This window comes from Microbacterium sp. EST19A (assembly GCF_019969685.1).
Lineage (GTDB): Bacteria > Actinomycetota > Actinomycetes > Actinomycetales > Microbacteriaceae > Microbacterium.
This window is the reverse complement of sequence record NZ_JAHXYZ010000002.1, coordinates 1,470,100-1,585,442: the sequence shown is the minus strand read 5'-3', so window position 1 is coordinate 1,585,442 and position 115,343 is coordinate 1,470,100. Positions and strand designations below refer to the sequence as shown.

The 115,343-nt window shown below is 69.5% G+C and carries 94 protein-coding genes and 3 tRNA genes (2 of these 97 only partly in view); 61 read left to right on the top strand and 36 right to left on the bottom strand.

Going from position 1 to position 115,343, the window contains the following annotated elements:
* The 4 genes from LC452_RS17600 to LC452_RS17585 all read left to right on the top strand — a co-directional run.
* A protein-coding gene (locus LC452_RS17600) for an MFS transporter (RefSeq protein ID WP_223627586.1) crosses the window boundary here: on the top strand, positions 1-1,032 show its 3' portion. The gene continues 267 nt to the left of window position 1, outside the view; the window shows 1,032 of its 1,299 coding nt (coding positions 268-1,299); its start codon lies off the left edge, out of view; the stop codon is at positions 1,030-1,032.
* The gene (locus tag LC452_RS17595; protein ID WP_223627584.1) at positions 1,029-2,798 is read left to right on the top strand and encodes a glycoside hydrolase family 3 protein; all 1,770 of its coding nucleotides are present in this window, start codon (positions 1,029-1,031) and stop codon (positions 2,796-2,798) included. Before LC452_RS17600 ends, LC452_RS17595 begins: the two co-directional genes overlap by 4 nt.
* Before the next feature lie 155 nt (positions 2,799-2,953).
* Positions 2,954-5,038 carry an acyl-CoA dehydrogenase gene (locus tag LC452_RS17590; RefSeq protein WP_223627582.1) on the top strand — a complete coding sequence of 695 codons (2,085 nt, stop codon included), beginning with the start codon at positions 2,954-2,956 and terminating at the stop codon, positions 5,036-5,038.
* A gap of 76 nt (positions 5,039-5,114) precedes the next feature.
* Entirely contained in the window at positions 5,115-6,158 is a 1,044-nt protein-coding gene (locus tag LC452_RS17585) for an NAD(P)-dependent alcohol dehydrogenase (protein ID WP_223627580.1), read from the top strand.
* On the opposite strand, the gene LC452_RS17580 is transcribed toward LC452_RS17585, so the two are convergent.
* On the bottom strand, positions 6,151-7,128 hold the full coding sequence (locus LC452_RS17580; protein WP_223627578.1) for a nucleoside hydrolase: 978 nt from the start codon (positions 7,126-7,128) through the stop codon (positions 6,151-6,153). The two genes, LC452_RS17585 and LC452_RS17580, sit on opposite strands and share 8 nt — an antisense overlap.
* Before the next feature lie 16 nt (positions 7,129-7,144).
* The gene (locus LC452_RS17575) at positions 7,145-8,557 is read right to left on the bottom strand and encodes an MFS transporter (protein WP_223627576.1); all 1,413 of its coding nucleotides are present in this window, start codon (positions 8,555-8,557) and stop codon (positions 7,145-7,147) included.
* 139 nt (positions 8,558-8,696) lie between these two features.
* Here LC452_RS17575 and LC452_RS17570 point away from each other — a divergent pair, with 139 nt between their 5' ends.
* The 27 genes from LC452_RS17570 to LC452_RS17440 all read left to right on the top strand — a co-directional run bounded on the left by LC452_RS17570 (position 8,697) and on the right by LC452_RS17440 (position 48,475).
* Positions 8,697-9,479 carry a GntR family transcriptional regulator gene (locus tag LC452_RS17570; protein WP_223627574.1) on the top strand — a complete coding sequence of 261 codons (783 nt, stop codon included), beginning with the start codon at positions 8,697-8,699 and terminating at the stop codon, positions 9,477-9,479.
* 12 nt (positions 9,480-9,491) lie between these two features.
* Positions 9,492-10,331 carry a PfkB family carbohydrate kinase gene (locus LC452_RS17565; RefSeq protein WP_223627572.1) on the top strand — a complete coding sequence of 280 codons (840 nt, stop codon included), beginning with the start codon at positions 9,492-9,494 and terminating at the stop codon, positions 10,329-10,331.
* Between the two features lie 54 nt (positions 10,332-10,385).
* Positions 10,386-10,955 (top strand): DNA-3-methyladenine glycosylase I, encoded by a 570-nt coding sequence (locus LC452_RS17560; protein WP_223627571.1) that lies wholly within the window; start codon positions 10,386-10,388, stop codon positions 10,953-10,955.
* Positions 10,956-11,118: 163 nt separating this feature from the next.
* Positions 11,119-17,193, top strand: a complete 6,075-nt coding sequence (locus LC452_RS17555; protein ID WP_223627569.1) for an Ig-like domain-containing protein — start codon at positions 11,119-11,121, stop codon at positions 17,191-17,193.
* A 135-nt stretch (positions 17,194-17,328) separates the two neighbouring features.
* Positions 17,329-23,397, top strand: a complete 6,069-nt coding sequence (locus LC452_RS17550) for an Ig-like domain-containing protein (RefSeq protein WP_223627567.1) — start codon at positions 17,329-17,331, stop codon at positions 23,395-23,397.
* 42 nt (positions 23,398-23,439) lie between these two features.
* Positions 23,440-24,411: a MoxR family ATPase gene (locus tag LC452_RS17545; RefSeq protein WP_223627566.1), complete on the top strand. Its 972-nt coding sequence runs from the start codon at positions 23,440-23,442 to the stop codon at positions 24,409-24,411.
* Positions 24,411-25,673, top strand: a complete 1,263-nt coding sequence (locus tag LC452_RS17540; protein ID WP_223627564.1) for a DUF58 domain-containing protein — start codon at positions 24,411-24,413, stop codon at positions 25,671-25,673. The genes LC452_RS17545 and LC452_RS17540 overlap by 1 nt, the downstream gene beginning before the upstream one ends.
* The gene (locus LC452_RS17535) at positions 25,670-28,072 is read left to right on the top strand and encodes a transglutaminase domain-containing protein (RefSeq protein ID WP_223627563.1); all 2,403 of its coding nucleotides are present in this window, start codon (positions 25,670-25,672) and stop codon (positions 28,070-28,072) included. Before LC452_RS17540 ends, LC452_RS17535 begins: the two co-directional genes overlap by 4 nt.
* Positions 28,069-29,433 carry an RDD family protein gene (locus tag LC452_RS17530; protein ID WP_223627562.1) on the top strand — a complete coding sequence of 455 codons (1,365 nt, stop codon included), beginning with the start codon at positions 28,069-28,071 and terminating at the stop codon, positions 29,431-29,433. The genes LC452_RS17535 and LC452_RS17530 overlap by 4 nt, the downstream gene beginning before the upstream one ends.
* Positions 29,430-30,245 carry a PP2C family serine/threonine-protein phosphatase gene (locus LC452_RS17525; RefSeq protein WP_223627560.1) on the top strand — a complete coding sequence of 272 codons (816 nt, stop codon included), beginning with the start codon at positions 29,430-29,432 and terminating at the stop codon, positions 30,243-30,245. Before LC452_RS17530 ends, LC452_RS17525 begins: the two co-directional genes overlap by 4 nt.
* A complete protein-coding gene (locus tag LC452_RS17520) occupies positions 30,245-31,732 on the top strand; it encodes an FHA domain-containing protein (RefSeq protein ID WP_223627558.1) in 1,488 nt (495 codons plus the stop codon). Before LC452_RS17525 ends, LC452_RS17520 begins: the two co-directional genes overlap by 1 nt.
* Positions 31,729-33,357, top strand: coding sequence for a serine/threonine-protein kinase (locus LC452_RS17515; RefSeq protein ID WP_223627557.1), 1,629 nt, complete (start codon positions 31,729-31,731; stop codon positions 33,355-33,357). The genes LC452_RS17520 and LC452_RS17515 overlap by 4 nt, the downstream gene beginning before the upstream one ends.
* A gap of 1 nt (position 33,358) precedes the next feature.
* Positions 33,359-34,825, top strand: coding sequence for an RDD family protein (locus tag LC452_RS17510; RefSeq protein WP_223627555.1), 1,467 nt, complete (start codon positions 33,359-33,361; stop codon positions 34,823-34,825).
* 31 nt (positions 34,826-34,856) lie between these two features.
* A complete protein-coding gene (locus LC452_RS17505) occupies positions 34,857-39,374 on the top strand; it encodes an FtsK/SpoIIIE domain-containing protein (RefSeq protein ID WP_223627554.1) in 4,518 nt (1,505 codons plus the stop codon).
* Between the two features lie 121 nt (positions 39,375-39,495).
* A complete protein-coding gene (locus LC452_RS17500; RefSeq protein ID WP_223627552.1) occupies positions 39,496-39,789 on the top strand; it encodes a WXG100 family type VII secretion target in 294 nt (97 codons plus the stop codon).
* Between the two features lie 121 nt (positions 39,790-39,910).
* Positions 39,911-40,132 (top strand): hypothetical protein, encoded by a 222-nt coding sequence (locus LC452_RS17495; RefSeq protein ID WP_223627550.1) that lies wholly within the window; start codon positions 39,911-39,913, stop codon positions 40,130-40,132.
* 10 nt (positions 40,133-40,142) lie between these two features.
* Positions 40,143-41,852: an ABC transporter substrate-binding protein gene (locus tag LC452_RS17490; RefSeq protein WP_223627548.1), complete on the top strand. Its 1,710-nt coding sequence runs from the start codon at positions 40,143-40,145 to the stop codon at positions 41,850-41,852.
* A gap of 82 nt (positions 41,853-41,934) precedes the next feature.
* Positions 41,935-42,636: a hypothetical protein gene (locus LC452_RS17485; protein WP_223627546.1), complete on the top strand. Its 702-nt coding sequence runs from the start codon at positions 41,935-41,937 to the stop codon at positions 42,634-42,636.
* Positions 42,636-43,220 carry a hypothetical protein gene (locus LC452_RS17480; protein WP_223627544.1) on the top strand — a complete coding sequence of 195 codons (585 nt, stop codon included), beginning with the start codon at positions 42,636-42,638 and terminating at the stop codon, positions 43,218-43,220. Before LC452_RS17485 ends, LC452_RS17480 begins: the two co-directional genes overlap by 1 nt.
* 32 nt (positions 43,221-43,252) lie before the next feature.
* Positions 43,253-43,810, top strand: coding sequence for a type VII secretion system-associated protein (locus tag LC452_RS17475; protein WP_223627542.1), 558 nt, complete (start codon positions 43,253-43,255; stop codon positions 43,808-43,810).
* A complete protein-coding gene (locus tag LC452_RS17470) occupies positions 43,807-44,223 on the top strand; it encodes a hypothetical protein (RefSeq protein WP_223627540.1) in 417 nt (138 codons plus the stop codon). The genes LC452_RS17475 and LC452_RS17470 overlap by 4 nt, the downstream gene beginning before the upstream one ends.
* An 83-nt stretch (positions 44,224-44,306) precedes the next feature.
* Positions 44,307-45,008: a hypothetical protein gene (locus LC452_RS17465; protein ID WP_223627716.1), complete on the top strand. Its 702-nt coding sequence runs from the start codon at positions 44,307-44,309 to the stop codon at positions 45,006-45,008.
* A gap of 3 nt (positions 45,009-45,011) precedes the next feature.
* Positions 45,012-45,647 (top strand): hypothetical protein, encoded by a 636-nt coding sequence (locus LC452_RS17460; protein ID WP_223627538.1) that lies wholly within the window; start codon positions 45,012-45,014, stop codon positions 45,645-45,647.
* A 79-nt stretch (positions 45,648-45,726) separates the two neighbouring features.
* Positions 45,727-46,428, top strand: coding sequence for a hypothetical protein (locus LC452_RS17455; protein WP_223627536.1), 702 nt, complete (start codon positions 45,727-45,729; stop codon positions 46,426-46,428).
* A complete protein-coding gene (locus tag LC452_RS17450) occupies positions 46,428-47,069 on the top strand; it encodes a polymorphic toxin type 15 domain-containing protein (protein ID WP_223627534.1) in 642 nt (213 codons plus the stop codon). Before LC452_RS17455 ends, LC452_RS17450 begins: the two co-directional genes overlap by 1 nt.
* 10 nt (positions 47,070-47,079) lie before the next feature.
* Complete coding sequence (locus LC452_RS17445; RefSeq protein ID WP_223627532.1) at positions 47,080-47,640, top strand: T6SS immunity protein Tdi1 domain-containing protein; 561 nt, start codon at positions 47,080-47,082, stop codon at positions 47,638-47,640.
* 103 nt (positions 47,641-47,743) lie between these two features.
* A complete protein-coding gene (locus tag LC452_RS17440) occupies positions 47,744-48,475 on the top strand; it encodes a hypothetical protein (RefSeq protein ID WP_374197783.1) in 732 nt (243 codons plus the stop codon).
* Between the two features lie 28 nt (positions 48,476-48,503).
* Here the strand turns inward: LC452_RS17440 and LC452_RS17435 are convergent, their stop codons facing one another.
* Together LC452_RS17435 and LC452_RS17430 are read right to left on the bottom strand one after the other, a co-directional pair.
* Positions 48,504-48,974 carry a recombinase family protein gene (locus LC452_RS17435; RefSeq protein ID WP_223627530.1) on the bottom strand — a complete coding sequence of 157 codons (471 nt, stop codon included), beginning with the start codon at positions 48,972-48,974 and terminating at the stop codon, positions 48,504-48,506.
* A gap of 54 nt (positions 48,975-49,028) precedes the next feature.
* Complete coding sequence (locus tag LC452_RS17430) at positions 49,029-50,018, bottom strand: malate dehydrogenase (protein ID WP_223627528.1); 990 nt, start codon at positions 50,016-50,018, stop codon at positions 49,029-49,031.
* A gap of 52 nt (positions 50,019-50,070) precedes the next feature.
* Between LC452_RS17430 and LC452_RS17425 the strand changes: the two genes are divergently transcribed.
* Complete coding sequence (locus LC452_RS17425) at positions 50,071-50,961, top strand: neutral zinc metallopeptidase (RefSeq protein WP_223627526.1); 891 nt, start codon at positions 50,071-50,073, stop codon at positions 50,959-50,961.
* A 19-nt stretch (positions 50,962-50,980) separates the two neighbouring features.
* Complete coding sequence (gene pip / locus LC452_RS17420) at positions 50,981-51,952, top strand: prolyl aminopeptidase (RefSeq protein WP_223627524.1); 972 nt, start codon at positions 50,981-50,983, stop codon at positions 51,950-51,952.
* A 6-nt stretch (positions 51,953-51,958) separates the two neighbouring features.
* Here the strand turns inward: pip and LC452_RS17415 are convergent, their stop codons facing one another.
* Genes LC452_RS17415 through LC452_RS17395 form a run of 5 tightly spaced genes read right to left on the bottom strand, consistent with a single transcriptional unit; the run spans position 51,959 to position 56,995 of the window.
* Positions 51,959-53,755, bottom strand: a complete 1,797-nt coding sequence (locus LC452_RS17415; protein WP_223627522.1) for an aldehyde dehydrogenase family protein — start codon at positions 53,753-53,755, stop codon at positions 51,959-51,961.
* 28 nt (positions 53,756-53,783) lie between these two features.
* Positions 53,784-55,184 (bottom strand): MFS transporter, encoded by a 1,401-nt coding sequence (locus LC452_RS17410; RefSeq protein ID WP_223627520.1) that lies wholly within the window; start codon positions 55,182-55,184, stop codon positions 53,784-53,786.
* A 28-nt stretch (positions 55,185-55,212) separates the two neighbouring features.
* Positions 55,213-55,476 carry a glutaredoxin domain-containing protein gene (locus tag LC452_RS17405; RefSeq protein ID WP_223627518.1) on the bottom strand — a complete coding sequence of 88 codons (264 nt, stop codon included), beginning with the start codon at positions 55,474-55,476 and terminating at the stop codon, positions 55,213-55,215.
* 50 nt (positions 55,477-55,526) lie between these two features.
* Positions 55,527-56,504, bottom strand: coding sequence for a cation transporter (locus LC452_RS17400; protein ID WP_223627516.1), 978 nt, complete (start codon positions 56,502-56,504; stop codon positions 55,527-55,529).
* Positions 56,501-56,995 (bottom strand): transporter substrate-binding domain-containing protein, encoded by a 495-nt coding sequence (locus LC452_RS17395; RefSeq protein WP_223627514.1) that lies wholly within the window; start codon positions 56,993-56,995, stop codon positions 56,501-56,503. The genes LC452_RS17400 and LC452_RS17395 overlap by 4 nt, the downstream gene beginning before the upstream one ends.
* Positions 56,996-57,122: 127 nt before the next feature.
* Here LC452_RS17395 and LC452_RS17390 point away from each other — a divergent pair, with 127 nt between their 5' ends.
* On the top strand, positions 57,123-57,515 hold the full coding sequence (locus tag LC452_RS17390) for an SIP domain-containing protein (RefSeq protein WP_223627512.1): 393 nt from the start codon (positions 57,123-57,125) through the stop codon (positions 57,513-57,515).
* A gap of 1 nt (position 57,516) precedes the next feature.
* On the opposite strand, the gene LC452_RS17385 is transcribed toward LC452_RS17390, so the two are convergent.
* A complete protein-coding gene (locus tag LC452_RS17385; protein WP_223627510.1) occupies positions 57,517-57,972 on the bottom strand; it encodes an adenylyltransferase/cytidyltransferase family protein in 456 nt (151 codons plus the stop codon).
* A 123-nt stretch (positions 57,973-58,095) separates the two neighbouring features.
* Between LC452_RS17385 and LC452_RS17380 the strand changes: the two genes are divergently transcribed.
* On the top strand, positions 58,096-59,313 hold the full coding sequence (locus tag LC452_RS17380; protein ID WP_223627508.1) for a glycosyltransferase: 1,218 nt from the start codon (positions 58,096-58,098) through the stop codon (positions 59,311-59,313).
* Here LC452_RS17380 and LC452_RS17375 read toward each other — a convergent pair.
* The 3 genes from LC452_RS17375 to rfbA are packed head-to-tail and all read right to left on the bottom strand — an operon-like array spanning position 59,310 to position 62,604.
* The gene (locus tag LC452_RS17375; RefSeq protein ID WP_223627506.1) at positions 59,310-60,731 is read right to left on the bottom strand and encodes a bifunctional dTDP-4-dehydrorhamnose 3,5-epimerase family protein/NAD(P)-dependent oxidoreductase; all 1,422 of its coding nucleotides are present in this window, start codon (positions 60,729-60,731) and stop codon (positions 59,310-59,312) included. The two genes, LC452_RS17380 and LC452_RS17375, sit on opposite strands and share 4 nt — an antisense overlap.
* Positions 60,732-60,736: 5 nt before the next feature.
* Entirely contained in the window at positions 60,737-61,735 is a 999-nt protein-coding gene (gene rfbB / locus LC452_RS17370) for a dTDP-glucose 4,6-dehydratase (RefSeq protein WP_223627504.1), read from the bottom strand.
* Positions 61,732-62,604 carry a glucose-1-phosphate thymidylyltransferase RfbA gene (gene rfbA / locus LC452_RS17365; RefSeq protein WP_223627502.1) on the bottom strand — a complete coding sequence of 291 codons (873 nt, stop codon included), beginning with the start codon at positions 62,602-62,604 and terminating at the stop codon, positions 61,732-61,734. Before rfbA ends, rfbB begins: the two co-directional genes overlap by 4 nt.
* Positions 62,605-62,976: 372 nt before the next feature.
* On the opposite strand from rfbA, the gene LC452_RS17360 reads away from it, so the two are divergent.
* A complete protein-coding gene (locus tag LC452_RS17360) occupies positions 62,977-65,766 on the top strand; it encodes a right-handed parallel beta-helix repeat-containing protein (protein ID WP_223627500.1) in 2,790 nt (929 codons plus the stop codon).
* Positions 65,767-65,799: 33 nt separating this feature from the next.
* On the opposite strand, the gene LC452_RS17355 is transcribed toward LC452_RS17360, so the two are convergent.
* Together LC452_RS17355 and LC452_RS17350 are read right to left on the bottom strand one after the other, a co-directional pair.
* The gene (locus LC452_RS17355; protein WP_223627498.1) at positions 65,800-67,473 is read right to left on the bottom strand and encodes a polysaccharide deacetylase family protein; all 1,674 of its coding nucleotides are present in this window, start codon (positions 67,471-67,473) and stop codon (positions 65,800-65,802) included.
* Complete coding sequence (locus LC452_RS17350; RefSeq protein ID WP_223627496.1) at positions 67,470-69,683, bottom strand: glycosyltransferase; 2,214 nt, start codon at positions 69,681-69,683, stop codon at positions 67,470-67,472. The genes LC452_RS17355 and LC452_RS17350 overlap by 4 nt, the downstream gene beginning before the upstream one ends.
* Before the next feature lie 216 nt (positions 69,684-69,899).
* Between LC452_RS17350 and LC452_RS17345 the strand changes: the two genes are divergently transcribed.
* The 4 genes from LC452_RS17345 (at position 69,900) to LC452_RS17330 (ending at position 78,006) form a co-directional block, all read left to right on the top strand.
* Entirely contained in the window at positions 69,900-70,553 is a 654-nt protein-coding gene (locus tag LC452_RS17345; RefSeq protein WP_223627494.1) for a CDP-alcohol phosphatidyltransferase family protein, read from the top strand.
* Entirely contained in the window at positions 70,543-71,454 is a 912-nt protein-coding gene (locus tag LC452_RS17340) for a glycosyltransferase family 2 protein (protein WP_223627492.1), read from the top strand. Before LC452_RS17345 ends, LC452_RS17340 begins: the two co-directional genes overlap by 11 nt.
* A gap of 84 nt (positions 71,455-71,538) precedes the next feature.
* A complete protein-coding gene (locus LC452_RS17335) occupies positions 71,539-72,186 on the top strand; it encodes a hypothetical protein (RefSeq protein WP_223627490.1) in 648 nt (215 codons plus the stop codon).
* A 183-nt stretch (positions 72,187-72,369) separates the two neighbouring features.
* Entirely contained in the window at positions 72,370-78,006 is a 5,637-nt protein-coding gene (locus LC452_RS17330; RefSeq protein ID WP_223627488.1) for a PKD domain-containing protein, read from the top strand.
* A 178-nt stretch (positions 78,007-78,184) separates the two neighbouring features.
* Here the strand turns inward: LC452_RS17330 and LC452_RS17325 are convergent, their stop codons facing one another.
* The 4 genes from LC452_RS17325 to LC452_RS17310 all read right to left on the bottom strand — a co-directional run bounded on the left by LC452_RS17325 (position 78,185) and on the right by LC452_RS17310 (position 83,376).
* The gene (locus LC452_RS17325; protein WP_223627486.1) at positions 78,185-79,399 is read right to left on the bottom strand and encodes a hypothetical protein; all 1,215 of its coding nucleotides are present in this window, start codon (positions 79,397-79,399) and stop codon (positions 78,185-78,187) included.
* Positions 79,396-80,718 (bottom strand): lipopolysaccharide biosynthesis protein, encoded by a 1,323-nt coding sequence (locus tag LC452_RS17320; protein ID WP_223627484.1) that lies wholly within the window; start codon positions 80,716-80,718, stop codon positions 79,396-79,398. Before LC452_RS17320 ends, LC452_RS17325 begins: the two co-directional genes overlap by 4 nt.
* Entirely contained in the window at positions 80,715-82,139 is a 1,425-nt protein-coding gene (locus LC452_RS17315) for a polysaccharide biosynthesis tyrosine autokinase (RefSeq protein ID WP_223627482.1), read from the bottom strand. The genes LC452_RS17320 and LC452_RS17315 overlap by 4 nt, the downstream gene beginning before the upstream one ends.
* 82 nt (positions 82,140-82,221) lie before the next feature.
* The gene (locus LC452_RS17310; RefSeq protein ID WP_223627480.1) at positions 82,222-83,376 is read right to left on the bottom strand and encodes a glycosyltransferase; all 1,155 of its coding nucleotides are present in this window, start codon (positions 83,374-83,376) and stop codon (positions 82,222-82,224) included.
* Between the two features lie 142 nt (positions 83,377-83,518).
* On the opposite strand from LC452_RS17310, the gene LC452_RS17305 reads away from it, so the two are divergent.
* Positions 83,519-84,094 carry a hypothetical protein gene (locus LC452_RS17305; protein WP_223627478.1) on the top strand — a complete coding sequence of 192 codons (576 nt, stop codon included), beginning with the start codon at positions 83,519-83,521 and terminating at the stop codon, positions 84,092-84,094.
* Between the two features lie 21 nt (positions 84,095-84,115).
* On the opposite strand, the gene LC452_RS17300 is transcribed toward LC452_RS17305, so the two are convergent.
* Positions 84,116-85,282, bottom strand: a complete 1,167-nt coding sequence (locus LC452_RS17300; protein WP_223627476.1) for a glycosyltransferase — start codon at positions 85,280-85,282, stop codon at positions 84,116-84,118.
* 4 nt (positions 85,283-85,286) lie between these two features.
* Positions 85,287-86,819: a sugar transferase gene (locus LC452_RS17295; protein ID WP_223627474.1), complete on the bottom strand. Its 1,533-nt coding sequence runs from the start codon at positions 86,817-86,819 to the stop codon at positions 85,287-85,289.
* Between the two features lie 338 nt (positions 86,820-87,157).
* Between LC452_RS17295 and LC452_RS17290 the strand changes: the two genes are divergently transcribed.
* The 3 genes from LC452_RS17290 (at position 87,158) to LC452_RS17280 (ending at position 90,052) form a co-directional block, all read left to right on the top strand.
* Positions 87,158-88,312, top strand: coding sequence for a low temperature requirement protein A (locus LC452_RS17290; protein ID WP_374197782.1), 1,155 nt, complete (start codon positions 87,158-87,160; stop codon positions 88,310-88,312).
* Between the two features lie 204 nt (positions 88,313-88,516).
* Positions 88,517-88,795, top strand: a complete 279-nt coding sequence (locus LC452_RS17285; RefSeq protein ID WP_223627470.1) for a hypothetical protein — start codon at positions 88,517-88,519, stop codon at positions 88,793-88,795.
* 156 nt (positions 88,796-88,951) lie between these two features.
* Entirely contained in the window at positions 88,952-90,052 is a 1,101-nt protein-coding gene (locus tag LC452_RS17280) for a fatty acid desaturase (protein WP_374197781.1), read from the top strand.
* Between the two features lie 59 nt (positions 90,053-90,111).
* On the opposite strand, the gene LC452_RS17275 is transcribed toward LC452_RS17280, so the two are convergent.
* The 4 genes from LC452_RS17275 to LC452_RS17260 all read right to left on the bottom strand — a co-directional run bounded on the left by LC452_RS17275 (position 90,112) and on the right by LC452_RS17260 (position 93,843).
* Positions 90,112-90,942, bottom strand: coding sequence for an ABC transporter permease (locus LC452_RS17275; protein WP_223627467.1), 831 nt, complete (start codon positions 90,940-90,942; stop codon positions 90,112-90,114).
* Complete coding sequence (locus tag LC452_RS17270; protein WP_223627465.1) at positions 90,939-91,808, bottom strand: ABC transporter ATP-binding protein; 870 nt, start codon at positions 91,806-91,808, stop codon at positions 90,939-90,941. Before LC452_RS17270 ends, LC452_RS17275 begins: the two co-directional genes overlap by 4 nt.
* Positions 91,809-91,915: 107 nt before the next feature.
* Positions 91,916-93,295 (bottom strand): cell division initiation protein, encoded by a 1,380-nt coding sequence (locus LC452_RS17265; protein WP_223627464.1) that lies wholly within the window; start codon positions 93,293-93,295, stop codon positions 91,916-91,918.
* A 242-nt stretch (positions 93,296-93,537) separates the two neighbouring features.
* On the bottom strand, positions 93,538-93,843 hold the full coding sequence (locus LC452_RS17260) for a hypothetical protein (RefSeq protein WP_223627462.1): 306 nt from the start codon (positions 93,841-93,843) through the stop codon (positions 93,538-93,540).
* A 137-nt stretch (positions 93,844-93,980) separates the two neighbouring features.
* Here LC452_RS17260 and LC452_RS17255 point away from each other — a divergent pair, with 137 nt between their 5' ends.
* The 4 genes from LC452_RS17255 to LC452_RS17240 all read left to right on the top strand — a co-directional run bounded on the left by LC452_RS17255 (position 93,981) and on the right by LC452_RS17240 (position 99,695).
* Positions 93,981-94,262, top strand: a complete 282-nt coding sequence (locus LC452_RS17255; protein WP_223627460.1) for a hypothetical protein — start codon at positions 93,981-93,983, stop codon at positions 94,260-94,262.
* A gap of 139 nt (positions 94,263-94,401) precedes the next feature.
* Positions 94,402-95,688, top strand: coding sequence for a VCBS repeat domain-containing M23 family metallopeptidase (locus LC452_RS17250; RefSeq protein ID WP_223627714.1), 1,287 nt, complete (start codon positions 94,402-94,404; stop codon positions 95,686-95,688).
* Between the two features lie 50 nt (positions 95,689-95,738).
* The gene (locus LC452_RS17245; RefSeq protein ID WP_223627458.1) at positions 95,739-96,584 is read left to right on the top strand and encodes a transposase; all 846 of its coding nucleotides are present in this window, start codon (positions 95,739-95,741) and stop codon (positions 96,582-96,584) included.
* A 60-nt stretch (positions 96,585-96,644) separates the two neighbouring features.
* Entirely contained in the window at positions 96,645-99,695 is a 3,051-nt protein-coding gene (locus LC452_RS17240; protein WP_223627456.1) for a hypothetical protein, read from the top strand.
* Here LC452_RS17240 and LC452_RS17235 read toward each other — a convergent pair.
* From LC452_RS17235 to LC452_RS17225, 3 genes are read right to left on the bottom strand one after another with little or no spacing between them, the layout of a single operon-like run.
* Positions 99,682-100,044: a bleomycin resistance protein gene (locus LC452_RS17235; RefSeq protein WP_223627454.1), complete on the bottom strand. Its 363-nt coding sequence runs from the start codon at positions 100,042-100,044 to the stop codon at positions 99,682-99,684. The genes LC452_RS17240 and LC452_RS17235 overlap by 14 nt on opposite strands.
* A 9-nt stretch (positions 100,045-100,053) precedes the next feature.
* Complete coding sequence (locus LC452_RS17230) at positions 100,054-100,371, bottom strand: hypothetical protein (RefSeq protein ID WP_223627452.1); 318 nt, start codon at positions 100,369-100,371, stop codon at positions 100,054-100,056.
* A gap of 5 nt (positions 100,372-100,376) precedes the next feature.
* Complete coding sequence (locus LC452_RS17225; RefSeq protein ID WP_223627450.1) at positions 100,377-100,769, bottom strand: hypothetical protein; 393 nt, start codon at positions 100,767-100,769, stop codon at positions 100,377-100,379.
* 102 nt (positions 100,770-100,871) lie between these two features.
* Between LC452_RS17225 and LC452_RS17220 the strand changes: the two genes are divergently transcribed.
* The gene (locus tag LC452_RS17220; protein ID WP_223627448.1) at positions 100,872-101,549 is read left to right on the top strand and encodes a Type 1 glutamine amidotransferase-like domain-containing protein; all 678 of its coding nucleotides are present in this window, start codon (positions 100,872-100,874) and stop codon (positions 101,547-101,549) included.
* A 24-nt stretch (positions 101,550-101,573) separates the two neighbouring features.
* Here LC452_RS17220 and LC452_RS17215 read toward each other — a convergent pair whose 3' ends face one another.
* On the bottom strand, positions 101,574-102,362 hold the full coding sequence (locus LC452_RS17215; RefSeq protein ID WP_223627446.1) for a thioesterase family protein: 789 nt from the start codon (positions 102,360-102,362) through the stop codon (positions 101,574-101,576).
* Complete coding sequence (locus LC452_RS17210) at positions 102,359-102,994, bottom strand: LysE family translocator (RefSeq protein ID WP_223627444.1); 636 nt, start codon at positions 102,992-102,994, stop codon at positions 102,359-102,361. The genes LC452_RS17215 and LC452_RS17210 overlap by 4 nt, the downstream gene beginning before the upstream one ends.
* Positions 102,995-103,083: 89 nt before the next feature.
* Between LC452_RS17210 and LC452_RS17205 the strand changes: the two genes are divergently transcribed.
* Positions 103,084-103,542, top strand: coding sequence for an Lrp/AsnC family transcriptional regulator (locus LC452_RS17205; RefSeq protein ID WP_223627713.1), 459 nt, complete (start codon positions 103,084-103,086; stop codon positions 103,540-103,542).
* An 86-nt stretch (positions 103,543-103,628) separates the two neighbouring features.
* On the opposite strand, the gene LC452_RS17200 is transcribed toward LC452_RS17205, so the two are convergent.
* The 3 genes from LC452_RS17200 to LC452_RS17190 form a co-directional block, all read right to left on the bottom strand.
* A tRNA-Phe gene (locus LC452_RS17200) sits at positions 103,629-103,701 on the bottom strand.
* 69 nt (positions 103,702-103,770) lie between these two features.
* Positions 103,771-103,844 (bottom strand) — tRNA-Asp (locus LC452_RS17195).
* Between the two features lie 29 nt (positions 103,845-103,873).
* Positions 103,874-103,946, bottom strand: a tRNA-Glu gene (locus LC452_RS17190).
* A 210-nt stretch (positions 103,947-104,156) separates the two neighbouring features.
* Here LC452_RS17190 and LC452_RS17185 point away from each other — a divergent pair.
* The gene (locus LC452_RS17185; protein WP_223627442.1) at positions 104,157-105,506 is read left to right on the top strand and encodes a M23 family metallopeptidase; all 1,350 of its coding nucleotides are present in this window, start codon (positions 104,157-104,159) and stop codon (positions 105,504-105,506) included.
* Positions 105,507-105,582: 76 nt separating this feature from the next.
* Here the strand turns inward: LC452_RS17185 and ppa are convergent, their stop codons facing one another.
* Positions 105,583-106,074: an inorganic diphosphatase gene (gene ppa, locus LC452_RS17180; protein ID WP_223627440.1), complete on the bottom strand. Its 492-nt coding sequence runs from the start codon at positions 106,072-106,074 to the stop codon at positions 105,583-105,585.
* A gap of 42 nt (positions 106,075-106,116) precedes the next feature.
* Positions 106,117-106,818: a TMEM175 family protein gene (locus tag LC452_RS17175; RefSeq protein ID WP_223627438.1), complete on the bottom strand. Its 702-nt coding sequence runs from the start codon at positions 106,816-106,818 to the stop codon at positions 106,117-106,119.
* Positions 106,819-106,894: 76 nt separating this feature from the next.
* Between LC452_RS17175 and tilS the strand changes: the two genes are divergently transcribed.
* Entirely contained in the window at positions 106,895-107,887 is a 993-nt protein-coding gene (tilS, locus tag LC452_RS17170) for a tRNA lysidine(34) synthetase TilS (protein WP_223627436.1), read from the top strand.
* On the opposite strand, the gene LC452_RS17165 is transcribed toward tilS, so the two are convergent.
* On the bottom strand, positions 107,888-108,484 hold the full coding sequence (locus tag LC452_RS17165) for a DUF937 domain-containing protein (RefSeq protein WP_223627435.1): 597 nt from the start codon (positions 108,482-108,484) through the stop codon (positions 107,888-107,890).
* 98 nt (positions 108,485-108,582) lie between these two features.
* On the opposite strand from LC452_RS17165, the gene hpt reads away from it, so the two are divergent.
* The 9 genes in view from hpt to LC452_RS17120 are tightly spaced (at most 59 nt apart) and all read left to right on the top strand, a layout consistent with a single transcriptional unit that may run on beyond the window.
* Positions 108,583-109,134 (top strand): hypoxanthine phosphoribosyltransferase, encoded by a 552-nt coding sequence (gene hpt, locus LC452_RS17160; RefSeq protein ID WP_136054430.1) that lies wholly within the window; start codon positions 108,583-108,585, stop codon positions 109,132-109,134.
* 59 nt (positions 109,135-109,193) lie between these two features.
* Complete coding sequence (gene ftsH / locus LC452_RS17155; RefSeq protein ID WP_223627433.1) at positions 109,194-111,194, top strand: ATP-dependent zinc metalloprotease FtsH; 2,001 nt, start codon at positions 109,194-109,196, stop codon at positions 111,192-111,194.
* 1 nt (position 111,195) lies between these two features.
* Complete coding sequence (folE, locus tag LC452_RS17150) at positions 111,196-111,822, top strand: GTP cyclohydrolase I (RefSeq protein ID WP_223627431.1); 627 nt, start codon at positions 111,196-111,198, stop codon at positions 111,820-111,822.
* A complete protein-coding gene (gene folP / locus LC452_RS17145) occupies positions 111,819-112,628 on the top strand; it encodes a dihydropteroate synthase (RefSeq protein WP_223627430.1) in 810 nt (269 codons plus the stop codon). Before folE ends, folP begins: the two co-directional genes overlap by 4 nt.
* Positions 112,629-112,659: 31 nt before the next feature.
* A complete protein-coding gene (gene folB / locus LC452_RS17140; RefSeq protein WP_223627428.1) occupies positions 112,660-113,055 on the top strand; it encodes a dihydroneopterin aldolase in 396 nt (131 codons plus the stop codon).
* Positions 113,052-113,591, top strand: coding sequence for a 2-amino-4-hydroxy-6-hydroxymethyldihydropteridine diphosphokinase (gene folK, locus LC452_RS17135; RefSeq protein ID WP_223627426.1), 540 nt, complete (start codon positions 113,052-113,054; stop codon positions 113,589-113,591). The genes folB and folK overlap by 4 nt, the downstream gene beginning before the upstream one ends.
* Entirely contained in the window at positions 113,588-114,070 is a 483-nt protein-coding gene (locus LC452_RS17130) for a DUF3180 domain-containing protein (RefSeq protein WP_223627425.1), read from the top strand. The genes folK and LC452_RS17130 overlap by 4 nt, the downstream gene beginning before the upstream one ends.
* On the top strand, positions 114,021-114,602 hold the full coding sequence (locus tag LC452_RS17125; protein WP_223627422.1) for a PH domain-containing protein: 582 nt from the start codon (positions 114,021-114,023) through the stop codon (positions 114,600-114,602). The genes LC452_RS17130 and LC452_RS17125 overlap by 50 nt, the downstream gene beginning before the upstream one ends.
* Positions 114,599-115,343: the 5' end (the start) of a PH domain-containing protein gene (locus tag LC452_RS17120; RefSeq protein WP_308116484.1), read on the top strand. It continues 1,259 nt past the right edge of the window; only the first 745 of its 2,004 coding nucleotides appear in the window; the start codon lies at positions 114,599-114,601; its stop codon lies beyond the right edge, outside the window. Before LC452_RS17125 ends, LC452_RS17120 begins: the two co-directional genes overlap by 4 nt.

Here is a 115,343-nt window from a genome sequence, read left to right as displayed (position 1 = left end):
GGGCGCCTCTCCGACCGCACGACCTCGCGGTGGGGCATGCGCCGCCCGTGGATCCTCGGCGGGGCGATCGTCGGACTCGGCGGCTTCGCCCTGATCGGCGTCGCGACCTCGGTGCTGACCGTGCTGCTCGCCTGGTGCCTCGTGCAGGCCTCGATGAACGCCGTGCTCGCCGCGGCCAACGCGACGCTGCCCGACCAGGTCCCGGTGTCGAGCCGCGGCAAGGTCTCGGGGATCATCGGCATCACCACGCCCATCGGCATCCTCGCCGGCAGCTTCCTGGTGAACTTCCTGCCCGGTGACTTCGAGCGCTTCGTCGTCCCCGGCGTCATCTCCCTGGTGCTCGTGATCATCTTCGTCCTGATCCTCAAGGACCGCCGCCTCGCCCAGAAGCCCGCCGACCGGTTCACGATCGGCACCTTCTTCGGGTCGTTCGTCTTCAATCCGCGCAAACACCCCGACTTCGGCTGGACCTGGCTCACCAAGTTCTTCGTCATGTTCGGCTACGCCGGCATCGCGACCTTCCTGCCGCTGTACCTCGTGACCAAGTTCGGCCTCGACGAGCAGGGCGCCGTCGGCGTCATCCTCGCCGCGAACCTCGCCTCGATGGCCGCGATGGCGATCTCCTCGCCGCTCGGCGGCTTCCTCTCGGACAAGATCGGCAAGCGCCGCCCGTTCGTCGCGATCGCCGGCGTGATCATGGTGGTGGGTCTCGTGATCCTCGCCGTCGCTCCCGACATCACGACCGTCATCATCGCCCAGTCGATCATCGGCCTCGGCGCGGGTTCCTTCCTCTCCGTCGATCTCGCACTGGCCACCGAGGTGCTGCCCAACCCCGACGACGTCGCGAAGGACCTCGGCGTGCTGAACATCGCCAACGCGCTGCCGCAGTCGATCGCCCCCGCCATCGCCCCCGGCATCATCGCTCTGGGCGCGGCCACGCCGCTCGGCGGCTACCCCACCTGGTACCTGTTCGGCGCGCTCGTCGCGCTCGCCGGTGCCGTTCTCGTCTACCGCATCAAGGGAGTCAAGTGACCATCTCCAGCACCACCGCAGACATCACCACCCGACCCTGGCTCGACGCCGACCTGCCCGTCGACGAGCGGGTGCAGCTCCTCCTCGACGAGATGACCGTCGAGGAGAAGGCCGGACTCTTCTTCCACACGATGATCGCGATCGGCGACCTCGAGGAGCCGAATCCGATCTTCGCGACCCCGTCGGCGAGGGAGTTCCTCGAGACGAAGCAGATGACGCACTTCAACCTGCTCGGCGCGGCCCCGACCGGCCGGGAGATCGCCGCCTGGCAGAATGCGCTGCAGCGGCTCGCGGCATCCACCCGCCTCGGGATCCCGGTGACGCTGTCGACGGACCCGCGCCACTCGTTCAGCGAGAACCCGGGCGCGTCGATCCTCGCCGGCCCGTTCTCGCAGTGGCCCGAGACCCTCGGTCTCGCCGCGACGCGCGACGAGGCGCTGGTCGAGCGCTTCGCCGACATCGCCCGACAGGAGTACACCGCCGTCGGCCTGCGCGTCGCCCTGCACCCGCAGGTCGACCTCGCCACCGAGCCACGCTGGGCACGGCAGACGGCGACGTTCGGTGAGGATGCCGAGCTCGCGGGCAGGCTCGGCGCCGCCTACATCCGCGGGTTCCAGGGCGCGGCCTTCGGCCCCGGCTCGGTCTCCACGATGACGAAGCATTTTCCCGGCGGCGGCCCGCAGAAGGACGGCGAGGACCCGCATTTCCCGTACGGCCGCGAGCAGGTCTATCCGGGTGGGCAGTTCGAGCTGCACCTCAAGCCGTTCGAGGACGCACTCGCCGCCGGTACCCGCCAGATGATGCCGTACTACGGAATGCCCGTCGGCACCGAATACGAAGAGGTCGGCTTCGGGTTCAACAAGTCCGTCATCACGGGGCTGCTGCGCGAGCGCTTCGGCTTCGACGGGCTCGTCTGCACCGACTGGGGGCTGATCAGCGACTCCGAGATCTTCGGTCAGCCCTTCCCGGCGCGCGCCTGGGGCGTCGAAGACCTCACTCCGCGCGAGCGGATGAAGAAGGTGCTGGATGCCGGTGCCGACCAGTTCGGCGGCGAGGCGAACCCCGAGCTGCTGCTCGCGCTCATCGCCGACGGCGAGATCACCGAGGAGCGGATCGACGTGTCGGCGCGACGGATCCTGCGTGAGAAGTTCGAGCTGGGGTTGTTCGAGAACCCGTTCGTGGATGAGGACGCCGCCGACGACATCGTCGGGCGTGCGGAGTTCCGAGCCGCGGGAGAGGATGCCCAGCGCGCCTCGATCACGGTGCTCACGAACGACGGTGCCCTGCCCTTCGCTCGCGGCCTGAAGCTCTTCGTCGAGGGGATCGACGCCGAGGTCGCGGCATCCTTCGGCGAGGTCGTCGCGACACCGGCGGATGCCGATCTCGCCGTCATCCGTCTGCAGGCCCCGTTCGAGGAGCGCGAGACGATGTTCGAGAACTTCTTCCACGCCGGCTCGCTCGAGTTCAGCGCCGACGTGGTGGCGCATGTGCGCGAGGTCGCGGCCGCCGTGCCGACGGTCGTCGACGTGCTCGCCGACCGCCCGCCGGTGCTCACCCCGATCGCGGATGCCGCAGCCGCGGTCACGGTCAACTGGGGCGCCTCTGGCGCGGCGCTGCTCGACGTGCTCAGCGGCGAGGTGGCGGCGCAGGGCCGGCTCCCGTTCGACCTCCCGCGGTCGATGGCGGCGGTCGAGGCCTCTCGTCCCGATGTGCCGTTCGACACCGCCGACCCGCTGTTCCGCTTCGGGCACGGTCTCTCGCTCTGACGTGTGTGCCGCGGATCGTCGGTTCCTGTCAGGAGCCGACAATCCGCGGCAGGCGCGTCCTGGCAGGCCGTTGGAGGATAGGCACAGGCGACTTCGCCTTGGTTTGTCGCAGACCTACCATGGAGATATCCCTACTTCTCCTTGGAGGAATGCTCATGGTCGACGCCGCGACCCGCCTTTCGACGACACCTGACGTGTCGATCGAGCCTGTCACCGCCCCGCAGATCGATGTCGCCGCGCTCAACGACGCCCTGCTCGGCACGTGGGCCGACACCCGCCGCGAGGCCCGCGAGATGATCAAGGACTCGGCGTTCTGGCGCAAGGACGAGCTCGGCAAAGACGAGCACCGCGAGCGCGTGCTGAGCCAGCTGCACCTGCTGGTCGAGAACAAGGCCGTGCACCGCGCCTTCCCGAAGTCGCTCGGCGGCGAGGAGAACAACGGCGCGAACATCGCCGGCTTCGAGGAGCTCGTCGTCGCCGACCCGAGCCTGCAGATCAAGTCGGGCGTGCAGTGGGGGCTGTTCGGATCGGCGATCCTGCAGCTCGGCACCACGGAGCACCACGAGAAGTGGCTGCCCGGTGTGATGGACCTGTCGATCCCCGGTGCCTTCGCGATGACCGAGATCGGCCACGGCTCTGATGTCGCCGCCGTCGGCACGACCGCGACGTACGACCCGGAGGCCGAGGAGTTCGTCATCCACACTCCGTTCCGCGCGGCGACGAAGGAGTACCTCGGCAACGCGGCCCTGCACGGTGTCGCGGCGACCGTCTTCGCGCAGCTCATCACGAATGGCACAGGCCACGGCGTGCACTGCTTCTACGTGCCGCTGCGCGGCGAGGACGGGAACGATCTCCCGGGCATCGGCCGCGAGGACGACGGACTCAAGGGCGGCCTCAACGGCATCGACAACGGCCGGCTCTCGTTCGACCACGTCCGCATCCCGCGCACGAACCTGCTCAACCGCTACGGCGACGTCGCCGCCGACGGCACGTACTCGAGCGCGATCGACAGCCCCGGCCGCCGGTTCTTCACGATGCTCGGCACCCTGGTGCAGGGACGCGTGTCGCTCGACGGCGCCGCATCCTGGGCATCCGCCCTCGCCCTGAAGATCGCGATCACCTATGCGACCGAGCGCCGCCAGTTCGACGGCGTCGACGGGCAGGAGGTCGTGCTCCTCGACTACGGCAAGCACCAGCGCCGGCTGCTCCCACGGCTCGCCACGACGTACGCGCAGATCTTCGCCCACGACGAGTTCCTGCAGAAGTTCGACGGCGTCTTCTCCGGGCGCACCGACACCCCGGCCGACCGCGAAGACCTCGAGACGCTCGCGGCGGCCCTCAAGCCACTGTCGACGTGGCATGCGCTCGACACGCTGCAGGAGGCGCGCGAGGCCTGCGGCGGCGCCGGCTTCATGTTCGAGAACCGCCTGGTCGGGCTCCGTGCCGACCTCGACATCTACGTCACGTTCGAGGGCGACAACAACGTCCTGCTCCAGCTGGTCGGCAAGCGACTGCTCACCGACTACGCGAGCCAGTTCAAGGGCAAGGATGCCGCGGCGCTGGCGAAGTTCGCGGTCGGCATGACCGCGGGCAAGGTCTTCCACGGCGCCGGGCTCCGGCAGCTGGGTCAGGCCGTGTCCGACTTCGGTCAGGTGTCCCGCTCTGTCGAGCGCGGGCTCCGGGAGGAGCAGCAGCACGATCTGCTCGCGGGTCGCGTGCAGCAGATGGTGGCCGACGTCGCCGGGCGCCTGCGGCCGGGCGCGAAGGACAAGGCCCTCGGCGCGCGCCTGTTCAACGAGAACCAGGCCGAGCTCATCGAAGCCGCCCGCGCCCACGGAGAGCTGCTGCAGTGGGAGGCGTTCACCGACGCCGTCCACGAGATCGAGGATGCCGACACCAAGAAGGTGCTCACCTGGCTGCGCGACCTCTTCGGTCTGCAGCTCATCGAGAAGCACCTCGCCTGGCACCTGATCAACGGCCGCCTGTCGACCCAGCGCGCTGCGGCCGTGTCGAGCTACATCGACCGGCTGTGCGCACGGCTGCGTCCGTACGCCCTCGACCTCGTCGACGCGTTCGGGTACGAGCCCGAGCACGTGCGCGCACCCATCGCGAGCGGCATCGAGAAGCAGCGTCAGGACGAGGCCCGCGCGTACTACGCCGACCTCGAGGCCTCCGGTGAGGCGCCCGTGAAGGAGAAGAAGACCAAGCGCGAGCCGCTCGGCGATCTGAAGAAGCGCTGACGTCGACGACACGTTTCGTGGCGCAGACTTATACCTGCGCGCTCTATAACTCCGCGCCACGAAACAGGAGCCCCTCATGACCCGCGTCCACGCCTACGCCGCACCGAGCGAAGCCGCACCGCTCGAGAAGACCGTCATCGAACGCCGTGAGCTCGGTCCGCTCGACGTGCTCATCGACATCGCCTTCGCCGGGATCTGCCACTCCGACATCCACACGGTGCAGGGCGACTGGGGGCCGCAGCAGTATCCGCTCGCCCCCGGGCACGAGATCACGGGCACGGTCGCCGCGGTCGGCGCCGAGGTGACGAAGCATGCGGTCGGCGACCGCGTCGGCGTCGGCTGCCTCGTGAACTCGTGCGGCGAGTGCCGCAACTGTCTGCGCGGCGACGAGCAGTTCTGCACGAAGGGCGCGATCTTCACCTACGGTTCGACTGACCTCGACGGCACCGTCACCCAGGGCGGCTACTCCGAGCAGGTCGTCGTGACGGAGGCGTTCGTGCTCCGCATCCCCGACGCCCTCGCACTCGACGTGGCGGCTCCGCTGCTCTGCGCGGGCATCACCACGTACTCGCCGCTGAAGCACTGGAACGTCGGTCCGGGCACTCGCGTCGCGGTCGTCGGACTCGGCGGGCTCGGACACATGGGCGTGCAGATCGCGCACGCGCTCGGCGCCGAGGTGACCGTGCTGTCGCAGACGCTGAGCAAGAAGGACGACGGTCTGCGGCTCGGCGCCGACGACTACCGCGCGACCGGCGATCGCGAGACCTTCCGCGAGCTGCGCAGCTCGTTCGACGTGATCCTCAACACGGTGAGCGCCGTGATCGACATGCGCGCGTACCTGAGCCTGCTCGATGTCGGCGGCACCATGGTGTGCGTCGGCGCACCGGCAGAGCCGCTCCCCGTGCAGGTCATGTCGCTGATCGGAGGACGCCGTTCACTGGCCGGCTCGAACATCGGCGGCATCCGCGAGACGCAGGAGATGCTGGACTTCTGCGCCGAGCACGGCATCGCCGCCGAGATCGAGGTGATCCCGGCATCCGAGATCAACACCGCCTACGAGCGGGTGCTGGCCTCGGACGTCCGGTACCGGTTCGTCATCGACGCGGCGACGATCAGCTGACGAGCACCTCGGCGCCGGTGATCCGCGCGGCGAGGTGCGGAGCGAGCGGGGCGTCGGTGCCGAGCACCACGCGCACCGTGGCGCCGGGCTGGTCGACCGGTCCGCGTCGCTGACCGCGCAGATCGCAGATCACCTGTCCGCGCGCCGGCCCCTGCGAGGTGTCGACCACGACGGAGACGGCGGGGGCGTTCGTCGCCGTCACGCCGCCCACGGCGATCGCTGCGGCGAGCGGGTCGTGCAGGGCGCTGCAGCGCTCGCCGTAGGTGCCGACGTAGAAGTCGAAGTAGAAGCCGAGCATCTCGCCGACGGCCCGTGCGAGCGGAAGCTCGGAGGCCAGCAGAGCCGCGCGGTCGTCCTCGTCGAACACGTTCTCCATCGTGACGTCCAGCGGCACGAGGGTGACGGGCCAGTCCGCGGAGACCGTCGCGGCCGCCGCCTCCGGGTCGTTCCCGATGTTGGCCTCGGCGACGGGGGTGATGTTGCCGGGCACGAGCGCGGCCCCGCCCATCGCGGTCACCTGCTTCACGCGCGAGGGGAGGGTCGGGTCGAGAGCGAGCGCGGTCGCGATGTTCGTCAGCGGACCCACGGCGATGACCTCGAGCGCGCCCGGGTGCTCGTGGGAGAGCCGGATCAGCATGTGCGCGGCATCCTCCGCTTCCGGCGTGCGGGTCGCGGGCGGCAGGGTGATCTCGCCGATGCCGTTGTCGCCGTGCACGTGCGGGGCTCCGCCGTCGAACGGATGAGTGAGGAAGTCGTGCGCGCCGACGGCCACCGGCACGTCGTCGCGACCCGCGAGGGCGAGCAGGCCGAGCGTGTTCACGGCCGCCTGTGCGGAGCTGGTGTTGCCGCTGACGGTGCCGATGCCGACGAGGTCGATCTCGGGTGACGCGAGCAGGTAGGCGAGGGCGAGCGAGTCGTCGATGCCGGTGTCGCAGTCGAAGTAGACGGGGCGGGTGGTGTTCTGTGTCATGGAGTGCTCCGGTGGTTCAGGCGTCGGCCGCGGTCCGCGGCGTGATGAGGAAGCTGGTGATGAGGGCGAGGGCCGTGATCCCGACCGAGATCCACAGCGCCGTGACGTATCCACCCGGGGTGCCCTGGGCGGCGAACGGCGCGACGATGCCGATGCCGAGACCGGCGCCGATGCCGAAGGCGCTGCCGTTGAGCCCGGGGAGGGCGGCCGGCGCCTCCGCGGGGGACTGCACGACGCCCAGGCCGTTGATCGTCGTCAAGACTATGCCGTTGTAGGTCACGCCGAGGAGCGCGATCATCGCGAACACGACCCAGAAGCTCTGGGGGAGCAGGGCGATGACGATCAGCAGCGCGAGGCAGGCGACCATGCCGATGCGCAGGATCGGGATCCAGCCCTTGCGTCCGGCGAGCCATCCCGACATCGGCGCGGCGAAGACGCCGATCAGCGCGGGCGGGGCGAGGAACAGCAGCGCGGCGGTCGCGGCATCGAGTCCGAAGCCGTTCGTGGTGTCCTGACTGAGCAGCACGACCGTGAAGTTGATGACGGCGAAGACGCTGGAGAGCGTGAGGACGGTGGTCGCGAGCACCGGCCACACCTGGCGCGAACGCAGGTGCTGCACCGCGATAAGGGGCGTCGCGCGGCTCTTCTCGACGAACCAGAACACGACCAGCGCGACGATCGTGCCGCCGAGGTAGAGCAGTGTGATCGGCGCCAGCCAGCCCGCGCTCGGGCCGGACGAGACGAAGTACGTCACGCAGATCAGCGCGATCGACAGGACCGCGGCGCCCCACCAGTCCATCTTCCCGGTGGATGCTCCGCCCGGGGAGGAGGGGATGACCCGGGCGACGCAGACGATCGCCACGAGGCCGACGAGGAAGATCACGACGAAGATCGAGCGGAAGCCGAACGTCTCGCTGAGCAGGCCGCCGATGTAGCCGTCGACCCCGCCGACGCCGCCGTTGACGGCCGTGATGATGCCGAGCGTCGTGCCGAAGACCTTCGCGCTGAGTGACTCGCTGAGGATGACGTAGGCCAGCTGGAACGCGGCGCTCGAGGCGCCCTGCAGCACGCGCCCGATGAGCAGGACCGTGAGGTTCGGGGCGAAGAGGCACAGCAGCGTGCCGACCGAGAGGATGCCGAGCACGAGGAACAGGGCGCGCTTACGGCCGATGAAGTCGCTCCAGCGGCCGAGCACGACGCCGCCGACGGCTCCCGCGACGAAGAACAGCGATGACACCTGGGCCACCTGGCCGATGTCCTCGCCGAGCTGGTCGGCGATGTCGGGCAGGGCGGGGGTGATCATGCTCGCGTTCAGCTGGTACGAGAGCACTCCGAGGATGAGCGTCGCGACCAGCCCGACGGCGCGGGCTCCCCGCACGGGTTCGCGGGCGGCAGTGCCCGCAGAGGCGGTGGTGGCATGGGTGTGCACGGAGACTCCTTCGTCAGGGATGCCCTCGGGTGAGGCCTGTCTGATGTTATACCTCTCCGGTCCAACATCGTCAACACGGCCCATCTCATGCTTGAATACGAGGGGCGTCCGCCCGCGCACCGCCACGGAAGGAACCGGCATGACGAAGGAGATCGAGCAGTTCCTCGGTCGCAGTCTGACGAGCACCGTCGGCCAGCCGCTCCGTGTGGCGGTGTACTCGCGCATCGCCGACGGCATCCGCTCCGGCGTCTTCGAGCTCGGCTCCGCGCTTCCGCGCGAGACCGAGCTGGGCACGGCACTCGGCGTCAGCCGCACGGTCGTGCGGGAAGCCCTGATGCTGCTCGAGGAGGACGGACTCATCCTCACCCGCCGCGGCATCGGGCGATTCGTCGCCGACGATCTGCCGCGCGTGGGCCTGGAGGAGCTGCGTCCGCTGGAGGAGGCCCTCTCCGACGGCGAGGACGATGTGGTCGTCCGCGCGATCAGCTTCGACCTGCAGTCCACGACGGACTTCACCTCGAGCAAGCTCGCCCTCGACGCGGCGGCGAACACCTGGTTCCGGGAGGCCGTGGTCGAGCGCCACGGCGAACCGGTGGCGATCCTGCAGGAGCACCTGCCCGCCGGACGCTATCTCAGCGACATCAGTCCGACGATCGCCGACGGGCTGGAGGCGGCGGCCGCGTCATCGTCGAGCGTGCTGGCGGCGCTGCGGGAGCAGGGCGTCGTCTTCGACTCGGCGGTGTGCGAGATCACGGTCAACGTCGTCGGGTCCTCGCGCGGCGAGCTCCTCGGCCTCGGCGCCTCCGACCCCGTGCTCATCCTCACGCAGACCGTGACCACGGGCGGCGTGCCCGTCTACCTGGCCAAATGCATCGTCTCGTCCCGCGTCGGCCACCTCTCCGTCGTCCAGACCACCTCCTGATTGCGAGCATCCGTGCAGAATCCCCTTCCTCTCACCATCGTCGGCAGCATCAACGTCGACCTCACGGCGCGCGCCGAGCGGCTTCCGCAGGCCGGCGAGACCGTCGGCGGCGGTCGTCTCGTCCGCGAGGCGGGCGGGAAGGGCGCCAACCAGGCGACGGCCGCCGCACGTCTCGGCGCCGCGGTCCGCATGATCGGCGCGGTCGGCACCGACCCCGACGGCGCCTGGATGCGCGCGGAGCTCGACGCCGCCGGGGTCGACACGACGAGCGTGCAGACCAGCGACGAGCCGACCGGCGTCGCGCTGATCGTCGTCGACCGCGAGGGCGAGAACCAGATCGCCGTCTGTGAGGGCGCCAACGGCGACATCGACCTCGCCGGCGTCGAGTTCGGGGCGGACGAGGCCGTGCTCGCGCAGCTCGAGATATCGATGGACCTCGTCGTCGCGCTCGCCGAGCAGGTGCGGGGCTACCTGGCTGTGAACGCCGCCCCGGCGCGGGATCTCCCGGAGGCGGTGCTCGCGCGTGCCGACCTCATCATCGTGAACGAGACCGAGTACGCGCTGATCCCGGCGCTGCGCACGGCGAAGCGCGTCGCCGTCACCTACGGCGCCGACGGCGCGAAGCTGTTCGAGTCCGGTGCCGAGGTGGCGTCGGCGCCTGCGGTCAAGACCACCGTGGAGAACACGGTCGGCGCGGGCGACGCCTTCTGCGCCGCGCTCACGATCGGCCTCGCCTCCGGGGTGTCCGCCGATCGCGCGCTCGCCGCCGCCTGCGCCGTGGGGGCCGCGGCCGTCGCCGACCCGCGCTCGCAGCCGCTGCTCTCCCGGTACGACGTGTACCTGCCGGCCTGAACGGGTGAGATGAGCGGTCATGGCGATGTCGGTCGGCACGGATAGCCTGGCCCGATGACCTCTCTCCTCGTGGGCCCCGATGATCGTGCCCGCTGCGCCTGGGTGGGCGACGACGTCGAGTACCGGCGCTATCACGACGAGGAATGGGGCACCGCTCTGCACGGCGACCGTGCGCTGTTCGAGAAGATGGCCCTGGAGGGCTTCCAGGCCGGGCTCTCCTGGATCACGATCCTGCGCAAGCGCCCGCGGTTCCGCGAGGTGTTCGCCGGCTTCGAGCCCGAGGCGGTCGCGGAGTTCGGCGACACCGACATCGAGCGTCTGATGACGGATGCCGGCATCATCCGCAACCGCGCGAAGATCGAGGCCACCATCGGCAATGCCCGCCTCGTCCGGGGGATGGGCGAGGGCGAGCTCGATGAGCTGATGTGGTCGTTCGCGCCGCCGGCATCCGGCATCCGTCCGTCGACGATGGCCGACGTGCCCGCCGTCACACCGGAGTCCGCCGCACTGAGCAAAGAGCTGCGTCGACGAGGGTTCCGCTTCGTCGGCCCCACGACCATGTATGCGCTCATGCAGTCGGCCGGCATGGTCGACGACCATCTGGAGGGATGCTGGCGCGCGTGAGGTCGCCGCTCCGTGATCCCGGCCTCGGGCAGATTTGCCCATCGAGCAGTATTCCGGATCGCGGTTAGGATGAACGGGTGCGCCGTCAGCCCTCACGGGCCCGCGGTGGGGAGCGAGTGAGGGACGACCCTGGGGGGAACCGGGTATGAAGGCGTTGTCGTGGATGCGCGCGCGACCCAAGACGCTGGCCGCGGCCGCCGGGGTCACCGCCGGCGTCATCGCCCTCACGACCATGGCGCTCACGTACGAGGGCTTCCCCACGACGAAGGTCGATCTGAACGACGGCGGCGTCTGGATCACCAAGACGTCGAGCCTGCTGGTCGGGCACTTCAACCATGAGTCGACCGTGCTCGACGGCGGGCTGCGCACCACCGGTGAGAACTACGACATCCTGCAGGACGCCTCCCACGTCATCGTCGTCGACGAGAACGCCTCGACCGTCACCGCCGTGGACCCGGCCCGCGTCTCGCTCGGGGACTCGGCGGGGATCCCCTCGGCATCGAAGGTGTCGCTCGGCAATCTGACCGCGGCGATCCTCGACCAGAAGACCGGTGAGCTCTGGGTGGTGCCGGTCAAGGGCATCGCGTCGTTCGAGATCGAGGTCAAGGACCCGGTCGCCGAACTGGGCGCCGACGCCGACGTGGCGGTCGCGAGCGACGGCACCGTCTTCGGCCTGTCCGCGGAGCGCGGCGAGGTCGTCACCGTGCCGGTCGACACCGAGGGCGAGCCGCTCGACGCGTCGACGGCATCCGTCGGTGAGATCGACGCGTCCGGCAAGCCGAGCATCACGGCCGTCGGACGCACGCCCGTCGTGCTCGACCGCACAGCCGGCGTCGTCACGACGCCGGGCGGGTTTCGCACGAAGATCCCGGATGCCGGGGAGGCCGTGCTGCAGCAGGCATCCGCCGAGACCGCCGCGGTCGCCATCTCGACGCCGAGCTCTCTCATGAGCGTGCCGCTCGACGGCGGCGAGCCGACGCAGGTCGACGCCGGCGCGAACGGCACCGCCGCGGCCCCGGTGTGGCTCAAGGGCTGCACCTACGGCGCCTGGGCGGGTTCCGCCACCTTCATCCGCGAGTGCCCCGGTGACGCGAACGACGTCAACGCCGAGGTCGACGGCGCCCAGGACTCGAAGGCGCTGGTCTTCCGCGTCAACCGCGACGTGATCATCCTGAACGACGCCGTGGGCGGTGCGGCCTGGATGGCCGACGAGAGCCTGCAGCGCGTCGACAACTGGAACGACCTCACTCCGCCCGAGGGCGAGACCGAGAACGAGGACGACTCCACCGAGGAGACCGTCGAGACGACGCTGCCGGAGCGCTCCGAGGAGAACACCCCGCCGATCGCCGAGGACGACTCGTTCGGCGTGCGCCCCGGCGCCACGACGATGCTGCCGGTGCTCGACAATGACAACGACCCCGACGGCGACGTGCTGGTCGCGACGCTCGCCGAGGCCCAGCCGTCGATCGGCACGATCCAGCAGGTGCAGAACGGCGGCTCCCTGCAGATCGCCGTCGACGAGAAGGCCACCGGATCGACGACCTTCACGTACGAGGCCGACGACGGCCGCGGCGGCAAGGACACCGCGGCGGTGACCCTGTCGGTGCACGACCTGAGCGTCAACGGTGCGCCGACGCCCAAGCGCAAGACCAGCCTCACCGTCGAGACCGGCGGAACGATCTCGTACAACATCCTCCCGGACTGGATCGATCCCGACGGCGACGACATCTACCTCAAGGACGTCATACCGGCGCCGGGCGATGAGGTCGACTTCAGCACCGACGGTCAGATCACCTACAAGGCCACTGCGAGCCTGCAGGGGCGCAAGGACGTGCAGGTCGTCGTCGCCGACGGCTACGGCGAGACCACGACGGCGACCGTCTCTCTCGACGTGCGCCCGCAGGGGTCCACGAAGCCCAAGACGAACGCCGATCACGTCGTCACACGCGTGGGCGAGCAGGTCACCGTCGCACCGCTCGCCAACGACACCAGCTCGGGCCGCGAACCGCTGCGTCTCGGCCGTGTCAACGAGGTGCCGGGCGCGACGGTCCTGCCCGACTTCCCGAACAAGACGTTCAGCTTCACCGCCGAGGCACCCGGCACCTACTACGTGCTCTATCTCGCGACGGCGGGCCCGGAGAACGGCGAGGGCATCGTGCGCGTCGACGTGCTCGAGGCGAGCGAGGCCGACCTCCCGCCCGTGGCCGTCCGCGACGTCGCGCTGCTGCCGACCGGCGGCGACGTGCTGATCGGTGTGCTCGCGAACGACATGGATCCGGCCGGCGGCATCCTCGTCGTGCAGTCCGTCTCCATCGAGGACAACAGCGGCATCTCGGTCTCGGTGATCAACCACGAGACGCTGCGCATCACCGACCAGGGATCGCTCACCGACCAGGCACGCATCAAGTACCGCATCTCGAACGGCTCGAAGTCCGCCGAGGGCGAGGTCGTCGTGATCTCGATCCCCGCGCCGGACCAGATCCTCCAGCCCGACGCCAATGACGACACGGCGATCGTGCGCGCCGGCGATGTCGTCACCATCCCGGTGCTCGACAACGACACGCACCCGAACGACGACGTGCTGCACGTCTCTCCCGAGCTGATCGAGCCGCTGGTCGACCCGGAGTTCGGTGAGGCGTTCGTCTCGCAGGACCAGGTGCGCTTCAAGGCGGGGCCGGAACCGAGGACCGTCTACCTGACCTACGAGGCCGTCGACTCGCGGCAGCAGAAGGCGGCGGCCTACGTCACCATCCAGATCCTGCCCGTCGTGGAGGGCACCAATGCGGCGCCGCGCCCGCAGGACCTCGTCTCCCGCGTGCTCGCAGGGTCCACCACGAGCATCGCCGTCCCGCTCGACGGCATCGACGCCGACGGCGACTCCGTCGAGCTCATCGACATCGCATCCAGTCCGAGCAAGGGACGCATCACCGAGACCGGTCAGAACTACTTCACGTACGAGGCGTTCGACGACTCCTCCGGCGTCGACGTCTTCAAGTACCGCGTGCGCGACCGCCTCGGCAAGGAGGGCGTCGCCACGATCCGGGTCGGGATCGCCCCCGGCGAGCAGACCAACCAGAAGCCGTATGCGGTGAAGGATGCCGTCGTCGTGCGCCCCGGACGCGAGATCGCCGTGCCGGTGATGGAGAACGACTCCGACCCCGAGGGCGACAAGATCGTGCTCGTGAAGGACGGCCTCGAAGTCCCCGACGATCTCGGGCTCACGGCCCGCGTCTCGGGCGATCGTGTGCTGGTGCAGGCTCCGGACCGGGCTCTCGAGACCTCGCTGCAGTACACGATCCGCGACGCCAGAGGCGCCGAGGCGACCGCCGCTCTGCAGATCACGGTCGACGAGGACGTGCCGCTGCAGGCGCCGGTCGCGCGCGACGACCGGGTGCGGCCCACCGACCTCAAGGACGGCACGCTCACCGCCGACATCGAGATCCTCAAGAACGACGAGGACCCGGACGGGACGACGGACCGCCTCGACGTCACGCTCGGCGACGGAGCGACCGCGCTCGAGAACGGCAAGGTGCGGGTCACCGTGACCGACGAGCTCCAGCTCATCCGCTACACGCTCACCGACCGCGACGACCTCGCCGCCTCCGCCTTCATCTTCGTGCCGGCGAAGTCGGACCTGCGTCCGATCCTCGACTCGACCAAGCCGATCGAGGTCATGAGCGGCGAGACGAAGGAGATCCCGCTCGAGGACTACGTCACCGTCGCGGGTGGCGGCACCGCACGCATCACCGAGCACGCCAAGGTGACGGCCGTGCACGCGAACGGCGCCGATCTCGTGCAGGACGCGACGACGCTCGTCTACACCTCGGCCGACGGCTACTTCGGTCAGGACGCCCTCACGTTCGAGGTCACCGACGGCACCGGCCCCGACGATCCCGAGGGCCGCACCGCGACGCTCAGCATCCCGATCAACGTCCTGCCGCCTGAGAACCAGCAGCCGACCTTCATCGGCAGCGAGGTCGTCGTGGCACCGGGCGAAGAGGCCACGAAGCTCGACCTCGCGGCTCTGACGACCGACCCCGATCCCGAGGACGAGGGCAAGCACAAGTACACGTACGTGAGCGGCGCCGGCAAGGGCATCACCGCGAAGGTCGACGGGACCGACCTGCTCGTCGAGGCCGGGTCCGACGTAGAGAAGGGCACCGTCGCCTCGCTCACGCTGCGCATCACCGACGGCACGACCGAGCCCGTCGAGGGCACCGTGTCGGTGCGCGTCGGCGCCTCCACGCGCCCCGTGCCGACCGCCAACACCGACACGATCTCCGAGGCCGACCAGGGCAAGAGCATCACCGTGCCGGTGCTGGCGAACGATTTCAACCCGTTCCCCGAGACGCCGCTCAAGCTGCTCAGCGCCTCGACCGAGTCCGGTTCGGGCGGCGCGACGGTCAAGGGCGATCAGGTCGTGGTCACCCCGGATGCGAGCTTCGTCGGCACCATGATCGTCCGCTACCGCATCCAGGATGCGACGAAGGACCCCGATCGCGAGGCGAACGGGCAGATCGTCGTCACGGTGCAGGGCGTGCCGGAGGCCCCGGGAGCCCCGGTCGTCAGCAGCGTGCAGGATCGCGTCGTCGTCGTGTCGTACGGGGCGCCGTCGAACAACGGCGCCGAGATCACGAAGTACACCGTCAAGTCGGTCAGCGGCAACCCGTATTCGAAGGAGTGCCAGTCCACGACGTGCACCCTCGACGGTCTCACCAACAACGTCGAGTACACGTTCCAGGTGACGGCGACGAACCGCGTCGGCGAGTCGAAGCCGTCCGGCTCCTCGGCGATCGCGCGTCCTGACGCCCGCCCCGACACCCCGAACCCGCCGTCGCTCGCGTTCGGCGACAAGTCGCTCAAGGTCAGCTGGACGACTCCCACCACGCCGGGGTCGCCGGTCGAGAGCTACACGCTCGAGATCTCGCCCGCCCCGCCGTCGGGCATCACGCAGAAGCAGGCCACCGGAAACTCGATGACCTGGGAGGGACTCGAGAACGGATCGAACTACCAGATCCGCGTACAGGCGCACAACCGCGCCCCCGAGCCGTCGAGCTGGAGCAACTGGTCGGCATCCGAGATCCCCGCCGGTCCGCCGATGACGGCCGCAGCGCCGACGACCACCGAGATCCAGGGCGTCGGCAACCAGGCGCAGATGCAGGTCAGCTGGACTCCGCCGAACAACAACGGCGATGCGATCAGCACCTACGAGCTGCAGGTGTGGGAGGGCAGCACGCTCCGCAACACCATCACGCCCGGCGCATCCGCCCGGTCGCAGGCGGTCACGGTGCCGACGTCCGAGACGCCGTACACGTACCGCATCCGCTCGTACAACAAGGCCGGCTGGAGCGAATGGAGCCCGATGTCGGCTCCCCGCCGAGGTGTCAACAAGCCGGGTGCACCGACCGGAGTCAGTGTGCGCGAGGGCGACCAGTCGCTCACGGTCTCGTACGCGCCGGGTTCGCGCAACGGCGCGAAGGACAGCGAGATCGCGTACCAGTACACCCTCAACGGCGGCGGCAGCTGGGCCGGTCTCCCGGGCAACAACGTCATCTCGGGCCTGAGCAACGGCACGAACTACACCGTGCAGCTGCGCGCCGTGGCGACCGTCGACGGCGTCGTCTATCCGGGTGCGGTCTCCAACGGAGCGCAGGGCAATCCGCTCGGTCCGCTGCGGCAGCCCCAGGTCAGTGCCGGTCAGAACGCGAAGAGCGTGACGTTCAACTGGAACGCCAACGGCTCGGCGAACGGGCGGCCCATCTCGACCGTGCGCATCCGCATCGACGGCGGCGGCTGGCAGAACGTGGGCGCGACCGGCAGCACGACGGTCGGCGACGGCTACAGCCAGCGGCACACCATCCAGGTCGAGGTGACCGATTCCGCCGGCCGGCAGATCACCAGCGGGGTCGTCGAGCAGACGTCGGGACCGAAGCCGCCGCCGCGCGCGTGGGTCACGTCGACCGGCGACGCCAACGGCCAGCCGAACTGCAATGACGGGACCTGTGCGTACTTCTATGTGACGGCGCGAGGTTTCGACCCCGGTCAGTCTCTCTCCATTCGCTGCAACAACAACGACGCGGTGTACGGCGGCGAGTGGAGTGGGCCGCACAGCTTGGTCGTCGACGGCAATGGAAACGGCGAACGCCCGTTGCCCTGCTACCTCGGCAACCGCCGCGGCGTCATCGAGGTCTGGGTCATGATCAACGGGCAGGCATACGAGCATCGCGTCTGGCAATGATCCCGGGGGATGCGGTGGGTAACTCTGCCCATCAGCGGCACGCCTCCGCACAGTTAGGATGAACGGGTATATCGCATCGCCAGCGAACGGTGCGGATCGCAGTTCCAGATGCGAGGCCTGGGGGGAGACCGGCGGATGAAGGCTCTGTCGTGGATGCGCGCGCGCCCGAAGGCGCTCGCCTCGGCGGCCGGCGTCACTATCGGCGTCGTCGCGATCACGACCATGGCCCTCACCTATGAGGGGTTCCCCACCACCAAGGTCGATCTGAACGACGGCGGCGTCTGGATCACCAAGACGTCGAGCCTCCTCGTCGGCCATTTCAACAACGAGTCGACGATCCTCGACGGCGGACTGCGCACCACGGGCGAGAACTACGACATCCTCCAGGCCGCGGCGAACGTGCTGGTGGTCGACGAGGGCAGCTCCACCGTCACCGCCGTCGACCCGGCCCGCGTCTCGATGGGCGACTCCGCCGGCATCCCGAGCTCCGCGAAGGTGGCCCTGGGCAACCGCACGGCCGCGATCCTCGACAAGAAGTCCGGCGATCTGTGGGTCGTGCCGGTCAAGGGCATCGCCTCCTTCGAGATCGGCGCCGTCGATCCGGTCGCCGAGCTCGGCGAGAACGCCGACGTGACGGTCGCCGAAGACGGCACGGTCTTCGGCCTCTCGAGCGCGAAGGGCGAGGTCGTCACGGTTCCGGTCGACAACGAGGGCGAGGCCGGCGAGCCGTCCACGGCATCGGTCGGCGAGATCGACGCCTCGACGCCGCCCACGATCACGGCCGTCGGGCGCACTCCGGTCGTGCTGGACGCGGCATCCGGCACCGTGACGACCCCGGGCGGCTTCCGCACGACGATCGCCGACGCCGAGGATGCCGTGCTGCAGCAGGCCTCCGCCGAGAACACCGCGGTCGCCGTCGCCACGGCATCCGCTCTGGTGAGCGTGCCGCTCGACGGAAGCGAACCCACGACGACGGATGCCGAGGGCTCGGGCTCTCCGGCGGCGCCGGTGTGGCTCAAGGGCTGCGCCTACGGCGCCTGGGGCGGATCGGGCGCCTTCGTACGGGAGTGCGCCGGGTCGGCGAACGACGTCTCCGCGACGATCGAGGAGGCGCAGGACTCGAAGAGCCTCATCTTCCGCGTGAACCGCGACGTGATCATCCTGAACGATGCGGTGGGCGGCGCGGCGTGGATGCCGAACGAGAGCCTGCAGCGCGTCGACAACTGGAACGACCTGACTCCTCCCGAAGGGGAGACCGAGAACGAGGACGACTCGACCGAGGAGACCGTCGAGACCACCCTCCCGGAGCGCAGCGAGGTGAACACCCCGCCGATCGCCGAGGACGACGCGTTCGGCGTGCGGCCGGGTGCTTCCGCACTGCTGCCGGTGATCGACAACGACAACGATCCGGACGGTGACGTCCTGGTCGCCGCGATGGCCGAGGCGCAGCCCGCGATCGGCACGGTCCAGCCGATCTACAACGGCGGCTCGCTGCAGATCGCCGTCGAGGAGGACGCGTCGGGCTCGAGCAGCTTCCAGTACGAGGTCGACGACGGACGCGGCGGGAAGGACACGGCGACCGTCGCCCTCTCGGTGCACGACTGGGATCAGAACGGCGCACCGACGGCGAAGCGCAAGACCTCTCTCACCGTCGAGGCGGGCGGCACGGTCTCGTACAACATCCTCCCGGACTGGATCGATCCCGACGGCGACGACATCTACCTCAAGGAGGTCGTGGCGGAGCCGGGCGACGAGGTCGACTTCAGCACCGACGGCCAGCTCACCTACAAGGCGACCGCGAGCCAGCAGGGACGCAAGGACGTGACGGTCACGGTGGCCGACGGCTTCGGCGAGCTGACGACGACCACGATCACGCTCGACGTGCGCGCACAGGGCACCACGAAGCCGAAGACGAACGCCGATCACGTCGTGACGCGCGTCGGCGAGCAGATCACGGTCGCGCCGCTCGCCAACGACACCAGCTCCGGCCTGGAGCCGCTGCGTCTCGGCCGCGTCGACGAGGTGCCCGGCGCCACCGTGCTGCCGGACTTCACCAACAAGACCTTCAGCTTCACGGCCCCCACGGTCGGGGTGTACTACGTGCAGTACCTCGCGACCGCGGGACCGGAGAACGGCGAGGGACTCGTCCGCATCGACGTGACCGAGGCGGCCGACGTCGATCTGCCGCCGGTCGCCGTCCGCGACGTCGCGCTGCTGCCGACGGGCGGCGACGTGCTCATCGGTGTGCTGAACAACGACACGGATCCGGCCGGTGGCATCCTCGTCGTGCAGTCCGTCTCGATCGAGCCCGGTACCGGGGTCTCGGTCTCGGTGCTGAACCACGAGACGCTGCGCATCACCGACCAGGGCACCCTCGAGGAGCAGGTGCGCATCTCGTACCGGATCTCCAACGGCAAGCAGTCCGCCGTGGGCGAGGTCGTGGTCGTGCCGATCCCGGCGGCGGAGGAGATCCTCCAGCCCGTCACGAATCCTGACACCGCCTACGTGCGGGCGGGCGACGTCGTGACGATCCCGGTGCTCGACAACGACACGCACCCGAGCGACGACGTGCTGCACGTCGCGCCCGAACTCATCGAGCCGTTCGTCGACCCGGAGTTCGGCGAGGCGTTCGTCTCGCAGGATGCCGTGCGGTTCAAGGCCGGACCCGACGCCAAGACGGTGTACCTCACGTACGAGGCCGTCGACTCACGCCAGCAGAAGGCAGCCGGGTACGTCACGATCCAGATCCTCCCGGTCGACGAGGAGACGAACGCGGCTCCGCGGCCGCGCGATCTCGTGGCCCGTGCGCTCTCCGGCACCGAGATCAACATCGCCGTGCCGCTCGACGGCATCGACGGCGACGGCGACTCGGTCGAGCTGCTTGACGTCTCGTCCAGCCCGACCAAGGGCCGCATCACCGAGGTCGCGCAGAACTACCTCACGTACGAGGCCTTCGAGGGCTCGACGGGCGTCGACGTCTTCAAGTACCGCGTGCGCGACCGCCTCGGCAAGGAGGGTACCGCCACGATCCGCGTCGGCATCGCGCCGGCCGAGCAGATCAACCAGGCTCCGTATGCCGTGAAGGACGCGGTCGTGGTGCGCCCCGGTCGCGAGATCGCGGTGCCGGTGCTGCTCAACGACTCCGACCCCGAGGGCGACAAGCTCGCGCTCGTGAAGGACGGACTGGAGGTGCCCGACATCGACGGGCTGTCCGCCAGGGTGTCGGGAGACCGCGTGCTGGTCCAGGCGCCGAACCGCGCGCTGGAGACCTCGCTGCAGTACACCGTGACCGATGCCCGCGGTGCGACGGCGACCGCCGTGCTGCAGATCACGGTCGACGAGGACGTTCCCCTGCAGGCGCCGGTCGCCCGTGACGACCGCCTGCGCCCCGCAGACCTCGAGGACGGCAGCCTCTCGGCCGACCTCGACATCCTCGACAACGACGAGGACCCCGACGGCACCACCGATCGGCTGGACCTCGAGGTCGGCGCCGGCGGGACCGTGCTGGAGAACGGCAAGGTGCGTGTCACCGTCACCGACGAGCTGCAGCTGATCCGATACACCCTCACCGACCAGGACGACCTGCAGTCCTCGGCCTTCATCTTCGTCCCCTCGGAAGACGGTCTGCGCCCGACCCTGACCTCGACCAAGCCCCTCGAGGTCAAGAGCGGCGAGACCAAGGAGGTCCCGCTCTCGAAGTACGTCACGGTCGCGGGCGGCGGCGACGTCGTCATCACCGAGCACGCCAAGGTGACCGCGATCAACGCCGACGGATCCGACCTCGTGAAAGACGAGAAGACGCTCGTCTACACGTCGGCGCCCGGCTACTTCGGACAGGACGCGCTGACCTTCGAGGTCACCGACGGCACGGGCCCCGACGACCCTGAGGGCCGCAAGGCGACTCTCAGCATCCCCGTCAACGTGCTGCCGCCCGACAACCAGCCGCCGGAGTTCCTGGGCAGTCAGATCAACGTCGCGCCGGGTGAGGAGGCGAGCGTGCTCGACCTCGCCGCGCTCACGACCGACCCCGACCCGGAGGACGAGGGCAAGCACAAGTACTCGCTCGTCGACGGCGAGGGCAAGGGGATCAGCGCGAAGATCGACGGCGACCGGCTGCTCGTCGAGGCGTCCTCGAACGCGAAGAAGGGCACGGCGACGACCCTGACCCTGCGCGTCACCGATGGCGAGACCGAACCGGTGGAGGGCTCCGTCCTCGTGCAGGTCACCGCGTCGAACCGCGCGATGCCCGCCGCGAACACCGACACCATCGCCGAGGCCGACCAGGGCAAGACGGTCACGGTGCCCGTGCTCGCGAACGACTTCAACCCGTTCCCGGAGACGCCGCTCAAGATCCTCGATGCGAACGTCGAGACCGGCGCCGGCCAGGTGAGCGTGAAGGGCGACGACGTCGTGGTGACGCCGTCGAAGGAGTTCGTCGGCACCCTCGTCGTGCGGTACCGCATCCAGGACGCCACCGAAGACCCCGATCGCGAGGCGACCGGCCAGGTCGTGCTGACCGTGCAGGGCGTTCCCGAGGCTCCCGGCGCGCCCACGGTCACGAGCGTGCAGGACCGCGTCGTCGTCGTGTCGTACGGCGCTCCCTCCAACAACGGCGCCGAGATCACGAAGTACACCGTGAAGGCGGTGCAGGGCGGCTCGTACTCGAAGGAGTGCCAGTCGACCACGTGCACGCTGGACGGCCTGACGAACAACGTCGAGTACGTGTTCCAGGTCACTGCGACGAACCGCGTCGGCGAGTCGAAGCCCTCCGGATCGTCGGCCGTCGCCCGCCCGGACGCGCGTCCGGACACCCCGAACCCGCCGTCGCTGGCGTTCGGCGACAAGTCGCTCAAGGTGGCCTGGACGACTCCGACGACACCGGGTTCCCCGGTCGAGCGGTACACGCTGGAGATCTCGCCGGCCCCGCCGTCGGGCATCAGCCAGAAAGAGGTCACCGGCAACTCCCTCACCTGGGAGGGGCTGGAGAACGGCGGCAACTACCAGGTGCGCGTGCAGGCCCACAACCGTGCGCCCGAGCCGTCGAGCTGGAGCAACTGGTCGGCCTCCGAGGTGCCCGCCGGTCCTCCGCTGGCCGGTGGCGCACCGACGACCGCCGAACTGTCCCCGGTCGGGAACCAGGCGCAGATGCAGGTGAACTGGGGAACGCCGCCCATGAATGGCGATGCGATTCGGAGCTATCAGCTCGAGGTCTGGGAGGGGTCCACTCTGCGCAACACGCTGTCGCCCGGGGCTGCCTCGAACAGCCAGGCGGTCGTCGTGCCGACGTCCGAGAACGACTACACCTACCGGATCCGCGGGGAGAACAAGGCCGGCTGGGGCGAGTGGAGCCCGATGTCGGCGCCGCGCCGCGGCGTCATCGCGCCCTCGCCGGGGCAGATCACCAGCGTGGATGCGGGCGACGGCAGCATCACCGTGCACTACACGCCCGGTTCGCGCAACGGCGCCCGCCAGGGCGAAGTGGTCTACCAGTACCGTCTCAACGGCGGCGGCTGGGCCAACCTGCCGGGCAACGGCGTCATCGGCGGCCTGAACAACGGCACGAACTACAACGTGGAAGCCCGTGGTGTCGCGAACGTGGGCGGTGTGCAGTACGTCGGCGGACCGTCGAACGCCGTCGCGCAGGTCCCGTTCGGTCCGCCGAAGGAGCCTGCGGCCAGCGCCAGGAACCTCGGCCAGAGCGTGGAGGTCTCCTGGAACTCCGCGCGGTCGTACAACGGACGCGCGATCCAGGTCACGCAGATCGACATCGGCAACGGCTGGCAGACCGTCGCGGCCAGCGGCTCTCGCACGGTCGGCAACGGCTACGGCCAGACCCACAGCATCCGGGTGAGGGCGCAGGATGCGAACGGCACCTGGTCTCCCGTCGGCTCCGCGTCGGCGAAGACCGATGACCCGCCGCAGCCCAAGGTCTGGGTCACACAGGGCGACGCCGCCGGCAGCTGTGTCAACGGATGCCGCAGATTCGTCATGCACTGGGAGAATCTGAACCTCGGCAGCGTGCAGGTGACCTGCCACTCGACCAACTCCGGTCAGGTCGCGAGTGCGAACACCGTCAACGTCAACGGCAACGGCTCCCAGCAACTGGGCTGCTGGGTCGGACGCGACGGCCAGGATGTCTGGGTCGACATCCAGGGCTGGGGCGACGGCGTCGACACCGAGAAGAGATTCTGGGCGCGGCCATAGCCGCGCCCAGCCGAAACGAACACGAGAGGGAGCAGAACCCACATGAGCATGACCCCCGAGCAGGCCGCCTGGTTCCAGGGAACCTTCACGCGCCTGGTGGACAACATCGACAAGGCCGTGCAGGGCAAGCGCGAGATCGTCGGTCTGGTGCTGGCGTCGATGCTCGCCGAGGGCCACGTGCTCCTCGAGGATGCCCCCGGAACCGGCAAGACGAGCCTGGCCAAGGCTCTCGCCGCGACTGTGCAGGGCACGAGCGCGCGCATCCAGTTCACGCCCGACCTGCTGCCGTCCGACGTCACCGGCGTCACGATCTACGACCAGCAGTCGCACCGCTTCGAGTTCCACAAGGGTCCGATCTTCGCGTCGATCGTGCTCGCCGATGAGATCAACCGCGCCTCGCCGAAGACGCAGTCGGCGCTCCTCGAGGTCATGGAGGAGTCCCGGGTCACCGTCGACGGCGTGACCCACGAGACCGGTCGCCCGTTCCTCGTGATCGCGACCCAGAACCCGATCGAGCAGGCCGGAACCTACAAGCTCCCCGAGGCGCAGCTCGACCGCTTCCTCATCAAGACGTCCATCGGGTACCCCGACCTCGCGGTGACCGAGAGCATCCTCGCCGGAGCCTCCGACCGCAACCCGTCCGCCGGGCTCTCCGCCATCATCACGACGAGCGCCGTCGCCGACATGGCCGACCTCGCGGCATCCGTGCACGTGGAGCCGGCCGTGCTCCGGTACGTCGCGGAGCTCGCCGAGGCCACCCGCAACGACCCGGCGATCCGCCTGGGCGTCTCGGTGCGTGGTGCGATCGCGATGATCCGCATCGCGAAGGTGTGGGCCGCAGCCCACGGCCGTCACTTCGTGCTCCCCGACGACATCAAGGCCCTCGCGCGGCCGACCTGGCAGCACCGTCTGCTGCTCGACGCCGAGGCGGAGTTCGCCGGGACCAGCAGCCTGACCGTCATCGGCCGCGTGCTCGACGGGATCGCCGCACCTCAGGCGCGAACGGCGGCCTGATGACCACGGAGGCACTCTCGGCGCCGCCGGCGCAGACGGACCGCGACGCCGGATGGCGTGACGTCGCGGCCGTCATCGGCGCGCGCGTCCTGACGCGCCTCCGCATCATCGGCTCCGCCATCCGCCCGCTGGCCTGGGTGCTGATCGGGATCACGGTCGGGTTCTGGATCCTCGGCCAGCTCGCCGGGTGGTCGGAGTTCACCATCGCGGCGATCGTCATCGCGATCACGGTCGCGCTGTGCTCGCTGTTCCTGATCGGCCGCACCGCCTACGACGTGTCGCTCGACCTCGCGCGCACGCGCGTGGTCGTGGGCGAGCGCGCGGTCGGCGCCCTCACGCTCGCGAACCACGGCAGTCGGGCGATCCTGCCGTCGCGCATCGTGCTCCCGGTCGGATCGGGCCGCGGCGAGTTCGGCATCCAGCGGCTCGCCCCCGGCGAGGAGGCGGAGGAGCTCTTCGCGATCCCGACGCAGAAGCGCGGCGTGGTGAAGGTCGGCCCCGTGAGCGTCGTGCGCGGCGATCCGCTCGGCCTGTTCGAGCGCGCGCACCGGCGCGACGACCCCGTCGACCTCTTCGTGCACCCCCGCACGATCCTCTTCGACGGACAGTCGCTCGGATATCTGCGCGACCTCGAGGGCCTGCCCGCTGCGGACCTCTCCCGCGACGACGTGTCGTTCCACGCCCTGCTCGAGTACCAGCCGGGCGACGACCTGCGCCACGTGCACTGGAAGTCCACTGCGCGCACCGGCACCATGATGGTGCGCCAGTACGAGGAGACGCGCCGCTCGCACTTCGTGATCGGTCTGTCGCGCTCCAGCGGCGACTACGCGACGTCGGAGGACTTCGAGCTGGCGATCTCGGCCGCCGGCTCCATCGGCCTCCGCGCGCTCCGCGACTCGCAGCGCGTGGACATGCGCGTGCAGGGGCGCGAGCTGCCCGCCGGCACCGGCAAGCAGCTGCTCGACTCGCTCTCGGCCGTCGAGAACAGCAAGCCGCGCGAAGGCGGCATCGCCGAGCTCGCCGGGGTGCTCTCGGCCACCATGCCTCTGGCGAGCGTGGTGGTGCTCGTCTGCGGCTCCAGGGTGAGCTCCGACGACTTGCGCCTCGCCTGCTCCCGGCTTCCCTACGGCGCCCGCGCCCTCGCCGTCGTCGCCGACACCTCGGCGTCGGCTCCCGCGCTCCGGCGCATCGGCGACGCCGACGTCATCACGGTCGGCGAGCTCGACCAGATCCCTCTCGCCCTGCAGAAGGTGCTCGCATGACCGCGCCCGCCGCCGCGACCCGCTCGATCTCCGTGCGTCGCTGGACCCTCGACCTCGGGGCGACGGCTCTGCTCGTCGCCGTCGCACTCGTCGGCTTCTGGCCCACGTTCGCCGGTCCCTCGTTCCTGCCGGCCGCCATCGGCGGCATCGTGGTCGGTCTGGCCATCGCCGGCGTCGCGGCCTGGCGCCGATGGGGCATCCTCATCATCACCGGGCTCACCGTCGCCGCCTACTTCGTGTTCGGCGCCGCCTTCGCGCTTCCGCAGACCGCGATCCTCGGGTTCGTCCCGACGCTGGAGACGCTGCAGAAGCTCGCGCTCGGCACCGTCACGGCCTGGAAGCAGATGCTCACCACCGTGGCGCCGGTCGCCGCGGCCGACGGCCACCTCATCGTGCCGTTCCTGCTGGCGCTCGTCGTCACGACGCTCACCGCCTCGCTCGCGCTCCGACTGCCGCAGGTGGCGTGGGCGCTGCTGCCCGCCGGCGTGCTGCTGATGCTCGTGATCGCGCTCGGCACCCCGCAGCCGGCGTTCCCGATCGTGCAGGGTCTCGTCTTCGCGGTGGTCAGCATCGCCTGGCTCGCGCTGCGGCAGATCTGGGCGCCGCAGAACTCGGCCGTCTCGGTGAGCGAGGTCGATCCGTCGCGCGCCGCGCACATGCGCATGCGGCGGCTGCTCGCCGGTGTCGCGGTCCTGGCGATCGCGGGCGGCGCCGGCGTCGCCACCAGCGCCATCGCCGCCCCGGTCGAGCCGCGTCACGTCTTCCGCGACGTGATCATCCCGCCGTTCAACATCCGCGACTACCCGAGCCCGCTGCAGGCGTTCCGCAAGAACGTGCGCGACGAGGTCGACGAGACGCTCTTCACCGTGCAGGGGCTGCCCAAGGGCGCGCGCATCCGCACCGCGGTCATGGACGAGTACGACGGCATGGTCTACAACGTCACCGACGGCGGACCCACCTCGTCGAGCGCGTTCTCGCCGCTGCGCTCCAACATGTCGCCGGATGCCGAGGGCGTGCCCGTCACGCTCAACTTCGCGGTCGACGACTACAGCGCGGTATGGATGCCGACGGCCGGCGAGCTGTCCGAGATCCGGTTCACCGGCGATCGCGCCGAGGAGCTGCGCCGCGGCACGTACGTGAACACCGCGACCGGCACCGCGGTCTCCACGGTGAAGCTGCAGAAGGGCGACGAGTACTCCGTCGACGCCGTCATGCCGAACACCCCCGACGACGATCAGCTCGCCGACGTGGACTTCGGAACGGTCGCGAAGCCCAAGCAGAGCAACGTGCCGGAGGAGCTGACCGCGCTCGCGGCGGAGACCGTCGCCAGCGCCGAGTCGCCCATCGAGCAGGTGCGCGCGCTGGAGAGCTTCCTCTCCGAGGGCGGCTTCTTCAGCCACGGACTCGAGGGTGAGGTGCTGTCCCGTGCGGGGCACACCTCCGAGCGCATCACGACCCTCATCGGCGGCGACCAGATGATCGGCGACGACGAGCAGTACGCCGTCGCGATGTCGCTGCTCGCCGGCGAACTCGGCATCCCGGTCCGCGTCGTCATGGGGTACTACCCCGACGAGGAGCAGGCGGGCGAGGCGGTCTTCACCGCCACCGGCGACAACGTGCACGCCTGGGTCGAGGTGAACTTCGAGGGCTTCGGATGGCTCCCGTTCAACCCGACGCCGCCTGAGGACCAGGTCCCCAACGACCAGAACACGAAGCCGCGCGTCGACCCGAAGCCGCAGGTGCTGCAGCCGCCGCCCCCGCCGCAGGAGCCGGTCGACCTGCCGCCGACCCTGCCCGACGACCGCGAGTCCGAGGACGAGAGCCTCAACCTCGCCGGCATCATCGGCGCGATCCTGCTCATCGGCGGGATCTCGCTCGGGATCATCGCGCTGCTCATGTCGCCGTTCATCGTGATCGGGGCGTGGAAGGCCGCGAAGCGCCGGTCTCGGCGGGCCGCTGCCCGCACCGCCGACCGCATCAGCGGCGGCTGGGACGAGCTCACCGATCGCGCCGTCGACTACGGAGCCCGGTTGGCGCCGGGCGGCACGCGGCCGGAGGAGGCCGCGGCGGTGGTAGCGACACTCGCCGTGCCGAAGGTCGCGGATCTCGCTCAGCGGGCCGACGCCGAGGTGTTCGGTCCGACCGATCCGACCCCGGAGGACGTCGAGGCGTTCTGGAGCGAGGTCGACGGGATCGTCGGCGGGCTGGGCGAGGATGCCGGCTTCTGGAAGCGCATCAAGGCCCGGCTGAGCCTGCGCTCGCTGCTGGGCGGAACAGCGATCTCGACCGGTCTCCAGGGGCTCCGTGAAGCGGCGACCGCGCGCGTTCGCCGCGAACCTGGCACGATCGAGAGCAGCAACACGAGTACACCGGCCGCACCCGAGAGCGAGACCCCATGACGCAGCCTGCGCACGCACAGATCGCGCCGATCTCCCGCCGCGCGATCGGCTACCTCATCGACGCGCTCATCGCGGCCGGTCTCGCCGTCATCCTCGGCGGCGGTCTGATGGTCGCCGCCACGCTCTCGGGCGGGATCGAGGCAGGGCTGACGACGCTGCTCATCGGCGGTCCGATCGTCTCCCTCCTGCTGCTCGGCTGGTTCGTCGTCTACACGCTGATGCAGGCGGGAACCGGATCCATCGGCATGCGCGCCCAGGGTCTGCGTCTCGTCTCGGCCCAGGGGCAGGCGCCGCTGGGCTTCGGGAAGACCCTGCTGCGCAACGTCATCTTCGGTCTCGCGGGTTCGATCGTCGTCGGCTACTTCACGCCGCTGTTCGACGGCTCGGGCCGGTTCCAGGGCTGGCACGACAAGGTCGCCGGCTCCCTCATGCTGGACGCGCGCGCGGCCGGGCCCGCGGCCTCCGCTCCGTCGGCCGCCGCTGCAGGTGCCCCCGCGACGGTCGCGCCCGGACTGTCGCCCGAGCCGGCGCGTCCGGCCGCCCCCGCGATCCCCGGCATCCCGCATCCGTCGGCGCAGCCTGCCATGCCGGCTCCCGCGCAGCCTGTGCTCCCGGCGTCGCAGCCGGCAGCGCCGGTGTTCCCGGTGCAGCCCGTGATCCCCGCCGCGCTGGCGCATCCTGCGCCCGCGGTGCCGCCGGCCGACGCGGGCTCGCTGATCGCGTTCGTCCCCGGCATCACGCAGGATGCTCCGCCGCCGCGCGTCACGCCCGCGCCTCAGCCGGATGCCGTGTCCGAGCTCGATGAGACCGTGCAGGGGTATTCGGCCGCGCGTCCCGCGGCCCAGGACGCCCCGCCGGCGCCGCCCGCCCCGGTCGTGCCAGCCGCTCCGGTCTTCCCGCCCGCCGCCGCTCCGGTCGCCCCGGCGGTCCCGCCCGCGCCTGCCGCGCCGCCCGTCCCGGTCGATCCGCCGGCGGCCCCCGCGGCGCCCGTCGCGCCGGAGTCCGAGGACATCGAGGACACGCGGATCAGCATCCCCGGTCACCGTCTCGTCTTCACGTGGGACGACGGCACCCGCGTCTCGGTCTCGCGGCGCACGATCTTCGGCCGCAACCCTGCGGCGGAGGACGGCGCGGTCGTCGTGCCGGTGCGCGACGAGACCCTCTCGCTGTCGAAGACGCATTTCGAGGCGGCGGCGGAATCCTCCGGCGGCTGGGTGCTGGACCGGCATTCGACCAACGGCATGACCCTGGTGCGCGACGGGCAGCGGATCGCCTGCCCCGCGGGTCAGCGCGTGCCGGTGCGGCTCGGCGACGCCATCGAGATCGGCGACCGCATCGTCACGATCGGCGGCTACGCATGAGGCCCGCACTCATCGTCTCGACGGGGTCGGCGACGCACCCCGGACTCCGTCGCGCCCTCAATGAGGACGCGCACCTCGCGAGCGCGCCGGTGTTCGTGGTCGCCGACGGCATGGGTGGCCATGAGGCGGGCGAGCGGGCGAGCGCAGCGGTCATCGCCGAGTTCTCCGGCTCGATCGGCCGGGCATCGCTCGAACTCGACGACGTGCGGCTCGCGCTGTCGCGCGCACGGGCGAGCGTCGAGGAGCTCTCCACCTCGGGCAACGGACGCGCCGGGACGACTCTGAGCGGGGTCGTCATCGCGTCGGTCGACGGCATGGGGTACTGGCTGGCCGTGAACATCGGCGACTCGCGCACGTACCGGCTGGCCGACGGCGAGCTGGAGCAGATCAGCGTGGACCACTCGGTCGTGCAGGAGCTGATCGAAGCCGGCGAGATCACCGTCGAGGACGCCGCGACCGATCGACGGCGCAACATCATCACCCGGGCGATCGGCGCCAGCAGCACCGGCGACGCCGACTACTGGCTCTTCCCGGCCGAGCTCGGCGACCGCATCATGGTCTGCTCCGACGGCCTGACCTCCGAGGTGTCGGATGCCCGCATCCGCGAGGTGCTGCAGAACACGTCCGACCCGCAGAAGGCTGCCGACGTACTCGTCGACGACGCGGTCTCGGCCGGCGGCAGGGACAACATCACCGTGGTCGTCGTGGACGCCGTCTCGGTCGCCTCGCGACCGGGGACGCTCCTCGAGACGGACTCGGACATCGACATGGACACGCGTCCGCGCGAGGCCGCAGCAGGAGGGGTTCGCTGATGCAGACCATCTACCGACCGGGACAGTGGTACCTGATCGTCATCCCCGGTGCGCTCGTGGCGCTGCCGCCGGATGTGCCGGGAGACGTCGTGGCGCAGCTGTGGGAGCGGATGCCGGCGCAGAAGTCGCTCGCGACCGTCGTCGACGTGCTCACCGCGCACGCTGGCGGGGCCTTCGCGTCGCTTCCCCCGTTCGTCGCCGCGGTCGCAGAGGGTTCGGACATCCGCATCGCGCTGCGCGGCGGCGTCAGCGCACGCGTGAGCACCGCCACCGAGTCGCACTCGTTCTCCGGCGCCGAGGTCACCACCTGGAGCGAGCGCTTCGTGGGCGGCGCGTCCCGCGTCGAGATCACGGTCGAGACCGTCGAGGGCACGGCCGCTCTCCCTGTGCAGAGCGGCGTCGTGCGTGTCGCAGCCGTGAGCGCCGAGCTCGAGACCGACGACGACCGTCCTCTCGCCGCAGCGCTCGGCCCGGTGCCGGTCATCGAGACCGGCGCGGCAGGGGTGTCGGCAGCCGTGCTCGCGGGCACTCCGGCGCCGTCCATCGCCGACTTCGGGGGAGTTGTGCCGGCAGCATCCGACGTCGTCCCCGAGCCGGAGGTCCCGGCGGAGCCCGAGTCCGAGGACGCGGCGCCCGCCGAGCCCTTGACCACGGAAGCTCTGCCCGTATCCGACGATCCCTACTCCGACGTCGCCCCGGTCGCCCCCGAGGACGTCGCTCCCGAGGACGTCGCCCCGGATGCCGACGAGCCGTCGGCGGACGAGGAGTCGGTGGACGGATCCCCGATCGACGGAGCCCCGGCCGCGGAACCCGTCGATCCGCTCGACGAGCTGTTCGGCGATGTCGAGGATTCGACCGACGCGGAGCCTGCTCCGGAGGTCGACGACGCCACGATCCTGCCGACCGAGGTCACGCTAGCCCCGTCGACCGAGGATTTCGATCAGCTGTGGGGCGCGACGGTCCACTCGGTCCCGACGGCCGGCGCTGCTGCGGCAGCGGCCCCTGCCGTGGCGCCGGCGTCGCCGTTCCCCGACCAGGGCGACCACGACGGCGCGACGATCTCGGCTGCCGAGCTCAGGGCACTCCGTCAGCAGCCGCCGGTCGGCAACGATGCACCGACCGCCGTCATCCCGGTGACGCCGGGTGCGACCGGCCGGATCCGTGTGTCGACCGGCCAGGTCGTCGCGCTCGACCGCACGGTGATCATCGGACGACGCCCGCGCTCGACGCGGGCCAGCGGGGCGAACCTCCCGCACCTGATCGCCGTCGAGAGCCCGCAGCAGGACATCTCCCGCAGCCACCTCGAGATCCGTCCGGAAGGCGACACGGTGGTGGTCATCGACCTGCACACCACGAACGGCTCCACCCTGCTGCGCCCCGGGGCCGACCCGATCCGCCTGCACCCGGGCGAGCAGACCCTCGTGCTGTCCGGTGACGTGGTCGACCTCGGCGACGGTGTGAAGGTCGCGTTCGAGGATCTGCCGTGAGTCGTCCTCCCTCTCCACCCCCGGAGCTCCCCGGGTTCCGCTATCTCGAGCCGCTCGGCACGGGCGGTTTCGCGGACGTCTTCCTGTACGAGCAGGAGATGCCGCGCCGCCAGGTCGCGGTGAAGGTGCTGCTCGCCGACCGCATCTCGAGCAGCGCCGCACAGGAGTTCGCCGATGAGGCGAACGTCATGGCGATGCTGTCGACGCATCCGGCGATCGTCACGATCTATCAGGCGGGGGTCGCCGGCGACGGCCGGCCCTACCTCGTGATGGAGTACTGCCCCCGGCCGAACCTGCAGCTGCGCGCGAGGCGGGAGTCGTTCTCGGTCGCCGAGGCGCTGCGCGTCGGCGTGCAGGTCGCGGGAGCGGTGGAGACCGCGCACCGCGCCGGCGTGCTGCACCGCGACATCAAGCCGGCCAACATCCTCGTCACGGCCTACAACCGTCCTGCGCTGACCGACTTCGGCATCGCCTCGACGACCGGCGCGACGGGCGAGGCCTCCGGCATGTCGATCCCGTGGTCGCCGCCCGAGTCGTTCGCCGAGTCGCCGTCGAGCGGCCCGCGCACCGATGTGTGGGCTCTCGGCGCGACCATCTACACCCTGCTGGCCGGGCGCTCGCCGTTCGAGCGACCGGGGGAGCGCAACTCCAGTGCCGACCTCATCGAGCGGATCGAGCGCGCCGCGCTCACCTCGCTCGGCCGCCCGGACTCCCCGGAGAGCCTGCAGCGCGTGCTCGAGCGCGCGATGGCGAAGAACCCCGACGACCGCTACCCGAGCGCGGTGGCGTTCGCGCGGGCTCTGCAGAAGGTGCAGATCGAGCTGTCGCACTCGGTGACGCCGATCGACATCGTCGACGACCACCCGACACCGGAGGATCTGGACGACGATGGGGACGGGCTCACCCGGGTCCGCGAGATCGTCAGCATCGATCCGGACGTCGCCGCGTTCACGCGTCCGTCCGCGACGACGCAGCCCAAGAGCGCGCTGCCCGCCCTCCCCGACGTGCCGCGCTTCGATCCGCCGCAGCGGGTGGATGCCGTCGACGAGGCGACCCAGATGCGGGTTCCGACGCCGAGCGCGCCGCCCGCCCCCGATGACCGGACCATCGTGCGACCGCCGATGGTCGTCGCACCCCAGGCGGCGGCATCCGCCACTCCCGCTCTGCAGGCCGCTCCCGCGTTCGCACCGGCCGCGGTCCCCGGAGCGGAGCCGCCGCGCAGCAGGAGAGGGCTGTGGATCGCCCTCTCGACCGTCGCCGCCGTGGTCGTCGTGGTCGGGACGATCGTGGGACTCAACCTCCTGGTCGCCGGCATCGAGACGCAGCCGGAGACGACCGAGACCGCCGAGCCGCAGGACGTGCAGTCCGACTTCGTCCCGAAGGTCGCCGACCTCGGCGGCACCCGGCAGGGGGAGCTGATCGCTTTCACCTGGGTGAACAAGGACCCCCAGGAGGGCGACACGTTCATCTGGAGCGTCGTCGACGTCTCCGGTCAGGTCGATCCGCAGCAGTCCGATGCGCCCGTGGCGCAGGTGCCGGCGACGACCGGCACGGTCTGCATCGACGTCATGCTGCGCCGCGACGACGGACGGGTGTCCGAGCCGGTGCGGGGGTGCGTCGACTGACATGATCTGGGAAATCGACGAGCAGAAGCCGACGATCGAAGGACTCGACGCTCAAGGGCGCCCTGATCCGGCGTACGCCGCGGCGCTCGGGATGCTGCGCGCGCCGTTCGGGCGCCGTGCACTCGCCGCGACGATCGACGGGGCGATCTGGGTGGTGCTGCAGCTGCCGCTGTGGATCGGCGCGATCCCGCTGCTGCTCAAGCTCGCGACCGGGGCGATCTCGCCCTACGGCTTCCTCAACCACCCCGACTTCGTGCTCGCCGTCGTGATGGCCGCCGTCTCGACGCTCCTCAGCCTCGTGTTCCTCGTCGTGCAGCTGATCCTCCACGGCGTCAAGGGGCTGACCATCGGCAAGGGCGTCACAGGGCTTCGCAGCGTGAACGTGCGCACGCTCGAACGCCCCGGCGTCGGGTCGGTGCTGCTGCGCTTCCTCATCGTCGGCGTGGCGGGCGTGGTGCCCGTGCTGGGTCCTGCCCTCATCCTCGCCTCCCCGACGTTCGACCCGGAGGGCCGTGGTCGCGGGCTGCACGACAAGGCTGCGAAGGTCTGGCTCATCGACGTCCGCAAGGGGCTGAACCCCTACGACGAGAAGCGGATGCGCGTGGCGCGCAAGGTCGTCAAGGCCGAGCCGACCCCGGAGCGCTCCGCCCTGCCTTCGCTGGCCACGCCGGTGGATCCCGCGGCGCAACCGCAGTACCGTCCGGGAAACCGCGTCAGCGCCGGCGTGCTCGGCATCGCTCGGCCCCATGAGGCGAACGAGCGTCCGATGGTCGGGCTGTCGCTGGCGACGCCGACACACGACCAGGTGCCCATCGAGACGGGCAAGCCCGTGCTCGGGGGATACCGGCTCGCCGACCCCGAGCATCCTGTCGTGCCGGAGTTCCCGGCCGCGCCTATCGCGCCCGTCGCGCCCGCGGTGCAGCCCGCCCCGGTCGCGCAGCCGGCTCCCGCACCGCAGCCGGCTCCCGCACCGCAGCCGGCTCCGGCGCCGACGCAGGCGCCGCAGCCGCTCGCTGAGCCGGCACCGGTACCGGTCGCTCCGCCCGCCGTGGTGCAGTCGCCCGCCGCGCCTCCCGCCGCTCCCGCGCCCGTGCCTGCGGCCCCCGCACCCGCTCCCGCCGCCACCCCGCAGCCCGAGCCCGTCGCGCAGTTCCGGCTCCGGTTCGACACGGGCGAGAGCATCCCGATCTCCGAACCCGTGCTGCTCGGGCGCAATCCCGACGCGGCAGAGCATTCGGGAGCACGCGCGATCGCCCTCGCCGACGACAGCAGGTCCCTCTCCAAGACGCACCTGCTGGTGCGCCCCGTCGAGGGCGGCCTCGAGATCGCGGACTGTCACTCGACGAACGGGTCGGGACTGATCCGGGGCGGCACCGAGTACGGCGTCGTGCCGGGATCGCCCGTGCTGACGACCGTCGGCGACATGATCCGGCTCGGCGACCGCGTCGCCGCCGTGGTCCGAGTGTGATCGATGATGGACAGGTGACCGGGGAACACGGATGAGACTCAAGCTGACGCTGCACCGCCAGGCGGGCGACCCCGTCGACATCGTGATCACGACGGATTCCACCGCGACGGCCGGCGACGTGGCGCGCCATGTCGCGGAAGCGGATCCGACCCGCTCCATCCCCGTCGCCGAAGGCGACGTGCTCACGCTCGCGGTCGCACCGCCGACGGGGGAGCGGCTCGTGCCGCTGCAGCCCGACGTCCCGATCGGCGAGGCGCCGATCGGCTCCGGCTTCGCGGCATCCATCGTCAACTACGGCCCGGACTATGCGTTCGCCGGACAGCGCGACGTCGTCGGCGTGCTCGTGGCGACCTCCGGGGCGCTCGCGGGACAGGAGTTCCCGATCACCGCCGGCCATGTGTTCCTGGGCCGCGAGGCGGGCAACGACGTCGTGCTCGCCGACCCGATGGTCTCGAAGCGCCATGCCCGCCTCGAGGTCGGCACGCACATCGAGGTCGTCGACCTCAACTCCGCGAACGGCGTGCTGGTCGACGGCGTCGCCGTGCAGCGCGTGCGCGTCGAGGAGGGCGAGCCGTTCGTGATCGGCGGGACCACGCTCGTGCTCCGCCTGGCGCGGTCGTTCGACGGCTCGGCGACCGAGGACCCGATCATCGAGCGCGGCGGCGGGCTGATGTTCAACCGCAGCCCCCGCGTCGAGGTGCGCTTCCCGGGCACGCTGTTCAAGATCCCGCGGCTTCCCACCGAGAAGATCGGTCGCATCTTCCCCTGGCCGATCATGATCGCCCCGATCCTGATGGGCATGGCGCTGTACGCGCTCAACGGCAACCCGCGCTCGCTCCTCATGATCGTGATGACGCCGCTGATGGCGTTCGGCAACATCATCAACCAGGCGGCGCAGAGCCGGAAGGGGCAGGACCACGAGTTCCTGCTCTTCGAGCGGCAGTACGAGCAGCTGGAGGAGGACTTCTTCCAGGGCAAGCCCGAGGAGGAGCGCGCGCGCAACGCGGAGGTCCCGCCCGTCGCCGAGATCTTCGACCATGCGATGCGGCTCGGTCCGCTGCTGTGGACGAGGCGGCCGGAGCACTGGAACTTCCTCAGCGTGCGGCTGGGCAGCTGCCGCCTCCCGGCGCGCAACAAGATCGAGGAGTCCGCGGAATCGCCCGACGGGCTCCCCGAGTTCATCGACCGCGTCGACCGGCTGCGCGAGCGCTACGAGTTCGTCGACGACGTGCCCGTGCTGGAGACGCTCGTCGACGCGGGTTCGATCGGCATCGCCGGTCCTCAGGGACCCGTCGCCGACACGATGCGCGGCATCGCCGTGCAGCTCTTCGGCCTGCATGCCCCGAACGACGTCGTCGCGGTCGCCTTCGCGGATTCCGCCTGGACCCCCGAGTTCGACTGGCTGAAGTGGATGCCGCACACCTCGAGTGAGCGGAGTCCCTTCCGCGACATGGCGCTCGCCGATTCCGCACCCACCGGCGCCGCGCTGCTGAGCACGCTCGAGGAGTACGTCTCGCGTGCGGCCGCGGCCGGCGGCGGAGGCGAGCCCCGCGGTCCGTTCAAGGAGGACTGGAACCCGCTGCAGTACGGCACCGACGTCTCCCGCGCGGCCGGCGAGCACAAGGCCACGCCGCCGATCTCGGTCGTCGTCTTCGTGAGCGGCGACGCCCCCGTCGACCGCGGCCGTCTCACCGACGTGCTGGAGCGCGGCGCGGACCACGGTGTGCACGCGGTCTTCGTGTCGCCCACGGTCGAGTCGCTCCCCGCCGTGTGCCGCAGCTACATCGACGTCACCGCCGGCCTCGAGGACGCGCACGTCGGGCTGGTCCGCAACGGCGAGAACTTCGAGCACGTGAGCGTCGAGGGCGTGTCGAACGCGTACATGCAGATGCTCGCGCGCCGACTCTCGCCGGTGGTCGACGCGAGCACGGGCGTGCACGACTCCTCCGACATCCCGAGCTCGGTGATGTTCCTGCAGCTGGTCGACCCGGCGATCGCCGAGGACCCGCAGGTCGTGATCGAGCGCTGGCGTCAGAACAACACGATCGTCGACCGGTCGCCGAGCCCCAGGCCGCGCCTGAAGAAGGCCGGCACCCTCCGCGCGATCATCGGCCAGGGGCCGAGCGATGCGATGGCGCTCGACCTGCGCACCCAGGGTCCGCACGCCCTCGTCGGCGGCACGACCGGCGCCGGCAAGTCGGAGTTCCTGCAGGCCTGGGTGCTCGGCATGGCGGCGGCGCACAGCCCTGATCGCGTCACGTTCCTGTTCGTCGACTACAAGGGCGGCTCGGCGTTCGCGGACTGCGTCGAGCTTCCGCACTGCGTGGGCCTGGTCACCGACCTGAGCCCGCACCTGGTGCGCCGTGCGCTCACCAGCCTCCGGGCCGAGCTGCAGCACCGCGAGCACCTGCTCAACCGCAAGAAGGCCAAGGACCTGCTCGAGCTCGAGAAGCGCCAGGATCCCGAGTGCCCGCCCGCACTCGTCCTCGTGATCGACGAGTTCGCCGCCCTGGCATCCGAGATGCCGGAGTTCGTCGACGGCGTCGTCGACATCGCCCAGCGCGGACGCTCGCTCGGCATCCACCTGATCATGGCGACGCAGCGCCCGGCCGGTGTCATCAAGGACAACCTCCGCGCCAACACCAACCTCCGCATCGCTCTGCGCATGGCCGACGAGTCCGACTCGCGTGACGTCGTCGACGACGGGGTGGCCGCGACCTTCCCCGCCTCGATCCCCGGCCGCGCGATCGCGAAGACCGGACCCGGCCGGCTGGTGCCGTTCCAGTCGGCGTACGCCGGCGGCTGGACCACCGACGACGACTCCGCCGCCGCCGAGGTGCGCGTGTCCGAGCTGCGCTTCGGTTCGACAGCCGAATGGGAGCCCGACCGCCTTCCCGAGTCGGACTCGCACGAGGAGGACCTCGGCCCGAACGACCAGAAGCGCATCGTGTCGACGCTCATCAACGCCGCCGACCGCGCGCAGCTGATGCTCCCGCGTCGACCATGGCTCGATGATCTGTCGCCCCTGGTCGATCTCAGCGACCTGCCGAACGAGGGCGACACGCGCATCCCCATCGCCATGGTGGACGTGCCGGAGAAGCAGCAGCAGCAGGCGGCGGTGTTCGTGCCCGACCGCGACGGCTCGCTCGTCATCTACGGCACCTCCGGATCGGGCAAGTCCACGCTCCTGAAGACGATCGGCACGGCCGCCGGCATGCGACCGGATCTCGGCCGCGTGCAGGTGTACTGCCTCGACTTCGCCACGGGTGCACTCGGTGCCCTCAATGCGCTTCCGCACGTCGGTTCGGTCGTGGACGGCGCCGACGTCGAGCGCATCCAGCGGCTTCTCCGCACTCTCGACGGGGAAATGGACCGCCGTGCCGCGGCGTTCTCGGCCGCCAGCGCCGCCTCGGTCCAGGAGTACCGCGAGCTCGTCGATGCCCGGATGCCGCGCATCTTGCTGCTGATCGACAACTACCCCGAGTTCAAGAAGGACTGGGAGGTCGCGCCGGGTCGCGGGCCGTTCTACCGCATCTTCATGCGCATCCTCGGCGAAGGCCGCACGCTGGGCGTGCACACCGTCATCACCGCCGACCGCGGCAACGCGGTGCCGAGCGCGGTGGCGGCGAACATCTCTCGCCGCGTCGTGCTGCGCATGGGCGATCCGAGCCAGTACATGCTGCTCAGCGCGCCCCGCGACATCCTCGACGAGCAGTCCGCGCCGGGTCGCGCCGTGGTCGACGGCCACGAGGCGCAGATCGCGGTGCTCGGCGGCACCATGAACGTCGTCGAGCAGACCAAGGCGCTCACGGCCCTCGGCGACCGCCTCCGCGCCGAGGGCGTCCGCGACCTGCCCGAGATCGGCGCGCTGCCGACCATGGTGCAGGTCGACGAGATGCCGGCGCAGGTGGACGGGACGCCGGTGTTCGGCGTCGCCGACGACACGCTCGCGCCGCACGGCTTCGAGCCGATCGGCTCGTTCGTCATCTCGGGTCCGCCGGCGTCGGGCCGCACGAACACGCTGAAGGCGCTGGTCGTGGCCATGGAGCGGTTCGACCCGAACGTGCGGATGTACCACTTCGGCAGCCGCCGCTCCGAGCTCAAGGACTTCCGTCCGTGGGTGAAGAGCGCCACGCGACCAGAGGACGAGAAGGATCTCGCGACCGAGCTCGCCGAACTGGTCGTGCAGGAATCGGTGGGCGGTCGCATCATGATCGTCATCGAGGACATGCCCCACCTCGCCGACGGCGCAGCGGACCGTCCGATGCGCGCGCTGCTGCAGGCCATGAACAACAGCGACCACCTGCTCATCGGCGAGGCGGAGATCAGCCGTGCCAGCGGCAGCATCGGCGTGCTGGGCGAGTGGAAGACGGGCCGGCAGGGCATCGTCCTCAAGCCGGACACGTACGACGGCGAGGCGATCTTCAAGACCCCGTTCGGCCGCGTGAAGCGCTCGGACTTCCCGGTCGGTCGAGGCATCTTCGTGCAGGCGGGGCGTGCCGTGACGATGCAGATCCCGTTCGTGCCGGAGTCGCCGACGCAGGGGTAGAACGGCATGGGTAGAGGTGCCATGGGTACCGCTCCCCGTTTGCCAACGGACGATCATTGGCTAACCTCGACTCAAAGAGGTCGACAAGGCCTGAAGACGAAGAATTCGGGAGGCGGTTCTCATGGCCGGACATGATTTTGGAGCAACGTACAGCGAGATGGAGAGCGCTGCGGCGCGACTCCGCGACGGGCGCAGCACCGTCACCGACACTCTGAAGGAGCTCCAGGGCGTCATCGATGACCTCGTGCAGGACGGGTTCAAGACGGAGAACGCGTCGGAGGCCTACTCCACCGCGTACTCGGAGCTCACCGCTTCCCTGGACGACGCTGCCGAGGCCGTCAACGACATGGCTCAGGCGCTCGACCGCATGGCGGACTCGATCCGCGACAAGGACTCGGAGCTGGCCGGCGGCTGAAAGCTCGCACTGTCAGAGGTCGTGGCGTCGGTCGGAAGACCGGTGTCACGACCTCTGTCTTTGCGCGGGGCATGACGGACACGGCGAATAGACTCAGGATCATGAGCGGAGAGCGGGAGTGATGAGCGGCGCACAGAGCTACTGGTACAACCTGTCGACCCAGTCGGTGGAGCGCGCGGACGAGCGCCCGTCGGAAGACACGATCGGGCCGTTCGCCACCGCCGCAGAGGCGGAGGACTCCCCGGCCGTCCTGCTGGAGCACGCGCGCGCGTGGCTCGAGAGCGAAGAGAGCCAGCCCTTCCGCGAGATGGCCGAAGGCGACGAGGGCAACGACCTCGTATGACGGCGACGTCATGAGACGCCGCCGCCTGGGAGCGGCCGCCCTCGCGGTCGCGGTCGTGGCGGGCCTGGCGGCCTGCACCCCTGCGCTGCCGGCCAGCGTCGTGCCCGGTTCGAAGATCGCCGTGGGGTGGACGCAGGAGTTCACCTCGGCGAACGCGGCGGCATCCCCCACGGCGGGGAATCTCGACATCGCCGCGACGACGCGCGGCCGCTTCGGAGACGTCGTCGACGGCGAGTTCGTGCCCGACGAGGGTTTCGGCACCGTGAAGATCTCCTCGGACGAGCCCTTCACGGTGACCTACGACCTCGCGGAACCGGCGTGGTCCGACGGCATCCCGCTCGATGCGGCCGATCTGCTGCTCGGCTGGGCGGGCGCAGCGGGCTACTTCAGGACGGATGATGAGGCGGACGCGGGGGCGGAGGAAGGGCAGGCGGATGCCGACATCGAGGTGCCGGCCATCGACGAGTTCGCCCGTTCGATCGCGGTGACCTTCGCTCAGCCGGACATCGACTGGCAGTCGGCCGTGACCGTGCCCGTGCCGGCGCATGTCGTCGGACAGCGCGCGTTCGGCACCGACGACGCCATGGAGGCGAAGCAGGCCGTCATCCGTGCCATCCAGGATGACGACGCCGAGGCCCTCGCGGCGATCGCCGAGGTGTGGAACGAGGGCTTCGCTCTTCCGGAGGACGGGAAGATCCCCGCCGACCTGCTGCTTTCCAGCGGGCCGTTCCAGGTGGATGAGGTCAGCGTCGACGAGGCGGGTCAGAGCGTGCGCCTCGTGCCGAACACCGGATACCGGGGCCTCGTGACGCCGAAGATCGCCCGCATCGATCTGGTGCCGACCGGCGATGACCCGCTCGCCGCGATCGGCGACAGCCTCGACGTCGTGCAGGTCGCGCCCGTCGCCGCGAACGTCGACCCGATCCACGAGCTCGAGCGCAGGGATCTCACGTCCGACACGACGCACGACGGCACCGTCTGGGCGCTGCAGCTGAATCCCGCCGGGGTCTTCTCCGAGCATGCGGCCCGGACCGCGTTCATCCATGCCGCGCCGGCGACGGCCCTGCTGCAGGGCGGCGGCGGCGAATGGGCGTCGGCGTACGCGGGCACGACGTCGATGGCGACGACGCCCGGCTCCCGTGCCTACGACATCGTCAACGAGGACTCCGGCTTCAGTGCGACGCTCGGAACGCCCGGCGACGACGCGGCGCTCGAACGCGAAGCCGCGGGGGTGCCGGCGGGAGCATCCGTCTGCGTGCTGTACGACCGTGCCAGCGAGTTCGCGGCCGGTGCCTTCGTCGCTCTCCAGGGCGTCGCCGGCGAAGCAGGCTGGAGCATCGTCGACTGCGGGACCGACGACCTCGAGGCGGCGCTCGGGCAGCGCGCGTGGAATGCCGTGATCTCCCGTGTGCCGGTGCCGCAGACGCCCGGAGAAATCTTCGCGCAATGGGGGTCGGGAGGCGCGGCATCGATCACCGGGAGCGCCGACCCCGAGCGCGACGAGCTCATCGCCCAGCTCGCGCAGACGACCGACGTCTACGAGGCGAGAGACCTGCGGGCGCGGATCGAGGCGACGATCGTCCGTGCGGCGGTCGCGCTCCCGCTCGCGATGAACCCTCGCGTGACGATCGTGGACAAGGACGTGATGGGCATCGCCGCCCGCAACGGCGCGACCGCGCCGCTGACGTCCGGCGTCGTGCAGTGGGAGGTCGCACCGTGATCATGGCCCTGTGGGTTGTTCTCCCCATCGCGGCGCACCGGTCGCGACTCGTAGAGTCATCTGTGGAGGTGTCGCTGTGGGAATGATGTTGCCGAACGAGCTCGTCTGGGTCATGGAGAAGCTGGGCTTCGAGTGGCCGGATATCGATGAGGACGAGGTGCGCAAGGGCGCGGTGCTGGTCCGCAACCTCGGAACCGATCTGGAGGATGTGATCCAGTCGGTCGACCGCAAGGTGAACGGCGACCTCGCCGGCGCGATGCGCGGGCAGACGGGTCCGGCGACGACCGGCGCCTGGAACGCCAACCGCTCGCAGAACCTGCAGAAGCTGGTCGACATCATGCCGCCGGCGGCGACCGCGATGGACATCGGTGCGGAGGCGATCTTCGCGCTGAAGATGAAGGTCATCGTCGACGTGACGACGACGATGATCGCGCTCGTCGGCATGCTCACCAACCCGATCACCGCCGTGGGCGCGGGTCCGATGCTGCTGATCAAGAAGAAGCTGCTGAACGCGGCGGTCGACATCGCCGTGGAGCAGCTGATGAACCAGCTGCTGCCGATGGCGATCGAGCCGATGGCCGAGCATCTTCCGGCCGTCATCGACGCCATTCTCGACGCACCGGTGGTCGAGGCGACCGCGGGCGACTCGGACGAGTTCTTCGCCGATCTCGAGGCGCTGGAGGAGGCGCGTTCGACGATGAAGCTGCACAGTGCGGACGTGCAGACACTCACGTCGACCTTCTTCACGGAGTTCTCGGCGCTCGACTTCGGAGGGGACGACTGATGGCCGGCACGAAGGGGATCTTCCGCTCCCTGAAGGAAGCAGTCCTCAAGGGGATGGGGCACGGCAAGGACCGGCTCCACGGCTTCGCGGACAACATCGACGACCACCTCGACAACGTCGTGCGACAGGTCAGGGACAAGGACAACTTCGATCCGCCGCCCGCGCTCACGGGCAACAGCACCAACCGGGTCGACCGCACGACCACCGAGCTGCTGTACCGGTCGGACAACCGACCGCCGGCAGACATCTTCCGCGACGGATTCGAGGTCCGCGACCCGAACAACAACAACTACGACGACTTCGTGCGGTGGAACACGCCGTCCAACTTCATCAGCACGACCCGCGATCCGGATCTGTACCAGCGCTGGGGCTCCGACTACCGGTACACGATCGATGCGCCGGGCGGAATCGACGCCGACGCCACGATCCCGAACAACCCGTTCGGTCCGACGTCGCAGGCGCCGGAGGCCGAGGTCTCCTTCCAGGGTGGAGTCACCCCGGAACAGATCTCCGGAGCTCACCCCGTCAAGCCCGACGGGACGCTCGGTGATTGGATCCCGAACCCCGGCTATGGTGGAAAGTGACCGCACACGACTTGGATGACAGGGGTCCGCAGATGGCCACGCCGCTCGCTCCGCCGCCCATCACCGACGCACTTCGCGCACAGGCGCGGGCGAACCCCGGCGAATGGGTGTACGCGATCGATCCCGAGTTCGAGGGTCTGGACCGCATCCCGCCGGAGGGCATCGTGGGCGCCTGGCGCGCCGACGAGAACGGAGAGCTGAGCGAGGAGTTCACGCCGAATCCTCGCTATGTCCCGTCTCCGCCTGCCCGCGGCTGGCCCGTACCCGCCTCGAAGCTGGAGCGCGTCCTGCAGCTCGTGCGGGCAGGGCATGCACCGGGCGAGCAGCTGGACCGCGAGTTCGCGGCATCCGACGTCTACGTCTACAGCCGCCCCGAGGGGGGGATCTTCGTCGCTCCGGACGGTGAGGACGGCCGTCTCGTCTACGCGTTCTCCGACGCCGAGAAGGCGACCTCGTCCGGCTACGCCGAGCACACGGTGATGCGGGGGGACCAGCTCGCTGCAGCACTGCCCGAGGGCGTGCGGATCGGGCTGAACCCCGGCTCCGAAGTCTCGGTCATCATCGACCCCTCGGATGTCACGGGCGCATGATCACGAGCCCGCAGACGATCCAGGTGAGCCGCGACGGCGTCGTCCACGAGGCGACGATCTCGTGGCGGACCGAAGACCGGATGTGGGTGGTGTCGATCGACTCGCCGGCATTCGCACCGGTCGAGGAACGTGCTTTCGACGCGTTCGAGGCGCTCTGCCAGGTGCGAGAGAAGCTCGAGCCGGAAGGATGGCGCATCGGCGTCGCCGGCGCCCAAGCCGATGTCTGGCCGAGCGGCATGGCTCGCGATCAGGGTGGCGGATTGAAGGCCTACCGGATGACCGAGGAGCAGGTCGGCGGTCTCGTCGACACCTTCGAGCCGGTGGACCCGGCGACGGTCACCACGGTGGCCGAGCAGCGCGCCGAGGCTGACCGGTTTTATGAAGCGATCCGGCGCAACGCGCAGAACGGCTGACGCGGCGCTGATGGGCTGATCTCCCCATCGCGCCCGCGCGGTGACGCTGGGTAGCGTCGTGCGCGGAGGTGGTCGCCGTGGGAATGATGCTGCCGGATGAACTCATCTGGATCATGGACAAGCTGGGTCTCGAGTGGCCCGACATCGACGAGGACGAGGTGCGCAAGGCCGCCGTGTTCGTGCGCGGATACCGCGACGACATGGAGGGTCTCGTGCAGGCGGCCGATCGCCGGATCAACGGCGAGCTCGCCGCAGCGATGACCGGGCAGACGGGCACGGCGCATGTCACCGCCTGGAACCGGAACCGCTCCGAGAACGTGCAGCAGCTGCTCGACATCCTCGGGCCCGCCGCGGTCGGGATCGACATCGCCGCCGACATCGTGCTGGCGCTGAAGGTGAAGGTGATCGTCGACGTCACCGTGACCCTCGCCCAGCTGATCCCCCTGCTCGCTGCCGGTCCGTTCGGTGCCGGCGGTGCGGCGCTGCTGATCCTCGCCCGCAAGAAGCTGTTCTCGATGGCGATGGAGATCACCCTCGAGAAGGTCATCGACGAGGTGCTGCCTCTCGCGATCGAACCTCTGGCGGAGCAGGTGCCCGCCCTGGTGACGGCGCTGCTCGATGCGCCGGTGGTGGAAGGCGCCATCGGCGACGCGGACGAGTTCTACGCCGATCTCGTGGCTCTCGACCAGGCGGCCGACGACATGGACGCGCACGCCGCCGACGTCGAGGACCTGACCGATCGGCTGCTCGCCGACCTCGCCAACCTGCAGATCTCGGGGGACTGAACCGTGACGTTGAAGAAGCTGATGCGCGACCTCGTGGATGCCGTGGACGGCGCGGGGCACGAGTTCAAGCAGGGGTTCGCCGGCGCGTTCCGCAAGCGCGGCGGCAAACACAGGGCGGATGCCGACGCCATCCGCGGTCTGGATCGACGCAGCGCCGACGGCGTGCCGAAGCACCGGCGGGACGACAAGGGCCCGGTGTCGCACGCGAAGGACTACGACATCCGGACGGACGCGCGCCGCGGGCTGGAGACCCTCGGGTACTCGCCCCGGCACGCCGACCCGGACTACGACGCGGCGCGCGACCTCGGGACGTCGCTCGGGAAGGACGTCAGAGGGATCCCCGGCGACATCCTCGACGAGATCAAGGGCACCCCGAAGAAGGTGCCGACCCAGCTCGTCGAAGAGCTCTACGAGGACGCGATCGGCCAGGACAGCCCCGACGAGTACGGCGAGTCCGAGGGCGACATGCGGTTCCTCGCGCCGGCGAGTGAGGCGGCCGGCCTGAGCGGTCTCAGCAATGCCGAGATCGCGAGCCGCTTCGGGATGGCCTCCGGATCGCTCGACGGCGCGACGATCGAGATCAAGACGATTCCCGGCTCGCGCTTCGTGAGCGTCGAGATCGGCGCGCCGGGCGACTGACGCGGAGGGGGGAAGTGCTACCCATCGTGGTATCCGCGCCGACATCGTAGGGTCTTTTCAGGAGGTGGTCTTCGTGGGGATGATGTTGCCGAACGAACTCGTCTGGGTGATGGAGAAGCTCGGATTCGAGTGGCCGGATATCGATGAGGACGAGGTGCGCAAGGGCGCGGTCCTGCTGCGCACGTTCGGGTCCGACCTGGAGGGCGTGATCCAGGCCGTCGACCGCAAGGTGAACGGCGACCTCGCCGGCGCCATGCGCGGGCAGACGGGGCCGGCGACGATGGGCGCCTGGAACACCAACCGATCCCAGAACCTGCAGAAGCTGATCGACATCATGCCGCCGGCGGCGACCGCGATGGACATCGGCGCGGAGGCGATCTTCGCACTGAAGATGAAGGTCATCGTCGATGTGACGTCGACGATGATCACCCTGGTCGCGATGCTGACGAACCCCATCACCGCCGTGGGCGCCGGGCCGATGCTGCTGATCAAGAAGAAGCTGCTGAACGCCGCGGTCGACATCGCGGTGGAGCAGCTGCTGAACCAGCTGGCGCCGATGGCGATCGAGCCGCTCGCGGAGCAGCTCCCCGCGGTCATCGATGCGATCCTCGATGCGCCGATGGTGGAGGCGACGGCCGGGGACTCGGACGAGTTCTACGCCGACCTGGAGGCGCTCGAGGAAGCGCAGTCGACCATGAAGGTGCATGGAGCCGACATCCAGACACTGACGTCGAACTTCTTCTCGGACTTCTCGGCGCTGGACTTCGGAGGGGATGACTGATGAGTGCGATCAAGCCCATCATCCGGGAGCTCAAGCAGGCGGCCCTCAAGGGCGGCGTGCATGCCAGGGACCGGCTGCACCAGGTCACCGACAACATGAACGACCACCTCGACAACGTGGTCAGGCAGGTGCGCGACAGCGACCGCTTCGACAACAGCATCGACGTGAGTCTGCGACGCTTCCGGCGCAACAGGAATCACGACTCGGCCGAGTACAACCGGCAGTACAACGAGCAGATGGACACGCTGGAGAGCATGTCGGCGGCCGACTGGCTGCGGAACAGGATCGAGTACCTCGAGAACGGCCGCACGACCGACTCGCTCCGCGCGCAGCAGGCGGCGAGGGATGCCGCGCTGGAAGACCGGATCCTCGAACTGCGCCTGGAGGGCCAGTCGCCCACCGAAGCGGCGCAGAACGCTCGGGACTGGCTCAGCACGCAGGCCGCCACTCACCGCCTGGACGGGATCGCGGGTGGAGACGTGACCGACATCTCGGGAGTCGGCGACACCCGGATCAACTCCTCGCTCGGTTCGCAGTGGAGGTCGCGCGTCGGTGACATCGACTCGGCCATCATCGACTACGTGAACGCGAACCCGGGCGTCGACCTCAACAACGTCAACATCAGCGTCGTCCTCCGATAGGTTGGGAAACATGGTTGAGATCGCAGATTTCGTTGCGCACGCGCCTGTCCCGGCGGAGATCATCGAGGAGTACCGGGGCCGTGTTCCGGACGAACTCGTGGAGATCTGGGAGCAGTACGGCTACGGCACATTCGCTGAGGGATTCCTGCGCGTCATCGACCCGAAGCTCTATGAGGCCGAGGTCGGGGACTGCATCGGCAAGACCCAGGGCGACGGCATCGCCATCCCGATCATGGTCACGGGCCTCGGGGATCTGATCACCTGGGAGCCGAGTCTCGGCGTCGTCGGCATCCTGTACCGCGAGGGCCGCATCGCCGGGCTCGGCACGAAGTTCCGCACGTTCTTCATGCTCACGCTGATGGATGGCGCCGCTCACCTGTCCCGCACGCTGAACTGGGACCTCTTCCCGGAGGCCGTCGCGGCGCACGGCGAGCTGCCCTACGACCAGTCGTTCATCTTCGTGCCGCTGCTGTCGTTGGGCGGGCAGGCGAAGGTCGAGAACCTGCGCAAGCGCGAGACGATCGCCTCGATCCAGGTCGCGGTCGACCTCCAGGGCGTCATCGGGCACTGACCTCGCACGGTATCGGCCCCGCCATGGCAGGATGTGCGTGGGGGGTCTTTCCGTGACTGATGCGCATCCAACGACGGAGATCGACAGCGCCGTGCCGACGGCCGTGCGAGAGGTCGTGCCGTTGCGGCTCGAGTTCGCCGGCGAATGGCATGATCTGCCGACCGATCGGCCGTTCATCATCGGTCGAGAGGGCGACCTCGAGATCGACGACAACCCCTACCTGCACCGGCATTTCCTCGAGCTGCAGAATCGGGACGGGCTCTGGTGGCTGGCGAACGTCGGCGTGCGCCTGGCCGCGACGATCTCCAGCGCCGGCGGCGCCGTGCAGTCGTGGCTCTCGCCGGGCGCGCGGATGCCGCTCGTCTTCGAGCGCAGCGTGATCGTGTTCACGGCCGGCCCCTTCACCTACGAGCTGAGCCTGCACACCGAGGAGGCTCCGTACGAGGTCTCCCGACAGGTCGAGGCGTCGATGAGCGGCGAGACCACGGTCATGCCGGCCAGCTTCACGCCGCTGCAGAAGCAGCTCATCGTCGCTCTCGCCGAGCCGATGCTGCGTCGCGAGGGCGTGAGCATGAACGAGCTGCCGTCGTCGAGCGCCGCCGCCCAGCGTCTCGGATGGACCATGAGCAAGTTCAACCGCAAGCTCGACAACGTGTGCGACAAGCTCGACCGTATGGGCGTGCAGGGTCTTCGCGGCGGCGCCGGCAAGCTCGCGACGAATCGGCGTGCTCGCCTGGTGGAGTACGCCGTGACCTCTCAGGTCGTCACGCGCGCCGACCTCCCGCTGCTCGACGACGAGGTGCTGCGGAATCAGAGCGACTCCGACGGCGACTGACGGCGGGACCGCTGCCGCTGAGCTCGGCTCAGCGGGTCGCGTCGGCGAGATGCCGAGCGTCGTGGCTCAGCACCTTGACGATGATGCCGTGGCGGCGCAGCTCCGAGGCCGTGCGGGCACCCTCTTCGGCGTCGCGGCCGAGAGCGTTGATGTTCGCGACGACCAGCACGTCACCGACGTTGAGCGTCGCGATGAGCCGGCCGAGACGGTCGCTCCAGCTCTCGAGGATGTCGGGCGCCGGGTGACGGAACCCCTCGATCGGCACGCCGAACCGGGTCAGGTCGTCGCGCTGCTCGACCACCGACGGCATACCCTCGCGGGAGACGACGAGCCCGACCAGACGTGAGCCGACCGGGCGGGCGAGCCACCAATCGCGGTTCTGCTGCAGCTCGGTGAAGCACTTGGGGCACTCCGCTGCCGCATGCGGCAGGTGCAGAGGGCTGGTGAGAGCGCCGTCGACCGATGCCGCTGCCTTCGTGGGTTCCATCGTCTCGCTCATCGCGCACCTCCGGGATCCATTCTGCCCTGATCCGGCCCCGAGCGGTGACCAGACTCAGAGCATGCCGAGCGACCGCACCGCCTCGCGCTCCTCGACGAGCTCGGCGACCGACGCGTCGATGCGGCCGCGAGCGAAATCGCTGAGCTCCAGCCCCTCCACGATCTGCCATTCCCCGTCGACGGAGCGCACCGGGAACGACGAGATCAGGCCCTCCGGCACGCCGTATTCGCCGTGCGAGACGACGCCGGCCGATGTCCAGTCCTCGGTGCCGTGCACCCAGTCGCGCACGTGGTCGATCGCGGCGTTCGCTGCGGACGCCACCGACGACGATCCGCGCACCTCGATGATCTCGGCACCGCGCTTCGCGACGCGGGGGATGAAGGTCTGGTCGAGCCAGGCAGGCACGTCGCCGACGATCTGCTCGAGCGCTGCGGCCACCGGCTCACCGCCGACGGTCGCATGCGAGATGTCGGGGAACTGCGTCGCCGAGTGGTTGCCCCAGATCGGCACGCGCCGGACGGTCTCGACCGGCGTGCCGAGCGTCAGCGCGAGCTGCGCCCGTGCACGGTTCTCGTCGAGACGCGTGAGCGCCGTGAAGCGTTCGGCGGGCAGGCCCTCGGCGGATGCCGCCGCGATCAGCGCGTTCGTGTTCGCGGGGTTGCCGACGACCGTGACGCGCACGCCGGAAGCCGCATTCGCAGCGATCGCGGCGCCCTGAGGGCCGAAGATGCCGGCGTTCGCCGCGAGCAGGTCGGCGCGCTCCATGCCCGGTCCGCGGGGACGGGCGCCGACCAGCAGGGCGAGGTCAGCGCCGTCGAAGCCGACAGCCGGGTCATCCGTCACCTCCACGTGCTGCAGCAGGCCGAACGCCCCGTCCTGCAGCTCGAGCGCCGCGCCCTCTGCGGCGGCGAGTCCTTGCGGGATCTCCAGCAGCCGGAAGCGCACCTTCTCGTCCGGGCCGAGCAGGTCGCCGGCGGCGATGCGGAAAAGCAGCGCATAGCCGATCTGTCCGCCCGCGCCCGTGATGGTGATCGTCGTCGTCATGTCATCGAGCCTACGTCCGCAGCACTCCCGTCGCGCAGAGTACCCTCGTCGCATGACCTTCAATCCCGACGCCGATCTCTCGAACAACACGACGCGTCGACGCGGACGCAACGCCGCCATCGCCGGCGGCGGCGTCGTGGGTGTGCTCGGCATCATCGCGCTGATCGCCGGACCGCTGCTCGGCATCGACCTCACCGGTCTGCTCGGCGGGGGAACCGCTCCCGGCGGCGGCACGGAGCCCGCCGGCGGCTCGGTGATCGAGAACTGCGACACCGGTCAGGATGCCAACGAGAACGTCGACTGCCGCATGGCCGGGGCGCAGCTCGCCCTCGACAAGTTCTGGGGCGAGAACGTCGAGAACTACAGCGCTCCGCAGCTGATCGTCGTCGACGGCGCCACGAACACCGCGTGCGGCACGGCATCCAACGCGGTCGGTCCCTTCTACTGCCCGCCCGACCTGACCGTCTACATCGACCCCACGTTCTTCCAGCTCATGCAGCAGCAGTTCGGGGCGTCCGCCGGCAACCTCGCCCAGCTGTACATCGTCGGGCACGAATGGGGCCACCACATCCAGAACATCACCGGCGACATGGAGCGCTACCCGAACAACGGCACCGGACCCGACAGTAACGGCGTGCGGATCGAGCTGCAGGCCGACTGCTACGCCGGGGCCTGGATCGGGCAGATCGAGAAGCAGAAGGATGCCGACGGCGACTCGTACCTCCAGCCGACGACGGAAGAACAGCGGGTCGATGCGCTGAACGCCGCATTCGCGGTCGGCGACGACAACATCCAGCAGCAGTCGTCCGGAACGGTGAACCCGGAGAGCTTCACGCACGGCTCGAGCGAGCAGCGTCAGCGCTGGTTCGCCGAGGGCTACCAGAACGGACTGGGCGTCTGCGGGCAGACGCTGACCCTGCCCGGCGATCAGTTGGACCCGTGACACCTGAGCTGGGGGATCGATGACGATGAACCTGGATGCGCTGTACCCGCCGATCGAGCCGTACGAGACGGGTGAGCTGCTCGTCGGCGACGGCCACCGCGTGTACTGGGAGGCGAGCGGCAACCCGGACGGCAAGCCGGTCGTGTTCCTGCACGGCGGGCCGGGCAGCGGGACGTCACCGTGGCAGCGGCGGTTCTTCGATCCGGCGCGCTATCGGATCGTGCTGCTCGACCAGCGGGGCTGCGGACGCAGCACCCCGCACGTGAGCGCCCCGGACGCGGACTTCCGTCACATCACGACGGCGCACCTGATCGCCGACATCGAGCTGCTGCGCAGGAATCTCGGAATCAGGGCATGGCAGGTCTTCGGAGGCTCCTGGGGCAGCGCCCTGGCGCTCGCGTATGCGCAGGCCCATCCGGATGCCGTCACCGAGCTCGTGCTCCGCGGCATCTTCACGCTGCGGCGCGAGGAGCTCGAGTGGTTCTACGAGGGCGGCGCGGCAGCGCTGTTCCCGGATCTCTGGGAGGACTTCCTCGCCCCCATCCCGGTGCTGGAGCGCTCGCGCATGATCGAGGCATACCATCGCCGCCTCTTCGACCCCGACCCCGCCGTGCACGTGCGGGCCGCGGTCGCCTGGTCGACCTGGGAGGCGTCGACCGTGACGCTGCGCCCGGACGCCGCCCAGATCGCCGCGATGTCGGACCCTCGCAACGCCACCGCCTTCGCCCGCATCGAGAACCACTTCTTCGTCAACCGCGGCTGGTGGACCGAAGGGCAGCTGATCGCGGGCGTGTCCGGCATCCGTCACATCCCCGCCGTCATCGTGCAGGGCCGTCACGACGTGTGCACGCCGATGATGACCGCGTGGGATCTGCACCGCGCCTGGCCGGAGGCGGAGTTCGTCGTGGTCGACGACGCCGGTCACTCGGCCGCCGAGCCCGGCATCCAGCAGGCGCTCCGCGACGCGACCGACCGGTTCGCCGCTGTCTGACCGCCGTCAGGCGCGCATCGCGCGGGCCAGCGTCTTCACGAGTCCGAGCACGCCGCCGGTCGCCCGGTAGCGGGTGAGGCCCTCGCTGACAGCCGCCCCGGTGCGCGCCGAGACGAACCACGGCGGCTTGGGCAGGATCGTCAGGCGGCCGCCGCCGTTCAGCAGCGGCAGGGAGCGCGGAAGAGGCCGGAAGGGCCCGCGGATCACCGAGCGCTCGACCTGATCGAGGAGCAGGGCGTTGTGCACGATGCCGATGCCGCTGCCGACATCCTCGATCGTGTTGCCGGGGAACGCGCCCCACGTCATGGTCGGGGTGATGAACCCGAAGGCGGTCCAGCCGTTGATGGCGATCGATCCATAGTGCAGGGCCGTGATCGCACGCTCGAACCCGGCGCCGAGCGTCTTCTCGGTGACCGGATCGATCAGCAGGTTCGCCCCGAGCGTGCCCTGGAGCTTCTCGTTCGCGTGCGTCACGGCGGCGTCGAGGAACGCCTGACCGGTGCCCGGCACCGTGACCACGCCGAGGACGGGGGAGAAGTACTCCGTGGTCTGCAGGGCCGCGGGGTCGTCGTCACCCTCGATCTCGACGAGGAGTCGGTCGCCGAGCACCAGGGCATCCGGGTACTCGTCGGTCGCGAGGTGCATGCGCGACGGGGAGCCGGGGTACCAGATGGGTCGTTCGGGAGCGTTGGCGTAGGCCCGGCGCAGCGCCGCACGGAAGGCGTCGGCCTGATCCCAGTCGGAGGAGAGGATGACCACCTGGCCCGCGATGCAGTTGTGGCCGGAGTTCTGCAGCCGCATCGTCGCGACGTGCTCCGCGTGATACGTGATGTCAGCATCCGTCCACCGACCGGGCACGATGATGATGGGGGAGACGCCGCCGAGTTCCGCGGTGATCGGCTTCTTCAGCTGCGGACGGTTCTCGCGCCGACGCCGCTTCGTCGCCGCGGCGCCCGCTCCGGTCGAGGGTCCCCAGACGATCGCGTCGAACGTCGCCGCGGAGCCCGTGATGTGCACGTGTGCCAGACCGGGGTGACCCGTGAGATAGGCGCCCACCTCGGGTCCGCCGCGGACGATGCGCAGGAACCCCGGCTCGATCAGGGGCGCGAGCGCCCGCTTGTACACCGGAACGAGCGCATCCTGCGTGGGGTTCACTTTGAGCAGGACGGTGCGGTTGTGGGCGAGGAGCTCGTACATCACGTCGAGCACGGGGATCGAGGTGATGTTGCCCGCGCCGAGCACGAGGCCGACACCGGCGGGCTCGGCGGGCGTGCGCTGTGCGAGGCCGGCGGCGGCGCGCGCGGCGTTCGGGGTGACGCCCGGCTCGAGCCAGACCTCGCCGGTGTAGCCCGACAGGAGGAAGCGGTCGATGCCCGTCAAAGGGAACGCCTGCACACGCGTGCGGCCTCCCGGCGCGCGGCCGATCGTGAGGCCGTCGAGCGGATTCCTGCCCTCGGCCAGCCGGGAGAGGGTCTCGATGTACGCGTCGAGAGCGCCGAGCACGCTGTACGGGCCGCTGAGCCATTCCTCGCCGGCGAGCGGATGCTGCGCCGTCAGGCCCTTCGAGGCGGAAGCGGTGGTCGCCCAGTCCTCGGCCGAGGCGGCGACGCTCGTGCGCACCGCGCGCAACAGCGTCACCCGCTGTGCGACGGTCAGGGACGACCACGTCCTGGCGCCGACCTGGAGGTGATCGATCGCGCCATCGAGACGGTCGCGCACGCCCTCGACGATGTCCGGAGCCGTGGTCTTCGGCGCAGGCTCATCGGCGCGGGTCGGGGCGGCGGGCGTGGTCGCAGAAGTCATCGGCGTCTCCTTCGGACGGGATCCCAGCTTATGCGCCGGGTGCGGGGGTGACGTCGATGTCGTGCCGGCGCAGGCCGTAGCGACGGAGCGCCAGCAGGCTCGCGGCCATCAGCACGGCGGGGAGGATGCTGAAGCTGAGCACGATGCCCGTGATCGCCTCGGCCGGCTGCTGCACGGCAGCGCCCGCGACCGTTGAGACGTATCCCGTGGCGGCGAGTGTCAGCGACACGGCGGTGGCGCCCAGGGCGAAGCCGATCGTCTCGCCCGCCGTCCAGATGCCCGTGAACGTGCCGGCCTGCCCCGGGCCGCTGGCGCGCTCGTCGTGCGAGATGACGTCGGGCAGCATCGCCATCGGCAGCGACTGCAGCCCGGCGTACGCGATGCCGGCCACGGCGACGGAAGCGTAAATCCAGGCGCCCGGCGCCCACACCGCGGCAGTGATCGTGAGGGCGGCCGCCGTGAACAGCACGCTCGCGATCGCGAACGCCCGCTCCTTGCCGATCCGCCGGGCGATGACCGTCCAGGCCGGCGTCGCGAGCAGGGCCGGACCGACGAGCGCGACGAAGACCAGGGTCACCGCGTCTTCGGAGCGGAGGACCCACGTCGCGACGTACTGCGCCCCGGCGAGCATCGTGCCGGTCGCCAGGGCCTGCAGCAGGAAGGTGCCGAGCAGGGCACGGAACGGCTGGCTGCGGCGCAGCGCCCGGAACCCGGAGAGGTACTGGTCGCGCCACGGTGAGGCGGGGGCGACGGACACCGGAGCCCCGTCCGACGTATCCGAGGCGCTCGAACGGCCGGCGGTGCGCGCGGAGATGAACATGCCGATGCCGATCACGAGACCCGCGGCGATACCCATCAGGAGGTAGCCGAGCACGGGGTCGGAGCCCGCGTTGCGCAGGGCGGGACCTCCGGCGCCGAACAGCAGGATCGCGGCGGTGAGCACGACGACGCGCCAGCCGAGCAGACGCGTGCGCTCGTCGTAGCTGCCGGTCAGCTCTGCGGGGAGCGCGACGTACGGCACCTGGAACAGGCTGAACGCGGTGGCGGTCGCGAGGAACGCCAGCAGGACGCAGACGGCTCCGGCGACCGGCCCCCACGACGGCGGCACCGCGAACGTGAGGGCGAAGCACAGCGGCAGCGTGAGCGCGCCGGTGATCATGAAGCCGCGCCGCGAGCCCGTGCGCGCGAGCTGACGATCGGATGCCGCCCCGATCAGCGGGTCGATGATCACGTCCCAGATCTTCGCCAGCGTGACGATGAGTCCTGCCGCCAGGGCGGCCACACCGAGGTTGTCGGTCAGGAAGTACGTCAGCACCAGCCCGGGAAGGGTGGCGTAGCCGCCGGTCCCGACCGAACCGATCGCGTACAGCACGACGGTGCGCGGAGACAGGCGGACGGATGCTCGTTCGGATCGAGCCTCAGTGCTCATCGCGCCAGTGTATCGGCGCGATGAGCGGTCAGATCAGGGCGAGTTCGCGCAGCTTCGACTCGACGTCGGCGTTCGACGGCTCGACGTGGTGCGAGGAGTCCGGGTAGAGCACGACCGGGATGTTCATGCGACCCGAGATCTCCTTCGCGACGTCGGCCGCGGAGGGGTCGGCCTCGAGGTCGACGTAGGTGTACTCGACGCCCAGCTCATCGAGCTGCTTCTTGGTGCGGCGGCAGTCGCTGCACCACTCGGCGCCGAACATCGTGATCGTGTCAGAAGCGGGAGAAGTCATGGTTCCAGCCTACGACCGCCCAGCTGGGTGGGCTCCGGGTGTGACGAGCGTCAGCGTCCGGTGTCGGCCTCGTCGGGCAGACGCTCCGCCGGGACGATCACGACGTCCTGCACCTTCCAGTCGAGCGCCGCGACGCCCTCGGCCGTCTCGGTCAGCTCGTGCACCGTGACCTTGCGGCGGCGCGGCACGACGAACGCCTCGATGTGGAAGACCTGCCCCTGGTCGCGCATGCGCACCGCGGCATCCGCGATCCAGGGGCGGGCGCGCAGATACGCGACGATGTCGGCGGCGAGGGGGTGCGCCTTCTTGCTGTCGTAGGTGCGGGCACGCTGATCCATGAGGTCGACGATCGCGGCCCTGGTGTTGCGGAAGCCGTCCCAGATGATGCCGAGGGATATGAACACGGCGGCCGCGCCGTCGAGCCACCACACCCCTGCGCCGACGCCGAGCACGCCGACGATCGAGGCGACGGTGGTCTGCCAGTCCGCCTTCGCCATGTCGGCGTCGGCGTAGAGCAGCTTGTTGTGCAGCACGGGCGCGAGCTTCGACTTCGCCGGGCCGTAGAAGAACACGGGTCCGACGATGACCACGGCCATCACGATCATCATCAGCCAGCCGAGCCAGATCGTGTGGCCCCACAGCACGACGGTGCCGATCGTCGGATGCTCGCCGGCGATCAGCCCGGCGGCCGACTCGAACGCGAGGTTCAGTCCGACCGCGAGCAGGGCGACGCCGGCGACGAGATGGCCGATCCCCATCGCCCGGTGCAGGCCGTACGGGTGCTTCAGCGTGGGGCGGCGGCGCACGAAGATCAGGGCGGTCAGGAAGGCGATCTGGGGGATGAGGGAGAGCATGTCCTCGATCCACGCCGTCCGCATCGCCTGCGAGTTGCCCACCACGAGCGCGATCACGGCGATCGTGATCGAGGTGTAGACGATCGTGAAGATCTCCCACTTCACCGCGCTGCGGATCGCGCGCTGCTGCTCGGGCGGGAGGGTGATCCGGCCGAACTGCCCGGTGTCGCTCACGAGCCGACCTCTTCGTCGAGGAAGGTCTCGAGGGCGGTGAGGAACGCGTTCTCGCCGAGCGGCACCAGCATGACGATCTGCCGCCCCTCCGCGCCGTCGATGCCCGGGTAGCCGCGACTCACTCCGGCCCGCTCGACCCACGGCGTGTCCGACGTGATGCCACCGGCGATCAGATCGAGATCGCCCGCCTCGAGCATGGTGACGAGGGTCTCCTCCGAGGCGACGGTCCACTCCGGCTCCGCGTCGATGCTCTCGGCGAACTCGTCGACCAGGTCGACGATGCTGCCGGAGGGCGTGCCGTCCGCCACTTGGACGAGGTCGCCGTCGGGTGAGGTGCCGATCCGGAGCTCTCCGTCCGTGACGGTATCCAGCGTGCCGTCCGGGTCGGCGGGGATCGTGAGTCCGCATCCGGCGAGGGCGGTGGACAGCGCCAGCGCAGCGAGGATGCCGGCGATGCGCGGGAGACGCCGAGGACGCGACGATGTGTTCACCGGCTCAGCGTGCTCTCCGCCGTGGTGGCGCACAAGTGCGTTGACGCGCGAGGATCGGCGGCGCTAGGCGGGCGGATCGGCCGGATGCCTCTTGCCGGGTAAGGGTATCCTTACCTATACTTCTGGCATGAGCAGCGCCCGCGAGCACCTGGACGATCCCGACTGGGAGAACATCGACGGAGCCGTGCTGATCGCCGGCGATGCGGCGGACGCCGGCGCCATCTCGGCGGTCGCGGCACGACTTCCCTGGGACGCGCAGGGCGTGATCATCCTCGAGGCTGCGGCGCGGATCCAGTTCCGCCACATCGACGTGCCGGAGGGCGTGTCGGTGCGCTGGCTCGTGCGCGGCGACGGCATCCGCGCCCACGCCAAGGGTGAGCGGCTGGCCGGCGCCGTGCACGCCTGGTGCGTCGAGTGGACGTGCACCGAACCGCCCGCGCAGTGGACCGTCTGGCTGGGCCCGCACACGCCGCCGCACGTCGCGCGCATGGCGCGGAGCCTGCTCGGCGTCGCGAACTGACTCAGCGCGACATCGCGACGGCGGGGGCGTTCGCGCCCGCCGTGATCGCGTCGAGCGCGCGACGCAGCGTCGAGCTCGACGTGTGGGCGGTGTACGGGAAGTACACGACCTCGACCCCCACCTCGGCGAACTCGCGCTCGAGGCGCAGGCCCTTCTCGGTGCCGCGCCAGTCGTCGCCCTTGAAGAAGTGCGTGAACTGCACGTCTCGCCAGGAGTCCATCTTGGACGGCGTCGTCTCGACGTAGACGTCGTCGACGAAGGAGATGTGCTTGACGATCTCCGCACGCTCCGCCGTCGGGATGACGGGCTCGATGCCCTTCACCTGACGCAGCATCTCGTCGCTCACGACGCCGGCGATCAGAATGTCGCACTGCTGCTTGGCGTGACGAAGAAGGTTCAGATGCCCGACGTGAAACAGGTCGAAAGCACCAACGGCATAGCCGATACGCGTCCCCATGATCTCCCCAGATCAGATATTCCCCAGTAAGCGGATCCCCACCCGCTTCGCGACTCCCACAGCCGCGATCACCCACTCTAGCAGAACCGGTTTCCCGACCCATAGGAACCCGTGAAACGATGGATGCCGCAGACGATGCGCACGGCAGGAGCGGGGGAGCACGTGGGGGCAGGGGTCACGGTCATCGTGCCGACCTTCAACGAACGCGACAATGTCGCGGAACTCGTCGCGCGCACCGCCGCCGCGCTCGCCGGACGCGAGGCCGAGATCCTGTTCGTCGACGACAGCACCGACGACACCGCGGCGGAGGTCGCCAGAGTCGCGGCGGACGCGCCGATCCCGGTGCGGGTGATCCATCGTGCGGAGAACAGCGGCGGCCTCGGCGGTGCCGTGGTCACAGGTCTCGGGGCCGCGGCATCCGACGTCTGCATCGTGATGGACGGCGACCTGCAGCATCCGCCCGAGCTCCTCCCTGCGCTCCTCGACCGGCACGCGGCGGGCGACGCCGACGTGGTCGCCGCTTCCCGGTACATCGGCGGCGGAGACACGAGCGGTCTCGGCACCGCCGTGCGGTTCGGGGTCTCGCGGGCAGCGACCTGGCTGACGCGGGCGATGTTCCCCATCCGTCTCGCCCGCAGCACCGACCCCATGACCGGGTTCTTCCTCGTCGACCGCAGCCGCCTCGATCTCGACGCGCTCAAGCCCCGAGGCTTCAAGATCCTGCTCGAGATCCTCGCGCGCACCGACCTGCGTATCGCCGAGGTGCCGATGGAGTTCGCCGAACGCCGCCACGGCAGCTCCAAGGCCAGCCTGCGGCAGGGCGGGACCTTTCTCGCCCACCTGGCACGGCTGCGCTTCGGGAAGATGTCGCTGTTCGCCCTGATCGGGCTGATCGGCGCCGTAGCGAACCTGGCGATCATGTGGGCGCTGACTATGGCGGGAGTGCCCTACGTCTGGGCGGCGATCATCGGCGCCGAGATCACGATCATCGGCAACTTCCTCCTGCAGGAGCGGTTCGTGTTCGCCGACATGCGCACGGATGCCCGTGCCCTCGGCATCCGCTTCGCCACGTCGTTCACGTTCAACAACGTCGAGGCGGCGCTGCGGATCCCGGTGATGGCGCTGATGGTGGAGAGCTGGCACATCTCGAGCGTGCTCGCGACCGCGCTCTCGCTGATCGTCGCGTTCTTCGCCCGGTTCCTGTTCCACTCGCTCGTGGTCTACGCGCCGCAGCGGCGCCGGAAGATCGACGCTCCGGCACCCGAACCGAAGCCCGACACCGCCGCGCAGCGCGTCATCCGCGCGATCGACGTCGAGGTGATGAAGCCGGGCGAGCTCTAGACCTCGCTCGCCGCCGTCGCGAGGTACGCCTCGAGTGCGGCATCCGCGTCGCGGGGCGTCCAGCCGGTCGCCGTGATCCGGGTCAGATCGAGGACGCTGTTGAGCGGCCGCGGGGCGATGGGTCCGGCCTGACCTGCGAAGTACTCCTCGGTCGACACGTCGGTGACGGAGGACGGGTCGTGGCCCGTGAGCCGGTAGACCGCGCGAGCGATGTCGGCCCAGGAGCGCGGTTCGCCCTCGCCCGTCACGTTGTACACGCCGTACGGCGCCTCGTGCGACACCAGGTGCACGATCGCGGCGGCGAGATCCTCGGTGAACGTCAGGCGGCCGATCTGGTCTCCGACGACGCGCGGAGCGATCCCCCGATCGGCGAGCGATGCCATGGTGCGCACGAAGTTGCGGCCCTCGCCGATCACCCACGACGTGCGGACGATGTAGTGCCGCGGCACCGTGGCGACGACGGCATCGCCGGCCGCCTTCGTCTGGCCGTAGACGCCGAGCGGACGCACCGCATCGGTCTCGGTGTACGGTCGGGTGCTCGTGCCGTCGAAGACGTAGTCGCTCGAGACGTGGACGACGGTGATGCCGTTCTCGGTCGCGATGCGGGCGAGCGCCGCGACACCCGTGACGTTCGCCGCCCAGGCGTCCTGCCGTCCTTCTGCGGTCTCGGCGAGGTCGACCGCCGTGTACGCCGCGGCGTTGATGATGGTGCCGTAGTCCCGCCAGCGCCGTGCGGTCGACAGGTCGGAGCCCAGGTCGAGCGTCTCGCGCGTGGCGTACTCGACGTGAGCGACGTCGCCGAGGGCCTCACGCAGCGCGAGCCCGAGCTGACCGGCCGCACCGACCACCAGCGTCTTGCGCGGTCCGATCGGGGTGACATCGGAGAGACGCGGGTGCGCGAGGTCCTTGGGCGAGATCTCCACCTCGGACAGCGGGATCGGCCAGGCGATCGCGGCGGTCTCGTCGGCGAGGTTCAGGAAGGAGTACGCGGCATCCGGCGACCAGTGGTCGTTGACGAGATACGTGTACGCGGTGTCGGGCTCGAGGGTCTGGTAAGAGTTCCCGACGCCCCGCGGCACGAGGATCGCGCGCGACGGATCGATCTCGGTCGTGAAGACCGCACCGAACGATTCGCCGGCGCGCAGATCGACCCAGGCGCCGAAGATCCGGCCGGTCGCGACAGACACCCACTTGTCCCACGGCTCGGCGTGGATGCCGCGCGTGGTGCCGACCGCGTCGTTGAACGAGACGTTGTTCTGCACCGGCCCGAAGTCGGGGAGACCTGCCGCGACCATCTTCTCGCGCTGCCAGTTCTCCTTGAACCAGCCCCGCGAGTCGCCGTGCACCGGCAGCTCCACGACGAGCAGCCCCGGAATCGGGGTCTCGGTGACCGTCAGCGTCTTGCCGAACTCGGTCATCGCTCTCACTGCCCCTTCGCGGCGTAGAACGACTCGGTCGCGTCCTTCGACGGCGCCCACCAGTCCTCGTTCGCGCGGTACCAGTCGATCGTCGAGGCGAGTCCGGACTCGAAGTCGGAGAACTGCGGACGCCAGCCGAGCTCGGTGCGCAGCTTCGTCGAGTCGATCGCGTAGCGCAGGTCGTGTCCCGCGCGATCCGTGACGTGGTCGTAGGCGTCGGCCGGGAGGCCCATCTGCGTGAGGATCAGCTCGACCACCGACTTGTTGTCCTTCTCGCCGTCGGCGCCGATCAGGTACGTCTCGCCGATCGCGCCCTTCTCGAGGATCGTCAGGACGGCCGAGGAGTGGTCGTCGGCGTGGATCCAGTCGCGCACGTTCTGCCCTGCGCCGTACAGCTTGGGGCGGATGCCGCGGATGACGTTGGTGATCTGGCGAGGGATGAACTTCTCGACGTGCTGGTAGGGGCCGTAGTTGTTCGAGCAGTTCGAGATCGTGGCCTGCACGCCGAACGACCGCACCCAGGCGCGCACCAGCAGGTCGCTGCCCGCCTTGGTGGAGGAGTACGGCGACGACGGGTTGTACGGCGTCTGCTCGGTGAAGCGCTGTGGATCGTCGAGCTCGAGGTCGCCGTAGACCTCGTCGGTCGAGATGTGGTGGAACCGGCGCTCGTGCCGGCGCGCGGCCTCGAGCAGGGTGTAGGTGCCGATGATGTTCGTGTCGAGGAACGGGCGCGGGTCGTGCAGCGAGTTGTCGTTGTGGGACTCCGCCGCGTAGTGCACGACCGCGTCGGCCTTCGCGAAGAGCCCGTCGACGAGCTCGGCATCGGCGATGTCTCCCTCGACGAGCTCGACGCGGTCCTCGGGGAGGCCCGCGAGCGATGCGCGGTTGCCGGCGTAGGTGAGCTTGTCGAGCACCGTGACGTGCGCGTCGGTGTGCGCCACGACATGGTGCACGAAGTTGGATCCGATGAAGCCGGCGCCGCCGGTCACGAGCAGGCGGGTCATGCGCGGCCCCTCTCCAGCAGGTCGAGCAGGTAGGAGCCGTAGCCCGACTTCACGAGAGCCTCGGCGCGCGATCGCAGCTGCGCGTCGTCGAGGAAACCCTGTCGCCAGGCGACCTCCTCGGGCACCCCGATCTTCATGCCGGTGCGGCGCTCCATGGTGCGCACGTAGTCGGCGGCATCCGTCATCTGATCGAACGTCCCGGTGTCGAGCCATGCGGTTCCCCGCGGCAGCACCTCGACCTGCAGCTTGCCGCGCTCCAGGTAGGCGCGGTTCACGTCGGTGATCTCATACTCTCCACGGGCGCTGGGCGCGAGGTTGCGGGCGATCTCGACGACGTCGTTGTCGAAGAAGTAGAGCCCGGGGACCGCGTAGTTGCTCTGCGGGTTCTCCGGCTTCTCCTCGAGGGAGACGGCCTGGCCGTCCGCGTCGAAGGCGACGACACCGTACGCCTCCGGTTCGGCGACCCAGTAGGCGAAGACCGCGCCGCCGTCGATGTCGGCGAAGCGCTTCAGCTGCGTGCCGAGGCCGGGACCGTAGAGCAGGTTGTCGCCCAGCACGAGGGCGACGCTGTCGTCGCCGATGAAGTCCGCCCCGATCGTGAACGCCTGCGCGAGGCCGTCCGGCGACGCCTGCTGCGCGAAGGTCAGCGAGATGCCGAACTGCGAGCCGTCGCCGAGGAGTCGCTCGAAATGCGCGGCGTCGTGGGGCGTGGTGATCACCAGGATGTCGCGGATACCCGCGAGCATCAGCGTCGACAGCGGGTAGTAGACCATCGGCTTGTCGTACACCGGGATCAGCTGTTTCGAGACGCCCAGCGTGATCGGATGCAGCCGGGTCCCCGATCCGCCCGCAAGAATGATGCCCTTCATGATCCCCCTCGTGAAAACGTCGGTGTCCGTGGTGGCGTCACAGAGCAGACGGCCATCCCCTGCCGTCCACGACCCCCACAGCCGTATCCGACGACTCTATCGGATGCTCTGCGGCGAGACCGGGATGGGGGAGCTTTTCCAGGTTCATGGGGTATGGTGCGCAGCGGGGAGGGGCCAGAACTCGAGTGGTTCCCGCAAGAACACGGTCGCATCGTGACGACGACGCGACCGGTGACGGATCGCCCGAGCTCGCTGTCAGAAGCACGATCCCCCACATAAAGGCCCGGGCTCTCCCATATGACTTCGTTCCGCCAGGTCGCGTCCCCGCGATCGTCGAACCGTCCGCATACCCCTCGATCGATCTGGACCGCGATGACCGTCGCGCTCGTGATCGGCGCACTCGCCGTCCCGTCCGCGGCAGGCGCCGCCGTCGATGAATCGGTTCCCGAACCCGGCAGCGCACTCGCCTCCGGCGATGCGCAGACCACGACGGATGCCGATGGCACCGAGACCTGGACAGACACGTTCACCCGCACGACGACGGGAGGGTGGGGCGACGGCTACGTGTCATCCCCCGCATCCGACGTCTCGGTGAGCGATGATGCCGGCGTGATCGCGACCAGCGGCGGGCACCGGAGCATCCACGTCGCGACGACAGCGACGGCGACCGACGCGACCGTCGGCGCGACGATCCGCTACTCCGCGGTGCCGACCGCCGGCTATGGCGCGACGACCATCGTGACGACGCGCAACAGCGAGTCGGGGTACTACGGTGCCCGCTTCCGGCTCGACACCCAGTCGCGCGGCGTGCTCTCGATCGGCCGCTACGACGCGAACGACACCCAGACGGTGATCCGTCAGGACCTCCTCCTGATCGGCGAGGTGCCCGAGGGCGCCGCCGTGCGGGTGGAGATCGAGGCGGACGGCACCGATGACGTGACGGTGCGCGCGCGTGCCTGGATCGTCGGCACCGAGACGCCGCGCTGGCAGATGAAGGTGACGGACGGATCTGCGGAGGCCGTGCGGACCGCCGGTACGCCCGGCGTCCAGACGTACATGTCGCCCGGCAATCAGCCCCTGGCCGTGAGCGTCGACGAGCTCAGCGTGAGCTCCGACGACCTTCAGGCCGCTCCCGAGCCGGTCCCGACGCCGACGCCGGTGCCGACCCAGGAGCCGGTCCCGACCCCGACGACGGAGCCCACGCCGACCCCGACCACGGAGCCCACGCCGACCCCGACCACGGAGCCCACGCCGACACCGGAGCCGACCACGGCCCCGACGCCGACCCCGACCGCGACGCCGACGCCGACTCCCACGCCCAAGCCGACTCCGACGCCTACGCCGAAGCCGACTCCGACGCCGACGCCGACGCCCACTCCTACTCCGACGCCGACGCCGACGCCGACTCCCACGCCGACGCCGACTCCCGAGCCGGAGCCGACCACGCCGCCCGTCACGCCCCCGGTGACTCCGCCGGTGACACCCCCGGTGATTCCGCCGGTGACACCCCCGGCATCCGGTAGCGGCACCGCAGGATCCGTCCCCGTCGGACAGGCCTCCTACCCTGCTCCCGCCGACGCGATCTACGTGGTGCCGGACGGCACCCGCAGCTCGGGCAACGGAACCAAGGCGAACCCGGTGGCCGGTGCACAGCGTGCGATCGACGCAGCCCCGAGCGGCTCGACGATCGTGCTGCGCGCGGGCACCTACCGCGAGACCCTCGCGGTGCCTTTCTCCAAGAAGCTGACGATCCAATCGGCACCCGGTGAGGCCGTGTGGCTCGACGGCTCCAAGCCGGTCACCGGCTGGTCGCAGTCCGGGAGCAGCTGGGCGGCGCCGTGGAGCACGTTCTTCGACAGCCGCGTGTCGTTCAGCCAGGGCCAGGATGAGACGAGCTGGTGGGTCAACGGCTCGAACCCGCTGGCCGGCTACCCCGATCAGGTCTGGTTCGACGGTGCGCCGCTGACGCAGGTCGCCAGCCGTTCGGCAGTGACCGCGGGAACCTTCTTCGTGGATCAGGGTGCGAAGCAGATCGTCGTCGGCAATGACCCGGCGGGTCACGCCGTCGAGGCGAGCGCGCTCGCCAAGGGTCTGAAGATCCAGGGCGAGGGCACCACGGTCCGCGGTATCGGCGTGCAGCGTTACGCCACGACCGTCGCGATGCTGGGCGCCGTGAGCGCTGAGGTCAACGGACTCACCCTCGAGAACATGGTGATCCGCGACAACGCGACCGTCGGCCTCTTCGTCTGGAACGACAACAAGACGCTGCGCAACCTCACGGTCACCGGCAACGGACTGCTGGGCATCGCGGTGAACGACACCGACAACCTGACGGTGGAGAACTCGCTCGTGACCGGTAACAACGCCGCGAAGTTCAACTACACGCCGGTGGCCGGCGGGGTGAAGATGTCCCGCGCCTCGAACGTGACCGTGTCGGGCAGCATCATCTCCGACAACGTGGGGTCCACCGGCCTGTGGTTCGATGTCTCGAGCTCGAAGCTCAACATCACGAACAACGTGTTCGAGGGCAATGGACGCGAGGGTCTCGAGATCGAGCTCAGCCAGACGGCGACGGTGGCAGGCAACTACATCATCGGCAACGGCAACAGCGGTGTGTTCGTGTTCGACTCGGGCGACGTCGACATCTGGAACAACACGATCGTCGACAACGGACGAACGATCACCTACATGCAGGATGAGCGTCGGCAGGAGATCCAGAGCATCAGCTCGCTGATCCCGTGGATCACGAGCGACGTGGTCGTGCGGAACAACATCCTCTCGTACGGTGGCCAGGCGTGCCCGATGCTCGTGCAGGACCTGACGAACAAGTGGTCGGGCGGCCAGTTCGGCATCTCACAGGATGCCAACCTGTACCACCGGTCGTCCGCCTCGTCGCCCGCGAACTTCGCATGCTGGGCGGACGGCCCGAACGGCACCCGTGGCATCACCACGATCGAGGAGTTCCGGGCGCTGACCGGCAACGACGCGAAGTCGGTGCTGACCGAAGGCGCACCGATCGTGGATGCCACGACGTGGCAGCTCACGTCGGCGATCCCCGGTGTCGGTGTCTCGGCCCTGCCGGGGAAGGTCGTGGATCTGCTGGGCGTGTCCCTGCAGACGCGCGCGATCGGCGCGCCGCACGCGCCGGTGACCGCCCGCTGACCCTCGTCGGCTGACGACGCCCGAACGGCGTCGTCAGCCGACGAGCACCATCCGTCGGCGCAGCCGGCCAGAGAGCAGCGCGTTCGCCAGCGAGACCGCACGCAGCCCGCGCCGCTCGTACTCGTCGAGGACGTCCGAGATCAGCGCCACTCGATCGAAAGGCGTGATCTCGGGGTCGTCGACGCCGTCGGCTGCGCCGGCGCGGGAGTCGTGGGCGAGGACGATCGCTCCCGCCTCGATTCCCGACGTCGCTCGGGCGAGCCGCTCCGAATGCTCCGCGTCGCGCCCGTCGAGCACACTGGTCGTCCAGAGCACCGGGGTCATGCCGGCTCGGTGAACCGCCTGCCAGGTCGCCGGCGACAGGGCTCCGTACGGGGGCCGGTACCAGCGGATCGGCACGCCGGACAGCTGCTCGAGCTCGGCACGAGACGACTGCAGCATCCGCAGCGCCTCGGCGCCGGTGAACGACGTCAGCCGCCGGTGATCCGCCCCGTGCAGAGCGAGCTCGTGCCCCTCGGCGACGATCCTCTTCAGGAGCTCGGAGTGCGTGCCGGTGCGGGTGAGCAGCACGAAGAACGTCGCCGTCGTGCCGCGCCGGGCGAGCTCGTCGAGGATGCGAGGGGTCCACTCGGGATCAGGGCCGTCGTCGAGCGTGAGGACGACGACCTTGCGGGCGGTGTCGACGCTCACCACGGAGCGGAACACCGGAGAGACGCTGCGCGCGGTGCGGCGCAGCGCGGCCCGCACACGACGAGCACTGCGTGCGGGGCGGGCGTCGCGCGCGTACTCCGGCGCGGCGGCGCCGAGCGCGCCCTGCACCAGTCCGATTCCGCGCTGCACCTCGCGCGCTCCGCCGGCGCGGCGCGGAAGCGAGCCGGACAGCACCCCGGTCACGCAGCGAACGGCACCGCGAGCGGACCAGCCGGCGCCCTTGACGAGGTTGCGCACTCGCGAGCGGACTCGCGCCGGAGCATCGTGCGCCATGCGCAGCTCGACCACCGACTGCGTCTGTCCGTGATGCCGGGCTCGCGCCAGCGCGAAGCGCCGGGTCGCGCGCTCGGCCTCGAGCTCATCCTCGGCGACCGATGCAGGGCAGGCGACGACGCGGCCGCCCGCACGGACGATCGCGCGGGTGAAGAGAGTGTCTTCACCGCCGGAGAGGCCGAGCGAGGTGTCGAAGGAGATCCCCGCAGCACGGACCTGCTCCAGGTCGAGCAGGAGATTGCCGGCGCCGGCGGCGGGCAGCGACTCGCCGTCCGCGCGGAGAGGGCGCGCGAAGAGGCCGGATGCCAGCACCCACGGATCGGTGCCGGCCGGGAACTCGGTGTGCACGTGCCCGGCGACCGCCGCGGCACCGGTGCGGCGCCAGGTGTCGACGAGCGCACGAAGCCAGTCCGCCCGTGGGACCTCGTCGTCGTCGATGAACGCCAGAAGGTCGTACTCGCCCGTCACGTCGAGTGCGTGCTGGCGAGCGGCTGCGATTCCCGGGGTCGGCTCGGGAGCGTAGGTGACACGGATGCCGGGCGACGGCGCCGTCGCGACGCCCCTCGCACTGCCCTCCGGGTCGTTGTCGATCACGAAGACGTCGACGCTGTCGCGGTCGTCGAGCTCCGCGAAGCGGAGCGGGAGCACAGCGAGGAGGCTGGTGAGACGCTCGGGGCGCCGGTAGGTCGGAATCGCCACGGCGATCCGGACGCCACCGGTCATCGACGTGCCTTCCGCAGCGCGGCGGCAGCATGGAAGGCGAGGGAATGCTCGGCGCCGACCGTCGACCAGTCGCGCTGAGAGAGATCGGGCGACCCCTCGATCCCGGCCGAGACCGCGGAGCGCACGCGCGCCAGATCGGCATCCGTCAGTTCGCCGTCGAAGAGGTGCACCCAGCGCTCGCCGACCTCGATCGCGAGCGCCCGGTTGACGGTGTTGTCGGGAACGAGGATCGCCCGTCCGACCGAGAGAGCGGCCAGCGCGGTGCCGGAGTTGTGCATGTGCCGGTACGGCAGCACGATGAACTCCGCCTCGGAGATCCGCGCCACCAGTTCGGCGTCGTCGAGGAAGCGGAAGTGAAACTCGATCCGGTCATCGCCCGCGGCGAGGCCGATCAGCTCGGCTTCCAGATCGTCGGTGGAGGGCCGCCCCGCGACCGAGAGGCTCGAGCCATCGGCATCCAGCGCCCGGAACGCCTCGATCAGCTGCTCCACGCCCTTGTACCGGCGGATCAGACCGACGTAGCCCATCCGGCCCTCGATCGCCGGCGGCGTGGGGTACGACGCGAACCAGTCGCGGTAGTGCCCGTGAAGGATCGTCCGCCGCGCATGTCCCTCGGGGAGGGGTGTGTCGTCGTTCAGCGTGATCGTGAGTGTCGTGAGGCGGTCGACGGCGTCGAGCAGCACGAGGTCGATCTTCGCCATGTCGGACGGGCGCTCGAGGTTGTGCAGCGTCCGCACGATCGCGACGCCGGTCAGGCGGGCCCGGAGGAGGAACACCGCGGTGAGAAGGCGTCGAGCGATCCGGCCGGACAGGCGGTGGCCGCCGACGAGGAGCTCGGGCCAGTGCACGTGCAGCACGTTGAGGCGGCCGAGGATGGCGCGCTTCCAGCTGAAGAACGACAGGTCGATGCCGGGCGTGCGGTCGAGCGACTCGCACAGCTGCACCAGGTACGGATTCGTGGTCGGGCGAAGCCGGGTGAGCGACTCCATCACCGCGAGCGGTCGTCGTCGTCCGCTCATCGCCGTCGTGTACCAGTCGCCGACGATCGCCGGCAGCCGGTCCTCGGCCCATCGCCGATGCGGTCGCCCCGGTGTCGCGGACGTGTCGCGCAGCGTCTGGGCGAGGCGGTCGGGGAGGTTCGGAGCAGCAGCGGCGACGACGCGGGCGTTGACGTCGGCGAGCGTGGGCGGCCCGCCCAGGTCGAGGCACACCACCGGGAGCCCCATCGCGCTCGCCTCCCCGACGATCCATCCCGCCTGGTCGTGCATCGACGGGAAGAGCAGCGCGTCGGACGCGGCGAGGGTGTCGAGCGTCTCGTCGCGCGGCAGGTGCCCGAGGAAGTCGACGCGGTCGGCGACGCCGAGCGTCTGCACGAGCCGCTGCAGTCGCCTGCGCTCATAGCCCTCGCCGAGGATGAGCAGACGCCACCCGTCGGCAGCCGGTCGTGAGATCGTCTCGATCGCGAGGGCCGCGCCCTTCCAGGCCAGCAGGCGCCCGGCGAAGACCGCGATGCGTCCGGAGTCGCTGCCGCGATGCGGCGGGATCTCCTCGGCGAACGCGGCGTTCGGCTCGACGACGACGCGCTTCGCCCGGCGGAACCGGTGCGCGACGTCGGGGTTCTGCGCGACCACGAGTGCGGCGCGACGCGCGGTCGGGTCGCCCCAGACCGCGCGGGGGAGAGCGGTGAGGGCGGTTCGGGCGAGCTCGGTCACGGTGCCGCGCACGCCCAGCCAGCGGCGGAGCGCCGTGATCGGAACGCGGCTCGCGCCCCCGACGGGACCCCAGACGACAGGGACGTCGAGCTTCGAGATGCCGCACGGCAGCCAGTCGTTCGCGAAGCTGACGTGGTGCGCGACGTCGAACGAGATGTCGGCGTGGAGTCGCGCTGCGGTCTTCCCCGCGAGGCGCTGCCACAGCGCGTAGTACCAGTAGAGGTCCCAGGCGCGGCGCTTCAGGCGCATCACGCGAGCGGGCAGGTCGATGTGCACGACGGTGACCCTGGCGGCGAGTTCCGGAGACTCGGCCAGCGCGGTCGACAGCGCGTCGCGGAAGCGCTCGCGGGTGAGGATCCAGACATCGCCGGTCTCGGCTGCGGCGCGTGCGAGCGCCCAGCCGGCCGTCGCTTCCGGGCCTTGATCAGGACCGCAGGCATACGCACTGATGAGAACGCGAGGCCGAGTGGCTGCGTTCGGAGGGTCGACAAGGGTCATTGCAATGGTCCTCCCCTTCGCCGAGGCGTCAGCGACGCTCCCCAGATGCGTGCCCCCTCGGCAAGGCATACTCTATCTGGTGGATGAGGCCCCGTTCTGTGGGGTTCGACGGAGGGGACACGCCGAATGGCCACGGAGAGTTTTGCGGATTCGATGCGGCGCCTGTCCTCGGCGCAGAAGGGCCGCGCGAAGGGCGCTCCCGCCTACAGTGTGTACGTGAATCGCCCGGTCGGCCGCGTCTTCGCGGCCGTCGCCCACCGCATCGGTCTCTCGCCGAACGGCGTCACCGCGGTGAGTGCCGTGTTCACCTTCTCCGGCATCCTCGTCCTCGCGCTCGCGACGCCGGCGTGGTGGACCGGGTTCCTCGTCTGGCTCCTGCTCGCGGTCGGCTACGCGCTCGATTCGGCCGACGGCCAGGTCGCGCGACTGCGCGGTGGCGGGTCGATCGCGGGGGAGTGGCTGGACCACTTCATCGACGCCATCAAGATCGTCTCGCTCCCGATCGCCACCGCGATCGGACTCTTCCGCTTCACGGATCTGCCCACCCCGTACCTGCTGGTGCCGCTCGCGTTCGCCGTGGTCGCGACCGCGACCTTCTTCGGCATGATCCTGAACGACCTCCTGAAATCGTCGAAGGGGATCGCCTCATCCGCGCAGATCGGGGGCGGTGGGGCTCTGCGCTCCGTCATCCTGCTGCCGGTCGACTACGGGGTGGTCTGCTTCGTCTACGTGCTGTGGGGCTGGGCGAGCGTCTTCGCCGTCGCCTACGCCTTCTTCTTCGCCGCGGCCGCCGCATTCTGCCTGCTCGCGGCCGTTCGCTGGTTCCGCGCCATGCGGAGCATCGGGAACGGGGCCCCGAATGCCGGATGAGTCGACTCTGGCGATCATCGTCGTCAACTACGGGTCATCCGCGCTCCTCGAAAGGAATCTCGTCGCGACCAGCAGGGCGCTGCCCGACGCGGCCGTGTACGTCGTCGACAACCGCACGACGGCCGACGAGGCTCGCCTCGTCGGCGAACTGGCCGAGCGAGAGGGCTGGATCGCTCTGCCGCAGCAAGGCAACCTCGGTTTCGGCGGGGGCGTGAACCGCGGCGTCGAGGCCGCGCGCGCCGACGGCAGGACCCGCTACCTGCTGCTCAACCCGGATGCCTCGATCGGTGCCGAGTCGACGCATCTGCTCCTCGACGAGGTCGACGTCGCCGAGTCGGTCGTCGCGGCACCCCTGGTCGAGGACGGTGCGGGGCGAGTGTGGTCGGCCGGTCATGTGCTCGATCTGCACGACGGCGCCACGCACGGACGTGCATGGGCGGAACGGCATCCTGACGCCGACACTCGTCGGTGGCTCACCGGAGCCGCGCTGATGATCAACGACGCCGCGTGGACCGCGGTCGACGGGTTCGATGAGGAGTACTTCCTCTACTGGGAGGACGTCGACTTCTCTCTGCGGATCGAGGATGCCGGTGGGCGTCTGGTGCTCGTGGAGCAGGCGAAGGCCGTGCACGACGAAGGCGGGACGCAGGGCATCGGGGATCCCGACATGCACGCCAAGTCGCCGCTCTACTACTACTACAACATCAGGAATCGGATGCTGCTGGCGCAGAAGCTGTTCGAGCGGGAGACCGTGCGTCGGTGGGATGCGGGCTCGGTGTCCGCAGCGCGCGAGGTGCTCCTCCGCGGTGGCAGGCGTCAACTTCTTCGGCCGTGGCGTCCGCTGCGCGCCGTCTGGCGCGGATGGCGTGACGGGCGGCGCATCGCGCGGCAGGCCTCCTGACGTCCCCGTCCGGGTACGGGACGGTCCGATAGAATCTCGGCATCCGTCGACATCGCGACGGCGTGGGGCGCGGAGGGGACGATCATGGTCGGAGAACCGGACGGATCAGTGCAGGGCACTCGTCGGAAGAAGACGTGGCTCTGGATCGCGATCGCCGCGGTCGCCGCGATCGTCGTCGCCGTCATCGTGTACTTCGCCGTCACAGCCGGCTCCTCGGAGGGCGGCACGCCGACCACCAGTCCGTCGCCGTCCGCATCCTCGTCGGCTTCCGCCGACGGCACGGATCCGAGCGCTCAGCCGACTCCGGATCCTTCGGCGACGCCCGGCACCATGCCCGAGCTCGCGCCCGTCGCACCGGACCAGCCCTCGGACAACGGCGAGGGTCTCGTCGCCGAGATCACGGCCATGAAGGCCGTCCAGGGTGAGGCGGTGCAGGCCGGAGAGATCGCGGGTCCGGCCGTGCAGTTCACGCTGCGACTGACCAACGACACGGATGCCGCCATCGATCTGGGCCTCATCGCGGTGAACGCCTACATCGGGGAGGGACTGACCCCGGCGGGCGGCCTCGTGAAGCCCGGAGCTGCGCCGTTCGAGGGAACGCTCGACATCGGCGACTCGACCGACGGCGTCTACGTGTACAGCATCCCCGAGGGTCAGCGCGGCGACGTGACGCTGACGCTCGACTATCGCGCAGGGCAGCCCGCGTTCGTCTTCCGCGGCAAGGTCGGTTGAGCGGTCGAGAAGGCCCGTCTCCGGGTCTGTGACCTGGGGGCTTGCCGATATACCGCGTTTGCCCTAGGATCAGCGCAGGGGAAAGGTCGTCTATGGGGGACGGCCTTCATTTATGCGTCGCTTCTCATGCGCGCAGTGCAACTCTGGGGAGAAAAAGTGCACAACTTTTGGGGTGGCCGTTCTGTGACGGCCGACACGCGCGAGAACCGCGCTCATCGTGGCGTGAAGCTGCTCGGCGCGGTCGCCGCAGCTCTGGCTCTCATCGTCGGCGCGCTGACCGTTCCGGTCGCCGCGGTCGCTGACACGACGCCGGCCGCGGGCACGCCGGAGACGTTCGCCGCCGACGCGCTGCCGACCGTGCAGATCGACGGCGTCGTCTACGCGCAGGAAGTCGTCGGCAACACCGTCTACGTGGGCGGCAGCTTCGCGAAAGCGCGGCCCGCCGGGTCTCCGCTCGGGTCGAACGAGACGCCTCGCGCGAACCTCCTCGCCTACGACCTGACCACCGGCAACCTGATCTCGTCCTGGAACCCCGGCACGAACGGCACGGTCCTCGACATCAAGAAGTCGGCCGACGGCTCGCGCATCTACGTCGCGGGCATGTTCTCGCAGGCCGCCGGCGCATGGCGCTACCGCGTGGCCGCGTTCGACACCGCCACCGGCGCGCTCGTCACCTCGTGGGCGCCGGAGGCGAACGGTCGCATCGACTCGATCGCGCTGACGAACTCCACGGTCTACCTCGCCGGTGAGTTCACCACGATCAACGGCACGCAGCGCACCAAGGTCGCCGCCGTCTCGACGTCGACGGGCGCCGTCACCCCCTTCACCGCAGATGTGCAGGGCGGATACGGCGCGAAGGGCGTCGTCATCTCCCCTGATCAGTCCAAGGTCGTCATCGCCGGATCGTTCACCTCGGTCAACGGCTCGAGCAACCCGGGACGCGGCATCACGGCGCTCGACGCGAGCGTCGGCTCGCTGCTCCCGTGGGCGATGAACAGCGTGCTGCGCAACGCCGGCACGGTGGCGGCGATGTACTCGCTGTCCTCCGACGGCGACAGCGTCTACGGCACGGGCTTCGACTATGGCGGAACCTCGCAGGACGGCTTCGAGGGCGCGTTCCGCGCGAACTGGAGCGACGGCAGCCTGCAGTGGATGGAAGACTGCCACGGCGACAGCTACGACGTCGCTCCCGTGGGCGACGCGATCTACGTGGTCGGCCACCCGCACTACTGCGGCAACGTGAACGGCTTCCCTGAGACGAACCCGCGCTCGTACAAGCACTCGCTCGCCTTCTCGAAGGCCTCGAGCGGCAAGCTGATCACCAACGACACGCAGGGCTACCGCAACTTCGCGGGGCAGCCCTCCGGTGATCTGCTGCAGTGGTACCCGGAGTACGTGCCCGGCACGTACACCGGCCAGTCGCAGGGGCCGTGGCAGGTCAGCTCCTCGGGCGACTACCTCCTCGTGGGTGGCGAGTTCCTCAAGGTGAACGGCGCATCCCAGCAGGGCATCGTGCGCTTCGCGAAGAAGAACGTCGCCCCGAACAAGCAGGGCCCGCAGGTCCAGGGCGGCGCGTGGACGCTCAGCGCCACGTCGTTCCAGACCGGTGTGAACCGGCTCTCCTGGAGCGCGAACTACGACCGCGACAACCAGAGCCTGCACTACCAGGTCTTCCGCCAGGACAAGGGCATGACGACGCCCCTGTACGAGACCGATCAGCTCTCCAACTTCTGGACGAGGCCGGCGATGTCGTACCGCGACTCCACGGCGGTGCCCGGAACCACCTACAACTACCGGATCAAGGCCATCGATGCGTACGGCAACAGCACGCAGAGCGACTGGACGCCGGTCACGACCGCCGCAGCAGGCGTGTCGACCGCTTATGACGAGGCTGTCCTCACCAGCGGCGCCGTGGACTACTGGCCCCTGAACGAGGCCACAGGCACGGCCGCCTACGACTGGGCGGGCGGCAGCGACCTCGCGGTCGCCAACGGGACGCGTGGCGCCGCCGGTCCGGTGACGCCAGGCTCGGCGACCACCTTCAGCGGCAGCACCGGCTCGTCGGCCGGCACCACCACGGCGACGGCGGGACCGCAGACCTTCACGGTCGAGTCCTGGTTCAAGACGAACAGCACCCGCGGCGGCAAGATCGTCGGCTTCGGTTCCAACGCGACCGGCAACTCCGGCAGCTACGACCGGCAGGTGTACCTCGACAACGCGGGACGCGTCACCTTCGGCGTCTACCCGGGCGCGACCCGCACGGTCACGAGCGGCACCGGCTTCAACGACAACCAGTGGCACCACGTGGTGGCGTCGCTGAGCTCGAAGGGCCAGGTCCTCTGGGTCGACGGCGTCAAGATCGGTGAGCGCACCGACACGACCTCGGCGCAGGACTACATGGGGTACTGGCGCATCGGCGGTGACAACCTCGGCTCCTGGCCGAACGTCGGCACGAGCTCCTACCTGAGCGGCTCGATCGCGAACGTCGCCGTCTACGACCGGGCACTGACCCGCAACGAGATCGACGCGCACCGCATCGCCAGCGGGCGCACCAGCGCGCTTCCGCCGGCGCCTGCCGACAACTACGGCAAGTCGGTCTTCGCGCTCGACCCGACGCTCTTCTGGCGTCTGAACGAGACCGGTACCGGCACGTCCGCCGCCGACTCCGGCATGAACAACTCCACCGGCACCTACACGGGCAGCACGAGCGTCCTGGTCAAGAACCAGACCGGTGCGATCTCCGGCGTGTCCAACAAGGCGATCCGCTGGGCGCCGACCACGAGCTCGACCACGGTCCGGCTCGCCGGCACCAAGCAGTATGTCGCCCCGCAGGTCTTCTCGGCAGAGGCGTGGTTCAAGACCACCTCCACGGCCGGCGGCAAGATCGTCGGATTCGGCGACAGCAACAGCGGTCTGAGCAGCAGCAACGATCGTCACATCTACCTGACGACCGACGGCAAGCTGAACTTCGGCGTCTGGAACAACGCGCAGTACACGATCACCACCACGGGTGCGGTGAACGACGGCCAGTGGCATCATGTCGTCGGCTCGCTCTCGGGTGACGGCATGGCGTTCTACGTCGACGGCGCGCTCGTCGGCACGAACGCGAACACCACCGCTCAGGACTACAGCGGGTACTGGCGAGTCGGTAACGACAGCGGCTGGGCCGGTGCGACCACGTTCACCGGAACGATCGACGAGGTCGCGGTCTACGGAGCCGCGCTCACCCCGGCGCAGGTGAGCGAGCACTACCAGCTCGGCGCCTTCGGCTCGGTGAACGAGCTTCCGACCGCCGCGTTCAGCAGCATTCCAACGAACCTCGACGTGGCCTTCGACGCCTCGACCTCGGTCGACACCGATGGCGCGATCGCCTCGTACAAGTGGACCTTCGGCGACGGAGCCTCCTCGACCGACGGACCCACGGCTGCGCACACCTACGCGACCGGCGGCACGTACGACGTGAAGCTCACGGTGACGGACGACCGCGGCGGGACCTCCACGATCACGCAGCCGGTCACGGTGCAGGCGGCCAACGTGCTGCCGACCGCCGCGTTCGACGCCGTGACGACGCACATGAGCGTCGCGGTCGATGCCTCGGCATCCACCGACTCCGACGGCACGCTCGCGACCTACTCGTGGTCGTTCGGCGACGGGGCGGTGGGAAGCGGCAAGACCACGACCCACGCCTACACGACGCCCGGTGAGTACACCGTGACCCTGACGGTCACCGACGATCGGGGCGGCAGCGCGACCACGACGAAGCAGGTGACGGCGGCGCTCGCGCCGAACGTCCTGCCGACCGCCGCGCTCGCCGGGACGATCACCAACCTGTCGGCAGCACTGGACGCCTCGGCATCCGCTGACTCCGACGGCCAGATCGTCTCCTACGCCTGGAACTTCGGCGACACCGTCACGGCCACCACGACGACGCCCACGACGACCCACGAATACGCGGCCGGCGGTGCGTACACCGTCACGGTGACGGTCACCGACAACCGCGGTGGCACGGCGACGGCGACGAAGCAGCTGACTGCGGTCGAGCCGCCGAAGTTCACGGTGCTGGCGAACGACAAGTTCGCACGCACGGTGGCCTCCGGCTGGGGAACCGCCGAGCAGGGCGGCGCCTGGACCACGTCCGGCGGGGCTGCGAGCTTCTCGGCGAACGGGACCTCGGGCCAGATCGTCACCAACATCTACGACACCCGTGGCGCGATGTTGAACGCGGTCTCGTCGAAGAACACCGACACCACGGCGAAGTTCACGGTCGACCGGACCGGCGCAGGGTACTCCTGGACGATGTTCGGCCGTCAGGTCGGAGCGGACAACTACTCGGCTCGGGTGCGGTTCGAGGCGGGCAACACGATGCGGGTCTACATCCTGCGTGGTGAGACCGCGATCGGCGCCTCGTACGTGCTGCCCGGTACCTACACCGCAGGGACCGAGCTCTCGGTCCGCCTGCAGGTCACCGGCACCTCGCCGACGACCATCCGGGCGAAGGTCTGGCGCTCCGCTGATGCTGAGCCGGCCGCATGGCAGCTCTCGGGCACCGACACCACTGCCGCGCTGCAGGTCGCCGGTTCCGTCGGCCTGACCGCGTATCTCGGTGGCACCTCGGCGACGCCGACGGCGACCATGAACCTGCGTTCCTTCACCGTCGTGGACCCGACGGCGCCGACGGCGCCCAACCAGCTTCCGACGGCGGCGTTCACGCCCACGGCAGCAGGCCTCAAGGTGTCGGTCGACGCATCGGCCTCCACCGACCCGGACGGCACGATCCAGTCGTACGCGTGGACCTTCGGCGACGGAGGCACCGCGACCGGCGTCACGGCATCGCGCACCTACGCGGCAGCGGGCACCTACTCGGTGAAGCTCACCGTGACGGATGACCGCGGCGGCGTCGCGACGAAGACGACGTCGGTGACCGTGGCTCCGGCCCCGAACCAGGCGCCGGTGGCGGCATTCACGCCCACCGCGACCGGACTGTCCGTGGCGGTCGACGGATCGGCGTCCACCGATGCCGACGGCACGATCCAGTCCTACGCCTGGACCTTCGGCGACGGAGGCACCGCGACCGGCGCGACCGCGTCGCATGCCTACACGGCAGCCGGCACGTTCGACGTCATCCTCACGGTGACCGACAACACCGGAGCGACCACGTCGATCACCAAGCAGGTCACGGTCACGGCGCCTCCGGTCGCCTCCGCGCTGGCAGCCGACGCGTTCGCACGGACGGCAGCAGCCGGAAGCTGGGGCTCCGCCGACCTCGGCGGTGCCTGGACGCTCCAGAACGGTGCGGCGGCATACAGCGTGGCAGACGGCAAGGGCATCGCGACCCTCACCCCGTCCGCCACCAGGATCGCGCGGCTGGGCGTGACGGCCACCGATGCCGTCGTGCGGGTCTCGATCTCGACCGATGCATCCGTCGCGGGTGGGGCGGCCACGGCCACCGTCATCGGCCGCCAGGTCGGCGCATCCAACTACTCGACCCGCGTGCGGTTCGAGGTCGGCGGCGGCGTGCGGCTCTACCTGCTGCGCGACGAGGTGGCGCTGGGCTCGTACCTGATGCCCGCCTTCACCTACACGCCGGGCACCACGCTGAACGTGGCGCTCTCGGTCACCGGGACCAACCCGACGACCCTCGGCGCCAAGGTCTGGGCGGCGACGGATGCCGAGCCGGCGAACTGGCAGATCACCGCTACCGACACCACCGCGGCCATGCAGGCAACGGGAACGGTCGGGCTCATGAACACGGTGTCCGCCGCGTCGACGCTCCCCTCCACGGTCTTCCGCTGGGACGACCTGACCGTCACGAAGCCCTGAGTCCGACCGCTCAGAGACGACACACCCTGCCGGGGGTCCGCATCGCGGGCCCCCGGCATCGTCGTCTCCGGCATCCGTCGCCGCATCGAGGATGCCGGAGTGCTGCGCACCTCGGCACCGGACGCTCCCGGCATCCGTCCGACGCGACGCGCGTTCCGGGATGCCCGACGTCAGCGGTTCAGCGCGCGAAGCTCACGAACTCCGGGTCGGAGACGGCCGAAGCGTCCTTCCGCGTCCGTGGGACCATCGCGAGCGCGACGCCCAGCACGAGCGTGGAGATCGACGTGGAGAAGAACGGTGCGAAGAGGGAGTCCCAGAACACCTGGATCGCGAGGAAGATCATCAGCCCGCTCGCCGCTCGCTTCGCGACCTGACCTGCGGTGCCGAGCGTGATGACCACGAGCGCGACGATGAGCATCGCGGCACCGAAGAGACCGAAGCGGATCCACAGGTCGCCGAGCATCGAGTGGACCTCGAAACCGTTGCCGAACATGTACCTCTCGACGTAGCCGTTGTTCGGGTCGTAGTTGAGCCGCGCCATGCCGGTCTTGGCGATGAGCAGATCGATGCCGTTCGCGAGTGTGCCGGAACCGAGGCCGAACGGGTTCGCGGCGATGAGCTCGGTGGATGCGCCGAGTTCCGGGCGCCCGCCGAGCAGGAGCGAGCCGGACTGCGCGATCTGAGCCTCGGAGCGCACGGCTGCGGCCTTGCCGAACCAGCCCTCCAGGATGAAGGCCTGCAGGGCGGCGTAGCCGATCACGGCCGTGAAGCCGAAGACGGCGAGGGTCCGCACGGTCGTCGAGCTCTTCGCGAGGCGCGAGCCCAGGGCCTGCCAGACCACGAGCGCCGCGGCCACCAGCAGCATGGAACCGGCGGAGCGGGAGTCGTTCAGGGCGGAGACGACGGCGAGGAGCAGCAGCGCGATCATCTCGACCCACGGCCGACGACTCATCATGCAGAGAGCCAGCACGATCACGGTGGCCGGCACCGACAGGTCGAACTTCCACACGTTGTCCATGTCGAGACCGTGGAAGACGACCCCGACCATCAGCCCGACGCCGTACCAGAGCGCGGTCGCAGCGTTGCCGAGCAGACTGCGCACCCACACCACGACGCCGATCCCGCCGATCACACTGATGAGCGAGAACGTGTTCTGCTGCATCATCGACTCGCTGGTCGGATGATCACCGGCGAAGAAGTCCGTCAGCACGAGTCCGCTGATGATGGCGAGACCGCCGAGCGTCACGATCACCGAACCGCCGCGGTGCCGCCAGAGCGTCACCACCCAGACGGGCAGCAGCACGATGCTGATCAGGATGCCGGCGGTCACACCCTGCAGCAGCGTGATCCTGGCCGCCAGGATCACGCAGACGACTGCGGCGAGGACTCTCATGTCGCGACGTCTTCGGGGCCGGGGGACGCGCCCATGAGGCGATCACGGTGGCGAGCGATGTAGATCGCGAACGGCACGACCTGGAAGACGAGGACGGATGCCGCGTTCGCGAGCACCGGGCCGCCGGCGCCGAGGCTCGGGGTGATCACCAGGGCGAGCACGATGGTCGAGATCGTCATCAGGGCGACCGGGATCATCTGGAAGCGGATGCCGGCTTCGTCCATCAGGAACATCCCGAGCGGATACAGCGCGGCCTGGCACACGACCATGAGGCCGAACGCGATCACGGTGGCACTCGAGACCTCGAGCGAGTCGTTCGTGATGAACCCGAACAGCCACGGGGAGACCGCCCAGACGAGCGCGCAGATCACCGCCGCACCGGCCGCGAAGAGCGCGGCGATCGCGTAGGGCCCGCGGGTCAGCGTGCCGCGCGCGCGGGAGCGTGTGAACAGCGGCCACAGTGCGAGCCCGCCCGCTGCCACGACGCCGTTGATCGCGAAGAACACCTGACCGACCGCGCCGTACTCCGCGACCTCGTGCGTCGTGCCCGACTGGGCGAGGATGTACCGCAGCAGGGCGACGGAGAGCGGCGCCGAGATCAGCTGGACGAGCATCGGCCAGCCGATGTGCATGACCCGCACCCCCGGAACACTGCGCACCCGGGGGATGTCCTGCATCGCGCGGCGGAGCATCGGAGAGAGCGCCCTGAGCGCGAAGCCGAACCCCGCAGCGGCGACGATGAATCCTGAGACCATCGACGACAGTGCGAGGAAGGTTCCGGCCGACGGCGGCGCGAACGACACCAGCAGCCACACCAGCAGCAGATTGAGCGGCCCCTGCGCCGCCTGGATGAAGATGATCCAGTGGTTCTTGTGCAGGCCGAGCAGCACGCGCTGCCAGATGCCGAGCGGGATCCCGAGGCAGAAGATGGTGAGAGACACGAACGCGGCGAGGTCGGCGCCGGGGATCGTGCCCGCGTCGCCGAGGATCGCCCGCCAGGCACCGGTGAGATAGAGGATGGCGTTGAGGACCATGCCCGACCCGGCGAAGCCGACCATGATGCGGCCGACGGTGGTGAGCTGGGCCCGGATCACTCGATCCTGACGAGGGGTATCGCTCACCGCGATGCTGTTCACCAGCACGGCGCCCGACCCGAGGTCGGAGAAGGCGATGAGACCGGGCAGCGACGCGACGAGCGTGTACAGCGCGTAGTACTCGACACCGGCACCGCCGATGATGAGGCGGACGGTCAGGACGCCGCAGACGAGCGAGATGGCCATCGAGATGGCCCTCGCGACGAGTGCGAGCAGGACGCTCATGCGTCGCGCGCGGCGGTGTCGCCCGGTGTTCCTTCAGCGCTCGCGTTCGCCGGCTTGGCGGCGCGCGACCAGCGCCGGGCAGGAGCCTCCGCGACGTAGTAGGGGCCGCGCTCGTTGCGCTTGACCGCGTTGAGCACGATGCCGATGACGTCCTTGTGCGTGGACTTGAGGGCGGACAGCACCGCGCTGACCTGCTTGCGACGCGTCTTCCCGGAGCGTGCGACCACGAGGACGCCGTCGGACAGGTCCGCGAGCCACAGGGCATCCGACACCACGAGCGCCGGGGCGCTGTCGATGATCACGTACTCGTAGCGCGTGCGCGCCTCGGCCACGAGTTCGCGCAGGCGGTGCGAGGTGATCAGCTGCCCGGGGTTCGGGGCGGGCGAGCCGCCGGCGATGATGTCGATGTTCATCGACTTCGCGTGCTGCACGGCCTCATCGAAGGTCGCGTCGCCGACGAGGATCGAGGTGACGCCGACAGATCCCTCGAGCTGCAGCTGGGTCGCTACGGATGACCGGCGCAGATCGGCATCGATGACCAGCACGTCGTGGTTCGACTCGGCGAGAGCGGCGGCCAGGCCGATGCTGACCGAGGACTTTCCCTCGTGCGGAGCAGACGACGTCATCATGACGACCTGCAGCTCGCGGTCGACGGCGACGTACTTGAGGTTCGCCGCGAGCGCGCGGAACGACTCGGCGGCACGACTGTCGCGGCTGCGGAGCATGGTCGACAGGACCGTGTAGTTGCGGCGCCAGGCGACGATCTCGCCGATGACCGGAGCGTCGGTCACCGAGGCGATGTCGCCGCGCTCGGCGATCCTGGTGCCGAGTGCGCGTCGGATGAGTGCGTACCCGACGCTGAGGGCGAGTCCGAGTGCGGCGCCGATGAGCGTGATGAGGCGGGTGTTGGGGCCGATCGGCGCCTGAGGCATGCGGGCGGGAGCGATGGTCTCGAGGCGGACGGCCGGCTGGCCCTCCGCATCGCTCGGCGACACGTCGGCGACGGCGGAGACGAGGGAGTCGGTGATGGCCGCGGTGATCTCCTGCGCCCGCTCCTTGTCGCTGTCGGTGACCGAGATCTCGACCACGACCGTGTTGAGGGTGTTCACCACCGACACGCGCTTCGCCAGCTGGGTCGCCGTCTCGTCGAGACCGAGGTCGTCGATGACGGGAGTCAGGACCAGCGGAGAGGAGGCCAGCACGGCGTAGGTCTGCACCAGGCTCTGCACGTAGCTCGAGCCCTGCACGAGCTCGTTCGTGCTGTCCCCACGCTGCGGGATGACCATCACGGCCGCCGTCGAGCTGTACTCCGGAGGCAGGGTCCTCGAATAGCCGAACGCCGCACCGGCGCCGATGATCGTGAGCGCGACGATGACGATCCACTGTCGACGCAGGGCGTCGAGGTAGTCCTGCAGTGACATGATGTTCCTCCCCAGTGTTCGAGCATCCGGACTCGGAATCCGGGATGCTCTCCCACTGACTATTCTCCCCTGTTCACAGCCGTCAATCCGCCGTGAACTCCGAGTGTGTCACTCCGGCGGAGCTCTCCACGGTTTTCGTGACGATTCGCCGATATCCGGCGACCGAATGGCGATCGGCCGCGGCGGCTGCGGCGGCCGCCGTGTGCCGGACGACATCCGACCAGGTGTCCATGAGCTCCTGGATCGCATCGGCCACCGCGGCGGCGTCTCCGGGGGGCACGACTCGAGATGTCGGGTACTCTGCCACGGCCTCCCGCAACCCGGTGAGATCACTGACGATCACCGGGCGTTCGGCGAGAATCGACTCCACCGCGGTGTTCCCGAAGGACTCATCCGTGCGGGACGGCACGACCATGACATCGCACGCGGCGACGTGCGGCCACACATCGGTCGCGTAGCCGTGCGAGGTCACGACGTCGCTCAGCTTCTCCGCTGTGATCTGCGCCGCGAGCTCCGCCGCGTACCACTCGTAGCCGCGGAAGACATCGCCGATGATGTCGAGGTGCGCGTTCCGGCCCCGATCGCGCAGCAGGGCGATCGCGCTGACGACCACGTCAGGCGCCTTGCGGGGCGACAGCCGGCCGACGTAGCCGATGCGGATGGGGTCGAGTCGCTCGCGCGGAGGCGACACCGCAGGCGGACCGGGCACCGGGTTGAGCACGACCCTGATCTTCCGACTCAGGCCAGGGAGCGATCGGCGCATGAGGTCGGCGGTGAATCGACTGTTCGCGATGACGGTGTGCGCCCAGAGCTGCGGGCTGTAGAGGAAGGCGCGCAGCGCCCAGGGGGAGTCCGCCTCGGCCTCGTGCACATGGGTGATGGTCCGGACGCGCCTCATGCGCAGCATCAGCGGCCAGTGCGGGAGGACGACGGTGCTCACATACGCGGCATCCGGACGGTATCGGGAGATCAGCCTCCAGGAGTCCACGAAGCCGCCGGCGGCGGAGGCGAGCAGCCTCGGCCAGTTGCGCGGCCGCAGCAGCTGCTTGCGGAGCACGAACATCCGTCGGATGACGACGCGCACGCCGTGGGACTCGAGCGCGGCCACCAGGGGGCCGTGCTCGGGAAGCGCGGCGACCACATCGTGGCCGGCCGCGGCAAGACCGGCTGCCGACTCGAGCGTCACGCGATCGGCGCCGTACAGCTCAGCACCGGGGTGGACGATGAGGACGAGCAAGAGGTTCCCCGTTCCGTTCGTATCGAGACCCCGCCGGAAGCCGATCGGCGGCAGATAGGATCATTCTTACCGTGTCGACGCGGCTGGGGGGAAACCTTCGAAGCCGGCGCCCGTGCCGATCAGTGCGGGGAGGGGAATCGGGATGACTGGACGAGTGCTCTTCGTCTGCGCGCAGAACATCTGCCGATCGCCGCTCATGGCTGCCGCATTCGCGGACGAACTCGGCGCCGATGCGGGCCGATGGGTCGTGGGCTCCGCCGGCACCGAGGCTTCGCCGAGGCGGCGCGCCTGTCGGTACTCGGTCGGGGTCGTCGTCACGGCGCTCGGCCATCTCTCGACTCCGTTGACCATGGCGGACCTCGATGCGGCGGATCTGGTGATCGCTGCGTCGCTCGCCGAGCGCTCGCTGATCGCGCGGAAGAGCCCGGGCGCTCGCTCTCGCACGTTCACTCTCCGCGAGGCCCTGCTGCTCGGGGAGCAGGAGGTCTCTGCCGCAACCCTCGCCGAGTACGCCGAAATCCTGGACTCCCGTCGCGGCACGCTCCGCCTCCCGGTGCAGCGGTCGCTGCCGTGGCGACGTGAGACGGGCCACCCGCTCGACGTGGTCGACGTGCATCATCTCGGCGTCCGCACTCACCGCAGAGGGCTGCAGAAGGCTGCCGCCGACACGCGGACGCTCGCTCGCCGCCTGCAGCAGGGGATCACCCTGCCGTCCTGATCCGGTGCCGGCGGACTCCGATCACCACTCCTGTGCGCGCCGCTTCGCCCGCCGCGCAGTGCGGTGGACACTGACCCGCTTCGCGAGTGCGTGAGCCAACTGCTCGTACGCGTCGGCGACGTCTTCCCAGCGGAACGCGGTGCGCGCCCGCTCCTGTCCTCGGACGCCCCGCTCGCGCGTGCCGTCCGGGTCGGCCTCCGAGTGCTCGAAGGCCGCAGCGACGTCGTCCGGTGCGGAGAAGAACCAGCCATCGTCGGCGAGCACCTCGCGATTGAACGCGACATCGAACGCGATGACCGCTGTCGACGCGCCCAGCGCGCGCAGGAGCGAGGGATTCGTACCGCCGACCGAGTGGCCGTGGTCGTAGGTGAAGGCATGGAAGTAGAGGGCGTCCAGCAGTTCCTGGTCGTACACTCCGCCGACGAGGCGGATGCGCTCGTCGCCGGCAGCGGCCTCCTGGATCCGCTGGGTGTACTCGCTGCTGTAGGGGGCGGATCCCACGACGACCAGCGGCAGGGCCGCGGCGCTGCGACGGTAGCCCTCGACGATCTCGAGCACGTGGTTCTCGGGTTCGAAGCGGGCGACCACGAGGTGGTAGCCGGCCGGCGTCAGCCCGAGCTCTTCGATCCGGCCGTCCGTGACGGACTCCAGGATCGGGGCTCCGTAACGGATCATCTCCGTCGGCACATCGAACTGGTGACGGTAGTAGTCGGCGATGCCGGGGGCGTCGGCGATCAGGGCATCGGCCGTGCGCACGCCGAACTGCTCGGCCCAGCGATAGTAGGCCTTGCCGCGAGGTCCCCACTTCGAACGGCGCCACTCGAGCCCGTCCATGTGCAGCCCCACCGGTGCCCGGCGCAGCCGCAGCAGCGGCAGGAAGGGGGAGTTCGCCGCGTTGAAGACGAAGGTCGCGTCCGGGCGGCGGCGGAACATCAGATGCAGTGCGGAAAGGCCGGTGTGGCTGAGCGTCTCGATCTGCTTCACGGGAATCGCCGGGAGGTGCACCACCCGCATGCCCAGGTACTCCTTCTCGCGGCGCTCGGAACCCCGGGTGTACACGACGACGTCGTGACCGCGGGCGGCGAGACGGCGACCGACTTCCTCGATCGCCGTCTCGAAGCCTCCGTATGCTGCGGGCACTCCGCGGGTCCCCACCATCGCAATGGTGAGCGGATTCGCATTGCTCATCCGATCAGTATGCCCCGCTGGGCTGCACCATGACCTTCGCGGTGCGCCACATGATCTGCAGATCGTTCATGACGGACCAGTTCTCGACGTAGCGCAGATCGAGGCGGACGCTCTCATCCCAGGAGAGGTCGCTTCGACCCGAGACCTGCCACAGGCCGGTGATCCCGGGCTTGATGTAGAGGCGGCGGAACACGGTGCCGTCGTAGGCGGTGACCTCGCTGGGAAGCGGCGGGCGCGGGCCCACGACGCTCATGTCGCCGATGAGGACGTTCCAGAACTGCGGCAGCTCGTCGAGCGACAGCTTGCGCAGGATGCGGCCGACGCGGGTCACGCGAGGGTCGTCCTTCATCTTGAACAGGAGGCCGGAGCCCTGGTTCTGGTCCTTGAGGGCCGCGAGCTGCTGCTCGGCATCGGTCTTCATGGAACGGAACTTGACCATCTTGAAGCGACGGCCGTCGCGACCGACACGCTCCTGGAAGAAGAAGACCGAACCGCGCGAGTCGAGCTTGATGAGCAGCGCCAGCACCGGCGCCAGCAGCGCGATCGGGATGAGCGCCAGCGTGGCGACCGCGATGTCGAGGGCGCGCTTGAGCAGATGCTGCCCGCCCTCGTAGGTCGGGATCTGCACCTGGATGAGGGGCAGTCCCTCGACGGGCGCGAACGAGATCCGCGGGCCGGCGACGTCGGTGAGGCGGCTCGAGAGGACGAGCTCGGCGGCCGTCCCCTCGAGCTGCCAGCTGAGCTGCTTCACGAACTCGGGCTCGCCTTCGGGTCGGCTGGCCACGATGATCGTGTCGGCGCCCAGCTCGGCAGCGACCGTCGACACGGTGTTCACGTTCCCCAGAACAGGGAACACCGCGCCGTCGATCTCCACCTCACGGGCATTTCCGTCGAGGAGCGTCGCGCCGACCACCTGGTAGCCGGACGCGCCGATCGGGTGCAGGGTACGCACCACGTACTCGACATCATCCCTGTTGCCCACGACGAGCGTGCGGGAGGCGAACCGCCCGTGCGTCCGCTGGGCCTGGAGCCAGTGGCGCCACAACCACCTGGTCACCAGAAGTGTCAACACACCGACGGGCAGCCCCAGCAGCAGCGTCAGTTGCATCGACTTCCATGCGAGCAGCACCGCCACGATGGCGATGATCCCGAAGGCGAGCCCGCTGGCGTGGACCACGCCGCGGTACTCGGTGGCACTCGCACGGAACAACGCGGCGTCCCGCGTGTGCAGTGCACTGAGCATGAGGTACCAGAGGGCGGCAAGGGGGATGCCGTCACGAAGGACCTCGAACCCGGTGATGCCGGTGCCCAGCTGGACCGCCGCTGTCAGACCGACCGCGAACAGGATGACGGCCGCATCCGTGATCCGCAGTCGCATCCGATAGCGACGCTCCCACTGGCGGCGTCTTTCCAGAGTCGCCGAAGCGCGAGGTGTGACCACCGTGCGCGTCACCGACTTGGTTGCTCTCGGAGCAGCGATCGGCATGAAGACCGCGCCCGGACGAGCGATGCTCAGAGCATCCTCGACGGAAGTCATGCCGAGGCCCCTTGAGCCGTGAATGTACGCAAAAATCCCCAGTGCGACATTAGTTTTCCCCAGATTTCCCCAGACCCTGAACCCCACGTTCACGGCAATCGTCTGCGTCCCGACCCCTCGGGTCCTGCTGAAACTCGGTGATCCCACTCACGGAGTGCATTTCGCCGTCCCACACGGCGGTCGCTAGCAGCAGGCACAGCAGACTCTGAACACTGTAGCGGATGGAGGCCGCCAGCGGAAGATATCTCCGCCGAATGGATGTATCGGTTTTTCCGGACGGCTATTCTGACGCCGTGACTGCGAACGACGCCTCCACCCCGCGCTTCCGGCTCCGCACGATGCTGCCCCGCGACCCCGCCCAGCCGCACCGCACCGCGAGCACGCTCGAGCTGTTCTTCGACCTCGTCTTCGTCGTCGCCGTCAGCATCGCCTCGGCCCAACTCCACCATGCGCTCAGCGAGGGTCACGTCCTGCACGGCATCACGTCGTACGCGATGCTGTTCTTCGCGATCTGGTGGGCGTGGATGAACTTCACGTGGTTCGCGACGTCGTTCGACACCGACGACTGGCTGTACCGCGTCACGACCTTCGTGCAGATGGGTGGCGTGCTCGTGTTCGCCGCCGGCATCCCCCGGGCGTTCGACGAGGGCGACTTCACGGTCTGCGTGCTCGGCTACATCGTGATGCGCATCGCGATGGTCGCGCAGTGGCTGCGCGCTTCCCGGTCGGCGGGCCCGTTGTGGGCGGCGACGCGACGCTACGCCTTCGGGATCGCCGCCGTCCAGGTGCTGTGGGTGCTGTTCCTCCTCATCCCTGCGGGTGTGCTGCAGGGGATCGCCTTCGTGCTGTTCGCCCTGATCGAGATCGGCGTGCCGGTGTTCGCGGAGTATCGCCGCCAGACGCCGTGGCATCCGCACCACATCACCGAGCGCTACGGTCTCTTCACCCTGATCGTGCTCGGCGAGAGCCTGCTGGCCTCGGCGAACGCGATCATCGACGCGCTCGAGAAGGTCGAGTCCCTCGGTCCGCTGATCGCGATCTCGGTGCTGACGCTCCTCGTCACCGCATCGCTGTGGTGGATCTACTTCTGGCCGCCGCACCACCGTGCGATCAGTTCGTTCCGCCGTTCCCTCCGCTACGGGTACACGCACTACTTCGTCTTCGCCGCGGCCGCCGCGTTCTCGGCGGGCATCGAGGTGGAGCTCGACGTGCTCACCGGCGAGAGCCATCTGTCGAACGTGGCCGCCTCGTTCACGGTCACGATCCCCATCGCGGTGTTCCTCCTCGGCATCTGGTGGATCGCCATCCGCGAGAACGCGGACCGGATCGTCAACGCGGTCGTGCCGGTGGGCGCGCTGCTGGTGCTGCTCGACCCGGTGCTGCCGATCCCGGTCACCCTCTCCGCGCTGATCCTGGTGATCATCGTCGTGGTGCTGGTCGTCCGTCCTCCTGTCCCGCATGCTCCTGCGCGCGGGAGCGGGCGCGAGGAATAGCGGCGCACGGAGGACGGTCGGGGCGGTCTGGCGAAGTCTGCTATGCTGATCATGCAACGTGTGTGCTGTGCCCCTCTCGGCCGCCACGTCGCCACTGATCAGGGCCATCACGGACCACGCACATCGATGCGCGCGGCATCCGCCCTCGATCTCACATCTTGCGGAGCGCAGACGCGTGCCCGCCACACAGCAATGAGTATCACCATGAGTACGACAACCTTCCCCCCGTCCGATCCGTTGACCTGGAAGCAGGCCGACGCCGACGTGCACGTCGCGACACGCGACGGCGAATTCGCCGGTTTCGTCGAGTTCGACGGCACGGCTCACCTCGTGCGCGACAACCACGGCACCGAACTCGGCACCTTCGATTCCCTCGACGATGCCCGCTCCGCCCTGGAGCGCAGCCACGAGGCACACGCACAGGGCCGCACCCGGCCGATTCCGCGCGCATTTCGTCGCCGGCCGCGCCGCGCTCGCGCATAGGAGCGAGCACACCGATCGCGCCCCGTCAAGGGCCCCGGAAGTATTCCCGGAGCCGTATGTGGGTCGGGCTACTGTGAGGTAAGCGTTGGGCAGTCGCCTTGGGCTTCCAAGGCTCAAGGGCTCTGATCAGAGGGAGACATCATCTCCATCACGAAGATCGAACCGACCGCGGCAACGCTGGGACCGATTCGTCAGACCTATTCCGGAAACACCGATTTCCCGCCGATGGCGCAGGCCTACAAACAGGTCTCGCAGGTCGTCAAGGAGACCGGGCTGCTGCGTCGGGCCCAGTGGTTCTACGTCTTCGTCGCCGCCGGCATCGCCGTGGCGCTGGGCGGCCTCATCACGGGGTTCATCCTGCTCGGCGACAGCTGGTTCCAGCTGCTCATCGCCGCGGGGCTCGGCATCGTCCTGACGCAGATCGCCTTCCTCGGACACGAGGCGGCGCACCGTCAGATCCTGACCACGGGACCGGCGAACTTCAAGCTCGCCCGCATCGTCATCGCCAGCATCGGCATGAGCTACTCCTGGTGGGACTCGAAGCACACCAAGCACCACGGAAACCCGAACCAGGTCGGCAAGGACCCCGACATCGAGGTCGACACGATCTCGTTCCTCGAAGAGGACGCCGCGAAGGCGAAGGGTCTGATCAAGCTGATCACCCGGAAGCAGGGCTGGTTCTTCTTCCCGCTCCTCACGCTCGAGGGGCTGAACCTCCACTTCCTCGGCCTGAAGTACCTCACGACGACGAGGAACGTGAAGGGTCGTTGGACCGAGCTCGGCATCATCGCGCTGCGGTTCGCCCTGATCCTCGTCCCGGTCTTCATGATGCTCCCGCTCGGCATGGCGTTCGCCTTCATGGGCGTGCAGTTCGCCGTCTTCGGCGTCTACATGGGAGCCGCGTTCGCTCCGAACCACAAGGGCATGCCGATCATCGATCCCCGCGCCCGTCTCGACTTCTTCACCAAGCAGGTGCGCACCTCCCGCAACATCAGCGGCGGATGGTGGACGACGTGGCTCATGGGCGGTCTCAACTACCAGGTGGAGCACCACCTCTTCCCGAGCATGCCGCGCCCGCACCTCGCGAAGGCTCGGGAGATCGTGCGCGACTACTGCGCGGCGAACAACGTGCCGTACACCGAGACCAGCCTCGGCCGCTCGTACATGATCGTGATCGAGTACCTCAACCGCGTCGGGCTCTCGGCGGGTGCCGACCCGTTCGACTGCCCGGAAGTCGCGAAGTTCGGCCGGGCGTAGTCCCCGCATGCAGAGGGCCCCGATCTCCTCGGAGATCGGGGCCCTCTGCTGTGCCCGGTTCAACGGTCGCGACGGATCCAGCGGAAGGTGAGGCGGCTGAGCACCAGGCCGACCACGAGCCACACCGCCAGCATCAGAGCGATGAGTCCGATCTCCCACGATCCCGTCGTCTCCGCCGCGCGGAAGGAATCGGGGAGGAACACCGAGCGCATGCCCTGCGCGATCCACTTCACCGGCAGGACGCCGGCCGCGTTCTGCAGCCACTCGGGGAGCATCGAGAAGGCGATGTACACGCCGGACACGAACTGGATGAGCAGCACGACCGGGATCACCACCGCCGCAGACGACTTCCCGGAGCGCGGCACCGAGGACAGCGCGATCCCGAGCAGTGTGCACGCGATCAGTCCGAGCGCGAAGATCCAGGCGAAGCGCCCCCAGAGCGCGGCATCCGTCGGCAGCTCGACGCGGTAGACGACCACCGCGACGGCGATGAGCAGAGCGATCTGGAGGATCGCGGTGACGAAGACCTCGCCGATCTTGCCGATGAAGTAGGTGACCGGTGAGATGGGCGTGCCGCCGAGGCGCTTGAGCGTGCCGTCGCTCTTCTCGGCGGCGATCTCCAGCGCCGGCGCCTGCACGCCGGAGAGCAGGATGCCGCCGGCGATCAGGCCGGGCAGGTAGTAGGTCGCCATGCTGACCTTGTCGGGCCTCTCGCCGATGTCGCCCGTGAAGATCGTCGCGAACACGACGTACATGAGGGTGGGGAACAGGAAGGTGAAGAAGACCTGGTCGCCTGCTCGGAAGTACTGGCGCAGCTCGAACGGGATGCGACGGATGCCGAGACGGACGGTGCGCCCGAGGCCGAAGCGCACCGGTGCCGCGGTGGTCATGCTGCCGCCTCCGCCAGGCGCGAGTCGAATGCGCGGATCAGGTCGAGATAGATGTCTTCAAGGGTCGGGCGGACCACCTCGAGGTCACGGGGTTCGCCCTCGTCGCGCTGCAGCGCCGCGACCAGCGCCCCGGGTGCACTGGCCCGTTCCTCGTGCCGGGTGCCGGCGGCATCCGTCCAGCGCACGAGCGGCACACGCGACTCCGGCCCGCCGAGCTCGTCGATGCGGCCGATGGCGGCGATGGTGCCTCCTGCTATCACCGCGGCACGGTCGCCGAGCTGCGCGGCCTCGTCGAGGTAGTGCGTGGTCAGCAGGGTGCTGGTGCCCTCGGCCTTGAGCGAGCGGATCAGCTCCCAGAACTGGCGGCGGGCCTCGGGGTCGAACCCGGTCGTCGGCTCGTCCAGGAAGAGCAGCTCCGGGCGGCCGATGATGCCGAGGGCGACGTCGAGCCGACGCTGCTGGCCTCCCGACAGCCGTGCGGCCCGGGTGCGCTGCTTCTGCTCGAGCCCGACGGCGGCGATCACCTCATCGACGTCGCGCGGACGCGGATAGTAGCCCGCGAACTCCTTCAGCAGCTCTCGCACGGTGAACGATCCCGGCTCTCCGGTGGACTGCAGGACGATGCCCAGGCGCGCCTTCCACGCCAGGCCGCCGTGCTGCGGGTCCTCGCCGAGCACGCGCACCTCGCCCGCGGTGCGGTGCCGGTACCCTTCGAGGATCTCGATCGTCGTGGACTTCCCCGCCCCGTTGGGGCCGAGGAGTGCGAACGTCTCACCGCGTGCGATGTCGAAGCTGATGCCGTCGACGGCCGTGAAGTCGCCGTAGACCTTCCGGAGGTCGCGGACCTCGATCACGCTGTCTGTCATGTGTCTCAGACTGCCCGTCCGGAGCCGCGAGCGATAGGCGTGGAACGACGAAGGGCGGCATCCGCCGATCATCGGTGGATGCCGCCCTCGGCGGTTCAGGGGTCTCGTCAGCGCTTGCTGCTCTCCTCGGCGTCGACCACGTCGATCGTGATCTTCTCGAGGGGACGGTCGTCGTCGAGCTCGTCCTCGAGGACCTCGTCGCCGAGGAACTCCGCGCCGGACGCGGCGTCGTCGGTCGCCGGAGCGTCGGTGGCCGGAGCATCGCCGTCGATCTCGGCCGGCAGGGCCTCATCCGAGAAGATGCCGTCGGGACGGATCAGCTCGCGCACCTCGGCCATGAAGCTCGTCAGCTGCTGCTGCTGCCAGCGCAGCTGACGGGCGCGGTCCTCGGCGTCGCGCAGCACGGCGGTGGTGTGACCGGTGACCGACTCGACGATCTTCTGCGACTTGACCCGGGAACGATCGAGGATCTCGCGGGCGCGCACCTTCGCGTCGGCCTCGATCGCCTGCGCCTGCGAGCGCGTCAGGTGCTCGTAGTCCTCCGCCCTGGACGAGATGCGCTGCGCGTGCTCGAGCGACGCGGCGACCTGCTCGTTGGCGTCGGTCGTGATGCGCTCGGCGTGGGCCACGGCCTGGTTGTGCAGTACGAGGAACTCCTGCTGCGCGTCGTCCTGGCGGCGGCTCAGCGTCTCCTCGAACTCGAGGACGCGCGCGTTCATGTCGCGCACCTCGCGCTCGGCATCCGCGCGCAGCTGCGTCGTCTCGCGGGTGACGAGGGATCGCAGCGCGGCCGCGCCCTTCTCGGCCTCGGTGCGGATCGCGGTCGCCTCCTGCGCCGCCTGGTTCACCTTCTCGGCGGCGTGCGCGGCTTCGCGCTCGATGCGAGCCTCGTGCGCCGTGTACTCGGTGTCCATCTTCAGACGCACCTGATCGGCGTCGCGCTGCGCCTGGGCGGTGATGCGGTCGGCGTCCGCCTCGGCCTCGGCGCGTTGAGTGGTGACCTCTTCGCGGGCCGAGGTCATCAGCCGGTCGGCCTGCACGGCGGCGTTCTGGATCAGGACGTTGGCCTGCTCCTCGGCGACGCGCAGGATCGCCTCGAACTGCTGGCGCGACGGCGCCTCCTTGCCGTCGGGCTGCGGCGCGTCGACGAGCTCCGAGGTGAGGGTCGCGATCTGCTGCTCGGCGTCGGAGGCCTTCGCGGACGCGGCGCTGAGCTCGCCCTCGAGCGCCTCGCGGGCGGCTCGCTCTTCGGCGCGGACTGCCTCGACGGCGTCGGACTCGTGCGCCTTGGTCCCGGCGAGGTCGTTCTTCAGCTGATCGAGCTGCGTGCGGAGGGTGCTGAGCGCAGCATCCACCTCGCCCTTGTCGTAGCCGCGGAAGCCGACGGTGAAGGCGGCCTGCGGTTCGCGCGGATTGGTCTCGATCAGCTGATCGAAGAAATCGGGCGACCGCTCGTCGCGGTCGGTGCTTCCGGAGGATTCGCTCATGAGGTTCAAGCCTTTCTGGCGAGGCCACGTCGTGGAGCTGCGGCTCCGTCCCGCGAACGGGATCGAGTGGACCGAGGGGGGAGGTCGTACGGGCTCACGCCACGGCCGAGACCTGGCGCAGGTCAGGCCGAGCGTTGGCGTGCGTCCAGCCTAGTTGCGTCCGCCGCGTCGTGCGCGCTCAGTTTTGCCCGGCGGCGATCGCGGAGATCACCCGACGGGCACGCCGTTCAGGGCGGGGTGCGTCAGCGCGGCGCGACCAGATGGTCCAGGACGAGCTCACCCGTGGCGTTGAGGGACTTCATCATCTCGGCGATGAGATGGGGGTCGATCGCGGCCGGGCTCGCGGCGTCGAAACCGAACTGCAGCGGGATGGCCGGGTGGATCCACACGGTCGCGCGCTGGTCGGGGCCGTCGGTGATCGGCAGCCACGTCATCATGAAGCTCTCCTGGCGCCGGAGCTTGGTCGCGATCACGATCTTCAGGTGCGCGAGCGTCGAATCCTCGATGAGGATCGGATCCGAGGTGCCGTCGTATCGGAGTCTGCCCATCACTGAACCGTACACCCGCAGGGAGACAGTCGCGCACGAGTGCATGCCCTCGATTCGTCTCGGGCGCAATCCCCTTCTGCGCGAGCATGCACAGGGACTACCTTCGCCGGATGACGGAGAACGGGGAGGCGAGTGGAATGAGCGAGATGCGGACCATGGTGCGCACCCATGTCGCGGTCAACGACGTCGGTTTCACGCTGGCGTCGGGGCAAGACGTCGATGCGCTGAAGGAGGAGATCGTGTCCGCCGCGCGGTCGGGACCGCGCTTCGTCGAGTTCGCCGTCGTGGGCGACCGCTCGGTGAGCGTGCTCATGTCGGCGGCGACGCAGATCGTGATCTCGGTCGAGACGATTCCGGTCGACCACCGGGACGACCTGCAGGACATCGTGCCCTTCGGCAGTGCGTACGACCTTCTCTGACGGCACGGTGCGGCAGCCCGGGATGACGGCGTGTCCGCTGATACGGTGACGGCGGAGGACACGGCGTCCCTGGGGCCACCGAGCAGGAGAGAACTTCGAGATGAAGCGAGCATCCCGTTGGCGTCTTGCGCGCGTGGCAATGGTCGCCGCACTGGCACTGATGGTCGGAGTGCTCGTCCCGTCCCTCTCCAGCGGGAGTCCGGCCGCGGCGGCGACCGACGGCCAGATGGTCTTTCCCTCCTCCGGGAACATCCAGTCCAAGGTGGGGGACGGATGCCTCGGCAATTACCGCGCCCATGACGGCATCGACATCGGCGGCGGCGGAGGGTCTCCGATCCTCGCGGCGTACGACGGCGTCATCAGGACGAACACGTACAGCAGCGGGTACGGCAACTACATCGACATCGACCATCCCGGCGGATACTCCACGCGGTACGCCCATATGGCCGACATCGGGTGGTATCCGCCCGGGACCCGGGTCACACGCGGTCAGCAGATCGGCGTCGTGGGAAAGACCGGGGCGACCAGTGCGTTCCATCTGCACTTCGAAGTGCGGCTGAACGGCACGATCTACACCGCGATCAACGGCGGCTTCACGTGCCTCTCGAACGTGACGCGCGGCAACCTCATCCCCCTGTTCTTCCCCGGACTCGGCACCGGACCCGGCTCGGCGGTCGCCTCGGCCGACTACACGGGCGATGACAAGGCCGACCTGCTGATCGTCGCGGGCAACGGCGACCTTCGACTCCGTGCCGGCATCGGGACGGGATCCTTCCACCCGGCGTCGACGCCGTTCGTGCGGTGGGCGGGCACCCGTCGGCACGTCACGCACACGGACTTCAACGGCGACAACAAGGCCGACATCCTGGTGGCACGTTCCGACGGCGCCCTGGAGTTCTATGCCGGCACGGGGACGGGCGGATTCCTGAACGCCACCACTCCGGGCAGCGGCTGGTACGACATGCTGCACATCGCATCGGGAGCGGATTACACCGGGGACGGCAAGCAGGACGTCATCGGCGTGGCGGGCACGGGCGTCATGACCATCTTCCGGGGCAACGGCGCAGGAGCGTTCGCGTCGCCCTACGTCACGCTCGGCGGCGGGTGGGAGGGATTCCACTATCTCGTCGGCGGCGACTTCGACAACGACGGACGCGGCGACCTGATGGGCGTGGACGAGACGGGCACGCTCTACTTCTACCCCGGAGTGGTCAACGGCTTCGGCGCGCGACGCGCAGCGGGAACGGGCTGGCTGGAGTTCACCGCTCTGACCGGCGGCGTCGACTACAACGGTGACGAGCGGGCCGATCTCCTCGGCCGCACGCCTGCCGGCGAGATCTTCGTCTATCCCGGCACCGGCACCGGAGGATTCGGCGCGCGCAGTCTCGTCGCCGCGGACGCCGCGGACTACCTCACCATCGAGTAGAGGGGTCGATCCTCCGCGTCGTGCCCGGGCCATCCGCGTATCGTGGGCGCATGCCCGATCCGACGTTCGAGGAGATCGCCGCCGGCCTCTGCGCCGGTCCGCCGGAGGACTTCGTCTCCGCGCGCAACGCCCGTGCGAAAGACGTCGGCGACGTCGGGCTCGCCGCCCGGATCCGCGCTCTGCGCAAACCGTCCATCGCCGCATGGGTCGTGAACGTCTTCGCCCAGGAGCGCTCCGGCCAGCTGGACCAGGCGCTGCAGCTCGCCGCGGAACTCCGCGAGGCACAGGATGATCTGGATGCCACGGCGCTGGCGAAGCTCGGCAGGGAGCGCCGTCAGCTCACCCGCAGACTGGCCGAGATGGCCGCCGACCTGGCAGGGTCTCGGGGAGAGCGGATCACGCCGGCGACCCTCGAAGCGGTCGAGCAGACCATCTCGGCCGCGTTCTTCGACCCCGGTGCCGCCGCGGCCGTCGCATCCGGGCGGCTCGTGCGGGCGCTCGAGCCCACGGGCAGTGAGGACGATGTCCGGGAGGCCGTGGCGGGGGAGATCACCGCACTCGACCCGGCACCTGCTCGACCCGCGGACGAGCTGCAGGCCCGGCGCGTGCGCCGAGAGGCAGAGAAGCGGGTCGCCGCCGCCGAGAAGGGTCTCGTCACGGCGGAGCGCGAGCTCGCGAAGCAGGACAAGGCGCTGGACGCACTGGAGACGCGGGCCGCGGAGCTTTCCGACGAGGTGGCCGACCTCGAGTCCCGGCTGGGGAAGCTGCAGAAGGAGGCGGAGCGCGTGCAGGCCGACAAGCCCGACGTCGAGGCGCAGCGGGCGAAGGCCGCAGAGCAGGCGGATGCCGCGGCGGACGAGGTCGAAGACGCGCGGCGCGCCCTCGAGGAGCTCTAGCCGGCGCAGAGCTCGGACACGGTGGATCTGACCGTCCCCAGACGTCGATAGAGTTCCTCCATGCGAGCGAAGACGGCCGTGCGGGCGAAGTCGGCACGCGTCCGTGGCACCCTCGCCCTGGTCGTCGTCGTCGTGCTGCTGGCCGCGGGAGCCGGCGTCGGAGTGGTCGTGGGAGACGCGCTCGGGATCCGGGCGCAGCCCGCCGAGCGGATGGGCGGCGAGTCGCGCGCGGTCGCGTCGGTGTCGGCATCCGTTCCACCTCCGCAGCTCACGGTCGTCGGCGCCGACGGAACGGAGCGGCTGCGCGTCGCCGCCGAAGAGCTCGATGCGGCGCTGTCCGGGGTCGAGACCGTGGGCACCGCCACCCTGACCCTCCTGCTCGTGCAGCCTCTTGCGGGCGCGGTCGACGACGAAGGCTATCTCCTGACCGGCACGCCGGACGCCCTGCGCATCGAGGCCGGCGAGGCGGGCGCGGTGCGCGGGATCTACGACATCGCCGCCGCGATCCGACAGGGGAAGGACATCACCGCCGACCTCGAGACCGCGGTGACGTCGCGCCTCCCGTTCCGGATGGTCGACCTCGGCGCCGTCGGGGTCGCGGCCGATCCGGCGGAATGGCTGCCGGGAACCGACTACTCGCACGCGTCCAAGGCCTTCGCGGATGTGTTCCTGCCCGAGGCGCCGTACATCGACGAGCAGGCGCTCGCCGCGGCGTACGAGGACTACGACGACTACCTGCGCCGCGTCATCGCCGACGGATACAACGCCATCGCGTTCCCCGGCTTCGTCGAGTTCGTGGCCTTCGAGGGCGTCGACGGTGTCTATGCGGACGATGACACGCACGTGGCCAAGGCGCTCGCGCTGCGGGAGGCCTTCGGCCCGTTCTGGGACCGCGCCGAGGAGCTCGGGATGAAGGTGTTCCTGCGCACCGACATGCTCACGCTCACCTCTCCGCTCGAGACGTACCTCAACGACCGCTTCGGCTCGCTCGACACCACCTCGCCGGAGCTCTGGGACGTCTACGCCACAGGCCTCGACGAGCTGTACGCCGCGGAACCCGCCCTCGACGGAGTGCTCATCCGCATCGGCGAGGCAGGTCGCGTGTACGACGTCGAGGGGTGGGACTACTACTCGGCGCTGGCCGTGACCACACCCGAAGCGGTGCGCGCGATGCTCACCGCGCTCACCGGACAGGCGGAGGAGTCCGGGCGCGAGGTGATCTTCCGCACCTGGAGCGTGGGCGTCGGAGCCGTGGGCGACATGCACACGAACGCCGACTCGTACGAGGCGGTGCTCGGCGGCATCGACTCGCCCGCGCTCATCGTGTCGACGAAGTACACGCTGGGGGACTTCTACAGCTGGCTGCCGCTGAACGACACCCTGCAGCAGGGCGACCAGCGGCGCATCGTCGAGCTCCAGAGCCGACGGGAGTTCGAGAACAACGGGGCGTTCCCCAACGATCTCGGGGCGGAGTACGCCTGGGCGCTGCAGGAGCTGCTCGCGTCGAACGACCGCATCGAGGGCGTCTGGGCATGGGCCCAGGACGGCGGGCCGTGGCGGGCCGGCCCGATGATCCTCTACGGCAAGGCGGGCTTCTGGCAGCTCGCCGACCTGAACTCTCAGCTGGCCGTCGACCTGGCGAGGAATCCGGATGCCGATCCGGCAGGGATCACGGCGGGATGGGCGAGGGAGTGGTTCTCCGACGACCCGGAGACGGTGCAGGCGATCGCCGAGGCGATGGCTCTGTCCCGGACCGCGATCGAGCAGGGGCTGTACCTGCCGCCGTTCGCCGAGCAGCGCGTGTCCGCGATCGGGCTCGAACCTCCGCCCATGATGTGGATCTTCGAGTGGGACATCCTCACCGGCGACTCGGCCGTGCTCGACGTGGTCTACACGATCTCCCGCGACAGGTTCGATGAGGCGGTGGAGGGCGGCGCTGTCGCCTCCGACACCGTGGAGCGGATGCGTGCGCTGATCGAGGGCACCGACCCGTCGACCTGGCGCGACGAGAGCCTCCGCGAGGATTTCCTCGGCAGCCTCGAGTACGAGCAGGACACCCTCGATCTCCTCGGGTCCTACCGGGCGATGATCCTGCAGCAGGCCGCGTGGCACGACACCGGGTCGGCGGAGTCCTACACCGCGTGGCGCACCGCCCGCGACGCCTACACGGCGCAGGCCGCGGCCCACGTCGCCGCCTACGAGGGCGACGTAAATCATCCGGCGTACAACCTCACCGCCGCGGAGCTGGGCGTCGAGCGCGGCGACCGCGACCTCGCGATGGCGTGGCTCGCCCGGGGTCTGCTGGCGCTCACCGCGGCGTGGGTGCTGATCGGCATCCTGTCGGCGCGCACGCGCCTGGTCCGCCGCCCCGGAGCCATGGCGGCGCGGGCGACGTGGGTCAGCGCGACGCGTCCGTGGCGGGCGGGGGAATCCACGCTCGGGATGCTGCGCGCCGACCATGTGCTGCTCGGGCTGGTTCCGGGCGCGCTGCTGGTCGCCACCCGAGCCGTGCAGACCTCGTTCCTCTCGTGGACGCATCTCGCCGTCACCCTCGGGGCGTGGGCGGTCTTCGTCGCCCTGCTGCTCCTGCTGTTCCGCGGCCGCTGGGGCTGGGCGGTGCTCGCCACGATCGGCGGCGTCGTGGTGCTCCGCTGCGCGCTCGTGCTCGCGGCGCTCTCGTTCACGGGGCCGGGCGGGTACTGGTTCGCGTTCTGGACCGACCCGCTGCGGCGCACGCTGTACATCGCCGTGGCCTTCGCGCTGTTCGTCTGGCTGTTCGTCGCGATCGGCTGGGCGCTCGCCGGTCGCATCGGCGCGAGGCGGGCGACCGGCGCGGTGCTCGCCGCGATCGGTGCCGGGCTCGCCGTGCCGGCGGCGGTCGTGGCGTCGATCGGACTCGAACGAGCCCTCACCGCCTGGAACGATCAGATGGGTCTGCTCCCGTGGGGTCTGTCGCGGATCCTCGGCATCACCGTGTACCTCGACATCCCCGCGTCGAGCGCGTGGGTCGTCGCCGGCGCGGGCATAGTGCTGGCCGCGGTCGGATTCGGCCTGCTCTTCGTCGGCCGGCGGGTGCCGGGGCGGCGGGACGCCGTGCCTAGTTCTGGATGAGCGTGAGCTGCGTGCCGTCGGTGTCGACGAGGTAGCCGATCCGCAGGCCGGAGCTCTCGACACGAGGCTCGTGCAGGCGCGGTCGGCCGCTGCGGGCGACGGGCACGCCCGTCGCGTGGATCGCCTGCCACAGCTCGTCCAGGTCATCGACCCGGATCGTGCACTGGTGGCTGCTCGTCAGAGGATCGACGTCGGGGTGCGGGAAGAACTCGATCTCGACGTCGCCCCGCCGCAGGATCATCCAGCCGTCATCGCGGAACGTCGGCCGGAAGCCGAAGCTCTCGTAGAAGCGCTGCGTGACGTCGAAGTCGCTCGAGGGCAGATTCGGGAGTGCGCGGTCGGGGGCCATTTCGGCATCCTAGGCGCGCGGTGCCCGCGAGGGGGATGTCGGGCGGATCCGTCCGGGCAGGAACGGCAGAGCGGGTGCCCGGTATTCGAGCGCGGTGTCGTCGGGCGCCAGCGTGTGCTCCGCCTGACCGAACCGCCACATCCGGTTGAAGAGGAAGACGCCGAGGACCGCTGCGTCGTCGGCGGGAACCTGCCAGGTGCCGATTCCCCACTGCGTGGGCTGCCCGCGTCCGGCGATCACGAGGGTGGGGCGGATGCCGGCATACAGCGCGAACCACGGCTTGTGCATGGTCAGCTCGATGCGGCGGGCAGGGGTCTCAGGGGTCATCACGATTACCGCGCGAAGAACGCCTTCGTCTTCTCGCCGGCCCACAGCAGCAGGATGATCACCACGGGCGCGGCGATGTTGAGGATGTGACCCCAGACCGACTCGGCGGCCGGGGAGGTCGCGAGCGACGCCACGGCTCCGAGCACGCTGATGACCTGCACGATCGTGACGATCAGACGGGCGACGCGATTGCCCCGCAGGATCCCGGCCGCGAAGACGAGGTTCAGCACCGCGGCCAGGATGGCGAGGATGGCGAGGATGACGAGATGCCCGGGCGCTCCCGCGCCGGCGAGCGCCGCGACGATGGCGAGGATGCCGGCGATCAGGCCCAGGATCCCGGTGACGATCAGCAGGACGGCGACGATCGTGACCCCGACGGGCCGGTTGGTGCGGGTCATGTGTGCTCCAGTGCTCGAGGGTGTCACGCGGCGGAATCGATTCACCCTATCGATCGTGTGCGCGGGAACGCGAGAATGAGGGTTCCGTCGAAGGGAGCGATCATGAAGCTGCTGCTGACCTCAGGTGGGGTGACGAACGACTCCATCCGCAACGAACTGGTCGAGCTCCTCGGCAAGCCGATCGAGGAGTGCACGGCACTGATCATCCCGACGGCGCAGTGGGGCCACCCGATGTGCTCGCCGTTCTCGGCCTGGAGGTCGGTCGCCGGTCGCTGGCCGGAGCGGCATGATCTGGTCGAGCTGGGGTGGGAGTCGGTGGGGCTGCTCGAGCTGACCGCTCTGCCGACTGTGGACCGTGATCGGTGGGAGCCCTGGGTGCGGGAGGCCGATGTGCTTCTCGTGGAGGGCGGAGAGGCGATGTACCTCGCCCACTGGATTCGGGAGTCGGGACTCGAGAGACTCCTGCCGGAGCTCACCGACACCGTCTGGGTCGGAGTCAGCGGGGGCAGCATGGCGCTGACGCCCCGAATCGGCGCGGCGTTCGTGGACTGGCGGCCGGAGGACGGCGACGAGACGCTCGGCATCGTGGACTTCTCGATCTTTCCGCACCTCGACTATCCCGGCTGGGAGTCCAACACCTCGGAGAGCGCGCGGGAATGGGGCGCCGACATCGGGGGACCGGCGTATGCGATCGACGACCAGACGGCGATCGCGGTCGTGGACGGCAGTGTGCGCGTCATCTCCGAGGGGAACTGGTTCGCGATCCCCGGGGAGAGCTGAGCGGACGGAAGAGTCCCGGGAGACTCAGCCGCGCAGGGTGAGCATCTGCGCCACCGTGCCGATCGGCCCCCGTTCGTCGTGAATGACCGTATGGGTCAGTCCGTGCCCGAGCGGTCCGTAGCTGACGGTGGTGTCGAATCCGATCCATTCCGTCTCGGGCGCGCGGAAAAGGTACGCGGTCAGATCGACGTTCGGGAACGCGAGTTCGTCCGGGGAGTTGCGCGGGGTGATCCCGTTGGTGATGTCGACGACGCCCAGGAGGCGCGCCCTGGAGCTGGTGGACTCGCCGCGGAGCAGCGGCAGCTGCGGACGCAACCAGGACTGCGCGCGTCCAGGCTGGTCCTCGTGCCGCCGGATCTCGACGGTCGTGACGAATTCTCCGGGCCAGATCCCGGAGGCACGCCAGGGGGCCGGGATCTCGCGGGGCGGCATCGGAGGAAGGCTACTGCCCTCGACTCCGGCAGTGTCGGACGAATCGAGGAACCATCCGCGGGCGATCACCGCCGTGCGTCCGCCCTGGCTGAGGGTGACCTCGAGGAGTTCGATGGTCCTCCCGGATCGGATGACGCGCGCCGAGCTCTCCATCTCATCGAAGCCCAGAACGCCGAGGATGTCGAATGACACGCGAGCGAGATCGAGCGGCGACGCGTTTCGAGAGCGGTGATCCGTCTCGAGGAGATGCGTGAGGAGGCCCAGCGTCGGCGCGATGTGCTGTTCGCGCGTGTTCCAGGCGCCCTGCACGGCAGATGTCGGGCGGAACCTGGTCGTGTCGATGCGATGGAAGTACGCGGCCGTCTCGTCGGTGACTGTCACAGGTTCAGGAGCCTCTCGATCATGAGGAAGAGCCCGATCGCGATCATCGCGATGCCGGAGGTACGGCTGACGATCCGGGCGGCGGCGGGCCGAGCGCGGAGCAGGTGGTCGGCTCCGAAGCCCACGACGATGTACATCACGGCGCAGCTTGCCACATGCACGAGTCCCAGCACGATGATCTGCACCGCGAGCGGCCACGACGTGTCGGGATCCGTGAACAGCGGAAGCACCGCGAGGAAGAGCAGGAAGACCTTCGGGTTCAACCCGCTCACGCCGAATCCTTTCGCCCACCAGCGCCACGCGGACTCGGAAGACGGATCGCCACCGACCTGCACGGCCGAGGGATGGCGCAGGGTGGAGACGCCAAGCCAGATCAGATACGCCGATCCGGCGAGCGTGAGTGCCGTGAGAGCTCCGGGAATGCTGGTGATCAGCGTTCCGACACCCGCGGCGACGATCAGCGTGGCGACGACATGTCCGGTCAGGAGTCCCCACACAGCGGGGAAGACCCGACGCTGCAGCCCGGCGGAGATCCCATAGGCCCAGTCCGCGCCGGGGGTCACCACGAAAATCGCCGAGACGCCCCAGAACGCGAGGATCGACGCGGGCGTCATGTCGAGACTTCTGTGCATCGGTTCACGTGAGCAAGGCTATTCACGAACTTCCGCAATGTGCTTCCAAGTTCTTCGCAGAAAACACTTTGCAGTGGAAGAATCACTGCATGGATGCCACGGACAGGAAGATTCTTGCTGAACTGCAGCGCGATGGACGGCAGACACTCACCGAACTGGCCGAGCGGGTGCAGCTGACCGTCTCGCCCTGTCATCGACGACTGCGGGAACTCGAAAGGGACGGCGTGATCACCGGCTACCGGGCGACGCTGAACCCGAGCGCCGTCGGCTTCAGTTTTCAGACGCTCGTCTTCGTCACGATGAGGGAGTCCACTCGCGACGTGATCGCGGCCTTCGAGGCCGCCGTCGCGGAGATCCCCTACATCCTCGACGCTGATCGGCTCTTCGGTGAACCGGACTATCTCCTGCGCGTCGTCGCACGGGATCTCGACCACTTCCAGCAGATCTACGACGAGAAGCTGAGCGCGCTGCACGGCGTGCAACGGCTGATCACCACGCTCGTCATGCGGACGATCGTCGATGAACGGGCGCTCCCGCTCGAGGGATGACGGCGCCGGTTGCTGAGGGAAAGGCAAAACCCCCGCCATGTAGAAGCTAGGCGAGGGTTTCTAAGGTGATTGTAATGATCACCCTGTGGCTCCGACGGGCGTCGATCCCGTGACCTCACGATTTTCAGTCGTGCGCTCTACCAACTGAGCTACAGAGCCGTGCGACCGGCGAACCTGTCGCGTCCTAGACGAAGAGCCCCCTCCGAAGAAAGAGCTCATCGCATGGAGCGACCCTGACGGGACTTGAACCCGCGACCTCCGCCGTGACAGGGCGGCACGCTAACCAACTGCGCTACAGGGCCATACTTGTTTTCAATTGTATCGGATGGAGTGACCCCAACGGGATTCGAACCCGTGCTACCGCCGTGAAAGGGCGGCGTCCTAGGCCGCTAAACGATGGGGCCGAGTCAGTCCCGGGGGACTTCCTTGCCGACGCTCAAGCATAAGGGATGTTCTGAGCAAATCGCGAATCGAGGGCGCGGCGGCTTCGTCGAACGGCTGATCGGGAGGACGATGGACACGTCAGGCGTGCCGTGGCATCCGTATCTTCACCCTGTTGCAGATGTGAATGTTGTTGTTAGTGTGACATGTGTGAAACCGGCGGAAGGGGCCGAGTGAACGACAGGAACACGCTGGATGCTGCTGAGGCGGCATCCGCGGAATGCGGCTGTGCACCCAGCCCGACGGAGAGTCGCGCCCTCGCGAAGAGCGGGATCAGCCGCCGCGGGGCCCTCGGTCTCGGTGCGCTCAGCGTCGTCGCGCTCAGCGCGTTCGGTCTCACGTCCGGAGTCTCGGCCGCCTACGCCGCGTCGTACCCCAGCTGGGACGACGTGCAGAAGGCCAAGCAGAACGAGGCGGCTGCGGCTGCCGAGGTCACGCGTATCGAAGGCCTCATCGCAGCGCTGACGCAGAAGGTCGCCGAGACGCAGGCTGCCGCACAGGTCGCCTCCGACGAGTTCTACGCCGCACAGCAGGCCTACTTCGCCGCGATCGCCGAAGCCGAGACGCTGCAGTCCAAGGCCGACGAGCAGGCCGCCGTCGCCGACGCGTCCGCGCGCAAGGCCGGACAGGTCGCCGCTCAGCTCTACCGCAACGGCGGCGACGACACCTCCCTCGAGCTCTTCTTCGCCGGATCCGCCGACAACGCCGACCAGCTCCTCGCCCGGCTCGGCACGATGGACAAGCTCCTCGAGTACAACCAGTCGGTGTACGACGACGCGGTCGCCGCCCGCAACTCCGCGCAGTCGCTCAGCGACCAGGCGGTCGTCGCCCGCAACGAGCGCGACCGTCTGCAGCAGATCGCGGAAGAGAAGATGCAGGCGGCCCAGGCGGCCGCCGATGCCGCTCAGGCCGCGCTCGACGAGCAGTCGACGTACCTCGGGACGATGCAGGCGCAGCTCGCCGCCCTCAAGGACACCACCGCCACGACGGTCGCCGGATACCAGGCCGGTGTCGAGGCCGAGGCCAAGGCTCGCAGGGAGCGCGAAGCCGCAGAAGCCGCGGCCAACGCCGGTGGCAACAGCGGCGGCGGCGGGACACCCGGCACCGGAGGCTGGGTGCGTCCGCACGGCGGCCACCGCAGCTCCGGCTACGGTCCGCGGTCGCAGCAGTGCAACTCGCGCGGCTGCTCGACGAGCTGGCACTACGGCGTCGACCTCGCCAACGGCTGCGGCGCCGCGATCTACGCGGCCTACGGCGGAACCGTCGACTACGTCGGCCCCAACGGCGGCTACGGCAACTACATCCGCATCCAGCACGGCAGCGGCGTCGGCACCGGCTACGCGCACATCAAGCCCGGCGGATTCGCCGTCCGTCACGGCCAGTGGGTCAACGCCGGACAGGTCATCGCCTACGCCGGGAACACCGGCGGCTCGTTCGGATGCCACCTCCACTTCGAGGTCTACATCAACGGCCAGTACACCAACCCGATCAACTTCCTCGCCGATCGGAACATCTGGGTCTGACCGACCCCACCGACATGCAGAAGACCCCCGACCGCTGAGCGGTCGGGGGTCTTCGTGTCTACGGGATGCGTCGCGGTCAGTGACCCTGCTCGGCTGCGCGGACGATCGCCTCGTCGAGGATGCGCTGCGCCTCCGCCGCGTTCCCCCACTCGTCGACCTTGACCCACTTGTTGGGCTCGAGGTCCTTGTAGTGCTCGAAGAAGTGCGCGATCTCCTTCTTCGTGTACTCGGCGATGTCGTCGATGTCCTGGATGTGCGCCCAGCGCGGGTCCTTCGACAGCACGGCGACGAGCTTGTCGTCTCCGCCGGCCTCGTCGCTCATCTTCAGCACGGCCACCGGACGCACCTCGACGACGACACCGGGGTAGATGGCGTGGTCGAGGAGCACGAGCACGTCGAGCGGGTCGCCGTCCTCGCCGAGGGTGTTGTCGAAGTAGCCGTAGTCGGCCGGGTAGCCGAACGTCGTGTAGAGCACGCGGTCGAGGTGCACTCGCCCGGTCTCGTGGTCGACTTCGTACTTCACGCGGCTGCCGCGCGGGATCTCGATGACGGCGTCGTGTGCGCCCATGCGTGTGCTCCTCAGAAAGACGGGTGGATGCCGCGGACCAGCCTACCCGCGCGTCGCCGGCTTCTCCGGCTCGCCGTCTCCGGACGCCTCATCGACCGTGTCATCGGCCTGACGCGGCGAAGCCCGCATCCAGATCCGATACAGCAGCTTCGCGAATACGCCCGTGAGCAGCAGGAGCAGCAGCGCGAAGTACCCTTTGCCGCCGATGGAGACGGCGATCGCCAGCGCCGCCGCGAAGAGGATGATCGACGCGACGTCACCGGCGATGTCCAACCGGATCCGCGATGCGGGCGCGGTGGTGAGGTCCGGATGCCGCAGCAGGTAGAGCTTCGCCGCGAAGGTGGTGATCTGCGTGAGGATCAGCGTGCCGATGTAGACGACCTCCTGCAGCGGGTCGGTGTCCATCTGGCCGAGCATCGCCGTCGGCACCGGCAGCCACACGATGGTCGCCAGCCACGCGATGTTGATCCACAGCAGCATGGGGGTGACTGCCCTGACCGCGGTGTACTGGTTGTGGTGCTCCATCCAGAAGTTCGCGATCAGCAGGAAGCTGAGCGCGAAGCTGAACAGCTGTCCCCATTCCTCCGCGAGGAACTCGCCGGTGCTCACATGCTTGGAGGCGGCATCCGACACCGACTCCAGCAGCGGAAGGATCAACAGCGTCATCGCGATCGCGACGACGGCGTCGGCGAACGCCTTGAACCTCTCGGTCGAGAACTGCTGCCCGCTCCTGCGATCTGCCACGGCGCCAGAATAGACCGCGCGGCGCTCGGGGTCGACGGACGCGCGCGGAACACGGCGCGTGTCCTACCGTGGAGACGTGCCGTCGCTCTCACCTGTCATCGCAGAGATCCGCCTCGCCGTGCGCACCGCGCTCTCCGACTTTCCGGAGGGTTCGACGGTGATCGTCGCCCTCTCCGGGGGCGCCGACTCGCTCGCGCTCGCCGCGGCGACGGCCTTCGAGGCGTTGAAGCGGGGGATACCCGTGACGTCCGTCACGGTCGATCACCGTCTGCAGGTCGACTCGGCGGAGGTCGCCGCGCGTGCGGCGAGCATCGCCACCCGACTCGGTCTCGAAGCCGTGGTGGTGCGTGTCGACGTCGACGGCGAAGGCGGCCCCGAGGCGGCGGCGCGTGAGGCGCGCTACCGCGTGCTGCGAGACGCCGCAGCCGAGAGGGGCGCGCGCGCGGTGCTCCTGGGACACACGCTCGACGACCAGGCCGAGACGGTGCTGCTCGGCCTCGCCCGCGGCTCGGGGGCAGCCAGCCTGCAGGGCATGGCGCCGTCGCGGGAGGACGAGGACGGGCTGCGCTGGCTGCGACCGCTGCTCGGCGTGCGACGGGAGACGACGCGCGCCTTCTGCGCGGCATCCGATCTGGACCCCTGGGACGACCCCCACAATGTCGACGATCGTTTCGCCCGCGTCCGCGCACGCGAGCGGGTGCTCCCCGTGCTCGAGGCGGAGCTCGGACCGGGGATCGCCGAAGCGCTCGCACGCACGGCCGACCAGCTCCGCGAGGACGCCGAGGCGTTCGACGAGATGATCCACGAGACGATCGAGGACATCGTCGAGCACGCCGAGGCCGGGATTTCGGTCAGCGTCGCCGCGCTCGCCGCGAACCCCGCGGCCCTGCGGAACCGCATCATCCGCCTCGTCGTCGACAGCGAGTTCGGCGTCAGCCTGACCCGCACGCAGACCCTGGAAGTGGCGAGACTCGTCACGGACTGGGCGGGCCAGGGACCGATCGATCTGCCCGGCTGCGCGGCCGTTCGCCGAGGCGGGCAGATCGTCTTCACGGCATCCGGTCGCTGACTACTTCTTGCCGCCGAAGAGGCCGCCCAGGAGGTCGCCGATCCCGCCGCCTCCGCTGCCGGATCCGCCGCCGAGCAGTCCGCCCAGCACATCGCCGATGCCGCCGCCGCCCGCACTGCCGCCGGAGCCGCTGTTGCCGCCGCCGAGCAGACCGCCGATGAGGTCGCCGATGCCGCCGCCGGAGTCCGCCGTTCCGGCATCCGCCTTCTTGTCCTTGTTCGCGTTCGCGATGAGTCCCATCACGATCGGCGCGAGGATCGGCAGGAGCTTGCCGAAGTCGATGCCCGGGGTCGCCTTCGACTCGGTGAGCTTCGACGTGACCTCCTTCTCGTTCCCGCCGAGGATGTGCGCGACGATCTTGCCTCCGTCGGCCTGATCCACATCGTCGACCTTCGAGGCGCCCGTGGCGCCCTCGTGCTTCTGCAGCGCCTTCTGGATGGCGGCGGAACCCTCCGCGGTCTCGGCGTTCTTGGCGAGGCCGCCCAGCAGCACCGCACCGCCCTGCTCGATCGCGACCTTCGCCTCGTCGCGGGAGACGCCGAGCTTCTCGGCGATGTCGTCGACCGGCACCTGCTTGAGGATGTCGTCAAGAGCCATGGTGATTCCTTCCGTCGGTGGGCATCCGCCCGTCTCACCGCTCACAGTAGTGCGGAAGCCGGATCCCGGCACCTGTTCGCGTCGCCTAAAATCAATCCATGCGCGCCGCGGAAATCCAGGACGACCTTGCCCAGATCCTCGTCACAGAGGAGCAGATCCTCGCCAAGCTCGACGAACTCGCGGCGCAGGTCGCCGCCGACTACGAAGGCAAGGACCTCGTCCTCGTCGGCGTGCTCAAGGGGGCGGTGATGGTGATGGCCGATTTCGCGCGGGCGCTGCCGTTCCACGCCCCGATGGACTGGATGGCGGTGTCGAGCTACGGCGCGAGCACCCGGTCGAGCGGTGTCGTGCAGATCCGCAAGGACCTCGACACCGACCTCAACGGCAAGCACGTGCTGATCGTCGAGGACATCATCGACTCCGGCCTGACCCTCAGCTGGCTGCTCGAGAACTTCGAGTCCCGCGGAGCCGAGTCGATCGAGGTGCTGGCGCTGCTGCGCAAGCCCGAGGCCGCGAAGGTCGTCATCGACTGCAAGTACGTCGGCTTCGACATCCCCACCGACTTCGTCGTCGGCTACGGCCTCGACTACGCCGAGCGGTACCGCAACCTGCGCGACGTCGCGGTGCTCGCACCGCACGTCTACAGCTGATACGCCGTGGGTGAACGCACAGCGGGTGCCTAGGGCACGCGCGATACGCTGATCGGATCATGGATGTGAAGAAGCTCACCCGGAATCCGCTGATCTACGTCGCGCTGATCGGCGTGCTGCTCTTCGGCGGCTTCCTCCTCATCTCGAACCTCGGGGCGCCCAAGCAGATCACGACCCAGGAGGGGCTGAAGCTGCTCTCCGGCACCTCGGTCACCGAGGTCGTGAACACCGACGGCGACCAGCGGGTCGACATGACCCTGTCGAAGCCGTTCCAGGGCGCCGAGAACGTGCAGTTCTACTACGTCGACGCCCGCGCCGACGAGGTGGTCTCCGCGATCAACGAGGCCGCGCCCAAGGACGGCTTCAACGACGCGGTCCCGCGTGCGACCTGGTTCGACGGCTTCCTCTCGCTCCTGCTGCCGCTCGTGCTGCTCGGCCTCCTCTTCTGGTGGCTGCTCTCGTCCATGCAGGGCGGCGGTGGCAAGGTCATGCAGTTCGGTAAGTCGAAGGCCAAGCTCGTCAACAAGGAGACCCCGACGGTCACCTTCGCCGACGTCGCGGGCGCCGACGAGGCCATCGAAGAACTCCACGAGATCAAGGAGTTCCTGCAGGATCCCGCCAAGTTCCAGGCGATCGGCGCCCGCATCCCGAAGGGCGTGCTCCTGTACGGCCCTCCCGGAACCGGCAAGACGCTGCTCGCCCGCGCGGTCGCCGGTGAGGCCGGCGCCCCCTTCTACTCCATCTCCGGTTCGGACTTCGTCGAGATGTTCGTCGGCGTCGGCGCCTCCCGTGTGCGCGACCTCTTCGGCCAGGCCAAGGAGAACGCCCCCGCCATCATCTTCATCGACGAGATCGACGCCGTCGGCCGTCACCGCGGCGCCGGCATGGGCGGCGGCAACGACGAGCGCGAGCAGACGCTCAACCAGATGCTCGTCGAGATGGACGGCTTCGACCCGAACGCGAACGTCATCGTGATCGCGGCGACGAACCGTCCCGACATCCTCGACCCCGCCCTGCTGCGCCCCGGCCGCTTCGACCGTCAGATCGGCGTGGACGCCCCCGACCTCAAGGGTCGTCAGAAGATCCTCGAGGTGCACAGCAAGGGCAAGCCGCTGGCGAAGAGCGTCGACCTCGAGGTCGTCGCCCGCAAGACCCCGGGCTTCACGGGTGCCGATCTCGCGAACGTCCTGAACGAGGCGGCCCTCCTGACCGCGCGCTCCAACGCGCAGCTGGTCGACAACCGCGCCCTCGACGAGGCCATCGACCGCGTCATCGCCGGTCCGCAGCGTCGTACCCGGGTGATGCGCGACAAGGAGAAGCTCATCACGGCGTACCACGAGGGCGGACACGCGCTCGCGGCCGCGGCGATGAACTACACCGACCCGGTCACCAAGATCACGATCCTGCCCCGTGGCAAGGCTCTCGGCTACACGATGGTGCTGCCGCTGGACGACAAGTACTCGATCACCCGCAACGAGCTGCAGGACCAGTTGACCTACGCCATGGGCGGCCGCGTCGCGGAGGAGATCATCTTCCACGACCCGACCACCGGCGCCTCGAACGACATCGAGAAGGCGACCTCGATCGCCCGGAAGATGGTCATCGAGTACGGCATGACCACACAGGTGGGTCCGGTCAAGCTCGGCACCGAGGGCGGCGAACCCTTCGCCGGCCGCGACATGGGCCGCGGACGCGAGTACTCCGAGAAGGTCGCCGAGCGGGTCGACGCCGAGGTGCGCGGGCTCATCGAGCAGGCGCACAACGAGGCCTACGAGGTCATCAGCGCGAACCGCGACATCCTCGACAGGCTCGCCCTGGCTCTGCTCGAGGAGGAGACCCTCGACCACAACCAGATCGCCGAGATCTTCACCGAGATCAAGAAGCTGCCGGAGCGTCCGCTGTGGCTGTCGAGCGAGGACCGCCCGGTCTCCGAGCGGCCGCCGGTCGAGGTGCCGAAGAAGGACGTGTCGCTCGCGGCATCCGTCCAGGCTCCTGCCGCCGCACCGCGCACGCAGCAGGGCTCGGCGGGTGCGGGCCACCCGCGTCCCGCGACGGCGTGACGTGACGGTCGACTCGCAGCGCATCGAGCGGCTCACGCGTGAGCTGCTGGAGGCGATCGGCGAAGACCCCGATCGGCCGGGCCTGAAGCAGACCCCGGCGCGGATGGCCGAGCTGTATGCGGAGTTCTTCGCCGGTGTCGGTGCGGATGCCGCGGAGCCGCTCGCGCGCACCATCAGCGTGACGCGAGGACCCGCACCCGACACCCTCCCGTCCGGGGCGGTGCTGCTGCGGGACATCCGGTTCCGCTCGGTGTGCGAGCACCACCTGCTGCCGTTCGCCGGCCACGCCCACCTCGCCTATCTTCCGGGGGAGCAGGTCGTGGGCCTCGGCGCTCTCGTGCGCGTCGTCGAGATCCTCGCCGCCCGTCCGCAGGTGCAGGAGCGTCTCGGAGAGCAGATCGCCGACACCATCGCGGAACACCTCGACACCCGCGGCGTGCTCGTGGTGCTCGATGCCAGCCACGGCTGCGTCACGATGCGCGGCGGGAGGCAGACCGAGGCGTCGACGCTCACGATCGCCGCGCGCGGCGAGTACACGGATGCCGCGGCTCGGGCAGAGCTCATCAGTCTGATCGGTCCTTCGACCAGCTCAGGGCCCCATGGTCTCGAGCGAGGACTGCCGGGATGACCGCGATCTGGGGGATCGTCAACGTCACCCCCGATTCGTTCAGCGACGGCGGGCGCTACCTCGAGGTCGACCGGGCGGTCGCCCATGGGCTGCGGCTGCGCGCCGAAGGCGCGAGCGTGCTCGACGTCGGCGGGGAGTCGACCAGGCCCGGCGCAGAGCGCGTCGGCACCGAGGTCGAGCAGCAGAGGGTGATCCCGGTGATCGAGCAGCTCGTCGCGGCCGGTGTGCCCGTCAGCATCGACACGCTCAGCGCAGCCACCGCCGCCGCGGCCGTGCGCGCCGGCGCCCGGATCGTGAACGACGTCTCAGGCGGGCTCGCCGACCCCGACATGCGCGCCGCCGTAGCCGAGTCCGGTGCGGATTTCGCGATCGGGCACTGGCGCGGGTTCTCCGCCGACATGTACGCGCACGCCGAATATCGCCGCGTCGCCAGGGAGGTCGCGGGAGAGCTCCAGGAGCGCGTCGGAGAGGCCGCGGCATCCGGCATCGCACCGTCGCGTCTGATCGTCGATCCGGGCATCGGCTTCGCGAAGGCGGGAGCCCAGAACTGGGACGTGTTGCGCGGTCTCGACGAGATCGTGGCCCTCGGTCCCCGAGTGCTCGTCGGAACCTCCCGCAAGCGGTTCCTCGCCGAGACGCTGCAGCACGACAGCGTCGGCGGCGACGAGGTGTCGGAGTCCCGTCGTGACCTGGCCACCGCGGTCACCAGCGCGCTCGCCGCGCGTGCCGGCGTCTGGGCCGTGCGCGTCCACGACGTCGCGTCGACCCGTGACGCCCTCGCGGTCGTCCATGCCTGGACGGGGTGAGGCGGCCGGACGGCCCCCGTACGCTAGGCACATGGACTTCCTCGACGAGATCGCCCTCACGGGGCTGACCGTGTTCGGGCGCCACGGCGTCTACGACCACGAGCGCCAGGACGGCCAGGAGTTCACGATCGATCTCCGCCTCCATCTCGCGCTCGAGCAGGCCGCGGCATCCGACGACGTGAGCGACACCGTGCACTACGGCGAGCTGGCGGAGAAGGTCGCGGCGGTGGTCGCGGGTGAGCCGGTGAACCTCATCGAGACGCTCGCGGCGCGGATCGCCGACGTCGCCCTCGAGGATGCGCGCGTGCAGGGCGTCATCGTCACGGTGCACAAGCCGCACGCCCCGATCCCGCTCACCTTCGCCGACGTGTCCGTCACCGTGCACCGCACCCGCAATTCCGCCGGCCTGGAGGACATCACCGCATGAGCCGCAACCTCGCCCAGCCCCTCGACACCCCCGATCGCCGCCCCGGTCGGCCGGAGGTCGTCGCCGTCGTCGCCCTCGGCGCGAACCTCGGTGAGCGACACGCGACGGTCCGCGCCGCCGCCGACCGCATCGCCCGGCTGCCCCTGGTCAGCGATGTGCGCCTCTCCCGGCTGTTCGACACGGTCGCGCTCCGCGTCGACGGGCCTGATCCCGACGCGCCCGGCTACGTCAACGCCGTCGCGCTGGTCACGACGCGACTCGCGCCCGAGATCCTGCTCGGGATGCTGCACGCCATCGAAGACGAGAACGGCCGCGAGCGTCGTGAGCGCTGGGGCGATCGCACCCTCGACCTCGATCTGATCGCCTACGGCGATGTCGTGTCCGATCACCCGCGTCTGCAGCTCCCGCACCCGCGGGCCGCCGAGCGCCTCTTCGTGCTGGATCCCTGGCTGGACATCGACGCCGAGGCCGAGCTGATCGGCCACGGCCGGGTGGCCGAGCTCGCCGCCGAGCTGCGCGCCGAGGGCGACGGATGAGGCGCACATCGCCCGGACTCCTGGCCGTGCTCGCCCTGCTCGGAGCCGGCGGCGGATTCCTCCTCGATCATCTGCTCACCGCGAGCGGACGCTCGACGTTCACGCCGTCGCTGTTCTTGCCGGTGCTGCTCCTGCTGATCGCGGCCGCGGCGCTCGGCGTCGCCTGGCCGGTGCGCCGCAGCGTGCGCTCCGGCATCCGGATCGATCCCTTCCGCGCGCTCCGGGCGGCCACTCTCGCCCGCGCGTCCAGCCTGCTCGGGGCGATCATGGCCGGTCTCGGCGCCGGCCTCCTGGTGTTCCTCCTGTCCCGTCCCGTCGATCCACAGGTAGGGTCGACTGTGGCCATGCTGGCCCTGATCGGGAGCGCGATCATCCTCGTGATCGCCGCGCTCGTCGCCGAACAGTTCTGCACCCTGCCGAAGGATCCTGATGACTCAGAACCCAGAGACCGCGCCCCTGAACCCGGCGGAGGGCACTGATCGCGACGCCCTCGACCAGGGCACATACACGCAGCTGCGCACCGCGCGGAACGAAGCGCGTCTGGAGCTCGACGGCACCTGGCACCAGATCTCTCCGCGGTACGTCGTCTCGCAGATCGTGCAGAACGTGATCTTCATCGTCTTCGTGGCGGCCGTCGCCGTCGCGCTCAACGTCCTGCTGAAGCAGGACTGGGTGTGGATCCCCGCCGGTGTGATCCTGCTCATCACGGTGATCGCGCTCATCATCCTGCCGCGTCAGGCGAAGGCGATCGGCTACATGCTCCGCGCCGACGACATCGTGTTCCGCAAGGGCATCCTGTGGCAGCGGATGATCGCCGTGCCCTACGGACGCATGCAGCTCGTCGACATCACCCAGGGGCCGCTCGACCGCGCGTTCGGCATCTCGCAGCTGAAGATGGTCACCGCCGCGGCGACGACCGGAGTGCAGATCCCGGGACTCACGCAGTCCGCATCCGAGGCGCTGCGCGACACCCTCATCGAAGTGGCCGAGACCCGCCGGACCGGCCTGTGAGCGAGCAGCAGTTCCCCGCCGCCCCGAACGCGCCGGCATCCGCCCCGGTGGGCGACGCATCGACGACCCTCGCCGACGGCGAATGGCACCGGATGCATCCGCTCACGCCGCTGTTCAAGGGCGGGCTCGTCCTGATTATCGTCGCGGGTATCGTGATCGCGAACATGCGGGATCGGATCATCACCTGGTTCGTCGAGCTCTTCACGCCCGAGGAGGCGCACTACGGCGACTACACCGGCGGCGACCCGGTCGACTGGGTGGTCGACAACAACCTGATCCTGCTGGTGCTGCTCGGCGTGCTGGGCCTCGTGGTCGTGCTCGTGGCGATCTTCTGGTTCCTGTGGAGATTCCATCAGTTCCGCATCACCGGCGATCACGTCGAGGTGCGCAAGGGCATCGTCTTCCGGTCGCACCGGCGTGCGCCGCTCGACCGCGTGCAGGGCGTGAACCTCACCCGTCCCTTCCCCGCGAGGATCATCGGGCTCGCGAAGCTCGAGGTCGTCGGCGCCGGCAACGACGCGAACGTCGACCTCGAGTACCTCGCCACGTCACGCGCCGAGTCGGTGCGCTCCGACATCCTGCGTCTCGCCTCCGGTGCCAGGGCCGCGCGCCAGGCCGCGCTCGGCCCGCAGCAGCCGGTCGCAGGAGCGGATGCCGCGCACCCGGGCGCTCCGGCATCGACACGCGCGCAGCTGCGCGGATCGGTGAACGAGGGCGTCACCAGCCTCATCACCGGCGTCG

Bases quoted from the DNA above. Each gene is read 5' to 3' on its own strand.
- LC452_RS17590 (WP_223627582.1), top strand. From the start codon at position 2,954: ATGGTCGACGCCGCGACCCGCCTTTCGACGACACCTGACGTGTCGATC.
- LC452_RS17585 (WP_223627580.1), top strand. From the start codon at position 5,115: ATGACCCGCGTCCACGCCTACGCCGCACCGAGCGAAGCCGCACCGCTC.
- LC452_RS17580 (WP_223627578.1), bottom strand. From the start codon at position 7,128: ATGACACAGAACACCACCCGCCCCGTCTACTTCGACTGCGACACCGGC.
- LC452_RS17570 (WP_223627574.1), top strand. From the start codon at position 8,697: ATGACGAAGGAGATCGAGCAGTTCCTCGGTCGCAGTCTGACGAGCACC.
- LC452_RS17560 (WP_223627571.1), top strand. From the start codon at position 10,386: ATGACCTCTCTCCTCGTGGGCCCCGATGATCGTGCCCGCTGCGCCTGG.
- LC452_RS17555 (WP_223627569.1), top strand. From the start codon at position 11,119: ATGCGCGCGCGACCCAAGACGCTGGCCGCGGCCGCCGGGGTCACCGCC.
- LC452_RS17550 (WP_223627567.1), top strand. From the start codon at position 17,329: ATGAAGGCTCTGTCGTGGATGCGCGCGCGCCCGAAGGCGCTCGCCTCG.
- LC452_RS17545 (WP_223627566.1), top strand. From the start codon at position 23,440: ATGAGCATGACCCCCGAGCAGGCCGCCTGGTTCCAGGGAACCTTCACG.
- LC452_RS17540 (WP_223627564.1), top strand. From the start codon at position 24,411: ATGACCACGGAGGCACTCTCGGCGCCGCCGGCGCAGACGGACCGCGAC.
- LC452_RS17535 (WP_223627563.1), top strand. From the start codon at position 25,670: ATGACCGCGCCCGCCGCCGCGACCCGCTCGATCTCCGTGCGTCGCTGG.
- LC452_RS17530 (WP_223627562.1), top strand. From the start codon at position 28,069: ATGACGCAGCCTGCGCACGCACAGATCGCGCCGATCTCCCGCCGCGCG.
- LC452_RS17525 (WP_223627560.1), top strand. From the start codon at position 29,430: ATGAGGCCCGCACTCATCGTCTCGACGGGGTCGGCGACGCACCCCGGA.
- LC452_RS17520 (WP_223627558.1), top strand. From the start codon at position 30,245: ATGCAGACCATCTACCGACCGGGACAGTGGTACCTGATCGTCATCCCC.
- LC452_RS17510 (WP_223627555.1), top strand. From the start codon at position 33,359: ATGATCTGGGAAATCGACGAGCAGAAGCCGACGATCGAAGGACTCGAC.
- LC452_RS17505 (WP_223627554.1), top strand. From the start codon at position 34,857: ATGAGACTCAAGCTGACGCTGCACCGCCAGGCGGGCGACCCCGTCGAC.
- LC452_RS17500 (WP_223627552.1), top strand. From the start codon at position 39,496: ATGGCCGGACATGATTTTGGAGCAACGTACAGCGAGATGGAGAGCGCT.
- LC452_RS17495 (WP_223627550.1), top strand. From the start codon at position 39,911: ATGAGCGGCGCACAGAGCTACTGGTACAACCTGTCGACCCAGTCGGTG.
- LC452_RS17490 (WP_223627548.1), top strand. From the start codon at position 40,143: ATGAGACGCCGCCGCCTGGGAGCGGCCGCCCTCGCGGTCGCGGTCGTG.
- LC452_RS17485 (WP_223627546.1), top strand. From the start codon at position 41,935: ATGATGTTGCCGAACGAGCTCGTCTGGGTCATGGAGAAGCTGGGCTTC.
- LC452_RS17480 (WP_223627544.1), top strand. From the start codon at position 42,636: ATGGCCGGCACGAAGGGGATCTTCCGCTCCCTGAAGGAAGCAGTCCTC.
- LC452_RS17475 (WP_223627542.1), top strand. From the start codon at position 43,253: ATGGCCACGCCGCTCGCTCCGCCGCCCATCACCGACGCACTTCGCGCA.
- LC452_RS17470 (WP_223627540.1), top strand. From the start codon at position 43,807: ATGATCACGAGCCCGCAGACGATCCAGGTGAGCCGCGACGGCGTCGTC.
- LC452_RS17465 (WP_223627716.1), top strand. From the start codon at position 44,307: ATGATGCTGCCGGATGAACTCATCTGGATCATGGACAAGCTGGGTCTC.
- LC452_RS17455 (WP_223627536.1), top strand. From the start codon at position 45,727: ATGATGTTGCCGAACGAACTCGTCTGGGTGATGGAGAAGCTCGGATTC.
- LC452_RS17450 (WP_223627534.1), top strand. From the start codon at position 46,428: ATGAGTGCGATCAAGCCCATCATCCGGGAGCTCAAGCAGGCGGCCCTC.
- LC452_RS17445 (WP_223627532.1), top strand. From the start codon at position 47,080: ATGGTTGAGATCGCAGATTTCGTTGCGCACGCGCCTGTCCCGGCGGAG.
- LC452_RS17435 (WP_223627530.1), bottom strand. From the start codon at position 48,974: ATGAGCGAGACGATGGAACCCACGAAGGCAGCGGCATCGGTCGACGGC.
- LC452_RS17430 (WP_223627528.1), bottom strand. From the start codon at position 50,018: ATGACGACGACGATCACCATCACGGGCGCGGGCGGACAGATCGGCTAT.
- LC452_RS17425 (WP_223627526.1), top strand. From the start codon at position 50,071: ATGACCTTCAATCCCGACGCCGATCTCTCGAACAACACGACGCGTCGA.
- pip (WP_223627524.1), top strand. From the start codon at position 50,981: ATGACGATGAACCTGGATGCGCTGTACCCGCCGATCGAGCCGTACGAG.
- LC452_RS17415 (WP_223627522.1), bottom strand. From the start codon at position 53,755: ATGACTTCTGCGACCACGCCCGCCGCCCCGACCCGCGCCGATGAGCCT.
- LC452_RS17410 (WP_223627520.1), bottom strand. From the start codon at position 55,184: ATGAGCACTGAGGCTCGATCCGAACGAGCATCCGTCCGCCTGTCTCCG.
- LC452_RS17405 (WP_223627518.1), bottom strand. From the start codon at position 55,476: ATGACTTCTCCCGCTTCTGACACGATCACGATGTTCGGCGCCGAGTGG.
- LC452_RS17390 (WP_223627512.1), top strand. From the start codon at position 57,123: ATGAGCAGCGCCCGCGAGCACCTGGACGATCCCGACTGGGAGAACATC.
- LC452_RS17385 (WP_223627510.1), bottom strand. From the start codon at position 57,972: ATGGGGACGCGTATCGGCTATGCCGTTGGTGCTTTCGACCTGTTTCAC.
- LC452_RS17380 (WP_223627508.1), top strand. From the start codon at position 58,096: ATGCCGCAGACGATGCGCACGGCAGGAGCGGGGGAGCACGTGGGGGCA.
- LC452_RS17375 (WP_223627506.1), bottom strand. From the start codon at position 60,731: ATGACCGAGTTCGGCAAGACGCTGACGGTCACCGAGACCCCGATTCCG.
- rfbB (WP_223627504.1), bottom strand. From the start codon at position 61,735: ATGACCCGCCTGCTCGTGACCGGCGGCGCCGGCTTCATCGGATCCAAC.
- rfbA (WP_223627502.1), bottom strand. From the start codon at position 62,604: ATGAAGGGCATCATTCTTGCGGGCGGATCGGGGACCCGGCTGCATCCG.
- LC452_RS17360 (WP_223627500.1), top strand. From the start codon at position 62,977: ATGACCGTCGCGCTCGTGATCGGCGCACTCGCCGTCCCGTCCGCGGCA.
- LC452_RS17355 (WP_223627498.1), bottom strand. From the start codon at position 67,473: ATGACCGGTGGCGTCCGGATCGCCGTGGCGATTCCGACCTACCGGCGC.
- LC452_RS17350 (WP_223627496.1), bottom strand. From the start codon at position 69,683: ATGACCCTTGTCGACCCTCCGAACGCAGCCACTCGGCCTCGCGTTCTC.
- LC452_RS17340 (WP_223627492.1), top strand. From the start codon at position 70,543: ATGCCGGATGAGTCGACTCTGGCGATCATCGTCGTCAACTACGGGTCA.
- LC452_RS17335 (WP_223627490.1), top strand. From the start codon at position 71,539: ATGGTCGGAGAACCGGACGGATCAGTGCAGGGCACTCGTCGGAAGAAG.
- LC452_RS17325 (WP_223627486.1), bottom strand. From the start codon at position 79,399: ATGAGAGTCCTCGCCGCAGTCGTCTGCGTGATCCTGGCGGCCAGGATC.
- LC452_RS17320 (WP_223627484.1), bottom strand. From the start codon at position 80,718: ATGAGCGTCCTGCTCGCACTCGTCGCGAGGGCCATCTCGATGGCCATC.
- LC452_RS17315 (WP_223627482.1), bottom strand. From the start codon at position 82,139: ATGTCACTGCAGGACTACCTCGACGCCCTGCGTCGACAGTGGATCGTC.
- LC452_RS17305 (WP_223627478.1), top strand. From the start codon at position 83,519: ATGACTGGACGAGTGCTCTTCGTCTGCGCGCAGAACATCTGCCGATCG.
- LC452_RS17300 (WP_223627476.1), bottom strand. From the start codon at position 85,282: ATGAGCAATGCGAATCCGCTCACCATTGCGATGGTGGGGACCCGCGGA.
- LC452_RS17295 (WP_223627474.1), bottom strand. From the start codon at position 86,819: ATGACTTCCGTCGAGGATGCTCTGAGCATCGCTCGTCCGGGCGCGGTC.
- LC452_RS17290 (WP_374197782.1), top strand. From the start codon at position 87,158: ATGCTGCCCCGCGACCCCGCCCAGCCGCACCGCACCGCGAGCACGCTC.
- LC452_RS17285 (WP_223627470.1), top strand. From the start codon at position 88,517: ATGAGTACGACAACCTTCCCCCCGTCCGATCCGTTGACCTGGAAGCAG.
- LC452_RS17275 (WP_223627467.1), bottom strand. From the start codon at position 90,942: ATGACCACCGCGGCACCGGTGCGCTTCGGCCTCGGGCGCACCGTCCGT.
- LC452_RS17270 (WP_223627465.1), bottom strand. From the start codon at position 91,808: ATGACAGACAGCGTGATCGAGGTCCGCGACCTCCGGAAGGTCTACGGC.
- LC452_RS17265 (WP_223627464.1), bottom strand. From the start codon at position 93,295: ATGAGCGAATCCTCCGGAAGCACCGACCGCGACGAGCGGTCGCCCGAT.
- LC452_RS17260 (WP_223627462.1), bottom strand. From the start codon at position 93,843: ATGGGCAGACTCCGATACGACGGCACCTCGGATCCGATCCTCATCGAG.
- LC452_RS17255 (WP_223627460.1), top strand. From the start codon at position 93,981: ATGAGCGAGATGCGGACCATGGTGCGCACCCATGTCGCGGTCAACGAC.
- LC452_RS17250 (WP_223627714.1), top strand. From the start codon at position 94,402: ATGGTCGCCGCACTGGCACTGATGGTCGGAGTGCTCGTCCCGTCCCTC.
- LC452_RS17245 (WP_223627458.1), top strand. From the start codon at position 95,739: ATGCCCGATCCGACGTTCGAGGAGATCGCCGCCGGCCTCTGCGCCGGT.
- LC452_RS17240 (WP_223627456.1), top strand. From the start codon at position 96,645: ATGCGAGCGAAGACGGCCGTGCGGGCGAAGTCGGCACGCGTCCGTGGC.
- LC452_RS17235 (WP_223627454.1), bottom strand. From the start codon at position 100,044: ATGGCCCCCGACCGCGCACTCCCGAATCTGCCCTCGAGCGACTTCGAC.
- LC452_RS17230 (WP_223627452.1), bottom strand. From the start codon at position 100,371: ATGACCCCTGAGACCCCTGCCCGCCGCATCGAGCTGACCATGCACAAG.
- LC452_RS17225 (WP_223627450.1), bottom strand. From the start codon at position 100,769: ATGACCCGCACCAACCGGCCCGTCGGGGTCACGATCGTCGCCGTCCTG.
- LC452_RS17220 (WP_223627448.1), top strand. From the start codon at position 100,872: ATGAAGCTGCTGCTGACCTCAGGTGGGGTGACGAACGACTCCATCCGC.
- LC452_RS17210 (WP_223627444.1), bottom strand. From the start codon at position 102,994: ATGCACAGAAGTCTCGACATGACGCCCGCGTCGATCCTCGCGTTCTGG.
- LC452_RS17205 (WP_223627713.1), top strand. From the start codon at position 103,084: ATGGATGCCACGGACAGGAAGATTCTTGCTGAACTGCAGCGCGATGGA.
- ppa (WP_223627440.1), bottom strand. From the start codon at position 106,074: ATGGGCGCACACGACGCCGTCATCGAGATCCCGCGCGGCAGCCGCGTG.
- LC452_RS17165 (WP_223627435.1), bottom strand. From the start codon at position 108,484: ATGGCTCTTGACGACATCCTCAAGCAGGTGCCGGTCGACGACATCGCC.
- hpt (WP_136054430.1), top strand. From the start codon at position 108,583: ATGCGCGCCGCGGAAATCCAGGACGACCTTGCCCAGATCCTCGTCACA.
- ftsH (WP_223627433.1), top strand. From the start codon at position 109,194: ATGGATGTGAAGAAGCTCACCCGGAATCCGCTGATCTACGTCGCGCTG.
- folP (WP_223627430.1), top strand. From the start codon at position 111,819: ATGACCGCGATCTGGGGGATCGTCAACGTCACCCCCGATTCGTTCAGC.
- folB (WP_223627428.1), top strand. From the start codon at position 112,660: ATGGACTTCCTCGACGAGATCGCCCTCACGGGGCTGACCGTGTTCGGG.
- folK (WP_223627426.1), top strand. From the start codon at position 113,052: ATGAGCCGCAACCTCGCCCAGCCCCTCGACACCCCCGATCGCCGCCCC.
- LC452_RS17130 (WP_223627425.1), top strand. From the start codon at position 113,588: ATGAGGCGCACATCGCCCGGACTCCTGGCCGTGCTCGCCCTGCTCGGA.
- LC452_RS17125 (WP_223627422.1), top strand. From the start codon at position 114,021: ATGACTCAGAACCCAGAGACCGCGCCCCTGAACCCGGCGGAGGGCACT.